This window comes from Actinacidiphila bryophytorum (assembly GCF_016916835.1).
GTDB classification, from domain to species: Bacteria; Actinomycetota; Actinomycetes; order Streptomycetales; family Streptomycetaceae; genus Actinacidiphila; species Actinacidiphila bryophytorum.
Map to the genome: position 1 here is coordinate 1 of NZ_JAFFIX010000029.1, position 102,946 is coordinate 102,946.

Genomic DNA, 102,946 nt, shown 5'->3' on the forward strand with positions numbered 1-102,946 from the left:
GCCGAGGGCGGTGTCCCGGTCGCGGGCGCGGCCGGTGGCGATTACGCGTGCCCCCGCCTCGCGGGCGAGTTGCACCGCGAGGGACCTGGCGCCGCCGGCGGCGCCGTGGACCAGCCGGCGAGGATGGGAACGATCAGCGCGGCCGGGTCCGTGCCCGGGACGACGGCGGTCTGCTCGCCCGGCTCCAGCCGCGGCCTGGGCTGCCGGCCGCCCGACGACGGCTCCTGCGCCCGGGCGGTCGTACGGGCGGCCCGGTCACGTGGGCGGGTCGGGCCTGTGCGTGGGCCAGAAGTCCATGAGGTCGCCGGGTGCCAGGCCGAGGGTGCGTTCGATGTCCGCCGGCGCGGTGTGCTGGAAGTGGTCGGCGGTGATGGTGGTCAGGTCGCGCCAGTAGCCGCGGAGCGTCGATTCCGACAGGTGCATGCTGCGGCTCATCTCGGTGTAGGTCTGGCCGCGTGCCCTGCCCGCCAGGACCTGGCGCTGGCGCGGCGACAGGATGGTGAGTGAGCCCTTGCGGACCAGGAGTTCGGTGAGGGCGATCAGGCTCTGCGGGATGACGACGTCGCCCTCGGCGACCTGGATGATGGCTTTGCCGACCTCGGGCAGGGGCGCGGACTTGCGGATGAGGCCGCGCGCACCGGCGGCCATGCAGGCGGCGAGCACGAACCGGCGTTCCTCCTGGGTGTAGAGGCAGACGCGGTAGCCCGCGGCGACCAGGTCGGCGACCGCGGCGACGCCCTGGGTGGCGTCCTGCTGGCCGCTGTTGGCCAGGTGGAGGTCGAGGACGGCGACGTCGGCCGGCGGGCAGGCGTGCAGGGCGTCCTCGGCGCGGGCGTAGGCGGCGGCGAAGGTGATGTCCGGCAGGAGGGTGGGCAGGCCGAACCGGATCGCGGTGGCGTCCTCGATGAGGATCGCGGTGAGCGGGCCGGTCACCGGGCGAGTTTCCCTTCGATGGTGACCTGGGTGCCCAGGCCGGGGGTTGAGCTGATCGTCGCGGTCAGGCGGTGGCGTCGCAGTTCAGCGACGACCTGCTGGGCAAGTCCGGTCCCGCGGGGGGTGGTGGCGGTGTCGAAACCGACGCCGTCATCGCGGATGGTGACGATCCAGCGGCCGCGGTCCTCCTCGGCGTCGGCGTGGACGATGACCATTGTGGCGCGGGCGTGGCGGCGGACATTGTGCAGCACTCCGGCGACCGCGTCCCGGACCGCCTCGCCGGCGTTCGCGCCCACCATCACACCGTCCGCGAGGTCGACGGCCGGCTCCAGGCCGAGATCGGCGAACCCGGACATCCCCGCTTCGAGGACTTCGCGCAGCGCGACCTCCGCCGGTCCTGCCGGGTGCCGGTCACCGGGTGCGCTCGGGCTGCGGGTGTCAGAGCCGCGGCTGAGGTAAGCGCGCATCCGCCGGACCTCGACAGCGGCCTGCTCGCGCAACTGGTCACGTGTGTCGGGAGGCAGGGCGGGGTCGATGAGCAGATGCATGATCGTCGTGGCATTGTGCATGGTCAGCCGGGCGCGCTGTTCCTCCTCGCGCCGAGCGAGCTCGGCGACCCGGGCGTGAGCACGGTCGGCGGCGGCGGCGACGTGGCGGATGTAGCGGACGACGACCTGGGCGACCGCGCCGAGAACGATCAACGTCAGGGTGTTGCCGGCGATCGTCGAGCGATTCGCTGCAGTGACAGCGCCGGCGACGAAGTACACGTACGCAGCGCTGACGGCTCCGACCGCGGCGCACCAGGCGCCCGCGGGCAGTCCCGCCAGGCTCACCACCACGGCCAAGGCGTAGCCGGGTGCCCAGCCGACCCAGGACCCGATGCGGTCGGGCACCGGCACCGCGAGCGTGCCGAGCAGCAGGAAGGCGACGCACAGCGCCACGTCCACCACGACGCCGACCGGCGACAGCCCGCGCCTGCGGACCAGGGCGAAGGTCACGACGCCGACCGCGTTGGCCGCGGCCAGCAGCCACAGAACCAGGTACAGGCGCGGTTCCTGACTGACCTTCATACCCCGGGGCAGCGAGGGGATCATCTGCAGGATCGTCGCGACCCGCGCACCGCCGTAGGCGAGCGCGAGCACGTTCTCCACCCCCGCGGCCGAGGTCGACGCCGCGAGCAGCCCCCGCAGCCGTGCCCTGCCCGAACCGTTCGCCGTGCCCCCGGTGATCACCTCGACATCCTGCCCCATCCCCCTCGGCGCGGTCGCAGGTTCGGCGCATCGGAACGGGGCGCGCACCGCCGAGACAGGGGAGGTGTTCGCTTGGACGTCCCCCGTTCAGGACGTCCAGGCGCTGCGGCGCCAGGCGCCCGCGCCGGGGGCGGGGACACCGGTCATCACGAAGGGCCGGACGGGCGGGTGGGCGGCAGCCTCCCGCCCGCCGCCGCGAGCGGCCACCACCTCGCGCTCTGCGGCCGCGGTCAGCCCTGCCCAGACCACCAGCACGGCCGCGAGCTCCTCGGCGGCCGGCGCGCCGCGCACCACGCGCACGTCCACGCCGCGAGGCAGCTCTCCGTTCGTCTCTCCGCCCGCTCGGCGCGCCCGCTCGGGTGTCGCCGTCCACCGCGCACCGGCGGCTTCGCGTGCGGCGCTCACAGCGGGATGTTCCCGTGCTTGCGGGGCAGCCGGGTGATCCGCTTGTCGGCCAGGGCGCGCAGCGCCAGTGCCACCTGGCGGCGGGTCTCCCGCGGCATGATCACCACGTCCACGTAGCCCCGCTCGGCTGCCCGGTAGGGGTTGCACAGCGCCTCCTCGTACTCGGCGCGCAGCCGCTCGCGTGTCGCCTCGGGGTCGTCCGCCTGCTCGACGGCCTTGCGGTGCAGCACCGTGACCGCGCTCTGCCCGCCCATCACGGCGATCTCGGCCGTGGGCCAGGCGAGGTTGACGTCGATGCCCAGGTGCTTGGAGCCCATCACGCCGTAACCGCCGCCGTACGCCTTGCGGGTGACCACGGTGACGGTGGGGACGGTGGCCTCGGCGTAGGCGTAGATGAGTTTCGCGCCCCGGCGGATGATGCCGCCGCGCTCCTGGTCCAGGCCGGGCAGGAACCCGGGGACGTCCACGAAGGACAGGACGGGGACGTGGAAGGCGTCGCAGGTGCGGATGAAGCGGGCGGCCTTCTCGCTGGCGTCGATGTCGAGCGCGCCGGCCATGACCAGCGGCTGGTTGGCGACCACGCCGACGCTGCGGCCTTCGACCCGGCCGAAGCCGCAGATCACATTGCGGGCGAACAGCGGCTGCACTTCGAGGAGTTCACCGTCGTCGAGGACGGCCATCAGCACCTGGTGCATGTCGTAGGGACGGTTCTGCTCGTCGGGGACGAGGGTGTCGAGTGCCAGGTCCGCCGCGCTGAAGCCGTCGAGGTCCACCGTGGGGGCGTACGTGTCCACCGGCACCTCGGACATGTTGTTGCTCGGCAGGTGGCCGAGGAGCAGCCGGACGTACTCGAAGGCGTCCTTCTCGTCGCGGGCCAGGTAGTGGGCGTTGCCGGAGACGGTGCTGTGCACGGTGGCGCCGCCGAGTTCCTCGCGGTCGATGCGCTGGCCGGTGACGGCGTGCAGAACCTCGGGGCCGGTGACGAACATGTGGGAGATGCCGTCGACCATCACCACGAAGTCGGTGATGGCCGGCGCGTAGACGGCGCCGCCGGCGCAGGGCCCGGTCATCAGCGAGATCTGCGGGATCACCCCGGAGCCCTGGACCTGGCGCCTGACCAGCTCGGCGTAGTAGGCGAGCGCGACGACGCCCTCCTGGATGCGGGCGCCGCCGGAGTCGTTGATGCCGATGACCGGGCAGCCGGTGCGCAGCGCCAGGTCCATGACCTTGATGATCTTCTCGCCGTAGACCTCGCCCAGCGCGCCGCCGAAGACGGTGAAGTCCTGGGCGAACAGGCACACCCGGCGCCCGTCGATGGTGGCGTGGCCGGTCACCACACCGTCGCCGAGGGGGCGCTGGCGCTCCATGCCGAAGTCGTGGCTGCGGTGCCGGGCCATCGCGTCCAGCTCGACGAAGCTGTCCGGGTCGACCAGCGCCTCGATGCGCTCGCGGGCGGTCAGCTTGCCCTTCTCGTGCTGCTTGCGGACGCTCGGCGAGTCCTCGGCCGCCGCGCGCAACTGCTCGCGGCGGCGCTCCAGTTCGGCCAGCCGGGCAGCGGTGCCTGACCGTTCCTGCGGGGTCGGGCGGGGGGCTGCGGGTGTGTCCGACACGGGCGGGGTACCTCCCTGGGTACGCGGGCGGCGGGAAGAGCGGCGGATCAGCGGGCGCCGACGGCCGCCGCCGCGAGCGTGCCGTCCTCGTACAGGCCGCGGGCGGCGCGGCGCTGCACCTTGCCGCTGGTGGTCTTGGGCAGGCTGCCGCGCCGCACCAGCAGCACCTCGGCGGTCTCCAGCCGGTGGTTGTCCCACACCGTGTCGCGCACCAGCCGGCGCAGCAGCTCCGGCTCGACCGCGCGGGCGGTGCGCCCGTCCACCTCGACCACCACGACCAGGCGCTCGGTGGAGCCGTCGTCGACGGAGAAGGCGGCGGCGCAGTTGGGGTGCAGCCCCGGCGCGCTGGATTCGGCGGACAGTTCGATGTCCTGCGGGTAGTAGTTGCGGCCGGTGCGCACGATGACGTCCTTGAGCCTGCCGTTGACGAACAGCTCGCCGTCGTGCAGGAAGCCGAGGTCGCCGGTGCGCAGGTAGGTGCGGCTGTCGGCGGGGCGGGCGGCGGGGCGGGCGCGGAAGACCTGCTCGGTCAGCTCGGGCCGGCCGTGGTAGCCGCCGGCCACGCAGGGGCCGCTCACCCAGATCTCCCCGACCGTGTCCTCGCCGGCCGGCACCAGGCTGTCCGGGTCCACGATCAGCACCCGGGTCTCGCCGACCGGCCTGCCGCAGCCCACCAGCGGGCTGGCGCCGGGAGTTCCGGCGGGCCGGGGCGTGACCCGGCCGTCGCGCCGGGCATCGTCGGACAGCCACAGGACGGTCGGCGGCTTGTCACAGCAATCGCCGGTGGCCTTCAGGGTGTTCTCGGCCAGGCCGAAGCCGGGGCACATCGCGCGCGCGTCGAAGCCGTGCGGGGCGAAGGCGGCGGTGAACGCCTCGATGGCGCGCCAGCGCACCGGCTCGGCACCGTTGGCCGCCACCCGCCAGCAGGACAGGTCGAGCCCTTCGGGCACCGCCCCGGCGTCCGCGGCCTTCACGCACAGTTCGTAGGCGAAGCTGGGCGCGGCGGCGTGGGTGCCGCGGAACCGCGAGATCGCCTCCAGCCAGCGCGCCGGGCGGCGGATGAACGCCTCGGGCGCCATCAGGTGGGCGGGCACCCCGGCGAGCAGCGGCAGCACCACCCCGAAGAGCATGCCCATGTCGTGGAAGAGCGGCAGCCAGGAGACCACGACCCCGTCGGAGCCGCACGGCCACGTCTCCTGGGTTTCCACCGCGTTGTGGAGGAAGTTGGCGTGGGAGACGACGACGCCCTTGGGGTCGCCGGTGGATCCCGAGGTGTACTGCAGCAGTGCCGGGGCGTCCTGTTCCGGCGGCGGCGGCAGCATCGCGGTGTCGATGCCCGAGGCCACCGGCAGGGTGTCGGTGGCGACCAGGTCCAGGCCGGCGAGCTCGGGGCCGTCGCCGAAGCGCTCCAGCAGGTCGGCGCGCACGGCGGCGGTGGTCAGCACGGTGCGGGTGCCGGCGTCCCGGGCGACGCGCCGCACCCGGTCCAGCGAGCGGGCCCGGGTGGGCACCTGCAGGGGCGCGGCGACCACGCCGGCCCGCATGCAGCCGAGCAGGGTCCTCACGAACTCCAGGCCCGAGGGGTAGAGCAGCAGGGCGGGGCGTCCGGCGAGCCCGAAGGCGACGAACGCGGCGGCGCGGGAGGCGGCCGCGTCCGCCAGCGCCCCGTAGGTGAGGGGCGGTTCGGGATGTTCGCCGTCGCGCAGGAAGACGTAGGCGGTGTCGTTCGGCTGCTTCTCACCGCGGGCGGCGAGGGCGTCGATGAGCGTGTACACCCCGTGGGTGACGCGCTCGGTGAGCTCGGCGGTCATCGTTCGCACTCCTTGTCGAGCCGGGCGAGCCGCCCGCGGTAGAAGGTGAGGGGGTCGTCGCGGTCGGCCGCGGCGCGCTCGCCGAGGACGCCCAGGGCGGTCACGGCGCCGACGACGATCCGGTGGTCGCCGCCGGGGTACTCCTCGGCGAGCCTGCACTCCAGGTAGCCGACGCTGCCGCGCAGCACGGGCGCGCCGGTGGCGCCGGTCAGGCAGTCCAGACCGTCGAAGGACGGCAGTCCCTTCCCGGCGAAGTCCATGGCCACACCGCTCTGTCCCGCGGCGAGGATGCTCACCGCGAACTGCCCGCCGGCACGGATCGCGGTCAGCAGCCGCGAGTCGTGCCGCAGGCAGAACAGCACCCAGGGAGGGTCGAGGGAGACGGAGGTGAAGGAGTTCACCGTCGCGCCGATCCAGCCCTCGTCGGCGACGGCGGTGACGACGGTGACGCCGGTCGCGAAGTGGCCGCACACCCGGCGCATGGCAGCAGGGTCGGGGCTCATCGCCTCGCCGCCGAAGGGCGGTTCGGTACCGCCGTCGGCGAACTCGCCGCCGCCCGCCGGGTCCTGGGCGTTCGCACCGGGGCCGTCCGGCGACGGGGCGTTCAGGGTCCGGCCGTTCCGGGCCTGGGCGAGGGGCGGCGGGAGCAGGGTTCGCGCACCGGGGTCACTCGCCATGGCCGAGGTCCTTGCCGCCGCCGCGCAGCCCGTAGGGGCGCACCAGGCGCTGCACCGAGGGCTGCGCCTCGCCGCGCACCCAGCGCAGGGTGCGCAGCCGGCCCCGAAGGCTCAGCACGTACTCCAGGTCGTCCGGGTCGCCGAATCCGTAGATCGGCGGGACGATCCGGTCCTGCCGCAGCCGCAGCATGATGCGGTCGGCGGCCTGCCGAGGTCCGGTCTCACCCTCGGCCACGCCCCGGCACAGCGCGAGGGTGAGGTCCAGCAGCTCGTTGTACTCCGGGACCGTGTAGTGGCAGGCGCCGAGCGCCGGGTCGGCGCGCAGCCCGGCCAGCGCGGACTCCGAAGCGCCCGCGGCCAGTTCCTTGGAGCTGCGCTTGAGGGACAGCGCGTCGAACATCGTGCCCAGCAGCCACACCCGCGCCAGCGCGCTCCACAGCTCGAACGAGCCGCTGGCCGTGAGCGCGGCGCCCACCAGGGCGTCGTGCCGGTCGGCCATACCGTGCTGGAGCCGCTCCAGGTAGCGGAAGCGGCCCGCGGAGAAGTCGCCGTCGCGGGCGGCGGCCAGCACGTCCCCGGCGGCCACCAGGACCAGTTGGGCGGAGGCGTACAGGTCGCGGCCGAGCAGCGGGTCGCCGCCGAGCGCGGCCCGGTCGAGCAGCAGCATCCGCTCGCCCGCGGTGCGCGAGGCCCGCCAGTGCGTCGCCTCGTCGCTCCACGAGGCGGTCGGATGGGCGCCGGCAAGCTGGGCGGCCATCGCCGGGTGGCGCTCGGCGTGCCGCAGCACCTCCCGCCACAGTTCCTCGGTGCGGTGCCCGGCCGCCGCGGGATGGCGGCCGGGGTCGAGGGACAGGGTGACGACCGCCGGCACGTTCGGCGGCGGGGTGCCGTCGCCGTTGCGGAAGTGGCCGACCTGCAGCCAGCCGCCGTCGAAGACGTGGGTGAGGACGCCGTGCGACCACGGGTGGGAGCCGGGCCGCGGCGGCGCCAGCCGCTCGTAGGGCCGCACGCCGACGGCGTGGAAGCCGTAGCTGCGGGTCGCCTGGACGCTCACCCGCTCGGCGCCGATGGCGCGGGCCACCGCCGAGTCGGGGCCCTCGGTGTCGACCACCATGCCGGTGCGCAGCTCCTGCCCGGACTTCAGGGAGAGCCGCACGCAGCCGTCCTCGACGACCGCCTTCTCCACCCGGGTGTGCTGCCGCACCCGCACGCCGCGCTGCACGGCCCTGGCCAGCAGCCAGGCGTCCAGGTCGGGCCGGTGGAAGTGGCTCTCGCCGTGCTCGGAGGGGACGTTGAACTGGAGGCTGCGGCCGGCCCGGTGCTCCTGGCCGGGCTCGTGGTGGGCGAAGCCCCAGGTGCGGTGGACGCCGGAGCTGTGCGAGACCTCCGTGCGCACCCGGCCCGCGTCGGCGAGCAGGGCCGCCTCCGGAAGCCCGAAGCGGGTGGCGATCAGCTCGTAGAGGAACGAGGTGCACGGCAGGGTCGCCTCGCCCCCGACGACGCGCGGCACCTGGTCCTCGCCGAGCAGTTGCACCGCCAGGCCGCCTCGGGCGAGCGCGGTGGCCAGCAAGGTGCCGGTGATTCCGGTGCCGAGGATCGTCACGTCCGCGTCGTGCGCCGCGCGGTCTCCGTGGTTGTCGGGTTGGCTGGTCATCTTCCCCATCACCTGCTCGGATCGGGCACGGTTCGGTGTGCCGGTCGGGTGCTGCCGCGCGGCGGCCGCGGCCGCGCGCACCTGCGGGTCAGCCGCGGCCGGGCACGTGCTCGCGGGCGAAGGAGCTCATCGCGCCCGTGATCGTGCCGGCGATGTGCGCGGGCGCCTTGGTCCTGGCCCAGGCCGCGGTGCGGGCCATGCGCGGCGGGGTCGCGTGGAAGAAGTGGTTCTCCGGGCGGGCCAGTTGCAGCGGCGGCGGCAGGAAGTCGGCCTCCCCGAGCAGGCCGAAGATGCGCCGGGACGCCTCCTGCGGGTCCAAGGTGCCGTCCTCGACCTGGTCGCTGAGGGCGGTGGAGGCGCGCAGCAGCTCGTTGGTCGCGTCGTGCGTCGGGAACGGCGAGCCGAGGTACTTGGCGTTCTCCAGTTCCAGCAGCGGCTGCACGTCGCCGGAGCGCCGCAGCCGGTCGTACGCGGTCTGCAGGCCGAAGGTGCCGAGCACGGTGGAGATCGCCCAGACCCGGAAGACCGCGTTCCACAGGTCGTAGTCGCGGAAGGCGGTGAACGAGCTGTGCACCAGGTCGTCGTTGGCGTCCAGCAGGCGCTGCTCCAACTGCTCGACCAGGGCGAAGCGTTCGCGGGAGAAGTCGTCGTCGCGGATGGCGTCCAGCAGCCGGTGCGCGAGCACGTTGACGACCTCCAGGGTGTTGGTCATGCCGCGCGAGTAGAGCGCGTCGATGAACCCCGCGGCGTGCGCGGTGACGCAGTACCGGTCGCCGACCGTCCCGGTCGCCGAGTACTGCAGCCGCCCGGTGGACACCCACTCGCGTACCGGGCGGGCGTTGCGGAACTGCGGGGCGATGTCGGGGAACCGGCGCAGGAAGTCGTCGAACTCCTGCTGCGGCGGGCCGTCCGGGCGCGGGTGGCGCCGCGGGTCCAGCGTGAGCCCCACGCTTACCAGCGGGTTGGTGCCGTCCTTGGTGTTGTCGAAGGGGATGACCCACAGCCAGCCGCCGTCGAAGACGTGGTGCAGGGTGCCCTGGTGCCAGGGGCTGGGGTTGCCGTACGCCTCAGGGTTGCGCATCACCTCGTCGTAGGGGGTGACGTTCACCATGTGCGTGAACAGCGAGCGGGAGTGGTGGCGGAAGCGGGTGGGGGTCTCGCGCAGCCCGAACCGCTCGGCGACCGGGGAGCGGTGGCCGCTGGCGTCCACGACGTAGCGGGCGAGGAACTTCTGGCCGCCGGCGGCGTTCAGGGTGACCCCGGAGCCGTCGATGTCGATCTCCTCGACGCGGGTGTTCTGCCGCAGGACCGCGCCGTAGCGGACGGCGGTGTACGTCATGTAGGCGTCGATGTCCTGCCGGAAGAAGTGGTTCTCCGTGTGCAGCATCTTCGGGATGACGAACTGGTTGACCTCGTCGGGTCGTTGGGCCTGGCCCTCGCGCTGGTAGACGAAGCCGAAGTTGCGCTTGACCCCGCACGCGCCGGTGACGTTCTTGCGCACCGAACTGAAGCTGGACAGGTGCGCGATCTCGGGCACGCCGTAGCGGGCGGCCACGACCTTCAGCAGGACGGAGGTGTAGGGGATGGTGGACTCGCCGATCGCGAACCGCGGGTGGCTGCCGGCGTCCAGCAGAAGCACCTTGGCCCCGTTGCGCGCGAGCACCGACGCCAGGATCGAGCCGGCGATGCCGGCCCCCAGGATGGCGACGTCATGGCGTTCGGTCATCTGATGCCTCTCTCGTCCTTGTGCTGCCGGTCGTGTGCTGAGCCGCCGGTGTGGTGCCGGCGGGTCGCTGGTGGTGCCGGGCCGGCGGCGTCGCGGCCCGGCGGGTTCAGGGCTCCTGCGGCGCCGGGTGCTGCCGGGCCACCTCGTCGCCGAGCAGCCGCCCCCAGCCCTCCGCCGGCACCTCGAAGAAGGGCCGTGGTTCCAGGCGCAGCGCCAGGTCCTTGCGGTAGCGGGTGATGAGCTGGCTGACGCCGAGGGAGTCGAGGCCCATCTGCAGCAGGTCGATACCGTCGGTGATCTCGGCGCGGGGTACGCCGAGCTGGTCGGCGAGCGCGTCGCGCACGTAGGCGTCGAGCAGGCTCTCGCGCCGGTCGGCGGGAGCGGCGAGCACGCCGGCCAGCAGCGCCGAGGGCGCGGCGCCGTCGCCGCCGGGTGCGGCGGCCGCGATGCCGGCGAGCAGCGGGCGGGCGCGGCGCGACTCCAGCAGGGGCTTGAGGGTGTCCCAGTCGGCGCCGGACACCACCGCGTGGATGTGGTCGCCGGCCAGCAGCCCGCCGAGCTGGTCCAGTCCGGTGCGGGCGTCCAGGGCGCGCAGGCCGAGGGCCTCCAGCCGGGCCAGCAGGTCGTCGCCGCCGAGGCCGCTGGCGACGTTCCACGGGCCCCAGCTGATACTCAGTGCGGGGCGGCCGGTGGCCCTGCGGTGGGCGGCCAGGCCGTCGAGGAAGCGGTTGGCGGCGGCGTAGGCGGCCAGGTGGGCCGAACCCCACACCGACGCGATGGACGACATCAGGACCAGGAAGTCCGGTTCCGCGTCGGCCAGCAACCGGTGCAGCGTCCAGGCGCCCTCGACCTTCGGCCGCAGCACGGCGTGCAGTTCTGCGGGGTCGGCCTCGTCGATGTTCTGCGCTCCGGCGAGTCCTGCGGCGTGCACGACGCCCCGCACGGGACGGCCGGCCGCGGCTGCGGCTCTGAACACCTCGCGCATCGCGGCCTCGTCGGTGGCGTCGGCGCGGGCGACGGTGACCTGCACGCCGCGGCCTTCCAGGTCGCGCACGGCCCGCACGCGGGCGGCGGTCGCGGCGGACGGCCCGCCGGCGCCGGAACCGGTGCCGCCCGACCCGTCCCACTCCTCGCGCGGTGGCAGGCCGGAGCGCCCGGTGAGGACGACGTGGCGGGCGCCGCGGTCGGCGAGCCAGCCCGCCAGGGTCAGGCCCAGGCCGCCGAGGCCGCCGGTGATCAGGTACGAGGCGTCGGTGCGCAGCACGGGTGGCGCGGCGGCTCCGGCGGGCTCGGGCACGAGCCGGGGCACCAGGCGTTCGCCGGCGCGCAGTGCGACCTCGTCCTCGTCGCCGGGCCGCAGCAACTCGTCGGCCAGGGTGTCGATTTTGCCGCCGGCCGGGTCGAGGTCGATGCTGCCTCCCCACAGCGCGGGCTGCTCCAGCGCGGCCACCTTGCCGAGGCCGACGAGCATGCCGCCGGCCAGGCCGCCGGCCTCGTCCTTCTCGCCCGCGGCCTGGGCGCCCCGGGTGACCAGCCACAGCCGCGGCGGGCCTTCGGGGCTGCCGCCGGCACCGTCGGCGAGCGCCTGCAACAGGTGGATCGCGGTCTCCGGGCCGGTGACGCGGGCATCCGCGAGGTCGGCGGCGGTGGCGTCGTCGCCCGCGGGCACGTCGAGCGAGGCCAGGTGCACCACGCGGTCCAGCGGCGCGTGGGCGGCGAGCAGGGCGCGCAGCTGCGCGGGGTCGCCGGCGGGCACGGCCTCGGAACTGTCCGCCCGCCCTCCCGCGGGGACGAGCCGGGCGGTGAAGGCGGTGCCGCCGCGCGCCCTGAGCCCGGCGGCCAGGTCCTCCGCGACGCCGCCGGAGTCGGCGAGCAGCAGGGTGCGGCCTGCTGGTACCTCGGCACCTGCCGCGGCGGTCGGGGCCTGCTCCCACCTGACGGTGTAGCGCAGGGTGTCCTCGGCCGGGTCCCCGGCGGCGGCGCGGGTGCCCGGCCCCGCCAGTCCGGTGGCACCGGCCGCAGCGAGCGGGAAGGCCAGCGCGCGGCGCTGGAAGGCGTAGGTGGGCAGGGGGACATGGCGCGGGGTCTCCGTGCCGTGCAGGGCCGCGAGGTCGACGGGTGCGCCCCAGGCGAAGAGTCGGCCGAGGCTGTCGAGGACCTGCGCGCTCTCCGGCCGGCCGCGGCGCAGCGAGGGCAGCCACAGAAGGTCCTGGTCGGGCAGGATGCGGCCGCCGAGTCCCAGCAGGGTGCGGCCGGGGCCGACCTCGACGAACGCGCCGGCCCCTGTGGACCCGGCGAGCGCGAGCATGCCCTGGTGGAAGCGGACCGGCTGCCGGGCGTGCCGGACCCAGTAGCCGGGGTCGGCGAGGGCGGCGCGGTCCAGCTTCTCGCCGGTGAGGTTGGAGTACACCGGGATCCGCGGCTCGCGGAACTCCACGGTCGCGGCGGCCGCTTCGAGCGGGCGCAGCACCGGGTCGAGCAGCGGCGAGTGGAAGGCGTGCGAGACGGCGAGGCGGCGGCCCTTGACGCCGTCGGCGGCGAGTTCGGCGGCGATCTCCTCGATGGCGTCGGCCGCACCTGACAGCACCGTGTCCTGGGGGCCGTTGACGGCGGCGAGCGACACCCGGTCGGTGCGTGCGCCGACGGCGCGCAGCGCGGCCTGCTCGCCGAGCGGCACGGCGAGCATCGCGCCGGGGGTCGAGACAGCGTCCATCAGCCGTCCGCGCAACGCGATCAGCCGCAGCGCGTCGGGGAGTTCGACGGCACCGGCGACGCACACCGCCGTGTACTCCCCCACGCTGTGCCCGATCAGGGCGGCCGGCCGCACGCCCCAGGAGCGCCACAGCTCGGCCAGGGCGTACTCCACCGCGAACAGCGCAGGCTGCGTCCACGCGGTGCGTCGCAGGTCGCCGCCGTCCGGGTCGAACACCACGTCCAGCAGTGGCCGTTCACCGCCGTCGGCAAGCAGGGCGGCGCAGGTGTCGAGCGCGTCGCGGAAGACCGGCTCGGCGTCGTACAGTTGCCGGCCCATGCCCGCGAACTGCGCGCCCTGGCCGGGGAAGAGGAACGCGGTCCTGGCGCGGTGCGCGCTGAGCGCGCGCCGCGGCGCCGGGCCGCCCTCGCCGTCGGCGAACGCCCGGAGGCGTGCGCCGAGTTCGGGGAGGTCCGCGGCGGCGAACGCGGTACGGAACTGCTGGGCGGCCCGTCCTGTGGCGGCGGTGCGGGCGACGGCGGGCAGCGGCGTGTCCGGGTGGGAGTCGAGGTGGTCGGCCCACTTCCCGGCCAGCGCCCGCAGCGCGTCCTCGCCCCGGGCGGAGGCGACGACGAGTTCGGCCGGGCGGGCGGGGACGCCTGGGGCCTCGGCCACGGCGGCGGGCGGTTCCTCGACCAGCAGGTGGACGTTGGTGCCGCTGGCCCCGAAGGAGCTCAGCCCGGCCACCCGCGGCTGCCCGTCGGACGGCCAAGCGGTGTGTTCGGCAGCGACCGCGATGTGGAGCCGGTCCCAGGCGACGTTGGGGTTCGGGGTCCGGAAGTGCAGGCTGGCCGGGATCTCGCCGCGCCGGACCGCGAGCACCGCCTTGATCAGCCCGGCGATGCCGGCCGCGGCCTCCAGGTGCCCGATGTTGGTCTTCACCGAGCCGACGAGCAGCGGCCGCCCGTCCGGCCGACCGGCGCCCAGGACCTGCTCCAGACTGCGCAGTTCGATGGGGTCGCCGAGGACGGTCCCGGTGCCGTGGGCCTCCACGTAGCCGACCCGGCCGGCCGTCAGCCCGGCGTCCTCCAAGGCGGCCCTGATCACGTCCTGCTGGGCCTGGGCGCTGGGTACGGAGATGCCGCTGGCACGCCCGTCGTGGTTGACGGCGCCGCCGCGGATCACGGCCAGCACCCGGTCGCCGTCGGCGAGCGCGTCGGACAGCCGCTTGAGCACCACGATGCCGCAGCCCTCGCCGCGGCCGTAGCCGTCCGCGGCGGCGTCGAACGCCTTGCAGCGCCCGTCGCGGGCGACCGCCCCGGCCTTGCTGACCAGCACGAAGCCGTAGGGCGACAGGATGACGTTCACACCGCCGGCGAGGGCGAGGTCGGTCTCGCCGAGCCGCAGCGACTGGCACGCCTGGCGGACCGCGAGCAGCGAGGACGAGCAGGCGGTGTCGACGACCTGCGCCGGGCCGCGCAGCCCGAAGGTGTGGGCGATGCGGCCGGCGATGAAGCTGTTCTCGCCGAGGATCTGGTAGCCGTCGATGCCCTCGGGCGCGCCGAACTGCTGGCGCATGCGCACGTAGTCGCCGGTGCTGGCACCCATGAACACCCCGGTGCGCGACCCGTCGAGGCCGTCAGGCGGCAACCCCGCGTCCTCCAGGGCCTGCCAGGCGACCTCGAGCGCGATGCGCTGCTGCGGGTCCATGCCGGTGGCCTCGGCGGGCGCGATGCCGAAGAGCTGGGCGTCGAAGGTGTCGACGCGGTCGAGGAAGCCGCCGTCCAGAACGTAGGCGGTAGCGGGTGTCTCCGGGTCCGGGTCGAAGTAGGGCGCGGTGTCCCAACGGTCCTCGGGGAACGGGCCGATGGCGTCCACGCCGGCGCTCAGCATCCGCCACATGGCCTCGGGAGAGTCCGCGCCGCCGGGGAAGCGGCAGCCGATGCCCACGACCGCGATCGGGGCGCGGAGGGCGCCCTGCTGCTTCTCGACCATCGTGCGCAGCGTGGAGATGGTCCGGCCGGCCTGGGCTAGCAGGGCTCGCAGCTCGCCGTCGGCGGCGGCGGTGGGCTGGTTCATCGCTTCTCCTGCTCGAACAGTTCGGTGACGGCGGCCAGCTCGGCGGCCAGACCGGCGGCCAGCTCGGCGATGTCGCCGGTGTCGGGGGCGGCGACGGGATCGCTGTCGGGGTCGGAACCTTCGCCGGCTGCCCGACCGGTGCCGGAGGCGGACCCGGTGCCGGAGGCGGACCCGGGGCCGGCGGCGGACCCGGGGCCGGCGGCGGCGCCGGTCGGGTCGCCGGCCGCGCGGGCGGCGGGGATGGCAGCGGAGGGATGGGTCGCGCTGCCGGAGGGTGAGCCGCCTGTCTGGATTCCTCCGGCAGCGCCGTCGTGGGGGCCGCCGTTCGAGGGCGGGGCGTCGGCGCCCACCACCTCGGCGGCCAGGAAGGCGGCGAGCGCCTGCCCGTTGGGGTACTCGAAGGCGAGCGTGGCCGGCAGCGGGCAGCCGAACCGGCGCTCCAGCCTGACCTTCATCTCCAGGGCCGTGATGGAGTTCAGCCCCAGTTCGAAGAAGCCGTGCCGCGGCTCCAGTTCGTCCGAGGCGTCCAGGCCGAGCACCACCGCGACCTCCTCCAGCACGCAGTCGAGCACCAGGTCGGCGCGGGCGTCCGCGGGCAGCGTGCGCAGCTTGTCCAGCAGCGCGTCGGCGTCGCCGGGCACGGACTTCTCGCGCTCTGCCAGCACGTCGAACAGCGGGAAAGGCAGCGCCTGCCGGTAGAGCGGCAGCAGCAACCCCCAGTCGACGTCGGCGATCTCGACCTCGGCGGGGCCGAACACAGTGACCTGGTCAAGGAGTTCGCGGGCCGCGACGGTGGGGAGCGGGGTCATGCCGCTGCGGGTGAGCCGCTGGGCGCTGTCCCGGTCGAGCAGGCCGACCTCGCCCCACGGCGCCCAGGCCACGGAGGTTGCGGGCAGCCCGCGGGACCTGCGGGCGGCGGCGAGAGCGGTCAGCACGGCGTCCACCGGGGCCTGCGCTCCGGCGCCGATCGCGCCCCAGCTTCCCGCCACAGTGCTCCACACCTGGAACAGGTCGAGCTCCGTGCCGGTCCGCAGGCACGCGTCGTGCAGGAGCCACGCGCCGCTCGCGCGCTCGGTGAGCGCCGCCTCCAGCTCGCGGGCGCCCGGCGGGCCGCCGGCCGGCAGGTTCCAGTCGGCCCCCAGCCATACGATGCCGCCGACGGGGCAGCCCGCGGCCGCCTGCTCCTCCATCAACTGCCGTGCGTGCGCGGCCCCCTCGACCAGCGGGACCCTCAGCACCTCACCGGCGCCGCGTTCGGCCAGCCACCCGGCGACCTGCTCGGCGAGCGGCCCGCCGCAGCCCGCGACGAGATAGGCGCGCCCGGGGTCCAGCCGCACCGGTGCGAACAGCGCGGGCGCGGCGGGGCCGGGCAGCAGCCGTGCGCCCAGCCGCCGCCCGGAGCGCAGCGCGACCCGGTCCTCGGCGGGTTCGTCGCCCCCGGTCAGGCGCGCGTCGAGTTCGGCGAGGACGGCGTCGGCGTCGGCCGCGGGGTCCGCGGACAGCGGGTCCAGGTCGAGCACCCCGCCCCAGGCGTTGGGCTGTTCCACCCCGGCGACGACGGCCGCCTGCCGCAGCGCGGCCTGTGCGGGGGCCGGCTCCTCCAGGTCGTCCACGGCCACGGCGCCGCGGGTCACCCACCACACGCGGGCACCCGCCCCGGCCGCCGCCACCGCGGCGGTCACCTCGGCGGCCGCCGCGCACGCCCCGGCAACGCCCCTTGCGTCGGGCGCCCCGCCCCCGGGCAGATCGAGCGCCGCCAGGTGCACCACGGCCGCGCAACCGTCCCCCGCGGCCAGCTCCTTCAGCGCGCCCCCGATCCGCTCCCGCACCCCCGTCCCGACCCCGGCCACCACCCGCACCGGTGTTCCCCGCCGCTCCCACACCGCAGCGATCGCCTCGCCGACACCGGACCCGTCCCCCACCAGCAGAACCGTCCCACCGGCGGACCCAGCCCGACCACCGTCGACCGCCCCGCCACCGAGCTGAGCGGAGTCGGCGTGCGCGCCCGACGGGCGTGCCGAGGCGCCCACCGAGGACGCGGACCCGGCGGCACCGGGCGACGCCGCATCGGACAGAGCACGCGCTCCGCTCGCCGCAGGGGGCATCCCGGCCGGCCGCGAGGGCAGTTCGTGCCAGGTGGGGGTGTGGACATGGGTGGTGTGGCGGCGGGCGGCCTCCGGGGGGAGGGGGTGGGCGGTGGGAGTGGAGAGGCGGATGCCGGTGAGTTCGATCAGGGGGCGGCCTTCGGGGGTGGCGATCAGCACGTCGGCCACGGGCGGCATCCCGTCGCCGGCCGTGGACTCGCCGTCCGACGTGGGACGGTCCGCAGTGGGTGAGACGTGCAGGACGACGTGCTCGCCGGGGACGTCGTGGGCGGTGAGGGACGCGATCGACGCGGGCAGCAGCAGCGGGGCCACGGGCTCCGGGGCGAGCAACGTCGCAGCGGACAGGGCGAGTTCCAGCAGTTCAGGCGCCAGATGCCAGCGCATGGCGGCCGGGCGGCAGCGCAGTTCCAGGGTGAGGCGGTCGCCGTCGGTGCGGACCGCCACCACCTCGGCGGTCGCTCCGGCGAGCGCGGCGGCGCGTGCGAGCAGCCCGGCGTCGGCCTCGGTCCGCGCGGGGACGGGGGCCGGTCCGCGCCGGCCCGCCGGGCGCGCGGTGCCGGCGGCGAGCCGGAGCGAGCCGGCGCCGCCGGGTGCGGTGACCTCGAAGCGGTGGGCGCCGGGCGCGTCCGGCGAGCGGGTCAGGGACAGGGCGACGGTGCGCGTGCCGTCGGCGGGCGCGGGCAGCGGCGCGTCGAAGGTCACACCGGTCAGCCGGACGATGCGGTCGGGGCCGAGCGCGGATCCGGCGGCGGCCACCGCCAACTCCAGCCAGGCGGCGGCCGGTACGCGCGGGTCGACGGCGGCGGGGTCGGCACCGAGCGCGGTGACGATCTCCGCGTCGAGGTCGGCCTCCACCACGGTGGCGCCGTCCGTGCGCACGGTGCGGGAGGTCAGCGGGTGGCCGGTGCCGGCCGCTGCCGGGCGGTCGTCCACCCAGTAGCGGCGGTGCTCCCACGGGTAGCCGGGCGTGGCGACCGGCCGCGCCGGGCGGGCGTGCAGTCGTCGCCAGCCGACCCGGGCGCCGCCGGCGTGCAGCGCGCCGAAGGCGGTGAGCAGGGCGAGTTCGCCGTCCACGTCGCGCAGCAGCGTGGGGACGAGCAGCCCGTCGGTGCCGTCGGCCCGCAGTTCGTGCTCGATCGGGGTGAGTTGGATCGGGTGCGCGGACAGTTCGAGGAACGTGTCGTGGCCGTCGCGGGCGGCGGCGCGCACGGCGTCCGCGAACCTGACGGGCATGCGCAGGTTGTCGCCCCAGTAGCCGGCGTCGAGCGTCCGGTCCGCGACCGTGCAGCCGTCCACCGAGGAGTACATGGGGAGGCGCGGCGGCACCGGGTCGAGCCGGCCGGTCAGCGCCTCGACGAGCTCGGCGCGCAGCGGCTCGGCCCACGGGCTGTGCGCGGGACCTCCGGCGTCCACCGCGCGGAAGAAGACGTTGCGCTCCTTGAGCCGCCCGCCCAGTTCAGCGAGGGCGGCGCTCTCGCCGGAGACGACTGTCGAGCGGCGGCTGTTGACGATGGCGACGCACAGTCGCTCACCGTAGCGGGCGATCTCGCGTGCGGTGTCGTCGGCGTCGAGGCCGACCACCGCCATGCCGCCCTGGCCGACCAGGGCGCGCAGCAGCCGGGTGCGGCGGACCATCACCTCGGCGGCCTGGGGCAGTTGCAGGGCGCCGGCGCACAGCGCAGCGGAGACCTCGCCCATGCTGTGCCCGACGACGGCCGCGGGCTCCACGCCGAGGTCGCGCCAGGCGGCGACGAGGGCGTGCTGCACGGCGAACAGCAGGATCTGGCGGTCGAGTTCGTCGGCGGGCTCGGCGCCGGCGGCGATCACCCCGGCCGGCGACCAGGTGAGGAAAGCCGACAGCGCGCGGTCGGCGTCGTCGAGGGCGGCGCGGAACACCGGGTTGCGCAGCGCGAGCGGCCGCGCCATGCCGGGCCAGTACGAGCCGTGCCCGGAGAAGACGAACACCGGCCCGCGGGTGCGGTCGGCGGCACGGGCGAAGGCGGTGCCGGGAGCGTCGCGGCCCTCGGTGAACGCGTCGAGCCGCTCGGTGAGTTCGGCGCGGTCACGGCCGACGACGACCAGGCGGTGCTCCAGGTGGGAGCGGCGCAGCGCGAGGGTGGACGCGAGGTCCGCGACGTCCGGTGCTCCGGGGCCGGACAGCAGGTCGCGGTGGGCGGCGGCCCGCACCCGCAGGGCGCGCGCGGACGCGGCGGAAAGGGCGAGGACCTGCGGTGCGCGGTCGTCGCCGGTCGCCGCTCCGGCTGCCGGGCGCGACGCCTCGGCGGGCGTCCCGGCGGTGGCGGACGTTTCCCGCACACCGGCGGCGGGCAGCCCCGGCACGGCGGACTGCCTGGCCCGGGACGGCACTTCGGCGGCGCGCATCCCGGCGGAAGGCGCTCCAGGCCCGGCCGTCACTCCCCCGGGCGCGCCGACGGCGGCCAGGTCGGCGGCCGGTGCCTCGGCGAGCACGATATGGGCGTTGGTGCCGCTGAACCCGAAGGCGCTGACACCCGCGACCCGGCGGCGGCCGCCCCGCGGCCAGGGCCGCGCCGCGGTGGGCACCCGCAGCGGCAGTTCGTCCCAGGGCACTGCGGCGCTCGGCTCGCGGAAGTGCAGGTGCGCGGGAAGCGTCTCGTGGTGCAGTGCCAGGACGGTCTTGATCAGCCCGGCGATGCCCGAAGCGGCTTCCAGGTGGCCTATGTTGGTCTTCACCGAGCCGACCAGGCACGGGTCCAGGTCGGCGGGCCGCTCGCGCAGCGCGGCACCGAGGGCGTTCAGTTCGATCGGGTCGCCGAGCGGCGTGCCGGTGCCGTGAGCCTCGACGTAGTCCAGGTCCGCGGGGGTCACTCGGGCGTCGGCGAAGGCCGTGCGCAGCAGGTCCTCCTGGGCGGGGCCGTTGGGCGCGGTGAATCCGCTGCTGGCCCCGTCCTGGTTCACCGCGGAGCCCAGTACGAGCGCCAGCACCCGGTCGCCGTCGCGCCGGGCGGCGGACAGCGGCTTGAGGACGACGACGCCGCAGCCCTCCCCGCGGGTGTAGCCGTCGGCCGTGGCGTCGAAGGTCTTGCAGCGGCCGTCGGCGGCCAGTGCCCCGGCGGCGCCGCTCGCGCGGTGGATGGTGGTGTCGAGGATGAGATTGACGCCGGCGGCCACGGCCAGGTCGCTCTCCCCCGCGCGCAGGCTGGCCGCGGCCAGGTGGATCGCGACGAGGGACGAGGAGCAGGCCGTGTCCACGGCGAGGCTCGGGCCGCGCAGGCCGAGCAGGTACGACAGGCGGCCGGCGGCGGCGCTGAACGAGGTGCCGGTGCCGTAGAAGGCGTCGACGTTGCGGGCGGCCACGCGCTGGGCGTAGTCGGTGGAGTTCATGCCGACGAACACCCCGGTGCGGGAGCCGTCGAGCCCCGCGGGCGGGATACCTGCGTGCTCCAGCGCCTCCCACGCGACCTCGAGGAACATCCGCTGCTGCGGGTCCATGACCTTGGCCTCGCGCGGCGGGATCCGGAAGAAGGGGGCGTCGAAGCCGGCGGCGTCGTCGAGGAAGCCGCCCCACCACAGTCGGCCGTCGTCGAAGCGGCCCTCGGGTGCCCGCCGTACGGCGTCCACGCCGTCGGTGAGCAGCCGCCAGTAGGCGTCGGGGCCGTCGGAACCGCCCGGGAAGCGGCAGCCGACGCCGACCACGGCGATCGGCTCGGGGGCGGCGGACACAGCGGTCCCGGGGACGGCGGCAGGGGGAGCGGCGCCCACGGCGGCGGGACGGCCGGCAGGAACGGCCGGCGCCTGCCGGTCGAGCAGGACGCCGAGGTGGGCGGCCAGGCGCTGGACGGTGGGGTGGTCGAAGGCCGCCGTCTTGGGCAGCCGCACCCCCAGCGAACGCTCCAGCGCCTTGCACAGCTCGACGGCCCCGAGGCTGTCCATACCGAGGTCGGTGAAACCACGGGCACGGCCGACCGCCGCCGCGGAGGCGAGGCCCAGCACCCGGGCCGCGGCCGAGGCGACGATGTCGGCCAGCGCGGCCTGGTCGGGGCGCCCGGGGGCCGGCTGCGCGCCGGCGTCCGCGGTCACTCGTACCGCCGGAACGCCCTGCGCGCCCCCTTCCGTCGGGTGCCCGTACGGCGCGAGCCCGGCTGCCGCGCCTGTGCCGGGGTGTGCCCCGGTCCGCAGGCGCAGCCCGTCCGCCTCGGCGACGAGCCGCCCTTCTGCGTCGAACAGCCGCAGCTCGCCGCGCAGTTCAGCTGGCAGGGCCGCGCCTGCGGGATCCGCGTCGACGGCCATGCCCTCGCCTGCGGCGCCCTCGGGCACCTCGAACCACAGCGGTTCGCCCTGCCAGGGGTAGCGGGGCAGGTCGCGTGCCGGGGCCGGGTCCGGCTCGACGTGCTGCCAGCGGATGCGGGCGCCCGCGGCGTACAGCTCGGCGAGCGCGGCCCGGGAGGTGCGCACGGCGTCGGTGTCGCGGCGCAGCGTCGCCACCACCGCGCCGTCGGCGCCCGCGGCGGCCATGGCCTGCACGATGGGCTGGGCCAGCACCGGGTGCGGCCCGATCTCCAGGAAGACACGGTGACCGGCGTCCAGCGCGCGGCCCATCGCGTCGGCGAACCGCACCGGCTCGCGGACGTTGCGCCCCCACCATGCGCCGTCGAGGGCGGGCTCCGGGCCGTCCGCAGCGCCGAGGGTGCCGCTGGTCCGAAACAGCGGCACAGCGGGCGCCGCGGGTTCCAGGTCGGCCAGCAGGCTGGTCAACTCCGCCTGGTGCGGGGCCATCTGGGGACTGTGGAAGGCGTATCCGCCGGGCATGTCGCGGCAGGTGACGCCGCGCGCGGACAGCTCGCCGGTGAGTGCGGACACGGCGGCCTCGGTGCCGGACACCACGCTCGAGGACGGGCTGTTGACGGCAGCGAGTGCGAGGTCGTCGCCGAACGGGGCCAGCAGCGGCAGCAGTTCGGCCTCGGGCAGGGCAACGGTGGCCATCCGGCCCTGCCCGGTGGAGCGTTGCAGGAGCCGTCCGCGGTGGACTGCGACCCGGACCGCGTCGGGCAGGGTCAGTGCCCCCGCCACGTGGGCGGCGGCGATCTCGCCCATGCTGTGGCCGATGACGGCGGCCGGCTCGACGCCCCAGGACCGCCACAGCGCGGCGGTGGCGACCTGCAGGGCGAAGACGACGGGCTGGGCGATCTCGGTGTCGGCGAGCCTGGACTCCTCGGCGCCGGCCCGCAGCTCGTCGGCGGGCGACCATCCCGCGGCCTCCAGCACGAGCGTGTCGACCTCGGCCAGTGCCGCGGCGAACACGGGCTCGGCGTCCAGCAGTTGGCGGCCCATGCCGGCCCACTGGCCGCCCTGCCCCGAGAAGACGAAGCAGACCGGCAGGCGTTCGTCCTCGTCGTCGGGCAGCGCCGCCCCGGCGTCGTCGGCGGGCGCCGGGGCGGCGAGGAACTCGTCGATCTCCGCGACGAGTTCGGCGGTGGTGGCACCGGTGACGGCGAGCCGGTGCTCGCCGTGGTGGGTGCGGAGCCTCGCGGCTCCTGCGGTCCAGGCGGCGAGGCCGCCGGCGGGTCCGGCCAGCAGGCGGTCACGGTGGGCGCGGGCGAGTTCGCGCAGCGCCTCGCCGGAGCGCGCGGACAGGGCGAGCACCCGGGTGGCCGCGCCGGCGGGGCCGCCCGCGCCGGCGGCAGGCGCCTGCCGCGGGGGCGCCTCGACGAGCACATGGGCGTTGGTGCCGCTCAGGCCGAAGGCGCTCACGCCGGCGAGGCGGGGCGTGTCCTGCGGCCAGTCGGTCAGTTCCACGGGCACGCGCACCGGCCATCGGTCCCAGCGGATCGCCGGGTTCGGGCGGTGCAGGTGCAGGTGCGGCGGGATCTGGCCGTGGCGGACCGCGAGCGCGGCCTTGAGCAGCCCGGCGACGCCGGCCGCGCCGTCGGTGTGGCCGAGGTTGGTCTTGAGCGAGCCGACCAGCAGCGGGGCCGCCGGGTCGCGTCCCGCGCCCAGCACCTGGGCCAGGGCGCTCATCTCCAGCGGATCCCCGAGCGGCGTGCCGGTGCCGTGGGCCTCCACGAAGCCGACCTCGCCGGCCGCGGCGCCGGCATCGGCCAGGGCGTCGTGCAGCAGGCGCTGCTGCGCGGCGGCGCTGGGCACGGTCAGGCCGGCGCTGCGCCCGTCGTGGTTGACCGCGGAACCGCGGATCACCGCGAGCACCCGGTCACCGTCGGCGAGCGCGTCACCCAGCCGCTTGAGTACGAGCACCACGCACCCGTCGCCGCGGACGATGCCGTCGGCCGCGGCGTCGAACACCTTGCACCGGCCGTCCTTGGCCATGGCGCCGACCTTGGACATGAAGATGGTCAGCTCCGGGGCGAGCAGCACGTTCACCCCGGCGACCAGCGCGGTGTCCGACTCGCCGGCGAGCAGGCTGCGCCGGGCGAGGTGGGCTGCCACCAGGGAGGAGGAGCAGGCCGTGCTCAGGGCGACACTCGGCCCGTTCAGGCCCAGCAGGTACGACAGCCGGCCCGGCCCGAAGCTCGCCTCCTTGCCCGACGCGTACCAGGGGTCGATGCCGGCGCGGCCGGCCTCCTGCGCGTGGCGCAGGAAGTAGTCGGCGCCGAGACCGCCGGACCACACCGAGGTGCGCGTCCCGGCCAGGGTGCCGGGCACGATGCCGGCGTCCTCGAGCGCCTCCCAGGCAACCTCGATCAGCAGCCGCTGCTGTGGGTCGATCTGCCGGGCCTCGCGCGGCGCGATGCCGAAGAAGCCCGCGTCGAAACGGTCCGCGTCCGGCAGGAAGCCGCCCCAGCGCGCGTACGTCCGCCCGGGTGCGTCCGGGTCGGGGTCGTAGACGCGGGCCAGGTCCCAGCGGGAGGGGGGGACCTCGGTGATGACGTCGGTCCCGTCCCGCAGCAGGCGCCAGAAGGAGTCCGGGCCCGTCACTCCGCCGGGGAAGCGGCAGCCCGCCCCGACGATCGCCACCGCATCGGCTGCTGTCCCGGTCATTTCAGCAGTGCCGCCCCTGAGGGGGTGGTCAGACTGCCGAGGTGCTGGTGCCACAGGTGGTCGGGGTCGCTCTCGACCGCGGCGACGATCTTGCGCATCGCCTCCAGCGCCCGCGGCTCGTCGTCGTCGTAGACGTCGCCCTGGAGCATCTTCAGCACGTCGAGCCGGTACCGCGGGTCCTGCACGAAGGCCGTGAACAGGATGTTGAGGCGGTAGTAGATGCTGATGAACTCGTACCAGTTGCCGACCCCGCGGCGCAGCGTGCGCTCGTACTCGGCGAACCGCGGCTTGCTGAAGTCGCCGGCCTCGGCGGCGGCGATGATGTCCTTGGTGGCGATGCGGGCGCTGTTGAGCGCGACGCTCACGCCGCTGGAGAAGATCGGGTCGACGAAGCGGGCGGCGTCGCCGATCAGCACCCACTTGTCGCCGGTGATCTCCTTCATGCCGTAGCTGTAGTCGCCCTCGGCCTTGAACGGGCGGACCCGCTCGGACGCCTCCAGTGCGCTGCGCAGCTCCGGCCGGCTGCCGACGCAGTCCCAGAAGAAGCCCTCCAGGTCGTCCTTGGAGGCGGTGAAGTGCTTCTTCTGCGTCACGACGCCGATGCTGGTGATCGTGTCGGTGATCGGGATCTGCCACACCCAGGTGTCGGTGATCGGCAGGAAGTGGATGAAGATGTAGTCGGCCTTCTTCTTGTCGTGCGACAGCGCGCTGCGGTCCAGGCCCTCGAACCAGGCGTGCACGGCGTACTGGTTGAAGACCGGGTCGGGCACCTTCAGCTTCATCTGGCGGCCCAGCATGGTGCCGCGTCCGCTGGCGTCGACCACCATCCGCACGGTGTAGCCGGAGTCCTTGCCGCGCACCGGGCGCAGCACCGGGTTCTCGCCGGAGAAGTCGACGCTGCCGATGCGGGTGTCCTCCAGGACCTTCGCGCCGCAGGAGTTGGCGTGCTGGAGGAGGAGCTGGTCGAACTTGCCGCGGTCCACGTGGTAGGTGTGGGCCTGCTCGACGCCCGGCTGGTCGCGCTCGTCGAACTCGATCTCGGCGGCGCCCAGTCCGTGGGACAGGCCGGAGAACCCGAGCGTGGGGATGCCCTTGGGTGCGGCCGAGGTCCAGGCCGCACCGAACTTCTTGGGGAAGCCGGCCTTCTCGACCAGGTCCAGGGCGCCGATGTCGCGCAGTACCGGAGTGGTGGCGGGCACCAGGGACTCCCCGACGTGCGGCCGGGGAAAGGTTTCACCCTCGAAGACCGCCACGGACAGACCGGCGCGGGCCAGGTAGCTGGCTGCGGTCGAGCCCGCGGGGCCCCCGCCGATGATGCCAATGTCGTAGTCGACTGCGGACAAGGCTGCTCCTCAAACGATCGGTGTGGGTGGATCAGGCCATCGCCGCGGGGTCGCCCTGCAACCGGAAGACGAAGGAGCTGATCGCGTCCAGCGTCTTGAAGTTGCGGCCGACGATGTGCTCGGGCGGGATGTAGAGCCGGTACTGCTCCTGTATGTGGGCGATCAGCTCGGTGGTGTTCAGCGAGGTGAGGATGCCGAGCTGGAGCAGCGGGGCGTCGGACTCGATGCTCGCGGTCCCTTCCGGAAGGAAGCGCCTTTCGACGAACGAGGTGAGTTCAGCGAGGATCTCGTCCTGCGCGACGGTCTCTTCTGGCATGCCTGCGGCCTCCGGGGTCCGGGCGGGTGACGGCGTGACGGCCGGATGCGCCGTCGCGGGTCCCCAGCGGTGCGGGGTGCCCGCCGCGGACGCTGGGGCCGGGGCCCGTCGGGCTGCTGGCGCTCGACGGTTTCCCCGCAGGCCGTTCCTGGCGGGCCGGCCGCGGGTTCCGGCGACCGGCTGTGCGCCACCGTATGCAGCGGGACGCGGCCCCGGCTTCGGCAGACGTGATGAATTACCCACGGGGCCGGGCCGGCCGGTTTCCGTCCCAAAGGGGGAGGGCGGGGCACGGCCGCAGGTGCGGGCGGGCCGAAAGGATGAGTACCCGCGGCCGTCGCCGCGGACCCCCCCGAGCGGTCAGGATCGACGCGGCTGTCCGCTCGGCCGCGGCCGGCGCCGCGCGTCGCGGATGACGGCGCCGGGTGGTGGCCGGACGGCGGCCGGTGGTGGCCGAACGGCGGCGATACGGCCGGTGCGGTGCCCGGCGCCCGCCCATGCACCCCGCATGTCTCCCCCGAGCTACCCGAGTTACCCCGGCGATTCCTGGAGGTCGACGCAGTGCTGAGCGCCCGGTCCCTTCCCCGGCTGCTGTGCCTGCCGCACGCCGGCGGCAGCGCGGTGATGTTCTCCCCGTGGCGGAGCCGCTTCGCCGACCGCGCCACGGTGACCCCGGTCGAGCTGCCGGGACACGGCGGCCGCCGTACCGAACCCCTGGTCCGGGACACCGGCGAGCTCGTCGCACGGCTGGCCGGCGAGCTGACCGCCACCGCGGACGGCCCCTACGTGCTGTACGGGCACAGCTTCGGCGCGCTGGTCGCCTTCGAACTGGCCCACCGGCTGGCCGGGTCGGCGGCCGGCCCGCCGCTGGCGCTGGTGGTCTCCGGCCGCAACGCCCCCTCGGTCCCGCACCCGCGCGCGGCGCTGCACGACGCGCCCACCGGCGAACTGCTGCGCGGCCTGCGAACCCTTCAGGGCACCCTGCCCGCGGTGGACCGCAGCCCGGAGCTGCTGGAGATCTTCCTGCCGCCGCTGCGCGCCGACCTGCGGATGGCCGAGACCTACCGGCGGCCGGAACTGCCGCCGCTGACCTGCCCCGTGCAGGTGGTGGCCGGCGACCTGGACCCCCTGGTGGACGACGCCGGGCTGGCCGGCTGGCAGCAGGAGACGGTGGGGCCGTGCCGGGTGGAGCGGGTCCGCGGCGGCCACATGATGCTCGACTCCCCCGCCCTGCACCTGTGCCTGGACGAGCTGTTCGCGCTCGTCGCCCGCTGAGACGGCACCGGACCCGACCGCCATCCCCGAACTCCCAGGAGGCATCGTGGACTTCCACTTGAGCGAGGCGCAGTCGGCGCGCCGTCAGAACACCCTGCGGCAGGCCGCCGAGGCGTTCCCGCCCGGGCGGCAGCCGGGCGCCTTCGACCGCGAGGACTGGAACACCATGGGCGCGCTCGGCCTGCTGGGCACCTGCCTGCCTGCGGAGTTCGGCGGCGGCGGGCTCGGCGCGCTGGACACCGCGCTGGTGATCGAGGCGTTCGGGCGCGCGTGCACCGACACCGGACTGGTCTTCGCCGCCAGCGCGCACCAGTTCGCCTGCGCGGTGCCGATCGCCGAGTTCGGCTCCAAGGCGGTCCGCCTGCGCTGGCTGCCGGACCTGGCCTCGGGGGCGGCCATCGCGGGCAACGCCATGACCGAACCGGACTCCGGGTCCGACGTCTCCCGGCTCAAGGTGACGGCACATCAGGTCGCCGGGGGATGGCGGCTCGACGGCACGAAGAGCTTCGTGAGCAACGGCCCGGTCTGCGACGTCCTGGTCACCTACGCCACCACCGACCCGGACATGGGCCACCTCGGCCAGACCGCGTTCGTGGTGGACGCGCAGGCGCCCGGCGTCCGCAGGAGCGAACCCTTCGACAAGATGGGCCTGTGGTCCTGCCGGGCCGGCACGGTCGACTTCGAGAACTGCTTCGTGCCCGACGACCATGTGCTGGGGCAGCCCGGAGCGGGCGCGGCGATCTTCCAGGCGTCCATGGGCTGGGAGCGTGCCTGTCTGTTCGCCGGATACGTCGGGCTGCTGGACCGGCTCGTCGACCGGTGCACCGCGTTCGCCCGCGAGCGCCGCCAGTCGGGCCGTCCGATCGGCTCCTTCCAAGCGGTCTCGCACCGCATCGTGGACATGAAACTGCGGCTGGAGAGCGCCCGGCTGCTGCTGTACCGGGCCTGCGCCGAGATGGACTCCGGCAGCCGCGCGGTGCTGCCGGTGGCGCTGGCGAAGCTGGCCGTCTCCGAGGCGGCCGTGGCGAGCGCGGTGGACGCGGTGCGGGTGTTCGGCGGTCGCGGCTACCTCGCCGACCACGGCATCGAGGCGGCGCTGCGCGACTCGGTGCCCGCGGTGCTGTTCTCGGGCACCTCGGAGATGCAGAAGGAGATCGCGGCGAAGGAGCTGGGACTGTGAGGCTGTACGAACCCGTCGTCGAGGCGGCCCGCAGGACGCCGCACGCCCTGGCCGTGGACGCGCCCGACGGGCGGCTGGACTACGCGGCCCTGGACGCGCTCGCCGGCCGCTACGCCGCCGCGCTCACCGCCCGGGGCGTGCGCTCCGGTGACCGGGTGGTGCTGTGGTCCGCCAAGAGCCTGCACGTGGTGGCGCTGATGCAGGGCTGCCTGCGGGCCGGCGCGCTGTACGTGCCGGTGTCGGCCACCAACCCGCCCTCTCGGCTGGCCCGGATCGCGGCGGCCTGCGCGGCCGCGCTGGTGGTCACCGACAAGGACGGTGCCGAGGCGGCGGCGGACTGCGGCGGCGAGGCCCCGGCGTGCACGACTTTCGAGGAGCTGCTCGCCGGCGCCGAGGGCGCGCCGGTGCCCGCGCCGGTGGCGGGGTCGCCGGACGACGCGGCGTACATCCTGTTCACCTCCGGCTCCACCGGCGATCCGAAGGGGGTGTGCCTGAGCCACCGCAATGCGCTGGCCTTCGTGCGCTGGGCGGTCGACGAGTTGGGCATCGGCCCGCAGGACAGGCTGTCCAACCACGCGCCGTTCAACTTCGACCTGTCGGTGTTCGATCTGTACGCGGCCTTCCTGACCGGGGCGAGCGTCCATCTGGTGCCGGAGCATCTCGCCTACGCGCCACCGCAGTTGCTGCGGTTCGTCGCGGACCACGAGCTGACGGTCTGGTACTCGGTGCCGTCCGCACTCATCTTGATGATGACCCGCGGCGGGCTGCTGGAGCGGCCGGTTCCGCCGTCGCTCAGGGTCTGCGTCTTCGCCGGCGAGCCGTTCCCGATCCCGCAGCTCCGCCAACTGCGCGGCGCCTGGCCCAAGGTGCGGCTGTTCAACTGGTACGGACCCACGGAGACGAACGTCTGCACCTCCCACGAGGTCCGCGACGCGGACCTGGAGACCGGGCGTGCGCTGCCCATCGGCACCGCGTGCTCCGGGGACACGCTGCACTTCGGCGAGGCGGAGCCGGACCGGCGCGGGCGCGAACTGCTGGTGTCCGGGCCGACAGTGATGCTCGGCTACTGGGGCCGGCCGCGGCAGCAGGGCCCGTACGCCACCGGCGACCTGGTGGAGCCGGACGGCGAGGGGCTGCTGGAGTATCTGGGCCGGCGCGACCACATGGTGAAGATCCGTGGGAACCGGGTCGAACTCGGTGAGATCGAGGCCGCGTTGGGACTTCATCCGAAAGTACGCGAGGTGGCCGTGCTGGTGGTCGGCGAGGGAATATCCGCCCGGGTGCACGCGGTGGTGGTGCCGGGAGCGGGCTCCGAGCCCGGCCTCCTGGATCTCAAGAGGTGGAGCTCGGAGCGGCTTCCGTCCTACATGATGCTGGATTCCATGAGCGTGGTGAGCGAACTCCCGCGCACCGACAACGGGAAGACGAACCGCCGTCTGCTCATGGAATCGCTGCAGGCGGACGGCTCACAAGGCTGAACGGACATTGCCGCCGGCTCTGACGATTCCCTTCTCGTACGCGTAGATCACCGCGTGGACCCGGTTTCGCAGGGCAAGCTTGTCCAGCATGCGCTGGACATGGGATTTCACCGTGCTTTCACTCAGAAATAACGCTTCCGAAATCTCCGCATTGGAATACCCACGGATAATGAGCTCAAGCACGTCGCGCTCTCTCCGAGTTATTCCGACGGCTTCGAGATCCGGTTCCGATAAACCTGCCGGCATGGTTGCTGCGGGCTCCACCGGCTCTACGGGCTCTACGGGCTCTACGGTGTTCTGCTCCTCGGTCTCGCAGTGCGGCACGACCAGCCGGTAGCCGGCGCTGATCATGCGGACGGCGGCGGCGATGCGCTGCGGGCTGGCCCGGTTGTCCAGCACGCCCCACAACCCCGCCGCCTGCCAGTCGTGCGCGGCCTGGTCCAGTCGCGACACGATGGCCAGTGTTTTCGGCTGCTCATCGGCAACACTGCCGATGAGCAGCCGTAACTCCGCGGATGAAGCCGTTTCGAGGTCCTGCCCGTCGATGATCACGACGTCCGGTGAGAGTCTCGTCAGACTCGGCAGGGCACTTGTCAGATCGGCGGCACTGCCGACCACGTCCAGATCGGCCTCCCGGCCCAGCAGCACACTCAGCCCTACCCTCGAAACAGCCCGAGAATCCACCAGAAAAACCTTGGCGGCTTCCTCTTGCATCGCTAGCCCCCGAACTTCAGCTGCCTACAAGCGGGACCCGACCTTAGCATGGGCACTCCGGCCCTACAACCATAGCTTTTCGAATTGCTACCGCCGGTTTGTCAAACTTTTCGGCGCAATGCCGCACGGCGGGCGACACGCTGATGAGCTGCCGGGAGTGGCGGTCCCGGTCGGCACAACCCCCAAAAGGAGGAATGCCCGCGGGACCCCCTGCTCATTCTTTCGGCCCGGTACTCGTCCCGACAGACCACACGCGCCGCGCGCACCGCGCCCGGATTTCATCCCAACTGCCGTTACGCGCGGGACACCGGAGCAAGCAGAGTCTCAGTCTGCGCGCGCAGGCACGCCGCGCCGGCCGCCCACTCGACCCCGACGGGCCGCGGGACTGCGGACCTGCGCCGCCGCGGCAGTCCTCCCCCTCCCTCAAGGCAGGAGTCCCGTATGTCCACGTGGTTCCGAGACCTCCCGCCCGACTGCGTGGCGCTGGCCGACGTCGCGGTCGCGGTCATCGCGGGCGCGGCGCTCATCCGGGCCACCCGCAGGTTCCGCCAGCCCGCAGTGATCTGGGAGATCGCCACCGGGATCATCCTCGGCCCCAGCGTGCTGGGGCTCTTCCCCGGCCATCTGGACACCCGCCTCTTCCCGGTGGCCCAACGCCCCACGCTCACCGCGATGTCCGAGCTGGGGCTGGTCTTCTTCATGTTCCTGGCCGGCTGGGAGATGAACCCCCGGCTGCTGCGCAGCGGCCGGTCGGCGGTGGCCGTCACGGCGGTCTCGGCGATGGCGGTGCCGTTCCTGATGGGCGCCGGGCTGGCCTTCGCCCTCGCCTCCGACCACCGCGGCCACACGTCGACGTCCGCGTTCGTGCTCTACTTCGGCACCACGATGGCGATCACCGCCTTCCCTGTGCTGGCCCGTATCCTGCGCGACACCGGCCTGGACCGCACCCCGGTGGGTGTGCTGTCCATGGCCTGCGCGGCGGTCGGCGACGGCATCGCCTGGTGCCTGCTGATCGTGGTCGTCGCGGTGGCCGGGTCGCACGGCGCCGGCCAGGTGTGGCACACCATGCTGCTGGCCGCGGTCCTGGGATCGCTGCTCTTCGGCCTGGTGCGGCCACTGCTTGCGCGCTGGGCGGCCGGGACCGAGCAGGAGGGGGCGCCGGAGGCAGAACCGGGCGAGCAGCGGCCGGACATGGCGGTCGACACGGCCGGCAACCGCGCCTTCCTGCTCACCGGCTCCTTCGCGCTGCTGTGCGGCTGCGCCACCGCGTGGATCGGCATCCACCCGATCCTGGGCGCGTTCGCCGCAGGACTGGTGATGCCGCGCACCGTCGGCCCGCGGATCCGCGAGGCGGTGGAGGTGCCGCTCGCGCGCGCCAGCACCCTGCTGCTGCCGGTGTACTTCATCGTCACGGGCCTGTCGGTCGACCTCAAGACGGTCGGCTGGGCGGGCGCCGGCGAACTGTGCCTGATCGTGCTGGTCGCGGTGGCCGGAAAGTTCGTCGGCGCGGTGGTCCCGGCCCGCTCTTTCGGCATCTCCTGGCAGGAGTCCGGCGCACTGGGCATCCTGATGAACACCCGGGGTCTGACCGAGCTCGTCGTCCTGGGCGTCGGCCACGACCTCGGCGTCATCGACGACCGGCTCTTCTCGATCATGGTCATCATGGCCCTGGTCACCACGGCGATGGCAGGACCGCTACTCCGGCTGATCGGTATCCAGGCGCCCGGCATCCCCGAGTCGCCGGCCGAACTCGCCGACGCCCCCGCCCTGTCAGGCAGCGCCGGCACCGCGGGGCCGGACCGGGCGTAGCGTGACAGGGGACGGGAGGATGTCGGACGGACGGTCACAGAGCCGGGACGACGTTGCCGCCGGCCCGCACGATGCCCTTCTCGTACGCGTAGATGACGGCGTGCACCCGGTTGCGCAGCTCGAGCTTGTCCAGCATGCGCTGGACGTGGGATTTCACCGTACTCTCGCTCAGGAAGAGGGCTTCGGAGATCTCGGCGTTCGAATAGCCGCGGATGATGAGTTCGAGGACGTCGCGCTCCCTGGGGGTGATTCCGACGGCCTCCAGGTCCAGTTCCGACAAGCCGGCCGGCTCGACGTCGACGGGCTCTTCGGCCCTCGGTTCCCCGGTCTCGCCCTCGCAATCCGGAACGACCAGCCGGTAGCCGGCACTGATCATACGGACCGCCGCGACGATGCGCTGCGGGCTGGCCCTGCTGTCGAGCACGCCCCACGAACCCGCCGACTGCCAACTCCGCGCGACCTGGTCCATCTGCGGCACCATGGCGAGCACCTTCGGATTGACGTCCGCGACGCCGCCTACGAGCAGCCGTAACTCCGCGGAAGAAGACGGATCGAGGTCCTGGCCGTCGATGATCACGACATCCGGTGAAAGCCTTGCCATGCTCGACAGGGCGCCTGCCGCGTCAGCCGCGTCGCCGACCACGTCGAGACCGGCTTCCCTGCCCAGCAGGACGGTCAGGCCCACTCTCGGAACCGCCCTCGAACCCACCAGGAAAACTCTGGTGCCTTCCTCGCGCATCACTCGCCCCCGAAGCTCAGGTGCCGTCCTCCGGCCGTCGCCATGCAAGACCATCGACCGTCCGCGCACAACCCAACGAAAACGCGGGAATCGGCGGGACGCGGGAGCTGACCTGCGCGAGCGGCTGCGCGTCGTCCTCCCCCGCCACCGTCACAACGACCAGCCGCAACGGCACCGGGTCATCCAGCGCGGCCGCTATGGCCCGGCGCGGTGGTGCAAACGTCGGACGATCGCGCGTCATGTCGTACGCGACGATCAGTGCGGGGTCGGTGAGCGCGGACGCCCGGAGGATGAGGATGGCCTCGTCCTTGTCGTCATCCTCGGCGATGTGGTGTTCAGGTACCGGGCTGAAGCCCAGCCCTGTCTTGAAGGAGTGCAGGCCCGGCTCGGTGAGGGCGCCGTAAAGAGCCGGGTCGCTGCCCAATGAGATGAAGGACAGCTGCATTTTGCGCGCGATGGAGAAAGCGTGCAGATACAGCACGCGGTTGAGTCGGCGTCTGCGAGCCTCGGGCGTCGTCGCCGTGAAGCGGACAATCATAGCGTCGCGGGCACGATTTGATCGGCAGACGACGGCACCGACGAGGTCGTTGTCGACATGGCCAGTGACCACGAGGTAGCAGTTCGCGGGGTCGAGGAGAGCGTCGCGCTCGGCGTGGGCGTAATCGACCCCGTGGCGCATCGCCGCTATCTGGCGTCGGTACAGGCGCAGGAATCCGTCCACTGCCTCCTCGGTGGGCGGTTCGTGCACGCCGATCTGCACGCGGTCGGCTTCGGCCGCTCTGCGTGCCTTCCTGATGGCCTTGCACTCCCGGCTGGACAATCGCGCCAGATACGTGTCCTCGTCCTGTTCGGCACGCGCCACCCAGGTGATCCACTGCGGCTTCAGGATGAAGCCCGACTCCTCCAGCGCCGGCCAGTGCTCCGGGGCCGGGTCGTCGACCCGGAGCAGGTCGACGTCCGGCCGGTCGTCCTTCGACCGGTGGAGGGCCTCCTCGACGGACAGTGTCGCGGTCCTGATGCCGTGATCGTCGGAGATGTTCATTCGCCGAACACCCAGGGGGCCAACACGACCAGCCAGCCGTCAGGATCCTCGAACAGGACGGCGCCACGCTCGTTCCAGTACGGATTGGCGGCCGCCACCGGGATGTGACCGCCGTCGGTGAGGTGTGCCACGGCCGCAGCGAGTGCCTCGTGCCCCCGCAGATACAGGACCAGCTGGTTCTCCGGATGCGGCGGGGGGATGACCGGCGGCGTCCCGTGCTGGGTGATCTCCATCTGTACCGGGCTGTCCGGCAGGCCGAAGACCACGCCGTCGTACCCGGCGTGGTCTCGCCATTGTGCGAGAACCGGTAACCCGAGGCCGTCCCGGTAGAAAGCGAAGATCTCGTCATAGTGCGCTGTGGGCCGCGCGAAGCGCACGGCTCCGACCACGAGGTGTTCAGGCCACATGGCGACCCGCTCCCCGCTGCTGCGCGACGTCGCTGAGGACCTTGCACAGGGACGTCTCGATCTCGTCGGGCTCGGCCGGGCCGCAGATGAGGGGCGTCGCCGGCTGGACGACACGGTCGCCCTGGTCGCCTGAACAGTCGGTGAAATGGAGCCACAGGTTGCGGCGGACGGGGTCATCGACCGGGAGTGCCGATGCTGTCATGGTCCTCGTTCTCCTCTGCGGGGTGGTAATCGGCCCAGCGTTCAAAGGCATTGCGGTCCGGGACGGGGGTCAGGATGCGTTCGCCAGAGCGTACGGGCCGGCCAGAGCGTCGGGTGGCCGAACGCGGACGGACCGGTGCCCGACGCAGAACAGATCCGGCAGGTCGTCGACCCGGACCGGCACAGGCTGCAGCAGCATCAGCCCTCCGTGGCGGGGGCAGTGGCCACAGACAGCGCAAGGCCGCGCGTGGACCGGGCGGCGAGCAGGACCGGCAGGGGAAGCAGCACGAGCAGCCCGATGAGCAGAAAGCCGTAGCGACCGGCTTGCGCCACGGCCGCGGCACCAGCCACCGGTCCGATCAACTCGCCGAGGTCGGAGACGGCACCGAAGATCCCGAACGACCGTCCCAGTCGTCCGGCCGCGGCGCGCAGGTCGGCGATCCCCTGCCGGGCGGCCAGGTAGATCATCGGCTGGCCGGTCATGAATACGGCGAAACAGCCCATGAGCGCGAAGCTGCGGTCGCTGACGGACATCAACGCCAGCCCGGCGGCGGTCAACGCCAGCCCGCTCACGGCCAGGGTGCGCAGCCGCCATCGGCCGGCGAAGCGCGAAAGTACCAGCGACATGAGGGAGAACACGGCGAATCCGACAGCGAAGACCGCCGCGATCAGGCTTTCCCGGCCGCCTGCGGGCGCCAAGTACCTGGGGATGGTCGGTTCCAGCGCCGAGGCACCGATTCCGGCGAAGACGTCCAGACCCGCGAAGGCGAGCACTGGCAGGAGCCAGGAGGGCTCCCCGACGCCGGATCGGCCCCGTTCCTGATGCTGTTTCCCGCTCCCGCCCGGCTCGTCCGTCGAGGTGTCGTCCTTCTCCGATCGCGCACCCGGTGCGGTGGTGTCGGCCGCCTCGGCCGTCGCACCCGGAATCGCCGCCAACAGGCCCACGGCCATCGTGGCGATGAGAGCGGCGCCGGCCAGGCACAGCCCGGTGAGCCCGATCGGCTCGCCGGCCGCGGCCCCGGCCGGACCCGCAAGAAGCCCGGTGAAGGAGGCGGAGCCGAACCAGCCCATCATGCGGCCGCTCGGAATACCCTGCCGCCGGGCGAGATCAGCCGCCCCCTGATAAAGCGCCGGAGTCACCACGCCTTCGCCGGCCCCCCAGACGAGCCGGGCCGCCAGCAGCGTCGACGGAGAGCGGGCGAAGGTGAACGCCACGACCGCGGCAGAGACGACGAGCAGTGCGGCGAAGGCGACCCGTCGGGCGCCCCAACGGTCGCACCACGCTCCGCCGAGCGGCTGGCACAGCGCCTTCGCCCCGGCGAACAGCGCGAAGGCCAGCGCAACTCCCGTGCCCGTCAGGTGGGCACGAAGCATGAGCTCGGGGACGAAGGGGATGAGCACCGTGTACGAGGCGTTGGTCACCACGATCGCAAGGAGCAGAGTGCATGTCCTGGTGTTCATACCGCCTCGGCCATGTAGCGGGTCACAAACGCGTGCACGCGCACCTCCGCGACGCTACCCCGGATAGTCGAGACGTAGGCCGGGCTCCACAACTCGACATGTCAGGCCCCGTTCCCGAGGGGGGCCACCCGTGCGGACAGGCGGCCCAACACGAGCGCGCCGAGCAGCGCCGCTCCCGCGCCCAGCAGCAGCCCACCCGGCGCGCCGCCCAGACCCGGCTGACACAGCAGCCCCACCAACGGACCGCCGAGCAGGGCGGAGCCTTGCATGATCAAGCTGTAGACAGCCGTGATCCGGCCCCGCATCCCCGGGTCGCTGCGCTGCTGGAGCAAGGTGTTGACAGTGGCGGTGGTGGCGGCGATCGAGGCCCCGAGCGGCACCATGATCACGCAGGCCAGCCAGCTCTGGCGGCACAGGGCCAGGGCGACCATGGCCGCGGCCAGCGCGGTCATCGCGGCGACGGCCAGCCTGTCCTTGGGGCCGGTCAGCCCGGCGAGGACCAGCGAGGCGCCGACCGCCCCGACGGAGCTGGCGGTGAGCAGCGCGCTGACCTCCCCCAGGCCTCCCTTGAGGTCGGTGGTCGCCAGGACAGGCAGGGTGACGTTGAAGTTCAGGGCGAACAGCGCGACCAGGAACAGCGCGGCGACCGGGCCGAGCAGGCCCGCCGAGGCCCGGATGGCCGCCAGGCCTTCCCTGATGGGGGGACGTCCCCTGCCCTTGAGGGGGCCGGTGGTACCGAACCGGGCCGGGCCCAGATGTGTCAGCGCCCAGATCACCCCGGCGAAGGACACGCAGTTCAGGAGAAAGGGCGCCGAGAGCCCCCAAAGACCCACCGCCAGCGGGGCCAGTGCGACTCCGAAAGCCCGGGTCGCCTGGTAGGAGGCGCTGTTGAGCGCGACGGCGTTCGGGACGTCGGCCACCCCGACCAGTTCCGGGATGATGGCCTGCCGGGCCGGGGCGTCGGCGGCGTTGACCAGTCCGAGCGCGACAGCGCAGAACCACACGAACGGCAGGCTGACGTGGTGCGTCAGGACGCTCAGCCCCAGCACCAGTGCCAGCGCACCGGACAGGCTCTGCGTCACGATGAGCAACCGCCGCTTGTCCCGACCGTCGGCGAGCGAACCGCCCCACAGCGTGAGCACGATCGGCGCCGACTGCAGGGCGGCGGTGACACCCAGCATGCGGGCGTCCCCCGGCGCCAGGACCTTCATCACCAGCCAGATCTGGCCGGTGAACTGCATCCACGTACCGCTGAGCGAGAACGTCTGAGCTATGTAGTAGCGGCGGAACCCCGGGTTTCTCAGTACTCTGCCGGTGCGGGCGAGCCAGCGCTCGGCTTGCTCGGGCCCGCCGTCCGGGTCCGGTTTCTGCCCGGTCGCGACGGAGTGCCTCATACCGTGGCCGCCGCACCCCGGACTGCCCGGGTGAACATGGTCAGTTCCTCCGCCGCACTCTGGCAGCGGCGCAGCAGTGCCTTGTTGCTCAGTTCCCCGGTCTCCGCGTCGAAGTCCTGCGGGCTGGAGGCGATCTGCGTGGGGCCGGCCCAGCCGCCGAGTGCCTTGACGACCGCGCGCAGGTGCTCGCACCCGATGGTCGCGCCGCGCGCCGCTCCGCCGTTGGCCAGCAGGGCGACCGGCTTGTTCACGAAGGCGTCAGCAGTCAGGAAGTCCAAAGCGTACTTGAGCAGTCCGGAATAACTCGCGTGGTGCACGGATGTGGCCAGCACGACGGCGTCGGCCGCGCCTACCCGGCTCCGCCACTGCTGGACGGCGGCATCGGGATAGGGGTCGACGTAGTACGCGGACACGTCGAGCGGCGGCAGCGGGAACTCGCGCAGGCGGATGAGGTCGATCTCCCATCCGCGCTCGGCCAGTGCCTCGATCACACTGGTCAAGAGCCGGTGTGACCCGGCGGTCGCGCTCGGGCTGCCGGAGACACAGATTGCTTTCACCGGGATTCGGACCTCTCCGTCAGGGGCTCGGTGGCGATGTGCGTGTCGGCGATCGCCTCATGCAGACGCGCGGTCACCGTCTCGGGGTCGGGTCCGCACACCGCGAGCGTGACCGTGCCGTCCCCCGCCATGATCGGATCGCCGACCAGCTCTCCGACGGCGCGCCGGACGTTGGCCCGGATGATCCACGGTCGCCGCGGGACGTCCACGCGGACCAGGCGGCCCGGCTCGGCGTAGAGCACGGCCCAGGCAGTCAGTCCGCAGTCCGGGTGGGTGGAGGGGTGGACACGGGCGGCCGGGGCCGTCAGCAGCTCGCCGAGTTGCGGCCGCAGCGCCGCCTGGTACAGGTCGACGTCGTACAGGTGCTCGAAGCCTGGGATGATTCCGCCGCCGCCGGGCCGGCCGGCGATCTCGCAGAGCAGCGGTCGCCCCTCGGCGGTGAGGAAGATCTCGTGGTGGGTGACCCCGGAGAACCAGTCGAGCTGCGCCATGACACGGGCGTTGAACTCCAGCAGGACGTCGCGGGTCGGCTCGTCCCCGAGCTGTACCGCGCAGACGGTCTCGCGCCGGGTGAAGGCGATGGGCTTGGTGAGGTACCGCGAGGAGACCGCGACGAGCACGGTGCCGTCCTGCACGATGCTGTCCACATGGAAGAGGTCGCCGTCGACGAACTGCTCGACCAGGTACGGCTGACCGTCCCCGAACGGCTGCCCGGCCGGGTCGGCGAACTCGGCCAGGCCGGCTTCGTCCCTGACGACGCGCACGTCCTTGGCGCCCATGGACAGGGTCGGCTTGACGACGACAGCGGCGTGCCGCTTGAGCATCTCCCGGATCTGCGACGGCCCGGTGACCTCGGCGTATTCCGGGACCGCGATGCCTGCCGCGCTCAGGTGGTCTTTCATCGCCACCTTGTCCCGCAACAATTGCATCTGCTTCTCGGACGGACCCGGCAGGCCCAGACGGTCGCGCAGGGCGGCGGCGGGCAGCAACAGCCGTTCGGAGACCGCCAGGACCCGGTCGACGCCGCGCCCGGCGGTCGCCGACGCAATCGCTTCGGCCAGCCGGTCGGCCTGCTCGACGTCGGTGGCCAGCGCGAGCGTCACCTCACCGGGATCGGCTTGGTCGAGCAGGTCTTGGCGCGTGAACAGGGTCACGTCATACCGTGACGGGTCCAGCATCGGCCGGCCGTCGCGGGTGTGATACCGCCGGTATCCCGCGCGGTCCAGCAGGACCACGCGCTCGCGGTCGACGGCAAGGACCGTGGTGTCGACAACCTTCGCCGCCAGCGATCGTGCGGCCTCTGCGGTCGGCGCCACGGTGATGACCGAGCCGCACCGGTCCCGGTTGTTGCGCGGCTCGTGGACCAGGTCGCCGACAGCGCGCCGGATCTCGTAGTCGAGGACCCCTTCGGCGTTGCGGTGCGGGCTCGGCTCGACCGCCGCCAGCCGGCCGGATCGGGGCGCCACGAGGGACCGGATGCCGGCGACCAGCCCGGTGGGCCGCAGGCGCGGCAGCCCACCACCGCCGAAGATCTCGGCGATGTCGACGTAGATCGGGCGATCCAGCGCGGCGCCGAAGACGAACGGCATGGGGCCGCCGGCCAGCCGTCCGTTGACTTCCACTATGCGCGGGCCGTCAGCGGTCAGCACCATTTCGGTGTGTGCGGCCCCCAAGTCGAAGCCGATCGCATCGAGCGCCGACCGGCACATCGCGCTGATCTCGTCGGCGCCGTCGAGGTCCGCCGGGAAGCAGCCCCCGAGCTCGACCTGGTGCGGCAGCGGCGTCAATTGCCGGTCGGTCAGGCCCAGGACCAGGTGGCGGCCCTGCGCGGTGAGCGTCTCGCAACTGACCACCGGACCGTCCATGTACTGCTCGACCAGGATCCGTCGGGCGGCCGTCGCCGAGCGCCCGTAGTGCCGCAGAGCCAGAACCTGCGCGGCGCAGGCCCGCACGGCGGCGCGGTCATGGGCAACGGCCACGTTCACCGAGGCGGATCCGTCCACCGGCTTGACCACCACAGGGAAGCCGATCTCGGCCGCCGCGGCCACCGCCTCCGACGAGGAGCCGGTCAGCCGGAACCGGGGTTGCGGAATCCCGGCGGCGGCCAGGCGCTCGCGGGCGCGGAACTTGTCCCGGGTGAGCTGGACCGCCTCGATCGCGGTGTGCGGCAGGCCCAGCCGCGCCGCCGTCCGGGCCACGGCCAGGGTGTGCTGCTCACTCATGGTGAGAACGGCGTCCAGGCCCGGCCCGTCGGCCAGCGGCGCCAAGGCCGCCAGCAGTTGGTCGGCGTCGGTGGTGCCGGCCGGCGTCAGGACCTGCTCGGCCAGCCGGAGATCGGTGTCCGGGACCGGTCGGCCCTTGAGGTACAGGCCCAGATCGCAGGTGACGAAGACGACCTGGTGGCCGGCGACCACCGCTTGCCTGACAAGCTCGAAAGGCCGGACCGTCTGGTGCTCGACAACGGCTATCCGCATGGTGGTCCCTCCTCAGATTCTGGTTCGCGCCGTGGTGACGGAGGCCGGAGCCCGCACCACGCTTTTGGGCGGGACGTCGGTGAGGACCAGGGCATGTGCACCGATGACGCAGTCGTCCCCGACCTCGATGCGGCCCAGGATGGTGGCGCCGGCGCCGATGACGACCCGGTCGCCGATGATCGGGTGCCGCCGCTCACCGACCGGCAGGCGGTTGTCGCGCCACCAGCCGACGGCTCCGATCGTCACCTGTTGGAAGATCGTCACGTCGTCGCCGAGCACCGCCTGTTCGCCGATGACCACGGAGCAGCCGTGGTCGACGAACAGGCGCCGCCCGATCCGGGCGCCCGGATGGATGTCCACGCCGCCGGAGCACCTGCGGCCGATCAGCGTCACCAGCCGGGCGGGGACCCGAAGGCCCCGCAGGTACAGCCGGTGGGCCGGGCGGTGCAGCCAGATGGCCGGCAGGTGTGCGGCGAGCAGCGCCTCCAGGGTCGAACGCGCCGCCGGGTCCCGCTCCCGAACCACCCGCAGATCCTCGCGAATCGTCCCGAACAGCACATCAGCCCCCAGGAGCCTGGGCGATCAGCAACTGGTAGGCCCGGCCCGGCAGCCGGCGAGGCACCCGGCAGCGGGCGACGACCGTGAACCCGGATCCGGACAGCAGCGCGTCCGCCTCGGCGTCGGTGAACGACCGGGACAGCCGGCCGCTGTCGTCCCGCTGCAGCTGGCCGGCCGCGGCCTGTTCCTCGTCGGTGAACAGGCTGATCGCCAGCAGACCGCCGGGGGCCAGCAGGTCCCGCAGCCGGCCCAGGTAGCGGCCGTACGCGTCGGGCTGCTGATGGTGAAGGACGCCGTTGTCGACGACGGCGTGGAAGCCCGGGGCCACCGGGACGTCGGTGATGTCTCCTACGTGGTAGGCGACCCGGTCGCCCCAGCGCGCGGTGATCTCCCGCCATTCCGGCAGTTCGACCAGGTCCACCGCCACGACCCGGTGTCCCAGGGCCAGCAGGACTTCGGCGTCCCGGCCGCGGCCGGCGCCCACGTCGAGGACCAGGCTCTGCGGCGCGAGCCGGTCGTTCAGCAGCGGCACCAGGTGTGCCATGGCCGGCTCGCCGGTCCACACGTCCCGGCCGACGTCGTAGCGGCGCTGGAAGTCGCGTCCCATCACCTGTACGTAGCCGTCTGCCTGGGAGCTCCGGGGTGCGAAGTCCTCACTGAAGTGCGTCAAGAGATCCGCTCCCATTCCTCGGGGGTCCCGGCATCCGGGAAAACCGTGACGACGACGGCCGGCCGCGGCAGTTCGGCGGCGATGCGCCGGGCGATCAGCCAGTTGGCGGCTGCCGAGCTGCCGATCCGGACACCGGTGCGCCGGTACATCTCAGCCATGGCTTCCAAGCAGCGCGGATAGGACACCGCATGGTGCTCGACCTGCGCGTCGTGCAGGGTGACGAACGGCTGCCGGATCCCGTTGCCGAACCCGCCCGAGCCCGCGTACTTGGGCAGGCCGTTCGGCGGTCGAGCGCTGCCGTAGGGCAGCTCCTGCGGGGTCACACCGATGAGCCGGACTGTGGGATGGCTCCGCCTCAGTGCCCGGTACACGCCGACGAGGGTGCCTCCGGTCCCGATCGACGCCACCCAGGCCGTCGGCGTCCGGCCGGCCAGCTGCCGGACGATCTCCGCGCCGGTGGTCCTCTGATGGCACCACAGGTTCGCCGGGTTGCGGTGTTGGTAGAGCAGAGTCCAGTCGGGCTCCTTGGCCGCGATGGCGTGCGCGGTCCTGACGACCTCGAGGAAACCCAGCTCCCGGTCGACGAGATCCACCAACGAGCCGTTCGCCGCCAGATCGTCCAGCAGGCTCTTCGGGCTGGCCGAGGACAGCACGAGCCGGGATGAGATCCCGAGAGCGCGGCACAGCTGGGACAAGGACCGCGCGAGGTTCCCGCCGGAGTACTCCAGGATCCGCAGCTCGGACAGCGGCCGGTCGCCGTGGTCGCGGACCGCCTGAGCCAGCAGGGCGTAGGCGACCCGGTCCTTGATCGAGCCCGCCGGGTTCTCCCATTCGCACTTGGCGAGGATCGCCGCCCCGCCCCCCTGGGCCGGGGCCGGCATCAGCGAGGTGTCGCCGAGCGTGGCCGCGAAGCTTGCGAAGGCGGGATACCGGTCGCTCACGTCGGAGTAGCCGCCATGACCGTCGGCCTCGATGGGGCCGGCGTCCGCACTCTCCGGCAAGTGGAAGGGTGCTTCCAGCGGCACGGGTGCTGCGGTCATGGCGTCTCCGCCAGCCGGAAGCCCATGGCGTAGATCGCCTTCCCGTAACGGCCGTGCCGACGCCGGCATCGGGCCAGGTCCCCGAAGCGGGTGAAGCTGCCGCCCCGGGCGACGCGGTAGCCGCCGGTCTCGCGGCGCAGGTCGTCGTCGACCACCGACCCGCCGGGGTACGGCGCGTATTCGTCGGCCACGTACTCCTCCACATTCCCGGCCATGTCGTCCACGCCGAAGGGGCTGCGTCCTGCCGGGAACGCCCCGACCGGGCTGGTGCGCAACGGGCCGTGCTCCACGGTGTTCGCGCGATCGGTCTCGAACGTGGCGCCCCACGGGTACTCACGGCCGTCGCCGCCGCCGGCCGCGTACTCCCATTCGGCCTCGGTGGGCAGCCGGAACCGGCGGCCGGTCCGGGCGGACAGCCAGGCGGCGTAGGCGTCGGCGGCCTCGGCCGGGACCGTCCAGACCGGATGGTTGGCGAGTTCCAGGGGGTACGTCCCGAAAGTCCACGACGTCGGCAGCCAGGGCGTCCCGCTCTCCGCGGCGAAGACCCGGTACTCGTGATTCGTCACCGGGAAGCGCGCGATCCGGAAGTCGGCCAGCCGGATGTCGTACTCCGGGGTCTCCTTCTCGATCCACTCCCGGATCACACCCACGGGCCGCCATCGTTCGACGACCCGCTCCAACTCCTCGGTCGACAGCCCCAGGCGCACCACTTCGCCCGGGACGTCGACCATCACCGGGTCGAACGGATCGATCCGGGGATCACCGGCCAGCGCGAGCAGGGTGCCGGCGGCGTACCGTTCGGCGATCGCGGCCGTCGGCGATTCCAGAACCTCGACCAGCTTCTGCGGTGTCAGCTCTCGCAGCCGCTGGACGGCCCGCGCCACGGCCTCCGGCTCCAACCGGGTCACCAGGGTGGGGGGCAGGCCCATCGCGTCCCGGTCCCCGAGCTCGTTCGGGTTCCGCGTCAGGGTGAACGGTGCGGTCACGACAGGGCCAGCGAGATGACGTACACCGAGCCGTCGTAGGAACCGGCCAGCCAGCGGTTCCCGTCGGCGTCGAAGTGCAGCGAGGAGATGCCGGAGGTGGTGGGACGCGTCGTGACCGGCCAGGTGTTCGTCTCCCGGTCGTAGACCGCGACGATCCCGTTGTAAGAGCCGGTGGCGATGTGACGGCCGTCGGCCGAGGCAGCGATGCACTTGATGGAGTGGTCGTGCGGCGTCTCGACGATCTGGGCTTCCATGCCCGTCCAGATCCGCAGCCGGAGATCGCGGCTGATGCTCGCGAACTGCTTCGGCCCCAGTTCCGCGCAGCCGTTGGCGATCTTGTCGTGCGCGTCGGCCAAGCGCCCGGTCTGCTCCAGGCCCGACACGGAGAACCATGAGGCCCCGGTGTCGGCGCACACGGAGAAGATCTCATCGCCGGCCACCGCGACGTCCTTCACGGCATTGGCATGCAGGCCCAGCGTCGCCACGTGCCGGAACTCGGGGGCAGTGGTGAACACCAAGCCCTCACCGGTGTAAGCGCCGATCACGACATGCGGGACGCCGTCCCGTTCGAAGGCCGCGCCGCAGTTCAACGGCGACCGGTGCTGGAACAGGCGCTCGCCGGTGTACGCGTCGAACAGCACGCCCATCTGTCCGCCGGTGACCACGCGATCGCCGACCCGGACCAGGAAGTTGCACAGGCTGCCCAGGCTCTGCCGCTCGACGCCGTCCTCCCACAGCAAGCCGCCGTCGCCGATGGCCAGCGTCCGGCCGTCGTTCCGGATCACGGCGTTGACACCCTCGGTGGGCTCCACGCCGCCGAGGTCCCAGACCTCCTCGGGGATGCGGTAGGTCGCGTAGCTGGCACCGAAGGTGGCGAACACCAAGGTTGCATCGTTCAGGAAGGCGCACGAGCGCGGCCACACCTCGCTGGGCAGGCTGGAGGAGGCGACCTGCCGGAAACCGTCGCTGACGTCCCACACCCGCAGCGCGCGGTCGTAGCTGAGGCTCACCAGCAACTGGTTGCCCGCGTTGTACACCAGGCGTTTTATGCCGGCGTCGTGGGCCGGGTGCCGGGTGATCCGGTCGCCGTCCAGCACGATGATCTCGCCCTCGTCGTTGCCGGCGAACGTGGTGCCGTCGGCGGCCAGTGCCACCGTGTCGGTCTCCACGCCGCCCAGGTCGATGTCCGCGACGGCCTCCGCGCCGTGGAGCGACCAGCGCTTGATGGTCCCGTCGTCGCTGGAGGAGATCAGCTCGTCCGCCCGCTCGGTCCAGGCGACCGAGATGACGTCGGCGGTGTGCCCCTCGAAGACGTTGCGCAGCGCTCCGCCGAAGTCGTAGACGCGGACGCGGTGGTCCCGCGAGGCGGTCGCGACCAGCGGTTCGGTCGGATGGAACACCGACATCTCGACGTCGTCATCGTGATCGGAGAAGACGGTGAGGAGCTTCAGGTCCGGCACTGACCACAGGCGTGCGGAGTAGTCGCTGGAAGAGGTGAGCAGGTACTTCCCGTCCGGGCTGAAGCTGACCTGGTTGGCCAGGTGGTCGTGGAAGGAGCGGGCCAGCGGCTGCTTGCGGTCCGCGGCCCACAGGATCACCTGGTTGTCGTAGCCGGCCGTGGCGACGAACCGGTCGTGGTAGGCGGCGATGCCGCTGATCGGTCCCCGATGACGAATCACGATCCGGCCCTCTCCAGTTCGATGGCGTGCCGTGCCTCGACGACCTTGGCCTTGAGATAGCGGTAGTTGTCCGGGTTCGAGTGGACGTCGGTACTGAACACCGAGCGCAGGACTATGCCGGCGCCGCGGAGTTGTTCGACCTTGTCCGGGTTGTTGGTCAGCAGGTCGATCTCGTCCACGCCCAGAGACCGCAGCATCTGCGCGGCCACCGTGTAGTCGCGCTCGTCGTCGGCCCGGCCGAGCTTGCGGTTGGCGGCGAAGGTGTCCAGGCCCTGGTCCTGCAGACGGTAGGCGTCGAGCTTGTTGTACAGGCCGATGCCGCGGCCCTCTTGCCGTAGGTACAGCAGGTAGCCGCCGGCACGGTCGATCTTGGCTATGGCCTCGTGCAACTGCGGCCCGCAGTCGCAGCGCAGCGACCCGAAGACGTCTCCGGTGAGGCACTCGGAATGCAGACGGACGAGCGGCACCCGGCCGGGCTTCCCTATGCGGACTGCCAGGTGCTCGCGCCGGTCGGCCAGCCCGTGGAAGCTGATCAGCTCCGCGGGCACCGAAGAAGGCCCCGCCTGTAGCGCTATTGGCGTCCTGCCGCGGATGGTCGGCACGTGGTCCGAGGTTTCACCCACGTCGCCTGAGGTTGCACTCACAAACATCCCCCCATGGTGGAAAGGTGGTTATGTGAACTTCCCGCTCCGGCCATCGCGGCGGACGGATCAAAGGCCCCGTAGTCGCACAGCGCGGTGGCGGTGCCACCGGGATCGGCGAACTCGCCCGGAATCCACATGAGACGTTCACGACTCGTCTCGCCTAGAGCGGCTATAGCGAGAACCAAGAAAGCGTTATGTCATGTCCGGTAGCGTCGAAGGCATCCTCTGTGAACCCTCACGGAGTTGCAGAACGGCATGCCTGAGCATATTCCGGGTATTGCAGACCGCCGCCGGCGCAGCTACTCTGACGAATCCATGCCAATAGCAGACGGCGGGACCGGGCGGGAATCACCGCGCTGCCGTCCCAGCAGAGCGGAGGTCGCGGTGGCGTGCGATCCAACGCGCGGCCATAAGGCTGTCCCACCGTGCCGGTAACGCCTACAGCGAGGTCGGAGCCGAATGACTGCTGGAGGCCTCCGGCCACCCGGTGTCTGCCATGACGGTCCGGGACGCCGACTGGTGAGCGGCGCCGAGCCCGGCGCCCGCACCGATCAGACCCAGCACCGCCAGTGCAAGAGCCGTGAAAACAGTGATCCGTTGCATGCCAGTCCTATTCACGGGGTTGGTGACAGGTTGCTTGACGCGGACAAGCGTAGCTATCGCACTCGATGTTCTCGGCCGGTCGAACCTTCCGGAACCTGCACATCGGCTTTCTGGAGGTTCTAATAGTGGTTGAATCCGGGCGTAGTCTCCCAGAACTGACCGAGGCAGCGGTCGCGGTATACCGGTGCGCGCTTGCGGCGGGGCGCTTGGACAAGGAGTCGGTCAACGCCACCCGCATAGACGGAGTGGCAGCCGAAGATGTGGAACCTGCGATTCAGACCCTTATCAGGTTATCCTTACTTTCTCCTGATCCCGACACCGGTGCGCTGCTGCCTCTCAGCCCGGGTCGAGCCACCGGTATAGCGGTCAACGCGTTCGAGGCCCGCCTCGCTGACGAGGAGGTGCACCTGGCCCGCGAGCGGGCCTCGGCAGCGGCCCTGCGCCAGGCGCTCGCCGTCCTGAGCACCGAGTACTTCCGGCTCCGGGCCGACGACGACGGCCCGATCCAGCTGCTGGAGTCCGGGCACGCCGTCCGCCGGCTTCTCGAGGAACACTCCAACGCCTGCCGTCAGGAAGTCGCGACCTGCCAGCCCGGCGGCCCACGGCCGGTGGCGGAACTGTTCGACGCCCAGCACCGCGACCTGGAGCTGGTACGTCGCGGCGTCCGCTTCCGCACGCTGTATCAGCACTCGGCGCGGTTCGACGGCCCGACCATCGACTACGCGGCGACGCTGTTGGCCGACGGCGGCCAGATCCGCACCTCGACCACCTTGCCGCCCCGGATGATCATCATCGACGACGTCGCCTTTGTCTCCCGGGACAGCGGCCTCCCGGGCGCCGTGGTGGTGCGGGAACCGTCACTGGTCGCGTTCCTCCGCTCGGTGTTCGACACGGCGTGGGAGGACTCGTTCCCCTTCCAGACCGGTGCCAAGCCCAGTGCGGTCGCGATCGACGCGGCCCAGGAGAAGCTGCTGTCCCTGTTGGCCGAGGGCCTCAAGGTCGCGGCGATCGCCAAACGTCTGGGAGTTTCTGAGCGTACGTGCCAGAGCTACCTGAAGGTCCTCTTCCGGCGCCTCGGCGTCGTCGACCGGTTCCAGGCCGGCGCGGTCGCGCAGCACTTGGGGCTGATTGATCTGTCACATCGTCACGGGACCTCGCCGAGAGAGTAACCACCTGCGGCTGGAAGCAGCGGCTCGTGGTGTGCCTGACGGCATACCGGGCCTGCGAGGAGTCAGTTCATGCCGACGCTCTGCCGGTCCGGCTCGATGAGGAGGGCGACGCGCTCGACGTCGCGCGAGTACGGGCCGCCGATGTATTTCTCCGCGATCCGGTCGACGATCTCCCAGCCCTCGTCTCCCGCTACCCATTCCACGACCCTGCCGCGGACCAGCACCGGTTCGAACGGCTTGTCGGGCGGCGTCAGCGAGATCGCGACCCGGGGGTCGCGCCGCAGGTTGCGGGCCTTGCGCGAGTCGGGGCCGGTGAGCACGACGATGTGCTCGCGGTGCGTGCCGATCCAGACGGGGACGGCGTGCGGCCCGCCGTCGGGCAGCACGGTGGCGAGGTGGGCGATCGGGGCGCCGTCGAGTACGTCGCGGACGTCGGTGTGGATCATCGTGGTCATCTCCTGCTGAGTGCGAGGGGTGGGGTGACTGCCGGAGGGGGTGGTGGTGGCCGGGGCTGCGATCAGCGCTCGACCGCGTAGTGAAGGTGGGTGACGCCGGGCGCCGGCACGGATTCCATCAGCCGCAGCCGTACATGGCCGGGCAGGCTCTGGAAGAAGGGCCGGCCGCCGCCGAGCAGGACGGGCACCTGGTGGAGGACGACCTCGTCGACCAGGCCCGCCGCGAGCGCTGCGGTGACGACTCCGCCACCCATGAGGCCGACGTCCTTGGGTCCGGCCGCCCCGCGGGCGGCGGCCACCGCGTCCTCGATGCCCGAGGTGACGAGCGTCTGCCGCTCGGTGATCTCCGGGGCGGACCGGTGGCTGAGCAGGAACAGCGGGGCCGTCGGGTGCGGGCTGCCGCCGCCGAAGCGGCCGGAGTCCTCGTACGTGTTGCGTCCGGCGACGATGGCGCCGGTGCGGGCGGACAGGGAGTCGAAGAGCCGCGCGCCGGCCGGGCTCAGCTTGAAGCCGTCGAACTCCTGGCTGGGCGTATCGCCGTCGAAGTACCAGTCGAAGAGCTGGGTGCCGTCGCCGAGGCCGCGCCCGGGGCCTGCGTCGCGGCCGGTGATGTATCCGTCGACCGATACCGCGTGGGCGCTGAAGACCTTGCTCATGTCCGCGTTCCTCTCTGGGGTTCCCTGAAGAGACGCCATGACCGTACCAGATGGCGTTCCCTCAAGGAACCCTGATTGCCGGACTGCTGCCGTCAGCGCACGAGCTTCAGCGGACTGGCGTGCTCGAACGGCACCCGTTGCACCACGTTGCCGTCGGTGGCCAACGCCGAGACGAGCAGGAGGGTCAACGTCGCCGCGATCCGCTCTCTGTCAGGCAATCAGCTCGTCGCGACCTCCACGCTCACTCCTGCTCAGACCTTGACGGCGGGAGACTGCACCCAGGTCGGCACCTCGTCACCGACCCTGATCCTGACGGACGGTGGTTTCGGCGACGTCAAAGTCGACTGGCACGGCGTGATGAGCACGAGCAGAAGCTTCACGGGCGATGTCCGGCATGCGCGGTTCGACCTCAAGAACAGCGCCGGAAATATCGTGAGAGCGATTGACGGTCTGGACGGCCCCGAAATGGTCTTCAACCGATTCATGGGCTACGACTTCCATCGCTTCACCACAATGCACATGGCTCCACGCGATTTCCTCAGCATCGATGAGGTCGACTGGTGGGGAGACTGCTAATAATCGTCAACCCCGGCACCAGGCCGCACAGGCGGACCTGGTGCCGCTGGTCGAGAGCATACGGTTCCTGCCGTCAGGCACTCGGCCAGCAGGTCGACGACGTCGCGCCAGGCCCGTTGCGCGTGGCGGGGGTGGTAGGCGACGCCGGGGACTATGGGGTGGTCGACCGGTGGGTGGTGGAAGGCGTGCAAGGCGCCGCCGTACACCACGAGGCGCCAGTCGACGCCCGCGGCCTGCATCTCGGCGGTGAACGCCTCCCGTTGCGCGGGCGGCATGACCGGGTCCTCCGACCCCACCCCGGCCCACACCGGGCAGCGAATGCGCGCCGCCTCGCCCGGGCGGCCGGTGGCCAGGCCGTTGACCGTTCCGATCGCGCGCAGGTCGGCGCCGTCGCGCCCGAGTTCCAGCGCGATCACGCCGCCGGTGCCGTAGCCCACGGCGGCGATCCGGTCGGGGTCGGTACGCGCTTCAGCGCGCAACACGTCGAGCGCCGCATGGCCGATACCCCGCATCCGGTCGGGCTCGGCGAGCAGCGGCATGCATCGGGCCAGCATCTCCTGGGGGTCACCCAGGTAGCGCCCGCCGTGGAGGTCGAAGGCCAGCGCCACGTATCCCAGCTCCGCGAGCGCATCGGCCCGGCGGCGCTCGACGTCACTGAGCCCCATGCCCTCCGGCCCGACAAGCACCGCGGGCCGGCGATCGGCTCCGGCCGGGAGTGCGAGGTGGCCGATCATCGTCAGTCCGTCGGCCGGGTACTCGACCCTGCGCGTTGCGATCGTCGTCATGCGACCGGACCGTAGTGATCGTCGGGTCCTGTCGAGCCGCTGTTCTGCCGCGGGCAGAACGATGCGGTATCCCCCTTAATGCAGTGACACGTCACCATTATGCCGCGGAGCCCGCTCACGCGGCAGGGGTCTCAGATCGACTCGGCCTCCCCCCGGCCGACGTCGACCTGCTCCTGGCGGAGTACGAACGCCCCTCGCCGCGCGGGGAGTTGGCTCTCCCTCGGGCTCGCCGCCGGGGATTTCGGAATGCCGGGAACTGACCCGGCTCACAGCTGCGGGAGCAAGATGCTTTGTTCCTCGTAGGGTTTCATGATAAAAATCCTCCACTGCAAGTCGCCCAGAGAGTACTGAGGAAGGGCCGGCGGATCCGTCCTGTCCTTGACGGATCCGCCGGACGGTCACCGGCACGCGCCCAGAGTGCCGACCGGGAACAGCCTTACCCGATAACCGTGTTCGACGGCGGGGAAGCTGTTGCCCCGAACGACCCCTCGGCCGATCCCGTCCCTCTTCACGGCGCTCCCTGCAGTTCCACCGCGCGGTGCGCGAAATCCACACGAGGGGACAGCTATGTCCAGAGTGTCACGCAATGCGACGGCCGTGGCCGTCGGAATCATCGGCTGGGCCGCGGTCTTCGCCACCAGTGGCGCAACCAACGCCATGGCAAACACGCTGCCATTCGACAATATGTATCCGACAGAGAATGCGAACTGGCCGTGCGTCGACTACGGCGTCCACGGGAACTTCTGCCAGACGGACAACAGCACCCTGACCGTCTGGCTCCAGGGCACGTTGTCGAGCGGGGACAAGACCACCGTCAAGGGCCGGCTGGCCAACCAGTACAGCCCCACCGACCTCGCCGTGCAGTATCCGGCATCGCCCTCGTACAGCGGAAGCGCCGAGACGGACATCGTCTACCAGCAGAGCACGTCCGGGATGAGCGGCAGCACCATCGGCTTCACCTGGTGCGATGACGCCGTCTCCAGCACTCGCTGCGACCAGCAGTACGTGCGGTTCCGCTACCACGGCATCGACGCGGAGTTGGCCTGCCACGAGACCGGCCATGCGGTCGGCCTCACCCACGGCCAGAACGCCTTCCCTGCGGTGGCCAACGACAACTCGTCGCTCGGCTGCATGGAAACGCCCGACATCGGCAACCGGCCGTCGCTCGGGGCGACGAACGTCGGCGCGATCAACGCGACGTACTGAGAGGCGGAGACCGATGAAGCTCAGAATCAAAGTCACGATGGGCACGGTGCTCGTCGCGGCGGGCACCTGTGCGGCGCTCACCGCGGGCACCCTGGCCGTGGCCGCCACCGGCTCGTCCAAGCCGCCGGCGCCGAAGGTCGTGGTCGCCGACGGCGACGACCTGCTGCCCAGCGCCACCGCGACCGACTGGGTCACCTACAGCGACCACCTCGCCGTGGTCACCGTCACCGCGGAGCACGCGCTGCCGGCGTCGGCGGAGGAGGTCGCGGCGGGCGAGGGGTTCATCCCCCGGGTGATCACCGCGCACGTCGACAAGATCCTCTGGTCGCGGCCCGACGCGCCCGCGGCGCCCACCACGATGGACTGGGACCTCGACGGCTGGACCTTCCACGGCGACGTGCAGACCCCGGTACGCCTGGACGGCGAGCCGAGCATGGCGGTCGGCGAACAGTACGTCGTACCGATCACGTACCTGAGCCCCACCCTCACCGTCAACGAGGCCGGCTGGGAACCGCTCAGCACCGAAGCGCTGCTGCCGGACGCCAACGACACACTGGGCGCCGGCGCCCAGGTCATCGGCTATGACGGACCCGCCTCCGACCCCACCCACGAAAGCGCCGTCAAGGACGACGCGTGGGGCGGCACCCCGGAAGAACTCGCCGCGACCCTGGCCGCGACCGCACCCGACCCGGCCGCGGCCCCGTACATGCAGTTGCCCCCCGACGTGCGCTTCGCGAGCGTCAACAACTCGGACCACACGACCGGCTGACACCTCACGGTCCCCTGCCCGCCAGGTCAGGGGACCGCAGCGGCCGCACGAGCCTGCATCCCTCCGGCACGGCATGGGGCTTTACGGGTCGGAGCCGTCAGTTTGGGGGAACTCCTCGCGATCCGGCGCGGCGCGGTGCAACGCCGCGAGCATGGCCGCCACTGCCGCGGTGACCGGGGTGGTGTGGGTCTTGCGTTCCGCCCAGCGCCAGTCGCCGTCCGGGTTGACCTCCAGGAAGACCGGTGTGCCTGCGCAGAGCAGGAAATCGAAGGCGCCGAAGTGGAGCGACATCGCTGTGGCCAGGCGGGTGGTGGCCTCGGCCACCGACGGGGGCGGGGGCACGGCGCTGACGCCCACCGTGTCGGGCGCCAGCCACAGTGCGGCCGCCGAGCCCTTGTCGATGCGGAACGCGTAGAGCTGCCCGGCGACGTAATAGACCCTCAGCTCCGCCTCGTGCTCTACGTACTCCTGGACGACGACCGGTGGCCCCAGGCCGGCGGACAGCGTGTGCTGTTCGACGACGACGGGAAACACCCCGCGCGGCCGGCCGGGTTCCGGCTCGACGAAGTGCCGGTGCACGGCCTTGACCACCAGCCGCCGGCAGCCGAATTCCGCGAAGGCGCGGTACGGGTCGGTGGTCACCAGCGTGCGCGGCACCGCCACCCCGTGCCGCCGGGCGAGCTCCAGCTGGGCCAGCGGCGCCGGCGCGGAGGCAGGCAGGCTCGTCCCGGAGACTCCGGCCAGCGAGACCGCCGCCGCCTGCCAGGACTCCCGCAGGAACGCGATCCGCGCAGGGTCCCCCGTGCCCTCGATCGCGGCGGGAGCGAAGTGCCTGGTCCAGGTCACGGTCGGCGTCAGCCAGCGCCCGTGCAGCCGGGCCGCACGCCGCTGCGGATCCACCGTGATTCCGGTGTCCGCGAGTTCGTCGGCGTTCAACCGTGCGGTCCGGATCCCCGCGCCGGCGAGCAGGCGCTGTACCGCGTCGAGATCCGCGTCGCAGGCCCGGCTGAGCAGTACGACGGCGGGCTCGGTCCGTGGCCGTACGTCAAGGGTGTGGTCGGGGGATGTGAGCTGGGAGAGGAAGTCCTGGTGGCCGTCAGCCATCGCCGTCGGCGGGCACGTCAGCGGGCACGTCGGCGAGCAGGTCGTCGGCCATCGTCAGCAGCCGGGTGACCGTGGCGCTCACCTTCTCGTCGGCCCGCGGCAGCCGCTGCGCGACCCGTTGCAGCAGGGGTGACAGATCGGGCCCGGTCTTCGGCGCGGCGGCTTGCTCCGCCTCGCTCTTGCGGAGCTGGACGATCAGGTCCAGGACGGTGGCCATCTCGATCGCGAGCAGGCCGAGGGAGGCCATGTCCCCGAGGTCGGAGCGCGGGCGGCTGTCCCGGTCGAGTACCTCCAGCACTCCGATGCAGTCGCCGTCGCAGATCAGTGGCGCGGCCATGATGCTGCGCGGCACATAGCCGGTGGATTCCGCCGCGTCGCGGGCGAACTGGGGGTTGTCCGTGACGTCGTCCACCACCAGCGGCTGCCCGGACACCATCGCCCACCCGGCGATCCCCGTACCGCCGGGGAAACGTGAGCCCAGCAGATGGCGCTCGCCCTCGCCTGCCACAGCCTCGAAGACCAGGTCCCCGTTGCTGGGGTCCACCAGCATCACGGAGGTGGCCGCCGCGCCGAAGACGCTGCGGGCGACTTCCACGATGGACTGCAGCAGTCTGCGCTGCGGGATACCCGCGCTTTCCAGCACATCAGTCGACACGCGCGCCTCCATCTCCATCGGGTACGGCTACGTTCTCGGCGGCCAGGTAGAGGACGGACTTCAGCTGGAACGGGGTGAGCCAGCGGTGTTTGCTGAGGATCAGCGCGCAGATGCCCGCGATGTGCGGGGTCGCGAAGCTGTTCCCTGTGGTGAGGATCCGCCGGCCGCCGAGTCCTGCGACCGGCACCCGGACGCCGCGGGCGTAGAACTCGACCGGTGGCGCGGGGTTGTAGTAGTAGGTCATCGGGTCGGGGTTGTCGTGGCTGGCGACGGAGATGACCGAGGGGAAGCGCCACGGGTAGCTGTGGACGGGCATGTTGTGGGCGGATGCGACGATCACACAGCGCCGGAAGTAGGCGGAGTCGGCGAGGTCGCGCAGGGCGGCGCGGAAGTCGGTGCGGGTGGTCGACAGGCTCATGTTGATGACGTCGAAGCCCTGCTCGACGGCCCAGCCGAGCCCGGTCAGCAGGGCGGCGCCGCTGCCGGTCTTGCCGCTGGACAGCACGCGTGCCGAGGTGAGCAGGGCGGCGGGGGCCAAGGAACGGATCACGCTCGCGCAGGCTGTGCCGTGCCCCGCGTTGTCCACCGGGTCTGTCGGTACGACCTGGAGGCCGCCGTCCTCGTCGGCGATCACGTCGACGGCGCCGTCCAGGCCGCCGACCAGGGGGTGATCGGCCTCGACGCCGCTGTCGAGCAGGCACACCCGGATCCCGGAGCCGTCCGCGCCGCCCCAGGCCCACTCGGGGGTGACCGTCCCGAGGGGGCTGACGTCGAAGCGTTCCTCCGGCATCGCGGAGGCGGGCATGCTCCATGCCGGGACGCCCGGGAAGTGATCGCGCGGCGGCCTGCGCCACGGTGTGCCGGTGTCAGTCAACGGTGCCTCCTTCCTTCCTGGCGGTGAGCCAGTCCCGCACCCGGGCCGCCGGCAGTGCGGCGCCCTTCGCCTCGAACTTCCCGAGCGCGGTGGCCGCTTCCTCGGTCGCCCGGCCGGTCGCGCCGGCGGCGTGGAGGACGACCGCCAGGTCGAAGAAGGTCTCACCGGCCAGGGTGAGGTCGTCCGAGCGGGCGGCGAGGACGCAGGCGGCGGTGGCTTCGGCGAGGGCGTCGTCGTGGGCGCCCCGGGCGGAGGCGATCCGGGCGCGCAGCGCGGCGGAGGCGATCCGTGTGCGGGGACTTGGGGCGACGTCGTTGCTGCCCGTCCCCTCCGTGCTCCCGGAGCCCGCCTGGCCGAGGGCGCTCGCCGCGGCGGCGAGCTTGCCCTGGGCGAAGAGTTCCCTGGCTATCGCGATCTCCGTGCCCCGGGTGTCTGGGGCCTTTTCCGCGGAGCGGAGCACGTCCAGGCTCTGCCGGTAGCGGGCCTCCGCCACCTCGTGCTCGCCGGCGAGCGACTCCACGTAGCCGGAGGCGTCCAGCACCACCGCGTCGGCCAGGTCGAGATGGACGTCCCGTGCGTACGTGAGGGCCTCGGCCAGTGTGCTCCTGGCCCCGGTGACGTCCCCGCCGAGTGCCTGCAGCCGCGCCCGCGTCACCAAGACGGGCATCAGCAGCACCCGCGCGGCTGCGAACCGTTCGCAGAGCTGGGTGCACAGTTCGAGTCCCGTGGCGACGGGTGTCGGCGACCACTGGGCCAGCTCGCAGCGGGCGCACAGCAGCAGGTCCTGCTGGTAGCCGTCGTTCAGTGCCCGCGCCCGGTCCAGTCCGCGGCCGATCAGCCTCTCCGCCGAGGCCGCGCGCTCCGCGGTGAGTTCGACGTGGGCCTGGAGCTGGTACAGCCGGCACCAGCTGAGGTCGTCCCCCGGGTCGAGCTCCGCGGCGATCTGCGCCGTCTGGTCCGCCACCACCGCGGGCGGGGTGAGGCCGAGCCGCAGCGTGACGATCCCGTGCTGGATCGCCCGGGTGGCCGCGGCGGCGGGGTCGTCCGGCTGGGCGGCCTCCGCTGCGGCGAGGGCGCTGTGGCAGCGCTGCTCGTCCTGGAGCCAGATGCCGGCGTCGCAGATGTTCAGGGCCAGCGGGGTGTGCCGGCGGTCACCGGGGGGCAGCAACTCGCGGCCGCGTTCGAGTAGTTGGATCGCCGCCGGCAGGTCCTTGCGGGCGAGCGCGCTCATCCCTTCGCGGATCAGCGTGTCCGCGGCGACCCCGGCGAGGCGCGGCAGACTCCGGTCGCCCGGCCGCAGCTGCCAGCTCAGTTCCCGGCTCGCCTCGACATGGACCGCCACCGCCATCGCGTCCGGCGGCCGCTCGTCGGCGAGCTGGTCGGCCAGGAAGCCGTGCCACTGCTCGCGGCGGCTCTTGGGAATGAACTCGTACGCCGTGTCGCGCAGCAGGGTCTGCGTGAACCGGAAGGTCCCGGCCGACCCGCGTTCGAAGATCCGCCGCCGGGTGAGCCGCGCCACGTAGCCGTCGGTCGCCGCGTCCCCGATCCCGTCCGTGCCGGCCATCGCCCGGAGCAGCTCCGGGGTGAACTCGCGGCCGATCACGCCGGCCATCTCCAGCAGGGTGCGCTCGGTGCCGGGCAGCTGGTCCAGCCGTGCTCCCAGCATCGCCTGGGTGGTGGGCGGGATGTGGGTACTGGGGCCGGTCTCGGCGAAGACGTCCAGGAGTTGCTCGGCGAAGAGCGGGTTGCCGTCGCAGAGGGCGGTGACCCGGCGCAGGAGGTCGTCCGGTCGGTCGCCGGGGTACGGATCGCTGCGCGGCGCCAGCCGGCCGACCAGCTCGGCCGTCTGCTCGTCCGTCAGCGGGCCGAGTTCCAGCGTCGCGGCCCGCGGGTTCCTGGCGCCCCAGGAACCGCGGAGGTCGAGCAGCTCGTGGCGGGCCACGCAGAGCAGCAGGACCGGGACGTCCTGCAGCCAGGTCGCGATGTCGTCGATGAGGTCGAGGAGGGTGGGCTCGGCCCAGTGGAGGTCCTCCCAGATCATGATCACGGGCCGCTCGCGGCCGAGGACCTCCAGGAGGTGCCGGACCGCGCAGGCGATGTCCTCGACGCCGACGTGGCCGGGCCGGCCGTCCTGGCCTGTGCTGTTGCCGTCTGCGCCGTCCCGGCCGAGGACCGCCCCGAGGGCGCGCACCACCAGGCTCTGCGCCGTCCCGCGGCCGCCGCCGGAATCGGCCTCCACCAGCCGGACCAGCTGCGGCCATCCCCCGGGAAGGGACCGGAGCATCTCGGCCAGCGGCTGGTACGTGATGCCCCTCCCGTACGGCGAGCAGTGCCCGGTGAGTACGGTCGCCGCACCTTGCGGCATGTCGGCGAGGAACTGCCGTACGAGCCGCGACTTGCCGATCCCGGGTTCGCCGAGGACCGTCGCGAGGCACACCTGCCTGTGCTGCCGGACCTGCCGGAACCCGTGCTCCAGCTCTTCCCGCTCGTCGTCGCGGCCGATGAACGGGGCGTCCGGCAGGGGGTTGTCCTCGGCGGGCGACCGGTCGGTGATCCGCCAGGCCGGCACCGCGTGGGCTTTGCCTTTCAGCCGCAGCGGCGCGACCGGTTCGACGCCGATGCGGCCCCGTACCACCGCCGCGGTGTCGGCGCAGAGCAGCACCTCGCCCGGCCGGGCAGCCGTCTGCAGCCTGCTGGCGGTGTTCACCGAGTCCCCGATCACCCGGAAGTCGTCGCCGACGGTCGAGACCACCACGACGTCGCCCGTGCAGATCCCGGCCCGCGCCTGGAGCCGCACCCCGTAGTCGGCGCTGAGTTCCGCGCTGAGCCCTTCGAGCGCCGCGAGGGCTTCGGTGGCCGCCCGCGCCGCGCGCAGCGTGTCGTCCTCGTGTGCCACGGTGGCGCCGAAGGCGGCGAGGATCGCGTCGCCGATGAACTTCTCCACCGCCCCGCCGTGTTCTGCGATGCACGCTCCGCAGCTGGCGAAGTACCGGTCCATGACCTGCCGCAGCGGCTCGGGGTCCAGCCGCTCCGCCAGAGCCGTCGAGCCGACGAGGTCCATGAAGAGCATGGACACCCGTTTACGGGTCTCCCGCCGCGGCGCGTCAACGGCCAGCGGCGCCCCGCAGCCGGCGCAGAAGCGGTCGGAGTCGGCAGCGGTGCGCCCGCAGGCGGCGCAGTTCACGGGCCGGCCTTCACGGCCGGCACCGGGTCGGGCGTCGGGGCCGGTGCGGCCTCGGTGTCGGGGAGGGCGATCCGGGCGTAGACGCCGGCGGCCACGACGAGCACGCCGGCCCCCGCGATGATGGTGTCGACGGGGGTGAAGTGCATGCCCGCGACCGTGCGGCCGAAGTGCGGGAGTCCGCCGCCGGCCAGCCAGCCCGACAGGGCCGCGGCCAGCAGCGAGGACAGCCGGGTCAGCGGGTAGAACACGGCGACGACGCGGCCGCGGAACTCCCGGGTGGTCGCCGCGAGGAGCAGCGGGGACATCGCGGTGTTCAGCGTGGTGAGCGGGATCGCGAAGGTCAGCATCAGGACGAGGCCGGCGACGACGTTGTCCTGCCGCGAGTAGACGAACAGCAGCGTGCCGGTGATCAGCAGGCCGATCCAGGTGGTGCGGCGGGCGCCGATCAGCTTCACCGCCCGGCCCGCGCACAGCGCACCGGCGATGCCGCCGAAGCCCATGGCCATGCCGAAGTAGCCGAACTGCTCGGCGGAGCCGTGCAGGTTCCCTGTGACGAAGAAGACGTTCAGCGTGCTGAGGGCGCCCATCCCGAGCTGCCCGATGGCGGCCAGCACCAGCAGCGCGACCAGGAACCTGCTGCGGGCGAAGAAGCGCAGCCCGGCCCGGAACTCGGTCAGCAGGCCGGTACGCTTCCTGCCTTCCCCGGCTGCGAGGGCGGCAGGCTCCGCGGCCCCCGGCTCCTTCTCCGGTGCGGACGCGGCCGCCCGTTCCGGTACGGGTGCCGCCGGGATGTCCACCGAGCGGATCGCGATGTACGACACGAGGTACGACACCGCGTTGAGCAGCAGTGCCCACTCCAGCCCCACGCTGAAGAGCAGCGGCGCTGCCAGCGGCGGCCCTATGATCCACGCGGTCTGGGCCGTCGCCTGCGCGATGCCCGCCGCACGGGCCCGGTCGGCCTCCCCCGACACCATCTCCGCGATGACCGAGAAGCGCGCCGGCGTGAAGAACTGCCCCGTCGAGTTGAGCACCAGCACCGACACGTAGATCAGCGTCAGCCACACGGCGACCGGCATCGCGTGGACAGGCAGCAGCGACACCGCGGTCAGCATCGCCACGATCGTCCCGCGGAGCACCTCGGTGCCGAGCATGGTGGCGCGCTTGTTCCAGCGGTCGACGAAGACGCCCGCGATGGGCCCGACGAACAGCATGGCGGCGCCGCCGGCCAGCAGCACCCCGCTGACCGCCTGCGGCGCCCAGGGTTCGCCCTTGGCCAGCACGGTGGCCACCCACAGCACCAGGGTCGTGCTGAACACCGCGTCGCCGACGGTCGACACGGCCTGCCCGAACCACAGCCGGGTGTAGTCGGGGCTGATCAGTGTCAGCCGCGCCCTCATCGGACATCCACAGTTACGGTCATCAGCGCCGTCACCAAGGTGGTGTGGTAGGCCTTCGCGAAGAAGAGGGGGCCGCAGGCGTCGTCCCGGTCGGCAGCCGTACGTCCGGGAAGTGCGCCGCTGGGCAGCTGGGCGCGGGCCAGACAGCGCACCGCTGCCGCGCCCACGGCGGTGTCGAGCGGCGTGCCGCCCAGGCAGTGCCGGGCGGTGACCAGCTCCGCGGCCAGGTCCCACCAGTCGTGCCGGACGCAGTGCTCCAACTGCCGGTCGAGCAGGTCCGCCGCGGCCGCCAGGGCGTCAGGGGTCAGACCGGGGGCGGTGCGGCCGAAGTCGCTGAGGTACGACGCGGAGTGGGTCAGCGCGTACGCCCGGGGGACCGTGACCGGGGGCTCCGGTGGACGGCCTTGGGGGGCGGCCGGCAGGGTGACCAGGACGTTCGCCTCGACGAGGTCCTCGTACGGCTCGATCGTGTGGCGGACCCCCGCCTTGTCCGCGTAGAAGCGCAGCTCCAGCCGTTGGTACGGCAGCCTCGCGCCCGGCGCCAGGTCCTCGGGTGCCGGCGGCGCACCGCCGGTCCAGGGGTCCACCCCGTGCGGCGCCAGAGCGGCAGCCACCAGCCGGTAGACGGCGGCGGCCTCGGGCTCGGCGGTGAGGAGGCCAGGGAAGCCGGGATGCTGCCATATGGTGCGGAGCAGGGCGTTGGCCTTGTCCAGCCGGGCGTCCTGACCGTCCTGCCGGGACCAGCAGTGGCACAGCAGCGCCAGCTCCAGCGCGGCCTTCGCCCGGCCGAGGCCCGGGGTGCGGGCGTCCGCCCCGAACGGGTCGAAGTAGTCGAGGTTCTCGACCATCCACCCCAGGGTGCCCGCGGACAGCCCTTCCAGATCCGCCTCTACGCTCACAGGCGCCCCGTCTCGTCGAGGTGGTCGAGCAGCGCCGCGTCGACGGCGTCACGGAACGCCGCGCGGGTCCGCTCGTTCTCGTTCTGCCGGTACAGGTCCTGGCAGCCGACCCAGCGCTCCCGGGTCACGGTGTCCGGCAGATAGCCCCCGGTCACGGTGCCGACCTCCCAGTCCGACCGTCCTGCGGTCTCCCAGCAGCTGGCCAGCGTGCCGTCGGCGCTGACCACCGCGCCGTACCGCCCGTCGCGATAACCGCAGGTGGCGCACGGTCGGCGGGCCTGCGGCCGGGACACCCGGAAGCCGAGTTCGAGCGCTCTGCGCTGCCAGCGGCCGAAGCGTGCCGACAGGTCGCCGGTGTAGAGCAGCTCGTTGGTGAAGCCGACGCCGACGTCGCCGACCGGGGCGAAGTACAGCGTGCAGCGGGAGGCGTCGAGTTCCGCAGCGAGCCGGTCGGTCAGCGTGTCGATGCCGCCGAGCGTCTCCTGGGAGACGTTCACCCGCAGGGTCCAGGTGATCGCGGTGTCCTCGCCGGCCCGCGCGATGTTGCGGACGATGGCGTCGAACGTCCCGCCGCCCTCGGCGCGCCGGACGCGGATCCGGTCGTGGTCGGGACGGTCGCCGTCGAAGGTGACCTGGACGTGATCGAGCCCCAACTCCGCGAGCTGTCCTGCCAGCTGCGGGGTGAGCAGCGTCGCGTTGGAGATCATCCAGGCGGAGGTGGGGCCGAGGGTGTCGGCGGCCCGGCGCAGCAGTTCCAGGCAGCCGCGCGGGTTGAGCAGCGGTTCGCCGCCGAAGAGCATGATCCGCAGCTTCTCCAGTCCGGCCGCGGCCATCTGCCGCTCGGCGAAGCCGAGGATCGACGTGATGGTCGGGGTGGTCAGCCGCGCCCGGGCGATCCGCGGTGGGCGGCTGCCGCGGTCGGCGTCCGCGTCCTGGCCGGTGTTCTGGAAGCAGTATCCGCAGCCGAGGTTGCACTGGGTGCTGGTCAGCACGGTGAGGGAGTAGGTGCGCGGCAGCGGGGCGCTGCCGAGCAGCCCGCGCTCGCGCAACTGCCGCTCGGTGTCCGGCCGCAGTGTGCCGCCGGCCGTCAGATGCCCGTCGCGGAGCCGGGCGACGGCGCCGTTCGGGGCGAGGAACCACCAGTTGCGGCTGCCGCGGAGGATGCGGGCGCCGCCGGTCTGTACGGGGACGGTCTCGACCGTGGTCACCGGGCAGCCCCCCGCAGTTCCGGGGTCCGGCCGGCCGGACCGGTGCCGTCCGCCCGGCGGCGAGAGATGATCAGTGCGGTCATCGCTGTCACCAGGGTCGTCTGGTACGCCGCCCGGAAGAACGCGGTGCCCCCTGCCGTCGCCCGCCCCGCGGCGGTCCGTCCGGGAATCGCCCCGTCGGCCGTCTGCGCACCGGCCAGCATCCGCAGCGCGGCCGCGTCGGTGCGCGCCGGATCGCCGCCGAGGCAGTGCTGGGCGAGCACGAGCTTCCCGGCCAGGTCCCACTCCCCCTGCCGCACGGACTGCTCGATGAACCGGTGCAGCACCCGCCGGGCGTGCTCGCGAGCGTCCTCCCCCAGGAGTGATTCCCCGAAGCCGAAGTCGGTGAGATAGAACGCGGTGTGCGCAGCCACGCACGGATCCGGATCGTCAGCCCGCTGCCCGGACAGATACCGGGCGAGCTGACTGGCATGGTACAGAGCCTGGTACGAATCCAGCTGGTGGGCGGCGCCGGCGAGATCGGCGAAGAACCGGGTGGACAGCTGGTGGTACGGCGTCTTCCTGCGCGGTGTCAGATATCCTTCGGCGGCGATCCGCTGGAGCACCGCGCGTCGCAAGTCCCCGTCCGCGGGAGCGAGCGCCGCGTACGTCAGCTGGATCGGCCGCGCGTAGTCCGGGTCGGCGGTGAGCAGACCTGCGTACGCGGGCGAGCGCCAGGCGGATTCCACGGTCGCCTGCACCTCGCGCAGACCGGGGTCTGCCGGTGCGGCCTTCGCCCAGTAGCGGCAGAGCAGAGCGAGTTGCAGCAGCGCCTTGACCCGCGGGGTGACGGGCAGTTCCGCGCGGCCGGCGGGTGAGTCGAGGTAGCCGGCGTGGACACGTATCCACTCCAGGGCACCTTCTGCCAACTGCCTGACCGGCGCCTGATCGACTCTGTGCGTACCCATGGTCTCCCTCGTGGTCGGGGACTGACGAGCCACCTGCTCGATCACATCGGCCGCACGCCCGGCGCTGTCTCCCGCGGCCAGCCTGCTGCCGAGGGCGCGTGCCCGTTCCCGCAGGCCGTCGTCCTGCCAGGCCGCGGCGAGCACGTCGGCCGGGTCGGCCGCATCCGGCAGATCGCGGTTCGGCAGGTACGCGGCCACGCCCGCGCGCAGACAGGCCCCGGACAGCAGCGGCTGCTCGGAGCCGTTGGGTGAGACGGTCAGCGGGCGCCGACGCAGCAGCGCGGCCAGAACAGGAGCGCTGGTGCCGCTGGTCAGCACCAGTCCGGCCGAGTCGATCAGCGGTCCCATCCACGGCTTGCGCACCAGCAGGATGTCCGCTCCGGGAGCGGGCTGCGGGTCGGTCGAACGGCCCTGCTCGACCACGGCCTGGAACCGGCCGCCGGTGAAGAGGGCGTTGAGGCGGGGCCAGGGGTTCTTGCCCCCGAAGAAGCGGCCCAGGTGTACGTAGACGACGGGTTTGCCGGTGCGCGCCAGATGCGCCCGTACGGCTTCGACTTCGGCTGGGTCGGCGGCGGGCTCCCAGGCCAGCGGCCCGACCTGGTGCACTCGTGCGGGCAGCACCGCACCGGGGTGTTCCAGCAGCGGGTCGCCGCGCAGCAGCAGCGCGTCGCCCGGCAGCGGGCTGCCTGCCCACCGGGAGGGCCGCGCTGCCAGGCCCGCCTGCTCGCGGGTGTCGGCGTACCACTGCAGCATCTCGGCGGTGCGGTTGCCGCGGGGCCGTCCCCACTGCCGCTCGCCGGCGCCGCCGGAGCGGTAGTCCCACAGGTGGACCGAGAATCCGATCACCACCACGGGGATGTCCAGTACCTCGGCCGCCGCCAGCGGCCCGTTGCACAGCACGGAGGTGACCAGCAGGTCGGCCCCCGTCTGCCGGGCGGCACGGGTGACCGCCTGGTACTGCTCAAGGCCGGTGGTCCCCCACCAGGTGGGCGAGAAGGCCCGCCGTCCGCCGAAGTCCTCCGCCGCCGCGAACGGCAGCCCGGCCTCGGCGACGACAGGACCGGCGGCCGCGTGTCCGAGCACGCTGACCCGATGACCCCGCCGCTGCAGCCGGCGCCCGGCCGCGAGCGCCGGATACAGGTAGCCGCCGCTGCTGTGCGGGCACAGCAGGATGTTCATGGGCCCTCCCGGCCGCCGCGGCTGGGGTGCGCTCGAAACGTGCGGAGCGCACCCCAGGGGCCACCCGGCTTCCGGCAGGAACTGCCGTCGGCCGGGTCACCAGTTGATCAGAGCTCGGAGCTGTTGTTCGTGACGCACCAGTCGGGCTCGACAACGCCCTCTTCGCCCAACTCGTGGGCGACGACCTCGACCTCCTCGGTCTCGGTGGCCTCGGTCTCGGCGCTCTCCGGGTTCACTTCCTCGGGCATGAGGTCCTCCTTCGCTTCGGCGGCGTCCGCGACACCGCCCCAGAAGGAAGCTATGAGGCCCCGGTATGCCAACGACTTTCCACCGGTTCGAAAACGGTATGACGCCCGCTCACGAACACCGCGAAGGGAAGCCGGGGCATTTCGTACCGCACGGTGTCCGCGGCCCCCTCTCCGCCGACGACGGTGAGGATGCCGGCCTCCAGCAGCGTCTCCAGCAGCCGGATCGCCGTACCGGTCTCGGCCTCCAGGACCGCGGCCGCCTGCTGGAGCGTGAACACGGGCTCCGCCAGGGTGCCCAGCCGGAACACCGCCCGGTGCGCGGGTCCCGGCAGGTCCCCGATCGCCTCGGTCAGCCGGGAGCGTACCGCCGGATCGCTCCCGCACAGCTCGTCCACCAGACCGCCGGGATCCGCGATCCGGGCCGCGTACTCGCGCAGCGGCACATGGCGCAGGAACGCCATCCGCTCCGCCGCCAGCCGCACCCCGAGCGGCAGCAGCCCGCACGCCGCGACCACGCGCTCGGCGGACTCCCGGTCCGCGGTCACCCGGTCAGAACCGATCACCCGCCCGAGGAACTGCAGCGCCTCGGCCGGGGTGAAGGTGGACAGCCGGACCCGGTACGCGCCCTCCAGACCGGTCAGCGCCGGCCGGGCCGTGACGATGACCGCGCTCTCCCCGGTCTCCGGCAGCAGCGGACGCACCTCCGACTCCCGCCGGGCGTCGTCGAGGACGACCAGCGCCCGGCGCTGGGAGAGCCATGTCTGCCACTCCCGCCGCGGGTCGGCCCGCCCACCGGGCGTCCTCGCCCTGGCGAACGGCAGCTGGGACACCGCGTCCTCCAACGGCCGCAACCTGCCGTCCTCGCCGCGCAGCCGGACGAAGACACGGCCGTCGGAGAAGTGGTCGCCGAGCCGGTGCGCCACCCGTATCGCCAGCGCCGTCTTCCCGGCGCCGAGCGGTCCGCTCACCACCACCGGCCCGCTGCGCCCGCGGATCAGCACGTCCGCCACCTCGTCGGCCTCCGACTCCCGCCCCGTCAGGTTCGGCAGATCCCACGGCAGCAGGTTCGGCGCGTGCGACCGCTCCCGGCGCGGCACTGCGGACCGGGGCTCGGTGTCCTCCTGTTCGCGCAACATCGACTGGTAGAACCGCCCCAGCGCCGGGCTCGGCGGCAGCCCCAGCTCACGGGCGAGGGCCTGGCGCAGGTCGTCGTACACCGCCAGCGCCTCGGATCGCCGCCCCGCCCGGCACAGCGCGGTCATCTGCGCCATCCGCAGGCGCTCCCGCAGCGGATGGCGCTGCGCGATCTCGGTGAGCCGCTCGATCGCCGCGGCCCCGGCGCCCGCCGCGATCTCCGCCTCCGCCCAGTCCTCCGAGACCTCCAGGAAGCGCCGCTCGAGCCGCCGCGCGGCATCCCCGATCGGCGGAACACCACGGAACCCGTCCAGCGCCGGCCCGCGCCACAGGTCGAGCGCCTCGGTCAGCGAGCCGACCCGGGCCCGCTGTAAGAAGGAGAGCGCGTCCAGTTCGTCAGGGGACGCCTGGAGTACGTAGCCGCCGCGCTGATGGACGATCCGCGAACCGGTCCCCCCGTCCAGCAGCCGGCGCAGCGCGGACACGTACACCTGGATGTTCTTGCGGGCTGTCCGCGGCGGATCGTCCGCCCACAGCGCCTCGACCAGCACGTCCGACGAGACCCGCGCGTTGGCGTGGGCCAGCAGGGTGGCCAGCAGCGTCTGCTGCTTCCTCGATCCCGGGTCCACCGGGAAGCCGTCCCGGAGCACCTGTAACGGACCGAGGATCCCGAAGCTCACGCCCATCGTCACGCCAGCTTGATGGCAGTGGAGTGACCCTCGACCTCGGCGTCCGCGACCGCGTCCAGCCTCAGTTTGACGGAGTTGAGGACGGCGACCTCGTCCTCCGTGAGCTGCGCCAGCACATCGCGCTGCGCATCACTCAGCAGATCGACCGGATTGCCGGCCTGCCGCAGGGACGCGAGGGGATCGAAGTCCATGGTTGCCTCCAGTGTCGTATGTCGGCATGTCATGTACGGAGCCAGCTCAAAGTACGTTCGCAGACGAACAGTTCCCGGAGGCCGACCGATTTTCCCCCCGGAGGGTCGGACTCCGGCACACCGAGGCATGCGCAAGCGCAGCTTCGGGCGGTACGTCCCCCTTCTTCCTATGATGTTCCGGTCAATACCACGGCATGTGACAGTATCGTGACGCGTTCATGCTGACGTCGTTTCCGGGGTGGTGGCAAGAGGTGAACCGGGGGGACGTGAACCGGTGCAAAGCGCCCCCGCTGGTACAGCGGGGACGCTTTGCGAGCCGGCAGCCGACCGCGGCGCCCCCCGCCCGGAACCGGACCGTCCGGCCCACCCGTCGGCGGCCCGGCGGCGACCCGGCGGCCGCTCGGCTTACCGGGGCGCCCGACAGCGGTAGGCGCCGCACCCGCCACGACGATCAGCGGCATCCTCCCGGGGTGACCGGCGCTCGGGGAGCAGGCCGCGCGACGTGAAAACAGCTGCGCAGGTCGGATGCAGCGATGCGACACTGCCCTGTATGACCCGGCCAGAGCTGTCCGAACTCGATTATCTGCGCGAGATCGAACGGCTCGCCAAAGCTGTCACCTCCGTGGCCGCGGGCGAGCCCTGGTACGCCACCGGCACCGAAGGTGAAGGGCCGCTCCAACGCAGCGTCAACACTCTGGGCCGGGCGCTGCGGCACTACCACTTCCCCCTGGACGGATGTCTGGAGGAAGAGGCGCACCGCCCAGAAGTCCCCCTCGCCGCCGTGGCCGTCATCCGCCCCGAGGCCATGCCTATCGCCATCGACGAGACCTACCCCCAGGCCTGTGCTCGGCTGGGAGTAGAAGCGCGCCCCGAGGGATGGGCGCTGTGGAACACCTGGGCCGACGGCGACGCGAAGGTCACCATGGTCGTCTCCGCCGTGGACACCACCGAGGGCCTGCTCACCAACTGGGCCAAGGGCAGAAACCTGCTCCCCGTCATGCCTCTGCCCTCCCAGATCGCCCAAGTCCACGCAGGCTGGACCGGCTGGGCCTCGATCTTCTCCCCCTACGGCAAAAGGAAACTCGGCCTCAACGGATAGGCGGCGAAGCCGCCGAGACAGGCCGCTACGGGACGGCAGCGCAGGACTTCCGCGTAGTCGGACGGCGTCCGGTTCGTGACGGGAGGTCAGAAGCCTGGTGGGGTGGCAGGCGAAGCGAAGCAGGCACGGCGTCCAAGATCATGGAGTTTTCGATGCGCCGTGATCCCGGCGGAAGACCGTGCGTGCCGACGCATCATCCCCCATACCTGCTCCACACGGCGGCCGAGGCGTGCCTTGGCACTCGCCGTTGCTCCCCTCCTCAGCGGCTCGGGCGTGGAAACAGGTCAGCCGCATGTCGTCGCATCTGCCCAACTTGCCTGACTCAAGGAAGGTTGCCCACTACTATCTCTTTAATGGACCCTCGTCGATCCCCGTATACCCCCAACCCAGGGACCCCACCAGCTCTACTGGCGGGACGCGCCGACATTCGGGAGAATTTTGAAATCGCACTGGACCGCCTATCGATGGGAAGATCGGCAAATATACCCATAATCACCGGGGGTCGCGGGTCGGGAAAGACGGTTATATTCGACTCCTTAGTCAATTCCGCGCGCAATAAGGGTTGGTTCGTTGCCGCAGAGGAAGCCATTCCAGGTCGAGACTTCAAGACACTCATTGCGATAATGGCGCATGAGACCTTGAAGGAGATGAGCGCTCGCCATCGAGTGTCGGAGCAGATCAAGAGGGCATTCGGAATACTCAAGGCTTTCGCCTCGATTTCCGTCGGTGGAATACGGCTAGATATAGACGTAGATGCCGTTACCGGGACTGCTGACACGGGAATTATCGAACGAGATATCCGGCAGCTCATACTTGAACTGGGGAAGCTTGCGCGTTCGCATTCCACGGGAGTTTTGTTTGCGCTGGATGAGGCACAAGCTGTTCCGCAAGAGCAGTATTCAGTGCTGGATTCGGCTCTGCATGCAGCCGCCCGCACCGGTCTGCCACTTTCATTCCTAGCCGCTGGCCTTTTTCCTTCTTGGCAGGTGACGGGAGAAGGAGCCGACCGGGACCCATTTAGCACTACGACACCCGCCAGCCGTAGCGGAGTCCTCCGTTACATCAGGCTTGAGCCGCTTAATCAACTGGAATCCCGTCGCGTTCTCGAACTTCCCGCAGAAGCAGAAGGTGTGGCCTGGAAAGGCGATTCCCTCGAACGAGCGACACAATTCTGCGAGGGAAGCCCGTGGATGCTTCAAATGGTGGGCGAAATGGCGTGGGCGACGGCCTCAGGCGAACACATTCGGTCCAGCGATGCACTAGTAGCAATCAGCGAAGTGGACAAGCGCCTCGGAGAGTGGTTCATTCCCAGACTCCTGCGCCACCTCTCAGATGCGGACATTGCCGTTTTGAACGCCATCGCCAAGGCGGGTGGGCGAAATGTTCACGCTGGAACGCTGTTCGGACAGCTCCCGTTCAATCCCCGCGGCTCGTTGATTGAAATGGCCCGTCAGGATCTCATAGAAATATTCTGGCCTTACGACCGACCCGGCCTCAGAAGAGACCGAGCCCATTTCAATATCAGCATTACCGTACCAGGGCTGACCCGACATGCGGTGAAGTTTGCGCAAAGCCGTCTGATCGATGATGCGGACTGGTCGATGCCGCCAAATGCGGGAAATGGAGAATAGCTTATATCGCGAGGCAATAGCGCCCCATAGAGTTCCAATATGTAGCCGGGTGCGCGCAGGTCACCTCAGCCATTGTGCAGCAGAGCTTCGGGGTAGTCGGACGGCGTCCGTGACGGTGGCGACCTTGATTCTTCCCTGGAGCGGGATGTCCTCCCATGGCAGGGACTTGTGTTGCGCACGGAGCTTCTTAGCGTTGCCCTTGACAGGCCGTCAGGGTGAGCACGACGGCCAGAGCGTGGCGCACGCCGCGAGGATTATGCGGGTCGGGGACGCCGGTGAGACACTCCAGCAGCCCTGGTACTTCAGTCGGGGCGGGTGCGCGGAGTCCCGGAGTTGGTCAAGGGCGGCAGGGATCGCGGACGATGCCCAGATCCATCATGTTTCTGACTTCTCGTCAGGAAACGGATGTCCGCCTATGTCGAGGCCCTGGACAGCAGCGGCTTGTACGTGGGAAGGACCGAGTTTCACCCTTACGACGACAAGCTCTGGATGTACGGCACCCAGCCCCCGCCAGGGGGTCTGGTGCACGATCGAGTTACGTCTTGACCTGCACCAGACCCGGGCAATACAGCTAGCACGCCGCTGCGTGGCGGCAGAGCTGCTGCCGCTCGCCGTCACGGATCCGGACCGCGGTCGGTTCCCGGTCGTGCACGGCGATGCCCTGGGCACGGAAGAAGTCGAGCACGGCCTGACCTTCCGGGGCCGTGGCGTGGGTACGGCGGTCAGCCGAGGACGAATGGAAGTCTCGCGGCCAGCTCGCCCAGGTCGGACTTCTCCGCGTCGGTCGGGGGACGCCGTCCCGTGCCGACCAGCAGTGCGTCCTTGTCCGGGAAGGACGCGGGGAACGCGGCCCCGGCGATCTTCTCCAGCAGCTCGCGTGAGCGGGCGAGACCCTCCGCGGGGGGCTCGGCGACGTCGGCCAGGTGCGCGGCCAGGTCGAGGTGGTGCAGCGTCCACTCCAGGACGTACGCGGCGAGGTAGTCGCCCGCGGTGAGGACCTCGTCACGGGTGCTGACCCGAAGGGCCGGATCGGCGAATTCGGCCGCGCGACCGGCGGCGGAACCGACGTCGTCCAAGTGGAACTTGAGCAGCCACGGCTCCTCGTACGCGGCGGCCAGCCGGACGATCAGCGCGTCGAGCGGATCGTCGCCGGTCGGCGGCGTATCGGCGACCTCCCAGTAGCTCACCGCGTCGCGGGTCGGTTCCGAATCGGCCGGGGTCACGAGGGTGATCAGGACGTCCTGGGCGTCGATGACCAGGTGGCACACCAGATCGCGAACGAGCCAGCCGGTACAGCCGGACGGCTGTGCGAAGTCCTCGTCCGCAAGGTCGGCGACCGCCGTACGCAATGCTGCCCAAGAGCGTGAGAAGAGATCCACGGCCGCAAGGTAACAGCACCGGCCCACTGGTGGCCGGTTCCCTGGCATCCGCGACGGGGCTCCGCCGGCGCAGCAGGCCGCCTCCGTTGGCAGTGGCTGCTTGTACGGTCGGCACATGGTTGATCAGAACACCCCCTTGTCGTCTGTCAGCGACTTCACGGCCTGGGAGCCGGTGCTGCGGCTCATACTGGGGGACGACGCGGAGCGGCGTGCCGGGCGGTCGGCCCGGGTGGCAGGACGCATCTTTCAGTCCGGGTGGAGCATGTCCTATCGCGGCTCCATGACGCCGACGGCTCGGACTGCCGTGCAGAACATACAGGCGGCGCTGGCGCGCGGCGGAGTCCAGGAGGCCGCGTTCAGCGCGGAGGCCCGACCGGATGGACGGACCACGCTCGGCCTGGTCTGGCCGAGCCCGGCCGTGGAGCCCGTTTACGCCTATGCGGGCCTGGGGGTGCTCCTGCTGGCCGACGGCGCCCTTCCCGCGCCCTGGCTCCACCACCCCGTTCCGGCGCCCGGAGCGGTACCGGCGCCGTCGGCGGATCCGGAGCTGCTGGAGCGGACGCTCCGCGAACGGCTGCCCGACGCCCTGGGCGCGACGGAGGAGGAGATCGCCGCCGCCGAAGCGCGCCTCGGCGTCACGCTGCCCGATGAGCTCAAGGTGCTCTGCCGGGTGGCAGGAGGGAACTGGGAGAATGACTTCGAGACGGCGCGACTCGTCGACAAGGCGGTCGGCTGCGAACCCTTCGGCGTGGAGCACCTGTTCAGCCTCGACGCGGCGTCCCGATGCCTGGGCTGGGACCTCGGCGCGACGATGGCGATCTGCACCCGGCCCGACGCCGCCGTGCAGGACCTGGCCGGCTCACCGGGCTGGATCGGCTTCGGCACCAACGGCGGCGACATATTCGCGGTCGACCTGACCCCGGGCCCGCGCGGCCGAGTCGGGCAGATCATACTCGCCAGTCACGAGGAGACCCTCGGCGCCGAACCCGTGGCCGATTCCCTCACCGACTTCGTTCTGGGCCGGGTACAGGAAGAACGCCCCGACCGCCGTGAAGACGAACTTCCGGTCGTGGCCAGGGTCGGCACCGGACACCTCGAGACGGTCCAGGCCGCCGCCCACCCCGCCCTGGAAGTCCTCACCCTCGACCCTTGCGACGGCGCACCGTTCCACCTCGCACCCGTCGCCGGGCTCCCCCGCCTGCGTACCCTCACCGCCATGCCCGGCACGCTGGCCGACCCCCTGGATGTCGCCGGGCTCACCGCACTCGAGTTCCTGGAACTCGGCGCCCAGGACTGGCGTGTCCTGCTGGACGCCGGAGCCGTCCCGCGCACTCTCAAAGCCGCAGCCGTTGCGGCGCAGCACCAGGACTACCTGTCCGCCGTGGCCCTCGCCAACGAGATCCTGGCCCTCTGGGACCGGCCCCAGATCGTACAGACGCTCCTTGAGGGAGACCTCGGCCCCGCGGCCTGATCGGACTCGGCGATTCGAGAGGACCGGCAGGGCCGCCCATACCGGGGCAGGCGGTCGCCCGATTCGGGTCGGTGCGGACCTTGCCGAGCACACGCCGGTTGGCGGCAACGCCACCCACGGAGATCGTGAGGGACTCGCGGTCACAACCCGCGTGGGCAAGATGTTTCAAGCCATCGCCGAGCAGCATCGAGGCCGGACCGTCGCCGTCATCGACCACTTCGCCAGCCTCACAGTCGGACGGCTCCGACTGGCACTGCCCCTCATGGCCAGACGCCCACTGACGTGCTGCAACCCGCCGTATCAGCTACTTGATGAGTAGGTCAGGAGAAGCAAGCATCGGCGACAGAGCCGAGAGGGTCGGGGTCGACCGCCCAGGGCCGTACGCGGGCATCGCCGGGCGATGCGTGCCTTCGAGGAAGTGAGACACCGTGAAGGTGTACGACGTCAAACGCGAGCGGAAAGACTTCTACGCCCCCAAGAACACCGCGTGGGCGATAGTCGACGTTCCCGAGCAGCAGTTCATCGCCGTCGACGGAGCAGGCAACCCCAACACGGCTCCCGCCTACGCCAGCGCGGTCCAGGCTCTCTACGTGGTCGCTTACACCCTCAAGTTCGCCGTCAAGCGCTCGGCGACCGGCGACCACGAGGGCCGCAGCGCCCAGGTCCTGCACATCGGCTCGTACGACGACGAGGCACCCGTGCTGCACGAACTCCACCACACCTACCTCGCCGCCCAGGGCCTGCGGCCGTCGGGCCTGCACCATGAGGTCTACCTCAGCGACCCCCGCAAGACCGCCCCCGAGAAGCTGAAGACCGTTCTGCGTCAGCCCGTCGAGGACCTTGCCGGATAACCCTCCAGGTCAGGCGCTCGCCAGAGGCGAGGCTGCGGCCCTCGCGGGACAGGACGAACCCTCGGGAGGCTTTGATGGTGCATCAACTTGATCATCACTGCGTCGCGGGAACGGTGCGGAGCGGGGGGTGTGATCGTCCGGGAGGCGCACGGGTAACCTCCCGTTGTGATCGACTCTCTGTCTCCGCGTGCCGTGGTCGTGCTGCCTGGCGGGTTGGGCGGCCCGTTCGCCCCGCTTCCGTTGTTCGCGACCTCCGCTGCCGCGGCGCGCGGCGCGCAGGTGCATCGTGCGTGGTGGGAAGCACCGGCTGGTCTTCAGCATTCGGAGCGTTCCGAGTGGGTCGCGCCGCGGGCGACGCCGGTGCTTGACGAGGCGGCAGCTGCTGTTCCCGGAGGATCAGTCTTCGTCGTCGGCAAGTCGCTGGGGAGCGCCGCGGCCCCGCTCGTGGCCGAACGCGGCTTCTCGGCTGTGTGGCTGACCCCGCTCCTCACCGATCCGCTGGTAGTGGCGGGGCTTCGCGCCGCCCGAGCTCCGTTCCTGCTCGTAGGCGGAACGTCGGATGCGTTGTGGGACGGACAGGTCGCGCGCGAGCTCACGCCTTTCGTGCTCGAAGTCGACGGCGCGGATCACGGGATGGAGGTTCCGGGACCCCTCGCTGCTTCCGCAGCCGTGCTCGGCCAGGTAGCCACCAGGATTGAGCAGTTCCTCGACGAGACCGTGTGGCCCCGATCGCGCTGAAGCCCTCCGGCAGTGTCCCCGGACGTCCAATCGGTTCGCCGGCAGTCCCGCTGTGCTGATAGACACGTGCGATGGATGACGACGACCCGCGCGGGCTCCCAGCGGGGCAGTCGGGGCTGATCGTGAGGGTCCCGGAAGCGGAGTCCGTCGTGGGGGCGTGGCGTGATCGGCTCGACCCTTCCGCCCGTGCCGGCGTCCCGGCTCATGTCACCGTGCTCTTCCCCTTTCTCGACGCGGGTCGGATCGACCAGGAGGTCTGTGCCGCGCTCGGCGAGGTGCTGGGCGAACACCGGTCCTTCCAGGCCAGGTTCGACCGCTGCGGGCGGTTCCCCGGTGTGCTCTACCTCGCTCCCGATCTGGGGGATCACTTCCAGCGCCTCACCGAGGCAATCGCCAGGCTGTGGCCCGAATGCCCGCCGTTCGGGGGACAGTTCGCCGAGGTGGTCCCGCATCTGACCGTTGCCCAGGGGCAGGACGAGGGTGTGATGGAGATGGTCGAGATGGACCTGCGCACTGCTCTTCCCGTCGTCGCGCAGGTCTCGTCGGTCGACCTGTTCGTCCACGACGGGAGGCGGTGGCGGAGTCGGGCCGCCTTCCCCCTGGCGTAGGTCCCCGTCCTCCCCCGGCGGCCGGAGGCCGTTCTCTCAGAACTTGCCGGCTATCGCGGCCGCACCGACGCCGCCGACCGCGATCAGCAGGATGAACGTGACGGTGTGCCAGACGAGGATCCGGTTGCCCTCCGGGCCTGGGAAGCTCTGCTCCCGGCTGCCCATCTGTGCCCATTCCTCCGGGTGTTCGGCCGAGAATGCGCGGCGGACGGGGACGGCGCGGCGCAACCAGTACGCGAGGTTGCCGCCGAGTGCCGCCACGACGAGGACCCACCAGGCGATCAGCATGGGCGGCAGCCTAGCGGCGTGCGGGTGGTGCCAGGGAGGAACCCTTCCGCCCGGGCTGCGTCCTCCATCGCTCCAGCAGCAGGACGTTTGCGACGGCCGCTGCGGTGAAGAGGGCGACGTCGAGGGTGCCGCTGGCCGCGGTCAGCCAGGCTGCGTCGCTGCCGTCCGCGCGGGTGGCCGCCAGCAGGAGGCCGCCCACGCCCTTGAGGGCCGCGTATCCGCCGTAGACGAGCACGGTCGCCGCGAGGCCGCACGGCAGGGTGAGGACGATCGCCACGCCGTACGGCCAGCCCGTGCCGCGTACCGCGCCGGTGGTGGCCAGGCCCGCCACCGTGAGGACGTACAGCGCCTCGGCGGAGCGGAGTACGGAGGGTCGGTTCATCGGGGGCCTTCCCGTCAGGTGTCGGGAAACAGTGTCGGGCACGGCCGCCGGGTGCTCACCCAGGGCGCGGAGGCGACGATCGGGGGGCTCGGTCCCCTGGTGACGGCGTCAGGCGCCCTGGACGTCGTGGAGCCGCCGGCGTACCGCGGCCGCCCGGTCGTGGCCGATGTCGGTGAAGAGGGTCAGGGCCTCGGTCCAGGCGGCCTGAGCCTGGGGGTGGCGGCCGGCGGCCAGGAGGGCCTGGCCCCAGCCGTCGGACGCGTCGGCGAGGAGGTACTTGTCGCCGACCGAGCGGGCCAGGTCGACGGTGTCGCCGTAGCCGCGGACCGCTCGCTCGACCTCGCCGCGTGCCAGGTAGACCGCGGCCAGGTGGCTGAGCAGGCTCACGCGGCCGCGGCGGTCGCCGACCTTCGTGCCGTCGGCCCGGGCTGCCTCGGTGACGGTCTGGTTGTCCTGCATCGACAGCATGAAGTAGTGCTCGGCCTGGTCGAGGTCGCCGGTCTCCTGGTGGATGCAGCCGAGCAGCCGGTAGGCGGTTCCGCGGCCGCCGATCGCGCCGGAGCGCTCGAAGACCTCCAGGGCCTGCGTGTACGCCGCGATGGCCTGCTCGTAGTCCTTGCGGTCGCAGGAGACCTCGCCGAGGTTGAGCAGCACCGGCCCCATGCGCACCCAGTCCCCCAGTTCGCTGAGGATCGCGTGGGCCTCGCGGTAGCGGCGCTCGGCCTCGTCCAGCCGTCCCAGGAACCGCAGGGCCAGGCCGAGGCCGCCGGTGACGCGGGCTTCCACGGCGCGGTCGCCGAGCGCCCGGGCGGCGTCCACGGCGTACTCGTGGGCGGCGACGGAGTCGGCGAAGCGGTAGTGCAGCGCTGCGGCGAACTTCTGTGCGACGGCCAGCCGCCAGACGGCCTCGTGCAGTCCCAGGTCCCGGGCGGCGTGCTGGACCGCGATCAGGTTGTGCCACTCGTGGCCGAACCACCCCAGCGCCTCGTCGTAGGAGGCGAAGGTCATCGGGGGGTGCTCGCAAGGCCGGTCGGGGGCGGGGAGGTCAGGGGTGTCGACGGCCTTCGCGGCGTTGTAGGCCGAGTGCAGGAACCACCAGCACAGGCGGCCCACCGCGGCGTCGCCCTCGTCGGTGTGCTCGGCCGCGGCCGCCTGTGCGGCGAATCCGCGCAGCAGGTCGTGGAGTTCGTACCGGCCGGGGGTCTTCTGCTGCAGCAGGTACTCGTCCTGGAGCAGTTCCAGCAGCGTGTCCGCCTCGTGGGCGGTGATGTCCGCCATGGCCGCGACCGCGGGAACGGTGTAGTCGACGCCGGGATGGCGGCCCAGCAGGCGGAAGACCCGCTGGGCCTGCGGGGGCAGTCCCCGGTAGGAGAGGTCGAAGACGTCCCTGAGCGTTCTGCTGCCCAGGGCGGTCGCGTCCGCGACGTCGCCGCGCAGCCGGTCGGCCATGTACGCCAGTGTCCAGGCGGGCCGCGAGCGCAGGCGGCCGGCGGCCAGGGCCACGGCCAGCGGCAGGCACCCGCACAGCTCGACGATCCGCGCGGCGGCCGCCGCCTCGGCGGCGACCCGCTCGGCGCCGACGATCCGCTGCAGCAGCGCCGTGGCCTCGGCGCGGCTGAACACCTCAAGGGGGAACAGCGTCGCGCCGTCGACCGCGGCCAGGCTGCGGCGGCTGGTGATCAGGACCAGGCAGCTGGGACCCGCCGGGATCAGGTCCCTGACCTGCTTCTCGTCGGCCGCGTCGTCCAGCAGGACCAGGGCCTGGCGGCCGGACATCCGGTTGCGGAACATCGCGGCGCGCTCGTCCACGCCGTGGGGCACCTGCTTGGCGGGGACGCCCAGTTGGCGCAGGAAGGTGCCCAGGACCTCGACCGGGTCCGCGGGTTCGCGCTCGGGGTCGAAGCCGCGCAGGTTCACGTACAGCTGCGTCTCGGCGAACCGCCCGGCGGCGACGAGCCGGTGCGCGAGATGCACGGCCAGTGCCGTCTTGCCGACCCCGCCCATCCCCTCGATCGCGGAGATCACCACGGTGCGCCCCTGGTGCGGTGCCGCGTCGAGGGCGTCGGCGAGCGCCCTCAACTGCTCCTCGCGGCCGGTGAACGTCGCAAGGTCCGCCGGTAACTGCCGGGCGGCGTCCGCCACTTCGCCGCCGCGCGCCTGGGCCTGCACCCGCACACAGGCCGCGCGCCACCGGGCGACGGCCTGTTCCCCCAGCCCCAGTGCCCGGACGGTGGCGGTGACCAGGTCGATGTCCAGCCGGCGGCGCCGGGCCTGGAACAGGTCGCCGATCGTCGTGTGCGCCACCACCTGCGGCGGCTTCAACGCCGGCCCGACCGCCTTGGCCAGAGCCCGGTACGACGGCGCCCCCGCCCACAGCCGAAGGCGCCCCAGCGCCTCGATGAAGTCGCCCAGATCGAGGGCTTCCGAAGGATCCGGAGCCGCCCCTTCAGCTGCCTCCACCATCCACTCCAAGCCGTCCCCCATGCCCGGCTGCCCGCCGGATCGCAGCCAGTGTACGGACTTGTACGGGGTACGGGACTTCGCCGGCCGGCACCGCGGACGATCGGAGTACCGGACCGACAGGCCGGCGTCCCGGACCGACAGGCCGGCGCGTCCCGGGCTGCCCGGCCGCCGTGACCCGCGAGCAGGGCCGCCGCGCACCACAACCAGGGCTTCCACGCCTGCCGTTGCGCCCGCGAACCGTCCTTGTCACCTATCAGCGTCTGAGGAGACGTCCATGCTTCGCACGTCCCGGATCCTGTCTGCCGCCGTCGTCGCGGCAGCCTTGGCCGTCCCGCTGGGGGTGATGCCCGCGGCCCAGGCTGCGGGCTCCGCCGGCCCGGGGCCGGCCGCCCACACCGCGTCCGCGCCGGCGCGCCACACCATGACCGTGGACGGCGTCGCGCTCACGGTCGCCAACCCCGGCATGCCGGTCGGCGCGACCTTCGCGGCCCGGCCCGGTGACTCGGTGCAGAGCGCCTCGGCCGAGGCGACCGGGCCTTTCCGGTTCTTCTCGGTCACCGCGGTGCCCTTCGGCGAGCGGCTGCCCAAGTCCGACTTCCCGGTCGCCCGGTCCGGCGGCGCCGCCGGCTGGCGGTCGGTCGGCGGCGCCTCGGCCGCAGGTCCGGTCGCGACGCTTTTCGGGCAGAAGGTGACCGGTCAGGTCCGGCACGAGACCGACGGCGCCAGCAGGCTCCTGACGGTGCAGTGGGTCGTCGAGGCGGGCGACCGCATCTGGGTGGTGCGCGCCGAGCACGCCGAGCCGGACGTACCCGCCGGTTTCGCCACCGGCATCGCGCTGGCCTCCGCGGACCTGGCCGCCCCGACGACCGTCGACGTCACCGCCGCCAACGCCGGAGCCCAGCCGCACGCCGAGGCAGCGGCCACGCCCGCGACGTCGGGCGACCCGGTGATCTCCTTCGGGTCGCTGCCCGCGCCTCCGTCGAGCTACTGGAACCACGGCGGCGGCACCTGCGACAACAGCAAGTACGGCCTGCTCAACGAGAAGATCGCCGACGTGCAGGTCTGCGGTTACAGCAATGGCGACGACCGCGCGACGGGCTGGGGCAGCAACGAGTGGGAGTGCGCGGAACTCCCCTTGCGCTACGCCATCCAGCGCTGGGGCCTGACCTCGAACGACGGCGGCGACGGCAAGGACCAGGCCGACAACCTCAAGGCAGCGCTCAACGCGATCCACCCCGGGCGTTTCGTGCTGCGCGGCAATGCGCTGTCCGACCACACCGCCCCGCAGCCCGGCGACGTGATCAGCTACTACGACAGCGGCGCCGGCCACACCGGCATCGTCATCGCCAGCCACGTCGACTCCAGCGGCAACGGCTCGATCGACATGGTGCACGAGAACTGGAACGAGGTGCCCTCCACGCCCGGCGAGTGGGACGGCATCCCCGTCAGGAACGGCGTGGTCGAGAACGTCCTCGGCGGCTCCGGTGACGTGCACTGGATGCACGACTCGGCGTGGACGCCGATCCCGCCCGGCTTCGGTGTCACCATCGACGCCAACGGTGCGCCCGCGGCGGGCCAGACCGTCTCCGGCACGGTCAACCTCACGGGCATGGCGAGCGCGTCCGGCTACATCACCACCGGCCGGTACGTGATCACCGGCCCGAACGGCTACAACACCGGCCAGTTGACCCCCTCGGCGGGCGGCGCGTCGAACTACCCCTATGCCTGGAACACGGCCGGGCTGGCCGGCGGCACCTACCAGATCTCCTTCGTCGCGCACGAGATCGACGGCCAGGACCACACTTACGGGCCGGTCGGCGTGAAGATCTCCGCGATGCCCCGCAGCAGTTCCTCGGGCCTGACGGCGATGCCCGGCGGCGGATACACCACGGCCTGGCGGGGCGCCGACGGGCGGCTGTGGGTCGGCACCGGCAGCGGAACCAACATGGCCCAGCCCGCAGACCCCTGGCTGCTCGGCGTCGCGCCCGGCACCAAGCCGTCCATCGCCACGCTGGCCGACGGCAGTTGGGTCACCGCGTGGGTGGGCGGCGACGGAAGGCTGTGGGTCGGCACGGGCAGCGGAACCAACATGGCCCAGCCCGCGGAGCCCTGGCTGCTCGGCGTCGCGCCCGGCACGAGCCCGTCGATCGTCGCCCTGGCGACCGGCGGTTGGGAGGTCGCCTGGAAGGGCGGCGACGGCCGCTTGTGGCTCGGCACGGGCAACGGCACGAACATGGCCCAGCCGGCGGAGCCCTGGCTGCTCGGCGTCGCCGACACGACCAGCCCGTCCCTGGCCGCACTCCCCAATGGCGGCTACGAGGTCGCCTGGAAGGGCGGCGACGGAAGGCTCTGGCTCGGTACCGGCAGCGGAACGAACATGGCCCAGCCTGCCGAGCCCTGGCTGCTCGGCGTCGGCTCCGACGGCAGCCCGTCCAGCCCCTCGCTCGTCATCCTGCCCAACGGCAATTACGAGGTCGCCTGGAAGGGCGGCGACGGCCGGCTGTGGCTCGGCACGGGCAGCGGAACGAACATGGCCGAACCGGCAGAGCCCTGGCTGCTGGGCGTCGCCGACACGACCAGCCCGTCGCTGGCGGCACTGCCGGGCGGCGGCTACGAGGCCGCGTGGAAGGGCGGCGACGGGCGCCTGTGGCTGGGTACCGGCAGCGGCACGTCGATGGCCCAGCCCGCGGAACCCTGGCTGCTCGGCGTCGACACCGACGGCAGCTCCTCCAGTCCCTCCCTCGTCACCTTGTCCGACGGCGGTTACGAGGTGGCCTGGAAGGGCGGCGACGGAAGGCTGTGGCTCGGCAACGGCAGCGGCACGACCATGGGTCAGCCCGCAGAACCCTGGCTTCTCGGCGTCGGGTAGCCGTTGCTGCGATCGAGCCTCGACGGGCCGTGCTCTCCGGGGCTTGATCACAGGGGGTGAGGCGTGCTGCTGACGTGGGGTGAAATCCCTTCACGTCACGCCGGCGGCACTCCTCAACCGCACGTATGGAGGGGCCACAGGGGAGCCCCTCCGTACGTGCGTGTCCGGGCGCCGTCAGGCGCGGCCGGGACCGCCGCTGCGGTCCTCGCCGGTGGTGCGCAGGTACTCCAGGACGGGCGCCGCTATAGCATCCGATCATGGAACGCGGCGTCAACGCCTCGACCGGCTCAGCGGCGGCCGGCTCGCAGGCGCCAGGTGGCCTGGCAGGCGCTCGGCGCGGTGCCGCACACGGGAAGGCAGCGCAATGACCACTTCCGCCGACGAGGAACTCCTGCGGCGTGCCGTCGCGATCGCCGCGCACGCCGTCACCCTGGGCGATGCGCCGTACGGGTCGCTGCTCGCCGGGCCGGACGGCGCGGTTCTGGCCGAGGCGCACAACACGGTGCGCCGCGACGACGACATCAGCGCCCACCCGGAGCTGAAGCTGGCGCGCTGGGCGGCCCGCGAACTGGCTCCCGAGGTGGCCGCGCGCACCACGATGTACACCAGCTGCCAGCCGTGCGGCATGTGCACCGGAGCCATCGCCCGCTCGGGTCTCGGCCGGGTGGTGTACGCCCTGTCGACCGATCAGCTCGTCGCCCTCAACCCCGAGTCCGGGGCCTGGCCCGAGGTCCCGCAGGACGGACCCGCGCTCCTGGCGGAGGCACGGCTGCCGATCGAGGCCTACTACCGGCGGTAGGCACGTCCAGCGGAGGCCACTTGCCCGCCCCGGCGGCGAGCCGCGATGCTGGGCCGGTGCCAGGGCAGGGGAAGCGGAGGCGGGGGCAGGCGGCCGAGAGGCAGCGGCTGGCCGCCCGCACCGCCCCGGACAGGGGGCGGTGGGAGACGGTGTGCGAGACCGGCGACGAGGCCGAGCTGCACGCGCATGTGCACCGCCTCCTGCAGGCCGGGATCGACGCGTCGCTGATGCGGATCGACACGCTGTGCGGCCGTCTGGCGCAGCCGACCGTCTACCGGCTCAGCCGCTTCGTGGCGGACCCCACGGCCGGCCGCGGCGCGTGAGCCCCGGTCACCGGCCGGCCGTACCGACACGCGCGGGGGTCGCGGCCACGCGTGCCGCCGAGCCGGATTCCGTGCGGGCAGTATGTGGCGCGGGAGAGGAAGGAGATCCGTCATGCCGAAACAGGGATCCGCACACACCCCCGCGGGCGAACTCGATGCCCGCTACAGCTCCGCGCTCAATCCGCGTCCGGGCGCCGCGGAGGTCACCGCCACCGAATGGGCAGAGGCCCAGCGGCAGTTGGAGGCCGCGGAGATCTTCTGGCTGTCCACGGTACGCAGCGACGGGCGGCTGCACGTCACGCCGGTGATCGCCGCCTGGCACGAGGGAGTGCTGTACTTCTCCACCGGCCCGCAGGAGCAGAAGGCCAGGAATCTCTCCCATGACGCGCATTGTGCGCTGACCACCGGGGGCAACTCGCTCACCGAGGGGCTCGACCTCGTGGTCGAGGGCACGGCGGTGCGCGTGGAGGATCCTGCGGTCGTCGAGGGGATGATCGGCGCCTACGAGGCGAAGTACGGCGCGCACATCACCTCCCCCGAGGGCACCTTCCACGGCATCGGGGACGCGATCCGCAAGGGTGACGTGGCGGCCTTCGCGGTGGCCCCGTCGACCGCGTACGGCTTCGGGCGCGACGGCGGGGTGTACACCCACACGCGGTGGGCCTTCTGAGAGGCCGACGCGCAAAACCGCGGCGGTCCGGCGGGGGGACCGTGGGGTCCCGCCGCCGGACCGCCGGGGTGACAGGCCTGCGGCTATCCCTTCTTGCCGCCGCGGCCGTGGGCGGGGTCGGTCAGGTGGAAGGCGACCGTGTAGGTGCGGGTGGCGGAGCCGTTGGCCGAGGTGACGGTGATCGTGCGGGACGTGGGTGAGGGGATGATCGGGCTGCCGTTGCTGGTCCGTACGCGGGCGGCGGGTTCGGCGGGGATCGCGGTGACGGGCGGGAGCTTCGTGTTCTTCGGCCAGTCGACGACGTAGGTCGCCACCGCCGGGTCGAAGCCGTCGATCGGGATCCCGGCGAGGGTGACCGCGGTGGCGGTCGCGACGCTCGCCTTGGTGGCGTCGGCGAAGTTGGTGACGGTGACGGAGCCGTCGGCGTTGACGGCGACGTGGGCCGCCATGGCCGCGGCGAGGTTGACCCGCTCCCAACTCGCCCCGCCGTCACGGGAGCCGCCGGTGAGGTCGAGCGGGTAGCCGGAGTCGGTCGCCGTCTGCTCGATGACCTGGGTGCGCTGCTCGGCGGTGAGGTCGGGGAAGGCGGTGATGAGCAGGGCCGCGGCGTCCGAGGGCGGCGTGAGGTCCTGGCCGGACGGGCCGACCTGCGAGAAGCCGTAGGTCAGGCGCTGGGTGTACAGGTCGACGTCCTGCGCCGTGTCGAGGCCCGCGTAGGGGTCGCCCGCGCAGGCGGCGAGCGTGTCGCCGTAGCCGTCCTTCCTGCACTGCTGGAGCAGGACGTTCTCGATCTCGGTGTGGGCCTGCATCAGCAGCCCGGCGAAGTCGGGGTCGGCCCAGCGGTGGGCGACGGTGGCCTGACCGGTGATGCGGCCGCCCATGACGTCCAGCGGGTAGTGGAAGCCGAGGACGATGCGGTTGTTGCCGTACTCCGAGGTGCGGGCCAGGATCGACGGCGCCAGCTCCGGCAGTAGTGTGGCGAGGATCGTGCCCGCCTCGTAGCCGCCGTAGGTGTGGCCGCTGGGGTAGGAGCCGCTGGTGGTGAGGCTGCCGTAGGAGCCGTCCTGCGACTCGTAGATGTCGCCGCCGTCGCCGGCGAACCCGAGCCGTACGTACGGGCGCAGGTAGCCGTAGTGGTCCTTGGCCGCGTCGTGGGTGTCCAGGCCCTGGGTGACGCGGCCGAACAGCGCGTCGGTCTTCGGCAGTTGGCCGCTGCTCAGGGCGTCGGCGTAGATCTGGCCGAGCCGTGAGCCGAGGCCGTCGGCCATCGTGACGGTGGCGCTGTGGGTCGCGTCGACCTCGGCGCGGTCCACCTCCTTCTGCGTGGCGGCGTTGTTTATGCCCACCGCGATCCGGTCGTTCTCCGCGGTGGGCGCGGTGCCGTACGGAACCTTGGCGTTGGGGCCGAGGATGCCGGTGCCGAGGTCGTCGATCCCGCTGAGCAGGTCGTCGAAGTAGCCGGAGCCGTCACCGGTGGCCGGCCAGGTGTCGGAGGTGTAGGCGGCGTGGAGCGCGGCGTCGGGGAAGGGGGTCGGGGTGTAGGTGTCGGCGGCGGGCTCGGCGGCCGCCGGCGCGACGCCGTCGGAGGTGCCGGCGAGCGTCACGGCCGTCACGGTCGCGGTGTGCGCCGTGGACGCGCTCCGCGACGTCAGCAGCGCGGAGTCCGCCGTGCCGGGCAGGTGGGCGATGGTGCCGTCGCCCAGGACGACGGTGTAGCCGATGACGGGGAAGCCGCCGTCTCCGGCCGCCTTCCAGGTCACGCGGACCTGGTGGCCGTCGGTGACCACTGCGGTGACGGCCGGCTGCTGCGGTGTGCCGCCGCCGGTCACCACGGGCGCTGTCGCATCGCTCTGCCGGGAGGTGCCGACGGAGTTCACCGCCTGCACGCGGGCGGTGTACGAGCGGCCGGCCGGCAGCCGGGTGAAGGTGGTGGCGCGGCTGCCGCCGTCGGCGATCGTGACCTGGTGCCCGTCGCTGAGGGCGACCGTGTAGCCGGTGACGGGCGAACCGCCGTCGTCCGCGGGCGCGGCCCAGGCGACGGTCACGCTGGTGCCGGCGGATGTCGCCGACACCGCGCCGGGCACGGCCGGCACCGTCTTCGGCTTCGTCCTGAGCGCGGACATCGCCTGCTTCAGGCCGTCGTACCGCGCGGTAAGCAGGGCGTCCGTGGCGGCGGGGTCGGCGACCGCGCCCTTCGCGGCGGCGAGCGCGGTGCTGAACGACGCCCAAGTGGAGTCCGTATAGCGCGCGTTGTCCAGCGCGGAGGCGGTTGCGACCAGGTCCTCCAGGGTCAGCCGCGGCAGCGGGATCAGCTGGTTGGCGGCGAGCGTCAGGCTGCGCGTCTGGTTGTCGACGTCCAGCTGTGTCGCGCCGTCGGCGGCCACGAGGGCGCGGGCGGCGGCCAGTTCGCGCTGGAAGACCCCGAAGTCGATGCTGTCGTAGCGCGCAGCCTCGCCGGACAGGGCGGAGTAGCGGTCGATGGCCTGGTGCAGCGCCGCGGTGTCCGTGGCGGCGGGCGCGTCGACGTGGGTGAAGGTGACGCGGCCCAGGTTCGCGACGTACGGGTGCGACGCGTCCGGTGCGGTGACCAGCCGCAGGTGGACGCCGTGCGTGCCGGTGACCGCCGTGGGCAGCGTCAGGCTCGTCGTGCCGCCGGAGGACCAGGCGCTGCCGGTGACGGGCAGCGGGATCACGGCGTACGGCGTGCCGGGGTTGGCGGGGTCGAAGGAGTCCAGGTAGAGCTGGACGGCGGAACCGGTGCCGCAGCGTGTGGAGTTGTTGACGTAGGTCAGCGTGACGGTGGTCTTCGGGGAGCTGCCGAAGTCGATGTCCCCGTAGTCCAGCCACGCCCCGTCGTAGGTGCCGCCGAGGTCGGTGGTGGTGCCCGAGCCGGTCCAGCCGACGGGTTCGCTCTTGAGGCCGCCGCCGCTGTCGGTGTGCCGGGCGGTGGCGTCGAAGGCCGTGGGGGCGTCGGCGGCCTTCGTCAGGGTCAGCGAGTAGACGTTGGCGACGTAGGGCTGGTCGGAGGTCTGCGTGCTGGAGACGAAGTCGGCGTAGACGTCCTGGACTCCGGTGAAGACGCCCGGGTCGAGCGGGACCGATGCCGTGGCGACGGTGCCCCAGCCGGAGCCGGTGTAGGCCAGCGGGATGGTGACGGTCTTCGCGCCGTCCTTCGAGCCGAGGTGCAGCTCGATTCGCGAGTCGGAGGCGGCCCGCGACTGCGGCTTGTCGTAGCTGACGGTCACGGTGTCGGCGCCGTCGCGCAGATCGGTGCCCTTCCACTCGGCCCACGCACCGTTCGAGACGTTCTCGAAGATGCCGCCGGAGACCTTCAAGGGCAGCGAACCGTCGCCGGTCGCGGTGGTGTTGGTCGCGCCGAGCGCGGCGAGCGTGGTCGTGGGCGAGGTCGTGACCGGGTGGGGCGAGAACTGGTACCAGTCGAAGTTCGACACCCACTGCTGCCCGGCCGGGGCGTGGAAGACGAAGGTCGCGCTCCCCGCGGACAGCAGCACGTCGGGGTCGGTGATGTCGGCCTGCACGGTCGCGTAGTTCTGCCAGCTGCCGGTGCCCGGCAGTGAGGCGGTGCCGACGACCGGGCCGTCGGCGCCGCCCGCGTGGATGTCGACGCTGCTCGGCTTGGCCGTCGTGGCCTGGGAGTTGGCGTAGCGCACGGCGATGCTGCGCGGCGCGACTCCGCCGAAGTCCAGTCTGCCGTACCGCTCCCAGGCACCTTCGGTGACGCCGCCGAGGTCGCCGTCGGAGTAGTAGGCCTCGCTGACCAGGCTCGGACCCTCCTTCTGGTCCGGGCGCTCGGCCTGCAGGACGGCGTAGCCGCCCTCGTCGATGGTGAGCGCCCCGACGGCCGACCCCAGGGCGTCCTGGGCGGCCATCAGCGTGCCGGTCGCGGACGCGGTGCCGGCGAGGGCGGTCCGGGCGCGCTGGAGCGCCGCGCTGAACAACTGCCATGAGCCGTCGCTGTAGTTGCCGCTGCGCACCAGGGACGCCTGGTCGGCGAGGGTGCCCAGGCTGGCCCGGTACACCGCGGCGGCCGACAGCAGCAGCGGGTCGGTGGCGGAGACGCCGGTGCCGGTCACCGTCGCGGCCCGTACGCCGTGCGCGAAGGCCGTGTCGCGGAAGGCGATGCCGTACCGCGCGTCGGTCGTCGCCTTGCCGGTGAGGGTCAGCGCCGCGGTGCGCTTGCCGGTGACCGACAGGTCGGCGCGGACGCCGGCGGGCAGGCCCGTCACGGACGCGGCGCCCGTCCCGGTCAGGCTGGTGCCCTTGCGGGCGGCGAACGACGCCGGTCCGTCCAGGGTGAGTTGGATACTGCCGTGGACGGAGCCGTCCGCGGCGGTGGCCAGGCTCGCCGGGCGCGCGGAGACGACGGTGCTGCCGTGGGCGGCGCCGCCCGTACCGCCGTTGTCGGTGTCCAGGGAGTACGCGGGCTGGGTGTGCGAACCCCACGATGAGGGCTTGGCGCCCATCGTGAAGTCCAGGGTGCCGCCCGCGATGATCTGCGAGTAGTCGAGCCAGGTGTTGTCGAAGCGCCTGCCGTCGAGCGTCGCGCCCTGCACGTAGTACGTGCTCGGCGAGACGCCGTCGGCCTTCACCGTGAAGTGGCTGCCGTTGGCGTAGGTGATCGACGTGGAGTCGAAGAAGGGGCTGCCGATCTGGAACTGGCTGGAGCCAGCGGTCACCGGGAAGAGGCCGAGGGCCGCGGCGACGAACATCGTGGACATCGTGCCCGCGTCGTTGTCCATCGTCGGCAGGAAGCCGTCGGGGGCGGGCTTGTAGACCTGGGTGTGCACCGGCGGGGTGAACTCGCCGCCGGAGCTCGGGGTTTCGTTGGTGGAGCCGGTGGCGATGTAGCGGTTCCAGGTGGTGCCGGTGTAGATCTGCCGCACCCACTTCTGCGTCAGGCCCGGCTCGCCGACGTAGTTGAAGAGGTAGGGGGCCTGCAGGTCGATCTCGTTGGCGTTGGAGTGCAGCATGGTCGAGCCGTCGTTCTTCGCGGAGTCCTCGCCGAACATGTGCTCCACGGCGGCCTTTCCGGCCTTCGGCCCGCCCATCGCCGTGATCAGGCCGCCCATGTCGTAGGCGTCGTACCAGTGGTACTGCCACAGGGTGCCCTGGTAGAGGCCGGCCGCCTCGAACTTCTCGTAGTCCGCGCTCTGCCAGTCGCCGCCGGACGCGCGCGGGGTCAGCAGGCCGACCTGCGTGCCGTCAGGCGCGGTCCAGGCACCGGACTTGACGAGGTTGTCGATCGCCATGGTCGACTGGGTGCGCAGCCTGCCGGCGTCCGCGTCCTTGCCCAGGGCGTCCGCTATGACGGCCAGCGCCCACTGGTCGTAGCCGCGCTGCACGGTCGTCCCCGGGTCGCCGGAGACGTACCCCTGCCGCAGCTGCGCGCCCGTGTAGTACCCGGCGTAGGACAGCAGCGCCGGATAGGCCTCGTCGAGCCGGTCGAAGTTCTTGTAGCCCTTCGACAGCGCGTCCGCGATCACCACCGCCGAGCGCTCCCAGCGGACCGTCGGCACCGAGTGGGTGAGGCTGCCCGGGCTCTTGCCCGCGGTGTGCGCGTCGGCGAACAGCTCGATCAGCGACTGCACCATGTCGCGGTACGTGGCAGGGTCGATGTAGGCCTCGACCGAGTACTTGCGGAAGTCGTCCCAGGTGGACCAGCCGTCGTAGTACGTGAAGCCGTCGGTCTTGTGCACCGCGCCGTCCGCGCCGCGGTAAGTGCCGCTGGTGCTGGTGGCGTTCACCGGCAGCGCGTACATCCGGTACAGGTGGGTGTAGAACTCCTCGGTCAGCGTGGAGCCGGGGTCGGAGGCCTGCGAGGCGTGCACGTCGACGGCGCCGAGCGAGGTGTTCCACTCCCCCTTGGTGCGCTCCCTGGCCTGGTCGAAGGTGAGGGCGCCGACCTCGTTGTGCTGGTCGGTGACGGCCTGCTCGGCGCTGATCGGCGAGAGCGTGATGCGCAGCTCGATGTCGCGGCCCGCGGAAGGGGCGAAGCCGAGGACGGCGCCGGTGTCGGCGGCGTCCTGCGAGGTGGCCCCGCTCAGCGTGCCGTCCGCGCCCCAGCTCTTCAGCGACGTCACGGGGGCGTTCGTGGTGGCGGCGTAGTACAGCTGGTAGGAGGCGCCGTTGAAGGAGCCGGCGATGAGGCCGGTGATCGACGTGGTCCCGTCCGGGAGCGTCGCCGCCTTGAGCGTCGAGCGGGTGCGGCTGGTGAAGTTGTTCGCGAGGTCGAGGACCAGTTCGGGGTTCGACCCTGCCGGGAAGGTGTACCGCTCCAGGGCGGTGCGCGTGGTCGCCGTCATCTCGGCGCCGATCGTGCCGGGGCCTTGCGTGACCGCCGACGCGCTGCCCGAGAGGGCGCCGAGGCCCACCCGGTAGTAGCCGGGCGCCGCTCCCTCGTCGCCGTGGCCGTAGGGGTGGGCGTACGTACTCGGCGCGGGCCGCTTGTCGTACGCCACCGATGTCGGGACGACCAGCAGGTCGCCGCCGCCGCCCGATCCGCCGACGCCGTCGAGGTCGGTGGCCGTGAACCCGGCGATGTGGTCCTCGTGGTAGTCGTAGCCGGAGTGGTTGCGGTTCGGCGTGGTCATCGGGTTGACCTTGGCCAGGCTGTGCGGCGCCTCGGCCCCCGGCAGGTCGTTGCCGTCGTCGCCCGCGGTCGACACGAACGGGTCGACGAGCGCGGTGTAGTCCCTGCCGCCCGGGGCCGGGGCGGGCGAGGCCGCGGCCGCGCCGGCACCCGCCAGCGTGGCGATGCCGAGCGTGCCGGTGAGCAGCAGGGCGACGGCCGCCCGTACGGGACGGCGGTGCCCGCGGGCGGTGGCCGGCGGCGCCGCGGGGGGCGCGGGGGGCGCGGGGGGCGCGGGGACTGGGGATCTACTGGACACGTGGCCTCTCCGGCGTCGCGCTGCGTGTGCACGCGCACACCCGGGAGGACAACGTTGTCAGCTCCCAAGTGGCGGCGTGCGGGACGAGATCGGGGTGGACACGCAGGATTGAACCCGCTGCGGCCACCGGCGTCCACCATCAGACACGGGTCAGTCGTACGGGGGGCGAACGGGAGGGGGACACGAGGTGGTCGGCCTGCCGGCCGGGACTGTGCGCCTGGCCTGGTCTTTGTGACCGGTCCGGTCGGTGCGCCGGGCCTGGTCGGTCTGGTCGGCGCGCCCGGTCCGGCGTGGTCCGGCGTGGTCCGCGTGCCGACCGGGTGGGCGGCCGGCACGCGGGGGAAGGGTCAGCGGCGGCCGCGGCCCCACGACTCGGTGTCCACGACGTGTCCGCGGCTGTCGCGCAGCGTCGCGGTGTCGCGGCGGCTGTCCCACACCGAAGCGCGGCGGTCCTGGTAGAGGTCGCGTGCGGTGTCCCGGCCGTTGCCGGTGTGGACGCGCACCGACTGGTGGCTGCGCAGGGTCACCCGGCCGAAGCGGTACACGTGGTTGTCGGAGTCGGTCAGGGTCCAGCGGTCAAGACTGACCGACCGGCGCCCCTCGTTGGTGACCGTCACCCACTCCTGGTTCAGCGAGCGGCCGAACCGGGCGTCGGAACCCCGGCCCGCGTGGTGGATCTCCCCCAGGACGACCTGCGAGTCCGCCTGACGACCCCGGCCGTGGTCCAAGGTCGGCGCCGTCGCGGACGCCGGGAGCGCGGCAACAGCCACGACCGCACCGGCCGCCATCACGGTCGACGCCAGACGCAAGACAAAACGGGACACGTACGTTTCCCTCTCGTGTGGTCCACGTGCACGTCATGGCACCGCCGTGACCTTGGAATGCACGCTCGGCGAGCGCCGAGGACACCCACTTTCACCGGTCGTGCGCCGGAAGCCTCGGCAACTCGCGCCGTGTTACGAAATCCGGACATAGAGGTAACTGTCGTATGTGCGATGAGGTGTTGCGCCGACAGCGCCGACCGCCGCCGGGCGGTGCGTGCGCCGTAAAATCGCAGGGTGAGCACTGAAGAGGACGAGGCCATTGCCGCACTGGGCGTGTTGAGCGATCCGCTGCGGCGGAAGCTCTACCGGCATGTCGCCGCCTCCGCGGGCGAGGTGGGACGGGACGACGCCGCGCAGGCGGCCGGGGTCTCGCGCTCGCTGGCGGCCTTCCACCTGGACAAGCTGGTCGCGGCGGGCCTGCTGGCCGTCTCCTTCCGGCGGCTGTCGGACCGCACCGGGCCCGGGGCCGGACGGCCGGCGAAGATGTACCGGCGGGCCGACGGCGAGCACACCGTGTCGCTGCCGCCCCGCTCCTACGACACCGCGGGCAGGCTGCTGGCCGACGTGGTCGAACGGGCCGGGCTGGACCGGGAGTTGCAGGCCGCGGCGAAGGCCGCGGGGGCGGCGGACCCGGACGCGAAGGGCGACCTGGTCGAGGTGCTCGGCGCCCGCGGCTACCTGCCCTTCTGGGACGGGGACACGCTGCGGCTGGCCAACTGCCCCTTCCACGCCCTGGCCGACGAATTCCGCGCGCTCATCTGCGGGATGAACCTCGCGCTGGTCGAGGGCATGGCATCCGAGGAGTGGTCCGCGTCGGTCGACCCCTGCCCGGGCGGGTGCTGCGTCTCCCTCCGTTCTATAAACAAATCTCATTGACTATAGAGATCCCGCCTTGGCATGCTGGCCCCATGACTGGCTTTCATGTCGCACAGGTCAACGTCGGGCGCATCGTCGCGCCCCTGGACGGCCCCGAGTTGGCCGACTTCGTCGCACAGCTCCCCGAGATCAACGCACTTGCCGACCACGCCCCCGGATTCGTCTGGCGCATGGTCGACGACGGCGGCGCGGACTCCACCGCGCTCCGCCCGGACGACAACGACGGCAGCCTCCTGATCAACTGCTCGACCTGGGAGTCGGTCGAAGCGCTGGAGGCCTACGCCTACCACACCGACCACCTGCGGGTGCTGAGCCGCCGCCGCGAGTGGTTCCAGCGCATGGACGGCCCCCACCAGGCACTGTGGTGGGTCCCGGCCGGCCACCGCCCCAGCGTGGCCGAGGCGATGGAGCGCCTGGCGACCCTGCGCGACCACGGCTCGGGCCCGCAGGCCTTCACTTTCCGCGACCGCCACCCGGCACCGGCTGCGGCGTCGTAGCACCCGTCGCGTCGGCCCGGGCCTCAGCCTCTGCCGCGCTGCGGCAGCCGGTGCAGTACGACGTCGGTGAGCGCACCGCCCTGCGCCGTCGCGGTCATGTACGTGCAGTCCGGCTGCCGCCGGCGGTCGGTCGGCGAGCCGGGGTTGAGCAGCCGCAGCCCTCCGGCGCTCGTGGTGTCCCACGGGATGTGGCTGTGGCCGAACACCAGGACGTCGGTGTCCGCGAACTGCCGCTCGCAGCGCTCCTCACGCCCGCGCGCCCCGCCGGTCTCGTGCACCACGGCGAAGCGGACGCCCGCCACCTCGGCCCTGGCCACCTCGGGCAAGCGTGCGCGCAGCGCGGGACCGTCGTTGTTGCCGTGGACCGCGACCAGTTGCCTGCTCCTGGCCAGCAGCAGGTCGAGGGTGGCCTCGTCCACCCAGTCACCCGCGTGGAAGACGACGTCGGCCGCGTCGACGGCGGAAAGGAGCTGCTCGGGCAGCAGCCGCGCCCGTCGGGGCACATGGGTGTCGGTCGTCAGCAGCAGCTTCACGGGCGGTGCCTCCTTCTGGCCTCCTTCACCTCCATGGTCGGCGAACCGGCCGGTGCCGTCGAGGCGCCGCGCCCTCGGACGGGGCGCCAGGGGTCGGTCGGGGATTCCAGGAGGGGGCGATGGCCGCGGGAGTCCCGTACGCGTCAGGGCCGGCGGCGGACGACCGGGGCGTGGCGGTAGTCGCGCGGGGTGGTGCCGTAGACGGCACGGAAGGTGCGGGTGAAGGTCGCGTGGTCCTTGAAGCCGTAGCGGGCCGCGATGACGTACACCGGCACGGCGGGCGCGTTGGCCAGGTCGGCGCGCGCGGCCTCCAGGCGCTGGGTGCGGATGTAGGCGGCCACCGTGGTGCCCTCGGCCCGGAAGAGGCGGTGCAGGTGGCTGCGGGAGATGAAGTGGGCGGCGGCGATGGCACCGGGGGTCAGCGCGGGGTCGCACAGGTTGCGGCGGACGAAGGCCTTGACCTCCAGCGCCAGGGTGCGGCTGCGGGTCTCCGGCTGGAGGCGCTCCTCCTCGTCGAGCGCCCGGGCGAACAGCGCGGTGACGAGTTCGGAGAGCACCCGGCCCAACCGGGGCGCCTCCGACGGCAGGTAGACGCTGGTGTCGGAGGTGACCTGGGTGAGGAACTGCACCAGCAGCGCGCCGACCCCCTCGCGTCCCGACAGCGCCTGCCCGATGACCTTTTGGACCCGGTCCCACGGCAGGTTCACCGACGTCTTGGGCACCTCGATGCCGATCATGTCGACCGGTCCAGGGCTGCTGGAGATGACGTACGGTACCGAGGTGTGGTTGGTGTGGAAGTCGTACGGGCCGAGGACGGTCTCGGCCCGGTCCCACCGGGCCACGCCGCCGCCGCGCAGCACGAGCGTCAGGTGGCAGCTCTCCGGATCGGACTGCCGGATCAGCCGGGGCGTGCGGTGGAAGTTCAGGTGCGGGAAGACCGTCGGCCACAGCGAGATCTCCCCCAGGCTGAACTGACGCAGCGTCGCCCGGAAGTCGTCGGCGAAGTCGCTGGTCAGGTTCATCGGGGCGTGGGCCTGGTCGACGAGTTCCTGGAAGACGTCGAACCTGTCGGCCGCCGGAAGGTCCGTACTGTTGAACACCCGAACATCCAGCACCTGGGATCAACCCCCCACGCCCCTGTGGCCCCGCGGCCCCCGCCCGGCCCTTGGAAGGGGAGTGAACCACAGCGTTCCCCGGCGAACCAGGCTCTGTGCGGTCATTCCGGCCAGGGGGAGGCGGTGATGACGTCGACGAAGTCGGTGCGGACGAAGCCGGGCACGAAGTGCGCCAGGACGTCGGCCTTGACGTTGCCGAACGTGGTGGACGGGCGGTCCTGGATGCCCTCGGTGAAGGCGGCCAGGACCTGCTTCTTGAAGTCGGGGCGGGGGTGGGCGGCCACGACGGCGGCGCGCTCGCCATCGAGGAGGGAGTCGTAGCCGATGCCGAGGACGTCGCACTCGACCCCGCGGGTGACCAGGGCGACCTCGGGGGCCATGTGGAGGGGGATCTCGGGTGTGGTGTGCAGGGCGATGGCCGTCCAGACCCGGTCGGCCGCCTCGCCCGTGATCCCGTGGGCGGCCAGGAAGCGGCGGGCCTCGTCGGCGCCGTCGATCTCGAAGCGCTGGTCGGTGCGGCGGAAGCGCGGGGTCAGGCCGAGGTCGTGGAACATTGCGCCCACGTAGAGCAGTTCGGGGTCGAAGCGCAGCCCCTGCTTCCGGCCGCGCAGCGCGCCCCACAGGAAGACCCGCCGGGAGTGGTGGAACAGCAGGGGTGAGGCGGCGTCCTGGACCAGCTCCGTCGCCTCGCGGGCCAGGGCGCTGTCCGGGATCGTCACGCCTGCGACCGTCTCGCTCATCGTCGGTTCCTCCGTCGTCGTGCAGTGGAGTGGATCGGTGGTGTGCCTCCACCGTCCCCCGGCGGCGTACGCTGGTGCCATGTCCTTCCGGACAGGCAACCGTCGGATCCGGACATGAGGTGGTCAGCGTGAGGCGGACGGCGCGACGGGTGACGGCATGAGGCGGACAACATGACGCGGCCCCTGCACCGGGTCGGCTTCGTCGTCTTCGACGGCGTGACGATGCTCGACGTCAGCGGCCCCTCGGAGGTGCTGCACCAGGCCGGGCGGGTCGCGCCCGCCTACGAGCTGGTGCTGGTCTCACCGCGTGGCGGGCCGGTGACGACGGCCGCCGGGCTGGTGCTGGGCGGCACCTCGGCGGCGGCCGACGCAGGGCCGCTGGACACCGTCGTCGTCGCAGGCGGCGACCGGCTGGCGCAGCAGCCCGTGGAGCAGGAACTGCTCGATGCCGCCGGCGCTCTTGCCGATCGGGCCGGGCGGGTCGCGTCCGTGTGCACCGGCGCCTTCGTCCTGGCCGCGCTGGGCCTGCTGGACGGGCGCCGGGCCACCACCCACTGGCGGCACGCCGGGACACTGGCCCGTGCCTACCCCCGGGTGCGTGTCGAACCGGACGCGATCCATGTGCGCGACGGGCGCTACGTGACCTCCGCGGGGATCAGTGCGGGTATCGACCTGAGCCTGGCCCTGGTCGAGGAGGACCACGGGGCTGACGCGGCCCGGGCGGTGGCCCGCGAGCTGGTCGTCTTCCTGCAGCGGCCCGGCGGGCAGTCGCAGTTCTCGGCGGCCCTGAGCACACCGCCGGCCCGCAGCGACCCGCTGCGTTCGCTGCTCGCCGCCGTGGTCGCCGACCCGGCCGCCGACCACAGCCTCGCGGACATGGCCGCCCGGGCAGCCGTCAGCGCCCGCCATCTGACCCGGCTCTTCCGGACCGAGCTGGGCACCACGCCCGCCCGCTGGCTCGAACAGGTCCGCCTCGACCGCGCCCGGCAGCTGCTCCTAGAAGGGCACAGCGTGACAGTGGCCGCTCAGGGCAGCGGTCTCGGCAGCGACGAGACGCTGCGGCGGGTGTTCGCCCGCCGGCTCGGCACCACACCGACCGAATACCGGGCACGCTTCGGGTCCGCGGCTGCTCAGGAGGCGCCGCGGTGAGGCCTGGCAGACTGCGGCGGGTGACCGTACGCCTTGAACCGTGGTCGGAACCCGCGCTCGCACTGCTGCGGAAGATCAACACCCCGCAGATGCGCCGCCATGTCGGGGGGCCGGAGACGGAGGAGGCGCTGCTCGCCCGGCACCGCCGCTACCTGGCGATGCCGGCGGCCGGGCAGGGGTGCATGTTCGCCGTGCTGGCCGGCGACGAGATGGTCGGCAGCATCGCCTACCACCGGCGGGAATGGCAGGGCGAGCAGATCTACGAGACCGGCTGGAACGTCCTGCCGCCCTACCAGGGCCGCGGCATCGCGGCGGCGGCCGGTGCCGCCCTGATCGGCGTCGTACAGGAGGCCGCCCGCGCTGCGGGCGCCCCGCGCAGCCTGCACGCCTTCCCCTCGGTCGACAACGAGCCGTCCAACGCGCTGTGCCGCCGGCTGGGTTTCCACCTGGCCGGGCCGTGCGACTTCGAATACCCGCGGGGCAGCGGCACGGTGATGCGCAGCAACGACTGGCGGCTGGAGCTGGGGCAGGACTGACCGGGCCGCGGTCTACCCGGCGGGCCAGGGCAGGGCTTTGCGTTCCAGTTTGCCGCTGGCGGTCAGCGGGAGGTCGGTGATGGGGACGACCGCGTTGGGGAGCATGTAGTCCGGGACCCGGTCCTGCAGGAAGTGGCGCAGGTCTTTCAGGGACGGGGTCTGCGCGACCGGGATGAGGTAGGCGACCACCTTCGGGAAGTCGGTGTCCTGGTCCTGGACGGCGGCGACCGCGTCCTTGACGCCGGGGTGGGTGAGCAGCGCGCTCTCGATCTCGCCCAGCTCCACGCGGTGGCCGCGGATCTTCACCTGGTGGTCGCTGCGGCCCACGTACTGGATGTCGCCGCCGGGCAGCGGCACGGCCAGGTCGCCGCTGCGGTAGAGGGTCGCGCCGGGTTCGTCGGAGTACGGGTCGGGCAGGAAGCGCCGGCGGTTCAGCTCGGGCCTGCGCAGGTAGCCGCGGCCGACACCGGGGCCGCCGACGTAGATCTCACCGACCGTGCCTTCGGGTACGGGGTTCATCTCCTCGTCGAGGATGTGCACCCGCAGGTCGGGGATGGCGGCGCCGACGACGCTGGCGGTGCTCTCGGTGTCGGCGCGGTCGATCTCGCGGTAGGTGACGTGGACCGTGGTCTCGGTGATGCCGTACATGTTGACCAGCCGCGGGGTGCAGTCACCGTGCTGCTCGAACCACGGTGCCAGGCTGGGGATGTTGAGCGCCTCACCGGCGAACACCACCCAGCGCAGGGCGAGTTCGGCCCCCTTGAGGTGCTGGGCCTGCGCGAACTGCTTGAACGCGGTGGGGGTCTGCGTCAGCACCGTGACCTTCTCGTCGGCGACCAGGGCGTGGAAGGCCTCGTAGGAGCGGGCCACCAGGTGCGGGACGACGACCAGCCGGCCGCCGTACGCGAGGGCGCCCCACATCTCCCACACCGACAGGTCGAACGCGGCGGAGTGGAACAGCGGCCACACGTCGCTCGGGGCGAAGCCGAACCAGTGCTCGGTGCGGGTGAACAGCCGCGTCACGTTGTAGTGGTCGATCAGCACGCCCTTGGGCTTGCCGGTGGAGCCGGAGGTGTAGATGACGTAGGCGAGGTTGGCGCTGGTCGCGGCCGCCGGCGGGTTCTGCTCGCTCGCCGCGGCGAGTTCACCGGCCAGGTCCTCCAGGACGAGCACGCTGCGGCCCTCTGCGGCGGGGAACTTGGCGCGCACGCTGTCCTGGGTCAGCAGCAGCGGCACCTGCGAGTCGGACAGCATCAGGTCGAGTCGCTGCACCGGGTACCCGGGGTCGAGTGGGAGGTAGGCGGCACCGCTCTTGAGGATGCCGAGGATGCCCACGACGAGCTGCACCGAGCGCTCAAGCGCGATGCCGACCAGCACTTCGGGGCCTGCGCCGCGGGCGCGCAGCACGTCGGCCACCCGGTTGGCCCGCCGGTTGAGTTCGGCGTAGGTGAGGTGTTCCCACTCGCAGCTCAGCGCGATCGCGCCGGGCCGCTGCGCGGCCCGCTCCTCGAACATGCTGTGCACGCAGGGGAGTCCGGGGATCCCGGGGCGCATTCCGCCCTCGTCCGCTGTCGGCAGCACCGCGTCTTCTCCTCTTCCGGCTCGTACAACTCTGGGGATTCTCGGGGTTCTTGAAGCTGATCCGGCGCCGACGGCACGGCCCGCGTGCGTCACCGGTCCGCCCTGCTTCCGTTCCGACCGGCCCTGCCGGATGCGGAGTCGGCGGTCACGGGGGCGGTCGTGGGGGCGGCGGGTCCGGCGAGCAGCCTGCGGCGCAGGCCCGCCATGTTCGATCCGGCCGGGCGCGGGGTGCCGGAAGCCGCGGGCGCACCGTCCGCGGCCCGGGCGGCCTCCGCAGGTGCCTGCCCCCGCGCTGCTTGCGACTTCTGCGGCACCGCGGTGACCGGGCCGCCGAGGCGGTAGGTGTCCCGGGCGAAGGGGTAGCCGGGCAGGTTCACCCGCCGTGGCGCGGCGTCGTACAGCCCGCCCCAGTCCAGGTCGTAGCCCTGGCAGTACAGGTCGGCCAGCGCCTGCAGCGTCTCCAGCGGGTCCCGGCGGCGGGTGACCAGCTCCTCGCCGTACCGGCGGATCCCCGGGGTGCCCTCGAAGCCGCGGGGCACCTGCCCGCGTACGACCGCGGGCGACCGCTCGCCCTCGGCCGCGGCGCGCAGCCGCTCCAGCGCCTCCGCCCGGTCGGCGGCGATCACCGCGACCCGGTGGTCGAGGTGCCGGCGGCCCGCCATCAGGGTGTACGCGACCGCGCCGATGTCGGCCGCCTCGTCGGCGAGCACCCGGACGAGGTCGCCGATCCGCTCGCGCAGGGCGTCCTCGGTCCGCGCGGACACCAGCAGCAGGTGGTACGGGGCAGCCGCCGCGGCGGGCGCGGGCTCCGCTGCGTACTGCGACACCACGAGGTGGGCGTTGGTGCCGCTGAGTCCGAAGGCGCTCACCGCGCCGGTCAGCGGCCTGCCGTCCGGCGACTCCCACGGGCGGGTGGCGCGGTTGACGTAGAAGGGGCTGCCCGCCCATTCGATGAACTCGTTCTGCTCCTCCACGTGCAGGCTCGGCGGAAGGGTGCGGTGCCGCAGGGCCAGCACCAGGCTGATCAGGCTGACCACGCCCGACGCGGCGAAGGAGTGGCCGAGGTTGGCCTTGGTGGAGGTCAGCGCGCAGTAGCCGGTGCCTTCCGTACGGCCGCGGAAGGCGTCGTTGAGCGCGTTGACCTCGACGGGGTCGCCGAGCCGGGTCCCGGTGCCGTGCGCGACGACGTGGGTGACCTCGTCCGCGTCGATGCCGAAGCGGTCGTGGACCTGCCGGACGAGCGCGGCCTGCGCCACGCCGCTGGGTGCCGCGATGCCGTTGGTGCGCCCGTCGTAGTTGATGCCGCTGCCCCGGATGACCGCGTGGACCGGGTCGCCGTCGGCCACGGCCTGCGAGAGCCGTTTGAGCACGACCACGGCGACCGCCTCGGCCGGCACCATGCCGTTGGCGCGCCGGTCGAACGCGAAGCACCGCCCGTCCGGGGAGAGCAGCCCTGCGCCCGCCATCCCGGCGATGGTGTCGGGGTGCAGCAGCAGCGTGACACCGGCCGCGAGGGCCGTGTCGCACTCGCCGCTGCGCAGCGACTGGCAGGCCTGGTGGGTGGCCACCAGACCGGAGGAGCAGGCGGTGTTGATGGCCATGTTGGGGCCGCCGAGGTCGAGGAAGTAGGCCAGCCTGGCGGCGAGCACTCCCTCGTGCTGGGAGGTGACGGTCGTCTCGGCGCCGGTGGTGAGGTGGTGGTCGCCGCCCTCGACGCCGACGAACATGCCGACCCGGTCGGCCTTGAGGTGGGCGTCGGACTGTCCCGCGTCCTCCAGCGCCCGCCACGACTCCTGGAGCAGCAGCCGCTGGCGCGGGTCCATCATCTCCGCCTCGCGGGGCGAGATGCCGAAGAACAGCGGGTCGAACTCGTAGGCGCCCGGCACCCAGCCGCCCTGCCAGGGGCCGGTGAAGCGCTCCGGGTCCTGGGCGGTGACGACGTCGCGGCCCTCGCTGAGGATGCGCCACAGCTCGCCGGTGTCGCGGGCTCCGGGGAAGCGGCCGCTCATGCCGATCACGGCGATCGCGTCGTCGTCGGCGGGGGCGAAGTCGGGGGTCGGCGCCGCGGTCGGTCCGGTGACCGTTCGCGTGACGCGCAGGGCGCTGCGCCGGACGCGGGCGGTGCCTTCGTCGGTCGCGGATTCGTCGGCCGCCGGGGGTTTCCCTTGGGGCTGTCCGTAAAGGCCGCGGATCTGCGTCCCGTGCTCCGCCAGGTAATACCGCGTCAGGTGCGCGGGCGTCGGGTGGCCGAAGAACATGGCGGGGGTGATCTCGACGCCGAAGTGCTCGGTGAGCTGCTGGGCGAACTGCGGCAGCCGGATGGAGTCGAAGCCGAAGTCCGCGAAGTTCGCGTCGGCATCGAGCCGGTCGGGGGCGATCTTGAGCAGGCGTCCGATGATGTCCCTGATGTCGCGGGTGACGTTCTGCTCGGACGTCAGGCCCCGCAGGCCGGGCCGCTCTGCGGGCGCCGGTGCGGCAGAGGTCGCGGGGGCGGCCAGGGTGAGACCGGTGAGGGTCAGGACGGGGGTGCCGTCCGCGGTGCACAACTCGACGTCCAGCCCGGCCGCCCCGCTGCGGACCACGGCCCAGGCGGCAGGTCCGTCCCCGGCCGCGCGCAGCTCCCGCAACTCCCCCAATGCCTCCGGGTGCCCTTCCGCTCCCAGGAAGTCGGCCGCGCCGAGCAGCGCAGCGGTGCAGGCCGCCGTGTCCGCGGTGCCGGCGGCGAGTTCGACCAGCAGCGTGCCGCTGCCGACGTGGAAGGCGCGGGCGCCCTGGTGCTCGGAGCCGGCCGGTTCGGTGCGCGGGCAGCGGGCTCGTAGCGCGGCCAGGTCGACGGCGGCCCGGGCGCCGTCCGCGGCGGAGGCCGTACGCCCGGTGGCGTACACCACCGGGTCCTCGCCGGAGCCGAACACCTCGAAACGGACGTCTCCCTCGGGGGCGGTGGCCAGTGCCACGTGCAGCTCTGTGGGGCCGTCGAGGCGGGGCGCCGGTCCGTGCCAGCGCACCTCGCGTACGGCTGCGGCGGGGCGGCCGCCGGCCAGGTGCAGCGCGGCGCGGGCCATCTCCAGCAGCACCAGGGCGGGGAAGCGGGCCGCGCCGCCGACCGCCGGGGTCAGGAAGGGCTCGCGTCCGGTGAAGGTCGAGCTGTAGCGCACCTCCGCGAGGTCGGAGGTGTTGCGGTGCAGCAGCGGGTGCAGGGGCCGCGCGGCCGGCGCCGGGCTCTCGTCGATCCAGCACCGCTCGCGCGCGAAGGGGTAGGCCGGCAGCGCAATCCGCCGCGGGCGGCCTGCCGGGTACAGCCGTGACCAGTCGACGGCCTGTCCCGTGGTCCAGGCCTGCAGCACACGGTCGTGGCGGCCCCGGTCGAGCCAAGTGCCCACCGGCAGCGTGCCCGGGTCGCGGCCGGCCCTGCCGCGGTGCCACTCCCCCGTGCCGCCCGCGGCGAAGGCCCGCAGCCGGTCGCGGACCGCGCCGACGGTGCCGGCCCGGAAGGCCAGGCGCTCGGTCATCGCCTCCCGGCCGGTCTGCAGGGTGTGCACCAGCTCGGTGAGGTCCACGCGCGCCGTGTCGAGGAAGTCGGCGAGCCGGACGGCCGACTCGCGCAGCCGGTCCTCGTCCTTGGCCGACAGCACGACCAGGCCGGGGGCGGCGGGCATGCGGACCGGCGGCGCCGCCGCGTACTCCTCCACGATCACGTGGGCGTTGGCGCCGCCCGCCCCGAAGGACGAGATGCCGGCGCGGCGCGGGCTGCCGTCGGTCGGCCAGGGGGCCGCCCCGCGCTGGACCCGCAGCGGTGTGCCGGCGAAGTCGATGTGCGGGTTGAGCGCGTCCGTGTGCAGGGTCGGGGCGATCTCGCCGTGCCGCAGCTGGAGCAGCACCTTCGTCAGACCCGCGATGCCCGCGGCGCTCTCCGCGTGGCCGATGTTGGACTTCACCGAGCCGATCGCGACGGGCCGCGTGCCGTTGCGGAGGGCGCCCGCGAGGCCGGCGATCTCGATGGGGTCGCCGAGGGAGGTGCCGGTGCCGTGGGCCTCCACGTAGCTGACGGTGGCGGGGTCGACCCCGGCCCGGTCGAGGGCCTCGGCCACCACGGCCCGCTGGGCGGTCGGGTCGGGCACGGTGTAGCCGTTGGTGCGGCCGCCATGGTTGACGGCGCTGCCCTTGATCACCCCGTGGATACGGTCGCCGTCCGCGACCGCCCGCGACAGCGGCTTGAGCAGCACCGCACCGACACCCTCGGCAGGCACGAACCCGTCTCCCCCGGCGCCGAACGCGGCACACCGGCCGGCCTCGGAAAGGAAGCCGCCCTGGCCCAGCATCAGGAACTTGTTGGGGTGGACGGAGACGTTGACGCCGCCGGCGATCGCCAGGTCGGACTCGCCGCGCCTGATGCTCTCGCAGGCCAGGTGGATCGCGGTGAGCGAGGCCGAGCACATGGTGTCGACGGCGAGGCTCGGGCCGGTGAAGTCGCCGAAGTACGACACCCGGTTGGCGATGGACGCGGCGCTGCCTGCCATGGCGACGGGCTCGCCGGCCAACTGCTCCTGGACTCCGTAGAGCTGGTATTCGGAGTACATGACGCCGACGAAGACCCCGACTTTTCCTTGCGCGTTGAGCGCGTCGCGGGTGTAACCGGCGTCCTGGAGCGTGGCGTAGGAGCATTCGAGGAAGAGCCGCTCCTGCGGATCCACCAACTCGGCTTCCACCGGGGAGATGCCGAAGAACAGCGGGTCGAAGCGGTCGACGCCGGTGAGGAATCCGCCGCGCCAGGTGCGGCCCGGCGTGGACGCCCAGCGGTCGGCGGGCACGTCGGTGACGCTGTCGCGGCCCGCCCGCAGGTTGTCCCAGAAGGCGTCGAGGGTGTCGGCGCCCGGATAGCGGCCCGCCAGGCCGACGATCGCGACGTCCTGCTCTGCGATCTGCGCCGTGGGCGCGCCCGCGGGCCGGGGGCGTGCGTCCACGGCCGGCTCGCCGACCGCGCGCCGGGCGGGGGCGGGGGCGGGGGCGGGCGTCGGCGGGGCCTGCCGTGGGGCTGCGGCGGCCAGGACCTCCGGGTGGGTGCGCTCGAAGTGGGCGGCGAGCGACACCAGCGTGCGGTGCTCGAACAGCAGGGTGCTGCCCACCTCGCCGAAGACCTGCCGGAGGCGTGCCGTGAGCTGGACGACGACGATCGAGTCGATGCCGAAGGACTCGAAGGGGGCGCGCGGGTCGAGGTCGCCGGCCTCGACCTTCAACGCCTCGGCGAAGAGGGCACGCAGCATCTCGACGCCGTGCTCGCGCAGGGCCGCCGGGGGCTGTTCTGCCACGGCCGGCGGTGCTGCGCGGTCCGCCGCGGTCCGCGGCTCGGACAGCAGCGAGATGACGCCGTCGCTCTCGGCGACGATCACGTGGTGGGGCAGGTCGCGGTCCGCGCCGAGCGGGAAGGCGACGGTACGGAACCCGACGTCGCCCAGCGCGCGGCGCCAGGTGGCGGGGGCCAGCACGGGGCCGCCCGGGATGCGCAGCTCCGCGTCCTCGGAGAGCCACCAGCCTTCGAGCAGCCCGAAGGTCAGGTGGACCCACACCTCGTTCCTGGTCAGCTCGTTGACGAGCAGCAGCCCGTTCGGCCGCAGCAGGGCCTTGGCGTGCGCGAGGGTGCGGTGCATGCGGCGGGTCGCGTGCAGGACGTTGGTGGCGATGACGAGGTCGTACGCGCCGAGGTCCACCTCCTGCCCCGCCGGGGAGCGTTCGATGTCGAGCAGGCCGTAGGCGAGGTAGGGGTTGTCAGGGCCGTAGGTGTCCTCGGCGTGCTGGAGGAAGGCCGGGGACAGGTCGGTGTACCGGTACTCGGCGATCGCGTCGCCGAAGAGGCGCAGCCGCGGGAAGACCGTGGCGCTCGTCCCGCCGGTGCCCGCGCCGACCTCCAGGATGCGTATCCGGGCGGCCGGGTCGGCGGCCAGGCGGCGCTGGACGTACGCGGCCACGGCGTCCGCGAGGACGCCGTTGAAGAAGTCGGCCAGGCGGTTGCCCTGGTAGAGCCCCTGGACGAGGTCCATCGAGGAGTTCGGGAAGAGGATCTCGGTGGCCAGCCGGCGGCCGGTCAGCACGTCGGGCAGCGCCGCCAGCACGGTGTCGATCAGCACCACCTGCGTCCGGTAGTCCGGTCCCGCCAGGACGGTGGCCTTGGTACGCCCCCACTCCTGCCCGGCGGACGCCGACGCGGGCCGCAGCGGGGTGCAGGACCCGCCGTCGTAGCGGACCTGGCCCTGCGCGGCCAGCAGGCGCAGGGTCGCGTCGAGCCAGCGGCCGAGGTGGCCGGGGGCCAGGGCGGCGACGTCCTCGACCGGCCCGGTGAACCATCCCGTCGCGAGCAGCCGGTCCCACAGCAGCTCGGCGAGGAGGCCGTCGATCCCGCCGCCTGCCGGCGCCTGGGTCTCCCGGGTGAGATCCGCCAGCGTGTGGGCGGTGAGCAGGGCGTGCTCGTCGGCGTCGACGCCGAGGGCGCGTATCCGCTCGGCGTACGCCGCCAGGCGTACGCGGTCCCAGCCGTACTCCTCCAGCGGGGCCTGCGGGTCGATCGCCGAGCCCTCGACTCCCAGGACGTCGGATACGGTGCCGAGCACGGCAGCCGCGCCGGGGCCGGGCGGTGCCGCCGAGGGCAGGTCCACGGGCACCTCCGCCGAGGCGCACCGCGCCTCCAGGTCGGCCTGGAGGGTGGCGGCCAGGGCGGGCAGCGGGGTCGGCGCGCCGACCGGGACGGGGGCGATCGTGACGCCCGCGATGTCGACGGTGCCGGTGGTGTTGAGGAAGCCCGCGTGGACGCGCGGC

Annotated in this window: 74 protein-coding genes and 1 pseudogene; 22 read left to right on the plus strand and 53 right to left on the minus strand. The window is 72.5% G+C overall.

The window, feature by feature from the left end; all coding sequences use genetic code 11:
• The 13 genes and pseudogenes from JT723_RS35550 to JT723_RS30350 all read right to left on the minus strand — a co-directional run.
• Nucleotides 1-114, minus strand: a pseudogene (locus tag JT723_RS35550) (NADP-dependent oxidoreductase); the annotation flags it as partial.
• A 141-nt stretch (nt 115-255) separates the two neighbouring features.
• Nucleotides 256-933 (minus strand): LuxR C-terminal-related transcriptional regulator, encoded by a 678-nt coding sequence (locus tag JT723_RS36300; RefSeq protein ID WP_205048050.1) that lies wholly within the window; start codon nt 931-933, stop codon nt 256-258.
• Nucleotides 930-2,165 carry an ATP-binding protein gene (locus tag JT723_RS30300; protein ID WP_205048051.1) on the minus strand — a complete coding sequence of 412 codons (1,236 nt, stop codon included), beginning with the start codon at nt 2,163-2,165 and terminating at the stop codon, nt 930-932. The genes JT723_RS36300 and JT723_RS30300 overlap by 4 nt, the downstream gene beginning before the upstream one ends.
• Nucleotides 2,166-2,270: 105 nt before the next feature.
• Nucleotides 2,271-2,588: a hypothetical protein gene (locus JT723_RS30305; RefSeq protein WP_205048052.1), complete on the minus strand. Its 318-nt coding sequence runs from the start codon at nt 2,586-2,588 to the stop codon at nt 2,271-2,273.
• Nucleotides 2,585-4,198, minus strand: coding sequence for an acyl-CoA carboxylase subunit beta (locus JT723_RS30310; RefSeq protein ID WP_205048053.1), 1,614 nt, complete (start codon nt 4,196-4,198; stop codon nt 2,585-2,587). Before JT723_RS30310 ends, JT723_RS30305 begins: the two co-directional genes overlap by 4 nt.
• 47 nt (nt 4,199-4,245) lie before the next feature.
• Nucleotides 4,246-6,009: a fatty acyl-AMP ligase gene (locus tag JT723_RS30315; protein WP_205048054.1), complete on the minus strand. Its 1,764-nt coding sequence runs from the start codon at nt 6,007-6,009 to the stop codon at nt 4,246-4,248.
• The gene (locus tag JT723_RS30320) at nt 6,006-6,686 is read right to left on the minus strand and encodes a flavin reductase family protein (RefSeq protein WP_240166419.1); all 681 of its coding nucleotides are present in this window, start codon (nt 6,684-6,686) and stop codon (nt 6,006-6,008) included. The genes JT723_RS30315 and JT723_RS30320 overlap by 4 nt, the downstream gene beginning before the upstream one ends.
• Nucleotides 6,676-8,340, minus strand: a complete 1,665-nt coding sequence (locus JT723_RS30325; protein WP_205048055.1) for an NAD(P)/FAD-dependent oxidoreductase — start codon at nt 8,338-8,340, stop codon at nt 6,676-6,678. Before JT723_RS30325 ends, JT723_RS30320 begins: the two co-directional genes overlap by 11 nt.
• Nucleotides 8,341-8,428: 88 nt before the next feature.
• A complete protein-coding gene (locus JT723_RS30330; protein WP_205048056.1) occupies nt 8,429-10,066 on the minus strand; it encodes an NAD(P)/FAD-dependent oxidoreductase in 1,638 nt (545 codons plus the stop codon).
• 106 nt (nt 10,067-10,172) lie between these two features.
• A complete protein-coding gene (locus JT723_RS30335) occupies nt 10,173-14,837 on the minus strand; it encodes an SDR family NAD(P)-dependent oxidoreductase (protein WP_205048057.1) in 4,665 nt (1,554 codons plus the stop codon).
• Nucleotides 14,834-23,917, minus strand: coding sequence for a type I polyketide synthase (locus tag JT723_RS30340; RefSeq protein WP_205048058.1), 9,084 nt, complete (start codon nt 23,915-23,917; stop codon nt 14,834-14,836). The genes JT723_RS30335 and JT723_RS30340 overlap by 4 nt, the downstream gene beginning before the upstream one ends.
• On the minus strand, nt 23,914-25,260 hold the full coding sequence (locus tag JT723_RS30345; RefSeq protein ID WP_205048059.1) for an NAD(P)/FAD-dependent oxidoreductase: 1,347 nt from the start codon (nt 25,258-25,260) through the stop codon (nt 23,914-23,916). The genes JT723_RS30340 and JT723_RS30345 overlap by 4 nt, the downstream gene beginning before the upstream one ends.
• Before the next feature lie 31 nt (nt 25,261-25,291).
• The gene (locus JT723_RS30350) at nt 25,292-25,576 is read right to left on the minus strand and encodes a phosphopantetheine-binding protein (RefSeq protein ID WP_205048060.1); all 285 of its coding nucleotides are present in this window, start codon (nt 25,574-25,576) and stop codon (nt 25,292-25,294) included.
• A gap of 558 nt (nt 25,577-26,134) precedes the next feature.
• On the opposite strand from JT723_RS30350, the gene JT723_RS30355 reads away from it, so the two are divergent.
• The 3 genes from JT723_RS30355 to JT723_RS30365 are packed head-to-tail and all read left to right on the plus strand — an operon-like array spanning nt 26,135 to nt 29,506.
• The gene (locus JT723_RS30355; protein WP_205048061.1) at nt 26,135-26,848 is read left to right on the plus strand and encodes a thioesterase II family protein; all 714 of its coding nucleotides are present in this window, start codon (nt 26,135-26,137) and stop codon (nt 26,846-26,848) included.
• Between the two features lie 46 nt (nt 26,849-26,894).
• Entirely contained in the window at nt 26,895-28,028 is a 1,134-nt protein-coding gene (locus JT723_RS30360; protein ID WP_205048062.1) for an acyl-CoA dehydrogenase family protein, read from the plus strand.
• Nucleotides 28,025-29,506, plus strand: coding sequence for an AMP-binding protein (locus JT723_RS30365; RefSeq protein WP_205048063.1), 1,482 nt, complete (start codon nt 28,025-28,027; stop codon nt 29,504-29,506). The genes JT723_RS30360 and JT723_RS30365 overlap by 4 nt, the downstream gene beginning before the upstream one ends.
• Here JT723_RS30365 and JT723_RS30370 read toward each other — a convergent pair.
• Entirely contained in the window at nt 29,495-30,220 is a 726-nt protein-coding gene (locus tag JT723_RS30370) for a response regulator transcription factor (protein ID WP_205048064.1), read from the minus strand. The two genes, JT723_RS30365 and JT723_RS30370, sit on opposite strands and share 12 nt — an antisense overlap.
• Before the next feature lie 441 nt (nt 30,221-30,661).
• Between JT723_RS30370 and JT723_RS30375 the strand changes: the two genes are divergently transcribed.
• Entirely contained in the window at nt 30,662-32,029 is a 1,368-nt protein-coding gene (locus tag JT723_RS30375; RefSeq protein WP_205048065.1) for a cation:proton antiporter, read from the plus strand.
• Nucleotides 32,030-32,063: 34 nt separating this feature from the next.
• Here the strand turns inward: JT723_RS30375 and JT723_RS30380 are convergent, their stop codons facing one another.
• The 14 genes from JT723_RS30380 to JT723_RS30445 all read right to left on the minus strand — a co-directional run bounded on the left by JT723_RS30380 (nt 32,064) and on the right by JT723_RS30445 (nt 45,860).
• Nucleotides 32,064-32,714 carry a response regulator transcription factor gene (locus JT723_RS30380; RefSeq protein WP_205048066.1) on the minus strand — a complete coding sequence of 217 codons (651 nt, stop codon included), beginning with the start codon at nt 32,712-32,714 and terminating at the stop codon, nt 32,064-32,066.
• 70 nt (nt 32,715-32,784) lie between these two features.
• Entirely contained in the window at nt 32,785-33,810 is a 1,026-nt protein-coding gene (locus JT723_RS30385) for a GNAT family N-acetyltransferase (protein WP_205048067.1), read from the minus strand.
• Nucleotides 33,807-34,217, minus strand: coding sequence for a VOC family protein (locus JT723_RS30390; RefSeq protein WP_205048068.1), 411 nt, complete (start codon nt 34,215-34,217; stop codon nt 33,807-33,809). The genes JT723_RS30385 and JT723_RS30390 overlap by 4 nt, the downstream gene beginning before the upstream one ends.
• Nucleotides 34,207-34,419 (minus strand): hypothetical protein, encoded by a 213-nt coding sequence (locus tag JT723_RS30395; RefSeq protein WP_205048069.1) that lies wholly within the window; start codon nt 34,417-34,419, stop codon nt 34,207-34,209. Before JT723_RS30395 ends, JT723_RS30390 begins: the two co-directional genes overlap by 11 nt.
• A 197-nt stretch (nt 34,420-34,616) precedes the next feature.
• Nucleotides 34,617-35,879, minus strand: coding sequence for an MFS transporter (locus JT723_RS30400; protein WP_206247498.1), 1,263 nt, complete (start codon nt 35,877-35,879; stop codon nt 34,617-34,619).
• A gap of 101 nt (nt 35,880-35,980) precedes the next feature.
• Entirely contained in the window at nt 35,981-37,273 is a 1,293-nt protein-coding gene (locus tag JT723_RS30405) for an MFS transporter (RefSeq protein WP_205048071.1), read from the minus strand.
• Nucleotides 37,270-37,830: an NADPH-dependent FMN reductase gene (locus tag JT723_RS30410; protein ID WP_205048072.1), complete on the minus strand. Its 561-nt coding sequence runs from the start codon at nt 37,828-37,830 to the stop codon at nt 37,270-37,272. The genes JT723_RS30405 and JT723_RS30410 overlap by 4 nt, the downstream gene beginning before the upstream one ends.
• Nucleotides 37,827-40,304: an ATP-grasp domain-containing protein gene (locus JT723_RS30415; protein WP_205048073.1), complete on the minus strand. Its 2,478-nt coding sequence runs from the start codon at nt 40,302-40,304 to the stop codon at nt 37,827-37,829. Before JT723_RS30415 ends, JT723_RS30410 begins: the two co-directional genes overlap by 4 nt.
• Nucleotides 40,305-40,316: 12 nt before the next feature.
• Nucleotides 40,317-40,862 carry a serine O-acetyltransferase EpsC gene (epsC, locus tag JT723_RS30420; protein ID WP_307793989.1) on the minus strand — a complete coding sequence of 182 codons (546 nt, stop codon included), beginning with the start codon at nt 40,860-40,862 and terminating at the stop codon, nt 40,317-40,319.
• Between the two features lies 1 nt (nt 40,863).
• Nucleotides 40,864-41,469 carry a class I SAM-dependent methyltransferase gene (locus tag JT723_RS30425; protein WP_205048074.1) on the minus strand — a complete coding sequence of 202 codons (606 nt, stop codon included), beginning with the start codon at nt 41,467-41,469 and terminating at the stop codon, nt 40,864-40,866.
• A 59-nt stretch (nt 41,470-41,528) separates the two neighbouring features.
• The gene (locus JT723_RS30430) at nt 41,529-42,572 is read right to left on the minus strand and encodes a PLP-dependent cysteine synthase family protein (protein WP_205048075.1); all 1,044 of its coding nucleotides are present in this window, start codon (nt 42,570-42,572) and stop codon (nt 41,529-41,531) included.
• Complete coding sequence (locus JT723_RS30435; RefSeq protein ID WP_205048076.1) at nt 42,569-43,501, minus strand: formylglycine-generating enzyme family protein; 933 nt, start codon at nt 43,499-43,501, stop codon at nt 42,569-42,571. The genes JT723_RS30430 and JT723_RS30435 overlap by 4 nt, the downstream gene beginning before the upstream one ends.
• Nucleotides 43,502-43,554: 53 nt before the next feature.
• Nucleotides 43,555-45,237: a WD40 repeat domain-containing protein gene (locus tag JT723_RS30440; protein ID WP_205048077.1), complete on the minus strand. Its 1,683-nt coding sequence runs from the start codon at nt 45,235-45,237 to the stop codon at nt 43,555-43,557.
• Nucleotides 45,234-45,860: a GTP cyclohydrolase II gene (locus JT723_RS30445; protein WP_372441394.1), complete on the minus strand. Its 627-nt coding sequence runs from the start codon at nt 45,858-45,860 to the stop codon at nt 45,234-45,236. The genes JT723_RS30440 and JT723_RS30445 overlap by 4 nt, the downstream gene beginning before the upstream one ends.
• An 830-nt stretch (nt 45,861-46,690) precedes the next feature.
• Here JT723_RS30445 and JT723_RS30450 point away from each other — a divergent pair.
• On the plus strand, nt 46,691-47,653 hold the full coding sequence (locus tag JT723_RS30450) for a helix-turn-helix transcriptional regulator (RefSeq protein WP_205048079.1): 963 nt from the start codon (nt 46,691-46,693) through the stop codon (nt 47,651-47,653).
• A gap of 62 nt (nt 47,654-47,715) precedes the next feature.
• On the opposite strand, the gene JT723_RS30455 is transcribed toward JT723_RS30450, so the two are convergent.
• On the minus strand, nt 47,716-48,108 hold the full coding sequence (locus JT723_RS30455; protein ID WP_240166421.1) for a PPOX class F420-dependent oxidoreductase: 393 nt from the start codon (nt 48,106-48,108) through the stop codon (nt 47,716-47,718).
• A gap of 62 nt (nt 48,109-48,170) precedes the next feature.
• Nucleotides 48,171-48,764: a dihydrofolate reductase family protein gene (locus tag JT723_RS30460; RefSeq protein WP_205048080.1), complete on the minus strand. Its 594-nt coding sequence runs from the start codon at nt 48,762-48,764 to the stop codon at nt 48,171-48,173.
• Between the two features lie 156 nt (nt 48,765-48,920).
• Between JT723_RS30460 and JT723_RS30465 the strand changes: the two genes are divergently transcribed.
• Nucleotides 48,921-49,340, plus strand: coding sequence for a hypothetical protein (locus JT723_RS30465; RefSeq protein ID WP_205048081.1), 420 nt, complete (start codon nt 48,921-48,923; stop codon nt 49,338-49,340).
• On the opposite strand, the gene JT723_RS30470 is transcribed toward JT723_RS30465, so the two are convergent.
• Nucleotides 49,337-50,125, minus strand: a complete 789-nt coding sequence (locus tag JT723_RS30470) for a dienelactone hydrolase family protein (RefSeq protein ID WP_240166422.1) — start codon at nt 50,123-50,125, stop codon at nt 49,337-49,339. The genes JT723_RS30465 and JT723_RS30470 overlap by 4 nt on opposite strands.
• Nucleotides 50,126-50,809: 684 nt before the next feature.
• On the opposite strand from JT723_RS30470, the gene JT723_RS30475 reads away from it, so the two are divergent.
• Together JT723_RS30475 and JT723_RS30480 are read left to right on the plus strand one after the other, a co-directional pair.
• A complete protein-coding gene (locus tag JT723_RS30475) occupies nt 50,810-51,331 on the plus strand; it encodes a hypothetical protein (RefSeq protein WP_205048082.1) in 522 nt (173 codons plus the stop codon).
• Between the two features lie 13 nt (nt 51,332-51,344).
• Nucleotides 51,345-52,100, plus strand: coding sequence for a hypothetical protein (locus JT723_RS30480; protein ID WP_205048083.1), 756 nt, complete (start codon nt 51,345-51,347; stop codon nt 52,098-52,100).
• A gap of 81 nt (nt 52,101-52,181) precedes the next feature.
• On the opposite strand, the gene JT723_RS30485 is transcribed toward JT723_RS30480, so the two are convergent.
• The 11 genes from JT723_RS30485 to JT723_RS30540 all read right to left on the minus strand — a co-directional run bounded on the left by JT723_RS30485 (nt 52,182) and on the right by JT723_RS30540 (nt 65,809).
• Nucleotides 52,182-53,204, minus strand: a complete 1,023-nt coding sequence (locus tag JT723_RS30485; protein WP_205048084.1) for an ATP-grasp domain-containing protein — start codon at nt 53,202-53,204, stop codon at nt 52,182-52,184.
• Nucleotides 53,197-53,859, minus strand: a complete 663-nt coding sequence (locus tag JT723_RS30490) for a GAF domain-containing protein (protein WP_205048085.1) — start codon at nt 53,857-53,859, stop codon at nt 53,197-53,199. Before JT723_RS30490 ends, JT723_RS30485 begins: the two co-directional genes overlap by 8 nt.
• Nucleotides 53,849-54,733 (minus strand): S8 family serine peptidase, encoded by an 885-nt coding sequence (locus JT723_RS30495; protein ID WP_240166423.1) that lies wholly within the window; start codon nt 54,731-54,733, stop codon nt 53,849-53,851. The genes JT723_RS30490 and JT723_RS30495 overlap by 11 nt, the downstream gene beginning before the upstream one ends.
• Nucleotides 54,726-57,917 (minus strand): ATP-binding protein, encoded by a 3,192-nt coding sequence (locus tag JT723_RS30500; RefSeq protein WP_205048086.1) that lies wholly within the window; start codon nt 57,915-57,917, stop codon nt 54,726-54,728. The genes JT723_RS30495 and JT723_RS30500 overlap by 8 nt, the downstream gene beginning before the upstream one ends.
• A complete protein-coding gene (locus tag JT723_RS30505; protein ID WP_205048087.1) occupies nt 57,914-59,314 on the minus strand; it encodes an MFS transporter in 1,401 nt (466 codons plus the stop codon). Before JT723_RS30505 ends, JT723_RS30500 begins: the two co-directional genes overlap by 4 nt.
• Entirely contained in the window at nt 59,311-60,213 is a 903-nt protein-coding gene (locus tag JT723_RS30510) for a DUF6895 family protein (RefSeq protein WP_251513103.1), read from the minus strand. The genes JT723_RS30505 and JT723_RS30510 overlap by 4 nt, the downstream gene beginning before the upstream one ends.
• Nucleotides 60,210-61,421, minus strand: a complete 1,212-nt coding sequence (locus tag JT723_RS30515; protein ID WP_205048088.1) for a radical SAM protein — start codon at nt 61,419-61,421, stop codon at nt 60,210-60,212. The genes JT723_RS30510 and JT723_RS30515 overlap by 4 nt, the downstream gene beginning before the upstream one ends.
• Nucleotides 61,418-63,547: a glycosyltransferase gene (locus JT723_RS35560; RefSeq protein ID WP_240166424.1), complete on the minus strand. Its 2,130-nt coding sequence runs from the start codon at nt 63,545-63,547 to the stop codon at nt 61,418-61,420. The genes JT723_RS30515 and JT723_RS35560 overlap by 4 nt, the downstream gene beginning before the upstream one ends.
• A gap of 107 nt (nt 63,548-63,654) precedes the next feature.
• Nucleotides 63,655-63,795 (minus strand): hypothetical protein, encoded by a 141-nt coding sequence (locus tag JT723_RS30530; RefSeq protein WP_205048089.1) that lies wholly within the window; start codon nt 63,793-63,795, stop codon nt 63,655-63,657.
• Between the two features lie 50 nt (nt 63,796-63,845).
• Nucleotides 63,846-65,615: an AfsR/SARP family transcriptional regulator gene (locus JT723_RS30535; RefSeq protein WP_205048119.1), complete on the minus strand. Its 1,770-nt coding sequence runs from the start codon at nt 65,613-65,615 to the stop codon at nt 63,846-63,848.
• 2 nt (nt 65,616-65,617) lie between these two features.
• Nucleotides 65,618-65,809, minus strand: a complete 192-nt coding sequence (locus tag JT723_RS30540) for an aroma-sacti cluster domain-containing protein (protein WP_205048090.1) — start codon at nt 65,807-65,809, stop codon at nt 65,618-65,620.
• A gap of 550 nt (nt 65,810-66,359) precedes the next feature.
• Between JT723_RS30540 and JT723_RS30545 the strand changes: the two genes are divergently transcribed.
• A complete protein-coding gene (locus tag JT723_RS30545) occupies nt 66,360-66,908 on the plus strand; it encodes a hypothetical protein (protein WP_205048091.1) in 549 nt (182 codons plus the stop codon).
• A gap of 353 nt (nt 66,909-67,261) precedes the next feature.
• Complete coding sequence (locus JT723_RS30550) at nt 67,262-68,539, plus strand: ATP-binding protein (RefSeq protein WP_205048092.1); 1,278 nt, start codon at nt 67,262-67,264, stop codon at nt 68,537-68,539.
• A gap of 722 nt (nt 68,540-69,261) precedes the next feature.
• On the opposite strand, the gene JT723_RS30555 is transcribed toward JT723_RS30550, so the two are convergent.
• Nucleotides 69,262-69,918 (minus strand): maleylpyruvate isomerase N-terminal domain-containing protein, encoded by a 657-nt coding sequence (locus JT723_RS30555; protein WP_205048093.1) that lies wholly within the window; start codon nt 69,916-69,918, stop codon nt 69,262-69,264.
• A gap of 115 nt (nt 69,919-70,033) precedes the next feature.
• Between JT723_RS30555 and JT723_RS30560 the strand changes: the two genes are divergently transcribed.
• The 4 genes from JT723_RS30560 (at nt 70,034) to JT723_RS30575 (ending at nt 73,586) form a co-directional block, all read left to right on the plus strand.
• Nucleotides 70,034-71,389, plus strand: a complete 1,356-nt coding sequence (locus tag JT723_RS30560; protein WP_240166425.1) for an SMI1/KNR4 family protein — start codon at nt 70,034-70,036, stop codon at nt 71,387-71,389.
• A gap of 428 nt (nt 71,390-71,817) precedes the next feature.
• Entirely contained in the window at nt 71,818-72,240 is a 423-nt protein-coding gene (locus JT723_RS36305) for a GyrI-like domain-containing protein (RefSeq protein ID WP_205048094.1), read from the plus strand.
• Nucleotides 72,241-72,405: 165 nt separating this feature from the next.
• Nucleotides 72,406-72,978 carry an alpha/beta hydrolase family protein gene (locus JT723_RS30570; RefSeq protein WP_205048095.1) on the plus strand — a complete coding sequence of 191 codons (573 nt, stop codon included), beginning with the start codon at nt 72,406-72,408 and terminating at the stop codon, nt 72,976-72,978.
• 71 nt (nt 72,979-73,049) lie between these two features.
• Nucleotides 73,050-73,586, plus strand: coding sequence for a 2'-5' RNA ligase family protein (locus JT723_RS30575; protein ID WP_205048096.1), 537 nt, complete (start codon nt 73,050-73,052; stop codon nt 73,584-73,586).
• Nucleotides 73,587-73,622: 36 nt separating this feature from the next.
• On the opposite strand, the gene JT723_RS30580 is transcribed toward JT723_RS30575, so the two are convergent.
• From JT723_RS30580 to JT723_RS30590, 3 genes are all read right to left on the minus strand, one after another.
• Entirely contained in the window at nt 73,623-73,874 is a 252-nt protein-coding gene (locus JT723_RS30580; RefSeq protein ID WP_205048097.1) for a hypothetical protein, read from the minus strand.
• 10 nt (nt 73,875-73,884) lie between these two features.
• On the minus strand, nt 73,885-74,256 hold the full coding sequence (locus tag JT723_RS30585; RefSeq protein WP_205048098.1) for a hypothetical protein: 372 nt from the start codon (nt 74,254-74,256) through the stop codon (nt 73,885-73,887).
• Between the two features lie 108 nt (nt 74,257-74,364).
• Nucleotides 74,365-76,740 (minus strand): ATP-binding protein, encoded by a 2,376-nt coding sequence (locus JT723_RS30590; protein ID WP_205048099.1) that lies wholly within the window; start codon nt 76,738-76,740, stop codon nt 74,365-74,367.
• A 253-nt stretch (nt 76,741-76,993) separates the two neighbouring features.
• Here JT723_RS30590 and JT723_RS30595 point away from each other — a divergent pair, with 253 nt between their 5' ends.
• The 4 genes from JT723_RS30595 to JT723_RS30610 all read left to right on the plus strand — a co-directional run bounded on the left by JT723_RS30595 (nt 76,994) and on the right by JT723_RS30610 (nt 81,380).
• Nucleotides 76,994-79,588: a CHAP domain-containing protein gene (locus tag JT723_RS30595; protein ID WP_205048100.1), complete on the plus strand. Its 2,595-nt coding sequence runs from the start codon at nt 76,994-76,996 to the stop codon at nt 79,586-79,588.
• Between the two features lie 364 nt (nt 79,589-79,952).
• The gene (locus JT723_RS30600) at nt 79,953-80,387 is read left to right on the plus strand and encodes a nucleoside deaminase (RefSeq protein WP_205048101.1); all 435 of its coding nucleotides are present in this window, start codon (nt 79,953-79,955) and stop codon (nt 80,385-80,387) included.
• A gap of 56 nt (nt 80,388-80,443) precedes the next feature.
• Complete coding sequence (locus JT723_RS30605; RefSeq protein WP_205048102.1) at nt 80,444-80,710, plus strand: hypothetical protein; 267 nt, start codon at nt 80,444-80,446, stop codon at nt 80,708-80,710.
• A 112-nt stretch (nt 80,711-80,822) separates the two neighbouring features.
• On the plus strand, nt 80,823-81,380 hold the full coding sequence (locus JT723_RS30610) for a pyridoxamine 5'-phosphate oxidase family protein (protein WP_205048103.1): 558 nt from the start codon (nt 80,823-80,825) through the stop codon (nt 81,378-81,380).
• Nucleotides 81,381-81,463: 83 nt separating this feature from the next.
• Here the strand turns inward: JT723_RS30610 and JT723_RS30615 are convergent, their stop codons facing one another.
• Both JT723_RS30615 and JT723_RS30620 read right to left on the minus strand, forming a co-directional pair.
• Nucleotides 81,464-88,288 (minus strand): glycoside hydrolase domain-containing protein, encoded by a 6,825-nt coding sequence (locus tag JT723_RS30615; protein ID WP_372441395.1) that lies wholly within the window; start codon nt 88,286-88,288, stop codon nt 81,464-81,466.
• Nucleotides 88,289-88,635: 347 nt separating this feature from the next.
• Nucleotides 88,636-89,112, minus strand: a complete 477-nt coding sequence (locus tag JT723_RS30620) for a lamin tail domain-containing protein (protein WP_251513105.1) — start codon at nt 89,110-89,112, stop codon at nt 88,636-88,638.
• Between the two features lie 234 nt (nt 89,113-89,346).
• Between JT723_RS30620 and JT723_RS30625 the strand changes: the two genes are divergently transcribed.
• Both JT723_RS30625 and JT723_RS30630 read left to right on the plus strand, forming a co-directional pair.
• Nucleotides 89,347-89,988, plus strand: a complete 642-nt coding sequence (locus JT723_RS30625) for a helix-turn-helix transcriptional regulator (RefSeq protein WP_205048104.1) — start codon at nt 89,347-89,349, stop codon at nt 89,986-89,988.
• Nucleotides 89,989-90,020: 32 nt separating this feature from the next.
• A complete protein-coding gene (locus tag JT723_RS30630) occupies nt 90,021-90,485 on the plus strand; it encodes a DUF3291 domain-containing protein (protein ID WP_205048105.1) in 465 nt (154 codons plus the stop codon).
• 23 nt (nt 90,486-90,508) lie between these two features.
• Here the strand turns inward: JT723_RS30630 and JT723_RS30635 are convergent, their stop codons facing one another.
• The 3 genes from JT723_RS30635 to JT723_RS30645 form a co-directional block, all read right to left on the minus strand.
• Nucleotides 90,509-91,018: a metallophosphoesterase family protein gene (locus tag JT723_RS30635; RefSeq protein WP_205048106.1), complete on the minus strand. Its 510-nt coding sequence runs from the start codon at nt 91,016-91,018 to the stop codon at nt 90,509-90,511.
• Between the two features lie 143 nt (nt 91,019-91,161).
• A complete protein-coding gene (locus tag JT723_RS30640; protein WP_205048107.1) occupies nt 91,162-92,133 on the minus strand; it encodes an AraC family transcriptional regulator in 972 nt (323 codons plus the stop codon).
• Between the two features lie 101 nt (nt 92,134-92,234).
• On the minus strand, nt 92,235-92,873 hold the full coding sequence (locus tag JT723_RS30645; protein WP_205048108.1) for an HD domain-containing protein: 639 nt from the start codon (nt 92,871-92,873) through the stop codon (nt 92,235-92,237).
• A gap of 171 nt (nt 92,874-93,044) precedes the next feature.
• Between JT723_RS30645 and JT723_RS30650 the strand changes: the two genes are divergently transcribed.
• Both JT723_RS30650 and JT723_RS30655 read left to right on the plus strand, forming a co-directional pair.
• Nucleotides 93,045-94,022: a GlxA family transcriptional regulator gene (locus tag JT723_RS30650; protein ID WP_205048109.1), complete on the plus strand. Its 978-nt coding sequence runs from the start codon at nt 93,045-93,047 to the stop codon at nt 94,020-94,022.
• Nucleotides 94,023-94,042: 20 nt separating this feature from the next.
• The gene (locus JT723_RS30655; protein ID WP_205048110.1) at nt 94,043-94,558 is read left to right on the plus strand and encodes a GNAT family N-acetyltransferase; all 516 of its coding nucleotides are present in this window, start codon (nt 94,043-94,045) and stop codon (nt 94,556-94,558) included.
• 12 nt (nt 94,559-94,570) lie between these two features.
• On the opposite strand, the gene JT723_RS30660 is transcribed toward JT723_RS30655, so the two are convergent.
• Nucleotides 94,571-96,139, minus strand: a complete 1,569-nt coding sequence (locus tag JT723_RS30660) for an amino acid adenylation domain-containing protein (RefSeq protein ID WP_205048111.1) — start codon at nt 96,137-96,139, stop codon at nt 94,571-94,573.
• An 89-nt stretch (nt 96,140-96,228) separates the two neighbouring features.
• The coding region (locus JT723_RS30665; protein ID WP_205048112.1) for a beta-ketoacyl synthase N-terminal-like domain-containing protein at nt 96,229-102,946 on the minus strand (6,718 nt) is incomplete at its 5' end.

Excerpts from the sequence above, each read along its gene's own strand:
- JT723_RS30575 (WP_205048096.1), top strand. The coding sequence starts at position 73,050 with ATGGATGACGACGACCCGCGCGGGCTCCCAGCGGGGCAGTCGGGGCTG.
- JT723_RS30535 (WP_205048119.1), bottom strand. The coding sequence starts at position 65,615 with ATGGGCGTGAGCTTCGGGATCCTCGGTCCGTTACAGGTGCTCCGGGAC.
- JT723_RS30430 (WP_205048075.1), bottom strand. The coding sequence starts at position 42,572 with ATGACCGCAGCACCCGTGCCGCTGGAAGCACCCTTCCACTTGCCGGAG.
- JT723_RS30375 (WP_205048065.1), top strand. The coding sequence starts at position 30,662 with ATGTCCACGTGGTTCCGAGACCTCCCGCCCGACTGCGTGGCGCTGGCC.
- JT723_RS30595 (WP_205048100.1), top strand. The coding sequence starts at position 76,994 with ATGCTTCGCACGTCCCGGATCCTGTCTGCCGCCGTCGTCGCGGCAGCC.
- JT723_RS30550 (WP_205048092.1), top strand. The coding sequence starts at position 67,262 with ATGGACCCTCGTCGATCCCCGTATACCCCCAACCCAGGGACCCCACCA.
- JT723_RS30335 (WP_205048057.1), bottom strand. The coding sequence starts at position 14,837 with ATGAACCAGCCCACCGCCGCCGCCGACGGCGAGCTGCGAGCCCTGCTA.
- JT723_RS30610 (WP_205048103.1), top strand. The coding sequence starts at position 80,823 with ATGCCGAAACAGGGATCCGCACACACCCCCGCGGGCGAACTCGATGCC.
- JT723_RS30470 (WP_240166422.1), bottom strand. The coding sequence starts at position 50,125 with ATGACGACGATCGCAACGCGCAGGGTCGAGTACCCGGCCGACGGACTG.
- JT723_RS30545 (WP_205048091.1), top strand. The coding sequence starts at position 66,360 with ATGACCCGGCCAGAGCTGTCCGAACTCGATTATCTGCGCGAGATCGAA.
- JT723_RS30405 (WP_205048071.1), bottom strand. The coding sequence starts at position 37,273 with ATGAGGCACTCCGTCGCGACCGGGCAGAAACCGGACCCGGACGGCGGG.
- JT723_RS30330 (WP_205048056.1), bottom strand. The coding sequence starts at position 10,066 with ATGACCGAACGCCATGACGTCGCCATCCTGGGGGCCGGCATCGCCGGC.
- JT723_RS30530 (WP_205048089.1), bottom strand. The coding sequence starts at position 63,795 with ATGCCCGAGGAAGTGAACCCGGAGAGCGCCGAGACCGAGGCCACCGAG.
- JT723_RS30460 (WP_205048080.1), bottom strand. The coding sequence starts at position 48,764 with ATGAGCAAGGTCTTCAGCGCCCACGCGGTATCGGTCGACGGATACATC.
- JT723_RS35560 (WP_240166424.1), bottom strand. The coding sequence starts at position 63,547 with ATGAACATCCTGCTGTGCCCGCACAGCAGCGGCGGCTACCTGTATCCG.
- JT723_RS30370 (WP_205048064.1), bottom strand. The coding sequence starts at position 30,220 with ATGCAAGAGGAAGCCGCCAAGGTTTTTCTGGTGGATTCTCGGGCTGTT.
- JT723_RS30475 (WP_205048082.1), top strand. The coding sequence starts at position 50,810 with ATGTATCCGACAGAGAATGCGAACTGGCCGTGCGTCGACTACGGCGTC.
- JT723_RS30455 (WP_240166421.1), bottom strand. The coding sequence starts at position 48,108 with ATGACCACGATGATCCACACCGACGTCCGCGACGTACTCGACGGCGCC.
- JT723_RS30540 (WP_205048090.1), bottom strand. The coding sequence starts at position 65,809 with ATGGACTTCGATCCCCTCGCGTCCCTGCGGCAGGCCGGCAATCCGGTC.
- JT723_RS30395 (WP_205048069.1), bottom strand. The coding sequence starts at position 34,419 with ATGACAGCATCGGCACTCCCGGTCGATGACCCCGTCCGCCGCAACCTG.
- JT723_RS30560 (WP_240166425.1), top strand. The coding sequence starts at position 70,034 with ATGGTTGATCAGAACACCCCCTTGTCGTCTGTCAGCGACTTCACGGCC.
- JT723_RS30325 (WP_205048055.1), bottom strand. The coding sequence starts at position 8,340 with ATGACCAGCCAACCCGACAACCACGGAGACCGCGCGGCGCACGACGCG.
- JT723_RS30390 (WP_205048068.1), bottom strand. The coding sequence starts at position 34,217 with ATGTGGCCTGAACACCTCGTGGTCGGAGCCGTGCGCTTCGCGCGGCCC.
- JT723_RS30425 (WP_205048074.1), bottom strand. The coding sequence starts at position 41,469 with ATGGGACGCGACTTCCAGCGCCGCTACGACGTCGGCCGGGACGTGTGG.
- JT723_RS30350 (WP_205048060.1), bottom strand. The coding sequence starts at position 25,576 with ATGCCAGAAGAGACCGTCGCGCAGGACGAGATCCTCGCTGAACTCACC.
- JT723_RS30645 (WP_205048108.1), bottom strand. The coding sequence starts at position 92,873 with ATGAGCGAGACGGTCGCAGGCGTGACGATCCCGGACAGCGCCCTGGCC.
- JT723_RS30320 (WP_240166419.1), bottom strand. The coding sequence starts at position 6,686 with ATGGCGAGTGACCCCGGTGCGCGAACCCTGCTCCCGCCGCCCCTCGCC.
- JT723_RS30480 (WP_205048083.1), top strand. The coding sequence starts at position 51,345 with ATGAAGCTCAGAATCAAAGTCACGATGGGCACGGTGCTCGTCGCGGCG.
- JT723_RS30590 (WP_205048099.1), bottom strand. The coding sequence starts at position 76,740 with ATGGGGGACGGCTTGGAGTGGATGGTGGAGGCAGCTGAAGGGGCGGCT.
- JT723_RS30315 (WP_205048054.1), bottom strand. The coding sequence starts at position 6,009 with ATGACCGCCGAGCTCACCGAGCGCGTCACCCACGGGGTGTACACGCTC.
- JT723_RS30435 (WP_205048076.1), bottom strand. The coding sequence starts at position 43,501 with ATGGGCCTGCCCCCCACCCTGGTGACCCGGTTGGAGCCGGAGGCCGTG.
- JT723_RS30485 (WP_205048084.1), bottom strand. The coding sequence starts at position 53,204 with ATGGCTGACGGCCACCAGGACTTCCTCTCCCAGCTCACATCCCCCGAC.
- JT723_RS30600 (WP_205048101.1), top strand. The coding sequence starts at position 79,953 with ATGACCACTTCCGCCGACGAGGAACTCCTGCGGCGTGCCGTCGCGATC.
- JT723_RS30580 (WP_205048097.1), bottom strand. The coding sequence starts at position 73,874 with ATGCTGATCGCCTGGTGGGTCCTCGTCGTGGCGGCACTCGGCGGCAAC.
- JT723_RS30415 (WP_205048073.1), bottom strand. The coding sequence starts at position 40,304 with ATGCGGATAGCCGTTGTCGAGCACCAGACGGTCCGGCCTTTCGAGCTT.
- JT723_RS30340 (WP_205048058.1), bottom strand. The coding sequence starts at position 23,917 with ATGACCGGGACAGCAGCCGATGCGGTGGCGATCGTCGGGGCGGGCTGC.
- JT723_RS30630 (WP_205048105.1), top strand. The coding sequence starts at position 90,021 with ATGACTGGCTTTCATGTCGCACAGGTCAACGTCGGGCGCATCGTCGCG.
- JT723_RS30385 (WP_205048067.1), bottom strand. The coding sequence starts at position 33,810 with ATGAACATCTCCGACGATCACGGCATCAGGACCGCGACACTGTCCGTC.
- JT723_RS30400 (WP_206247498.1), bottom strand. The coding sequence starts at position 35,879 with ATGAACACCAGGACATGCACTCTGCTCCTTGCGATCGTGGTGACCAAC.
- JT723_RS30505 (WP_205048087.1), bottom strand. The coding sequence starts at position 59,314 with ATGAGGGCGCGGCTGACACTGATCAGCCCCGACTACACCCGGCTGTGG.
- JT723_RS30650 (WP_205048109.1), top strand. The coding sequence starts at position 93,045 with ATGACGCGGCCCCTGCACCGGGTCGGCTTCGTCGTCTTCGACGGCGTG.
- JT723_RS30585 (WP_205048098.1), bottom strand. The coding sequence starts at position 74,256 with ATGAACCGACCCTCCGTACTCCGCTCCGCCGAGGCGCTGTACGTCCTC.